Genomic DNA, 108,395 nt, shown 5'->3' on the forward strand with positions numbered 1-108,395 from the left:
AGCGTGCCACCGGCGAGGGCACCGATGACCACGAGCGATCCCGGGATCGAGATCGCCTTGTTCATCACGCGCGGGGTGATGACGTACGCCTCGACCTGCATGTAGATCAGGTAGACGATTCCGAAGATCAGGGCGCCGACCGGGTCGGTGAAGAGCGCGAGACCGGTGCCGATGATCCAGAACATCACCGAGCCGACGAGCGGGATCAACGTGATGCAGAAGGCGACCGTCGCCATGAGCGGCGGGAACGGCAACCCGAGGAACGTGTACAGCAGCAGCGCGAGGATCGCGTTGAAGAACGCGAGAACGACCATCCCCATGACGTAGCCGCCGACCGAGTCGGTGATCTGGTCGGTGATGTCGCCGGCGCGGGTGCGGTCGCGGGCCGGCACGAGGCGCAGCAGGCTCTGCTTGATGCCCGTGAGCGAGGCGACGAAGTACAGCGTCAGCACCAGCACCACGATCGCGCCCGAGATGCCGGTTGCGATGGAGGCGCCGACCTTCAGTGCCCCGCCGCCGATGCTCGCGATGTTGCCGGGGTCGGTGAGGAACTTCTGCAGATCGGCGACGAGACCCTGGAACTGATCGCCGAACTGAGCGTTCAACGTCGCGTAGATGTCGCTGCGCTGGAAGTCGGCGATCATGCCCGGTACCGAGCTCACGAAGCTGGCGATCTGCTCGATCACGATCGGCAGGATCATCCACAGGATCAGCGCCACGACGACGATCAGGCTGAGGATCACCACGAGCACCGACATCGCCCGCGAGAGTCCGCGCCGCTCGAGGAAGCGCACGGCCGGGTCGAGGCCGAGGGCGGCGAACATCGCGAGTGCGATGTAGATGAGTACGGTCGAAAGGCTCGTCAGCGCGAGGCCGATCACGATCGCGCCGAGCCCGCCGAGCGTCACCAGGAAGCCGAACACGAACGGCCGGTCGATGCGGGTCCAGAACGAGCGGCTCGGAGTCATCGGCTCCACGACTTTCGACGGCGGGCCGATCGTGGTGGTCGAGGCGGATGCCGGGGCATCCGTCGACCCGGGATTCGGCGACCCGTCGCCGGGCGCGACGTCGTCGGAGGGCGCGGATGCCGGCGGCTGTTCGGTGCTCATCTGCTCACGATAGCGGTGCGATGAGGCCGTGCATCGGCGGCGACGCGCGTCGTAGAGTGGGGGAATGACCGCCCCCCAGGACCCGCAGGCCGAGCTGCTGCGCCTCCGCGCCAGCATCGACAACATCGACGCCGCGCTGATCTTCATGCTGGCCGAGCGATTCCGCGCGACGCAGCAGGTCGGTCATCTCAAGGCGGAGCATGAGATGCCGGCATCCGATCCCGGCCGCGAAGAGCAGCAGGTCGCCCGCCTGCGCGCGCTCGCAGAAGAGGCGCACCTCGACCCGGAGTTCGCCGCGAAGTGGTTCAACTTCGTGGTGGCCGAGGTCATCCGCCACCACACCGAGGCTGCCGAAGCGCGTTGACGCGCGTCAGACCGTGATCGTCTGCCCTGTGACGAGGCCCTCGACGGCGAGCGTGTACGCCCGGCTGATCTCCGCGTCGGAGACGGGGCGATGCCCGGCGAACAGCTGGTGATAGCCGGGGGAGTTCTCGAGCACGTCGGGCGAGACCGCGTTGATGCGGATGCCGCGGGGCGCCTCGGCAGCGGCCGTCACCACGAACGATTCGAGTGCCCCGTTGGCCATTGCCGCGGCAGCGCCCGTGGCGATCGGGTCGCGCGATAGCACCCCGCTGGTCAGTGTGATCGAGCCGCCATCGCGGAGCTTCGCGATCGCCTGGCGCACGACCTCGATCTGCGAGAGCGTCTTCGACGTGAACGCTGAGAGATAGTCGTCGCGGGAGAGTTCGGTGAGGTGCTTGAACGGCACGGACCCCGCGGCCACGACGACCGCATCGATGTCGGTCACCGTGTCGAAAAGCGCCGCGACCGACGCGGCATCCGTCACGTCGACCGCCACCTCGCCGTTGCGCGACGCGCGGATCACCTCGTGCCCGCGTGATTCGAGTGCGTCGGCGACGACTCGTCCGATGTTGCCCGTTGCTCCGATGACCACAGTCTTCATCTCACGAGTCTTTCATCCCCACGTGGTGCGAGGGCCCGGCGTCCCCATCCGCCGGACCCTCGCGAGGATGCCGTGGATAGTCCGCAGCGTCCTCTGAGCAGTCGGTGTCCTGTCGCATCCGCACTCCCCAGTGAACGGACTTCCCCAGCCGACCGCGCCTCCCACCCCGTTGCCCTCGGAGCCTTTCGCGTCGACACCTTCCGAAGAACAGGAGCGCCTCGGCCCCCTGGTGATACATCGAGCGGAAGATTTCTCAGAAACCCGCGCCGTGGCACTGGAAGGGGGCCCGGTGGCCGGTCGACACCGACGCGGCGGCGAGGGCGGATGCCGGGGTCGACCCCTCGGCGAGATTCACGTGCACGGCGCTGAGCAGTTCGCACGCGACGTCGTCGGGCACGGCGACGGGAGCGGCGATGACGCAGCGGGTGCCCGCGTGCAGCCAGACGCGCGTCATGCCGAGCGCCTCTTCGCCCCACCGCACCGACGACCGGCCCAATTCGCACGCCGAGAGGATCACGGTCTCGGGAGAGGTGGGAATGAGGTCGACGTCGTATCCGAACAGCGTGCCGTCGGCGAGTTCGAAACCGGAGAACAGCGGATTGTCGGCCGAGTGCCGGCCGTGCGCGGCGATATGCAGCAGATCGGATGCCCCGGCCAACGCCGTCACATCGGCGACGCCCGCCGCGGCTCCGAGCAGGACGGTCCGCGCGGTGTCGAGATAGGCCCACGCCTCGCTCGCCCGACGCACCTCTTCGGCACCGCGCGGCACCCGGGGGCCGGCCGCGAATCCCACCCGGTGAGGAGCCGACGCCACCGCGGATTCTCGCACCTCCGCCCACCGCGACACCGAGGTCGCCACGGTGAACGGAACGCCGTGCATGCCGGGCAGCATCGCCCAGGGCACACCGGCGAGCACTCCGGGAATCGTGATCACCGCGCGTGCGGCGCCCGTGCGCATCGGTGCGAGCAGCTCGTCATCCAGGCGCTGCAGGCGTGCGGTGAGAGACTTCTCGATCACCGCCGCCATCGGCCCGCCGCGGGTCATCGCGGCCACGTCGAGGTCGGCGCGCAGGCCGTCCATCGCGGCGCGCACGCGCGGCCACGACAGCGTGACGACCTCGGAACGGGATGCCGTCGCCACCACGCAGAGCAGATCGTCGCCCGTGAAGACGTACGACAGCGCCACCGTTTCGGCATCGAGAAGTTCGCGTGTGGCGGCGAGGTCGATCCGGTCGCGCCTTGATCCTGCGCCGGTGCCCGACCACTGGCGCTCACGCACGCGGTCGCGCAGCAGACGCACACGGCGGTCGGTCGTCCAGTCGTGCCCGGCCAGTTCGGCGCGCAGCATCCGCAGTTCTGCGAGATCGGATGCCTGGGCGTCGTCGCGCGGCGGACGCACCGGAGCGACCTGGTGACTGAGGTGCCGGGCGCGCTCGGCCCAGGCGAACAGCACGTCCGGGTCGGCGGAACGAGCCGCTGCCCGCAGCCCCGCGAACATCAGGTCGGTGCCGTGCATCGCCACCGAGGCCTGCAGGTCGAGGGCTCCGAACGACTGCTGCCACGTGGTGAGAAGGTCGAGTCCGTCGGCCGCCGCGCGCAGCGCCGCGCCCGTGCGCCCCGCCGCGGCTGCCCGGGCGGCCCGCACTTCGTAGGCGCGCAGCCGCAGCGGAGTGGGGGCCGAGTCGTCGAGCCGGGGCATCCGTCCCGATCCGTCGCGCCGCGCGGTCAGTCGCACAGCGGATGCTTCGGTGCGAAACCCTCCCCGTGCCAGAGCCGTCGCTGTGCGCTCGAACTCCGCCGTGTCCAGCGCTCGGCCGGGGTGCGCGCGCATGCCCGCTTCGAGGCGCACGGCCTCGGCGCGCGCGGCCCAGCCGTCGCTGCCCAGGGTCGCGAAGCGCCGTGCCGCTGCGTGGGCCATGCGCTCGGCGGCGGCGGCATCGTGGCGCAGCAGCGATCGCGACAGGTGGAACTCGGCTTCGCCCCGGGCCTGCAGCATCCGCTGGGCGCCGAACTGGGTCGCCACGCGCCCGAGGAGTTCTTCGGCCTCGGTCGTGAGCCCGGCGTCGCGCAGCACCTCGGCACGATCGAGATCGCTGATCGCCGCCGCCAGATCGCTGGTCGCCGCGAGCGCCGGGCGCGACTGGGTCATCAGAGCGAGCGCCGTCACCAGGTCGCCGCCGAGCAGCGCGGCGTATCCGAGGTTGTGCCGCGCTTCGGCGAGCGGTTCGTCGTCGCCGGTCGCCTCGTAGATGGCGATGGCCCGGTGCAGGTCGTCGGTGCAGGCCTCGAGTTCGTGGCGCTGCATGCGCACCATCGACCGGTTCATCAGGCAGTTCGCGAGCTCGGTGGTCTGCGCGCCGCCGGTGCTGATGCTGATCGCGTCGATCGCGCGGGTCAGCATCGACTCCGCGTCGCCGAGGGTGCCCGCGTGCATGAGTAGTGTGCCCAGCTGTCCGCTCAGCACGGCCACGGTGCCGTCGCTCAGGCCGGGTCGTTCGAGGGCCTCGCGGCACAGCTGCTCGGCGGCGGAGGGTTGCCCGGTCTGGGCGAGCACGTAGGCGGCGGTGCCGTCGATGCGCGCGCGCAGATCGGGGTCATCGGTGCGCGCGGAGGCGGCGTCGAGAGCCCGCCTCGCCGCCGCGAATCGTCGGGCGTTGGCTGCTTCGACCCCGCGCCGGTGCAGCTCGCTGGCGGACAAGGGCATGCCCCCCAGAATGCCCGTATACCGGGGGTTGGGGGAAGAGGGCGGGGCGGCGGGCCGTCGAGGCGTCGAGCGGAGAACTCCGCGCTGGGCGGGAGGTCTGCGTCGGGTCGGGGACTCTGCGTGGGGCGGAGAACTCCGCGTACGGCGGAGATAGCACGGAGATTTCTCCGCCCCACGCCGAGATCTCCGCCCCACGGGGTGCGGGCGGGGCCCTTCGACGGGCTCAGGGACCCGCCCAGCCTCAGGGACTCACCCCCCCGCCGCGGCGGTCTACTCCGGCGCAGGCAGACCCTGCGTCACCGATTCGACCGCTGTCGCGAGAGCATCCGTCGCCGCCCCCGCCACCGGAACAGGGCCGAGGTGCGCGGCGATCCGCCCCGCGACGTACGGGGCGGCGAACGAGGTGCCGCTCCACACCGCGAAGCCCCCGCGGTAGTCGTCGGGGTCGATGGTCTCGCGGCGCAGCCCGTCGAAGTCCGCCCGGGTCATGGCCTGCTGCCCGCCGACGAACCCCGGCGAGGCGCTCACCACGGCCGCCCCCGGCGCATACAGCTGCACCCACGGCCCCACGTTCGAGAACAGGGCGACCGACCGCGCCGAGGGATTCAACGCCCCGACCGACACGTGCGGGGCACCGGGATCGGGCAGGATGCCGTTGTCGGCCCCCGGCCACGGCCACAGCGACGCGGGGAACGACGGACGGTCGATCGCGTCGTTGCCCGCCGAGCACACCACCACGCAGCCCAGTTCGCGCGCCTTCGCGAGCAGCGCGTAGAGTGTGCGGCTGAAGAGACCGTCGGTGGGGGTCTCGTGGTAATACCCCAGCGACAGGTTGAGCACGTCGATCGGATGCCCCGTCTTCGGGTTCTCGCGGTAGCGGCGCAGCAGCTCCACCACCTGCCCGAGCGACGTCAGCAGGCTGCTCTCGTCGACCACGCCGAGCGCGCCCGCGACGCGCACCGAGAGGATGTCGGCATCCGGAGCCGTCTGCCGGATGATGCCCGCGATGAACGTGCCGTGCCCGGCGACCGCATCGATCTCGCCGTCGAGCTGCCCGTACAGGTCGGGGTAGCGCTCGGGATCGGCGTCATCGGTGAGGCCCACCGGCACACCGTCGAGTTCGATACGACGGGTGACGATGTCGTCGGGCAGCCAGTCGTGCACGCCGCAGCCGGTGTCGAGGATGGCGACGACCGCGCGGCGCCCCTTCTTCGGCTTCGGGCCGCGCACCGGGGCGGGGCCCAGCCAGCTCACCGGTTGCCGCGCTCCGCGTCCGGGCTCGAGATAGTCGTCGCTGCCTCCGGCACCTTCTCCGCGCACCGGGTTGGTGCGGCTGAACGGGTTGGTGCGGCTGAAGGGATTCGTACGGCTGAACGGATTGAGGCCCACCGGGTCGATCGACAGCACGTGCTCGAGGCTCGTGCGCGGCATCGTGGAGCGCGACATGCGGCGGGCGCGCTGCAGCACGCGCCAGGCATCCGGAGCCACCGGCGACTCCCCCCGCCCCGGCTCGTCGGGCGTCGTCAGATGCGCGCGCAGAAAACCGGGCACGCCGGGCAGCAGCTCGCGCCCGTTCTCGCGGTCGGGCACCTCGATCTCGAGGATCCACCCGAACGTGTCGGCCGCGTCGCGCAGCGTGCGCACCTCGCGGTCGTACTCCTCTTCGTTCGCCAGATCCTGCGTGATCAGCAGACGCTCCGGCAGGTAGGCGGTGGGATAGGCGCGGATGCCGTCGACCGGCTCCACACTCGGATCCAACGCCGCCCCTCGGCGGATCGACCCCTCAGCGCGGTCCTGCCAGCTCCACCCTCTCGGCTGCTCCATGCGTCATCCTCTCCGTGCGGGTCGAGCCCGCTCCCCGTCCACGGCGTCGGCCGGATCGCCGGGCACCGTCACTGCACATCACTGCGTCACTGCTGGAATTGCTGGAACTGCGTCACAGCTCGAACCGCGGCGTCGACAGGGTGCGGGCTTCGCCGCCGACCGTCGTCGTCAGGCGCACCGTGGTGAGTCCCGGTGGCACCTCGTCGAAGACGAAGCGTCCGGTCTCGGCCGGCGCGGTCGTCCTCGTTTTCTCTCCCTGCGTGAGCACGACCTCGGCAGCAGCCGTGTCGACCCACCCGTCGACGCGGCGGCGACCGCTCTCGGTCTTCGTCACATGCAGCAGGATGCTCGTAGTGCCGTCGCTGAACTGCAGGGTCAGCGCATCGGAGTCGGAGCGCACGGCACCGAGTCTGTCGTCGATCAGGGTCAGGAGGGCATACTCCTGCGTCAGCCCGTCGGCCGCGACCGCGGCGATGATGCGGTCGACCAGGCCCGCCGGCATCGGGTCGGTGTCGCCCCACATCGCCCGTAGCTGCGCGAAGACCGCGGCGTCATCGTGCGCGTTCATGTCGATGCCTCCGCACTCGGAGACACGTCGAGAAGCGCACGCAGCTTCGCGAGGCACCGTTGCCGCGTCGGGCCGATGCTCCCCACCGGCATGGCCAGGTCATCGGCGAGTCGCGCATAGTCGGGGCGGTCCTCGAAGGCGATCACGCGCAGCAGTCGCTGGCAGCGCTCCGCGAGACGCTGCACGGCCAGCCAGAGCCGGTGGCGCTCGTCGGCGATCGCGGCATGCTCTTCGGCGGAGGCCTGCTCCGGAAGAAGGGCGTCGAGGTCATCGGCATCCGTCGTGTCGATGCGTCCGTGCGCCTTGCCGACCTTCCACGCTTCGCGCCGGGCTGTGGTGGTGAGCCAGGCCGAGACCGCCCGGGCATCCGCGATCTGCACGTGACCCCGCACGAGGCGCAGCCACGTCGTCTGCACGACGTCTTCGGCGAGCGTGCGCTCCAGCCCATACGCCCGCACGACATGCCAGAGCACGGGCGTCATCAGTCGGACGAGCCCGTCCATCGCGCGACCGTCGCCCTCGCGCCATGCGTCGAAGAGGTCCGCTGCGTGTTGCCAACGTGCGGGGCCGTCGTCCGAAGCAGGATCGAGCGCGGTGCCGGGTGCACCGTCGATCATGAAAGACATTGTGATCACACCTACCAGGAGCACGGCAAGGGGTACTTGATACATGACGCCGTTGGTCGGCGTCCAAGAAGTGCCGCCTGCGGGCGAAGTCCGGTCGGAGAGCCGGTCCCCTTGGGTTGCTGAGCTTGTCGAAGCACGCCGCACGGGACCCTTCGACGAACTCAGGGATCCACTGGCAAGTCACACGCGCCGGCTGTACCCAACTCAGGAAAAACCGCACCCGGCGTCCTGAACGGGACAATTTAGGCCCGAACCGCCGCGTTTTTCCTGAGTTAGGGACAGGCCGCGGCCGAGCGGATGCCCCGGCCGACCCCGATACGGTGGAGAGGTGATCCCTCTCGCCATCGTGCTCTTCCTCAACGCCGCCTTCAACGTGATCGTCTGGCCGCAGTTCTACAAGCGGGTCTCGCGCGACCCGCGGGCGAAAGACGCGAACGGCAAGGCCACGACGTTCCTGAAGGTGCACGTGGTGCTGATCTCGATCGCCCTCGTGCTCGCGCTGGTCTCGGTGCTGGTCGGCATCGCCGCGCTCACCGGCGCCCTGTAGGCGTCCCCCGCTTCCGCCTAAGCGGCGGCTGCTCAGCGCACCTCGTACTGCTTCGCGTGCTCGGCCCAGCGCGACTCGACGGGCAGTCCCCGCAGCGCGCGATTGCCCAGCGCCAGCGCGACGGCGACGACGCACAGCGCCGCGCACACGAGGATGGTGTTCTGGCGCCCGATCCAGGTGAGTCCGAATCCGGCGATCAGGGGGCCGAGGGGCATCGCCCCCATGCCGAGCACCCCGGCCGCGCTGTTGGCCCGACCGAGCAGGCGCGTCGGGGTGGCGACCATGAAGTACCCCATCATCCCGGCGTTGAGTGCGGGGATCAGCAGCACGGCGACGCCCAGCACGACCACGATCGCCCACGGCTCGGTGACGGTCGAGAGCACGACGGCGCCGATGGCGACGACCGAGAGTGAGCAGATCGTCAGGATGCCGGCGCCGATGCGCGGCACCAGGAACGGCGCGACGATGGCCCCCGCGAGCATGAACCCGCCGATGATGGCGCTGAGGGTGCCGATGAGCAGTGCGGAGTATCCGGCCTGCTGCAGCGCGTAGATGGTGGTGGTGATCGCGGCGTTGAAGCCGAGGTTGATGATCGTGACGATCGCCAGCACGCCGCCGAGGTCGGGGCGCGAGAACAGCCACCGGAATCCCTCGCGCAGTTCGGCCCAGGCGTTCGGGCGCGGTGCGGTGCGGCCCTTCGTCTCGTCGCTGCGCTCCGGTTCCTGAGCGAGCGGAGCATCCGCATCCGCCCCCGTGTCGACGACGCCGTCGCGGCGCATCGTGCGGGCCAGCATCCAGGCGGTGACCGCCGCGAGCAGATGGCACAGCGTCATGACGACGCCGACCAGCCACCCGCCGACGCCCAGCAGGAGTCCGCCCAGGGGGCCGCCGGCGAGTTGCAGCGCGGCATCCCTCCCCTGGTTCGCCGCCTGCGCGCGCCCCATCGCATCGTCGGGCACGATCTCTTTGATCGCGCTCTCACCGGCGACGTCGAACAGGCCGCTGCGCGCGGCGAGCAGCACGTCGATCACGAGCAGCGTGCCGAAGGTGAGGGCGTCGACGCCCGCCAGCACCGTGAACGCGGCGGCGAGCACGATGCCGAACAGTGAACCGATGAGCATGAGCACGACGCGGCGGTGCCGGTCGGCGAGGATGCCGCCGACGAGCGTCGTGAGCAGGCGAGCAACCAGTCCCGCGCCGGCGATGATGCCGGCCTGAGCGGGGTCGTTCGTGATGATGAGGGCGAGCAGGGGGATGGCGAAGGCGAACAGGGCGGCCGCGAGCCCCTTGCTCGTGTCGCTGACGAGCCAGGTGAGGTAGCGGGTGTTGCGCCACAATCGGTGCGGAGCGGTCACGGTGGTCATGGCTCGATGGTAGATGCGCAAGAAGAGTTGCGCAAGTCTTATTGCGCAACTTCGGGTGCGGATACACTCGAGGGATGGCCGACGAGCGCAGCAGTGTGGATGCGGAGTGGATGACTTCCGCGATGCTCAAGGCGTACGCGCATCCCCTGCGACGTCAGATGCTGCGCCTCTTCGCCCGGCGCGATCACCTGCGGGCCGCCGACATCGCCGCCGAACTCGACGTGCCGGCGAACAGCGTGAGTTTCCACCTGCGGGCGCTGGCGGATGCCGGGCTCATCGATGAAGCCCCTGAGCGCGCGCGCGATCGCCGCGACCGGGTCTGGGCGGCCAAGAAGGGGGCCCTCAACGTGGGTGGACCCGAGCATCCGGTCCCCGACGAGGCCCTCGGCACGACCGTGATGGCCGCCATCGTCGAAGACCACCGCGATCTGCTCCGGCGGGTGGTCGCCTGGACTCCCGAGTATGTGTCCGGCCGCACGGCCGAGGTGCACGGTAGCTTCAGCCAGCGCACGATCCGGCTGACCGAGGCCGAGTTCGAAGCCGCCATGGTGCGGGTGAACGATGTGCTCGACGAGGCGCACGAGAAGCATGACGACGATGACCCCGCGGGTCGACACTGGCAGATCGACCTGATCGCCGCCGACGACACCATCTGACATCCCGTAGATTCGTAAGGACCCCGACGAATCGCACGCGAAGGACACCCCATGGCTCGGCTTCTGCACGACGGGTGGGGCGCCGAGCGTCTCACGGCACGCGACAAAGGCATCCCGCAGCGTGCGATCGGCCACACGGTCGACGAGTTCCTCGCGACCGGGCCGCGACTGTCGGAGTTCTGGACGCCGATCATCGCCCTCGACGACGCCGCGATGCGCAACAACCTCGCCGTCATGGCCGCCTGGACCACCGCCCGCGGACTCGAGCTCATGCCCCACGGCAAGACGACGATGGCCCCCGCGCTCTGGCAGCGGCAGTTGGATGTCGGATGCCCCGGCATCACGCTCGCGACCATGGGCCAGGTGCGCACGGCCCGCACCTTCGGCCTCGACAGCGTCATGCTCGCGAACGCCGTCGTCGATCCGCGCTCGCTGCGCTGGCTCGCGGGCGAGCTCGCCGACCGCGACTTCCGCTTCGTGAGCTGGGCCGACTCCCTCGAGACCGTCGACGCCATGGAGCGCGCCCTCCGTGAGGTCGGCGTGCCGCGTCGGGTCGACGTGTGCGTCGAACTCGGTGCCGCGGGCGGCCGCACCGGCGCGCGCAGCATCGACGCGGCGATCGAGATCGGACGCCGGATCGCGGCATCCGACGTGCTGCGTCTCGCCGGCGTCGCCGGCTACGAGGGCGCCCTCGGACACGACCGGTCGGATGCCGCGCTCGCCGCAGTGCGCGCCTACCTCGCCGACCAGCTCGTCGTGCACGACGCCCTCGGCGACCTGTACGACGAGGGCGACGTGTTCGTCACCGCGGGCGGCAGCGCCTACTTCGACCTGGTCGCCGAGGTCTACGCGCCCGCGATCGCCCGAGACTCCCGCACGCGCTTCACCTTGCGCTCGGGCGCGTACATCGTGCACGACGACGGCTTCTACCGCGGCATCTCCCCGCTCGACGAGACCTATGCCGGTGCCGTGCCGGGCGAGGGGATGCTCCGCTCGGCCATGCGCGGATACGCCCGAGTCGTCTCGCACCCCGAACCCGCGCTCGCGCTGCTCGACGGAGGCAAGCGCGACTTCCCGTTCGATGAGGGGCTGCCGGTCGTGCTCGGCGTCGCCGAGGACCTCGGCGGGGCGCGCGCTTCGTCGAGACGGGCGGAAAACTCCGCGTTGGGCGGAGAATCGGCTGAGATTTCTCCGCCCAACAGTGAGAAGTCCGCCCGGCAAGGCGGAGCATCCATTCCGTCGATGAACGACCAGCACACCTTCCTGCGCGACGCCGACGTCACGATCGGTGACGTCGTCGTGCTGGGGCTCTCGCACCCGTGCACCGCGTTCGACAAGTGGCACTTCCTGCCCGTGGTCGAGGGCGACGGGTCCGACCGGATCGTGGAGCTGGTGCGCACGTTCTTCTGAGGCCGACACTTTGTCTCACTGCGCTCGCTCACGGACCGCGCCTGTGGGTCGCTGAGTCTGTCGAAGCGCCCGAACCCCGCCCCGCGTACAGTGAACAGGTGCCGGAGTTCCCCTACAGCCGCCTGCGTCGGTGGCCCGATGTCGAAGCCGACAACCTGCAGGCGTACGACGCGACCGACCTGCTGCTCGTCGACCGGGCGCTCGCGCTCGCCGCGGAACGCGGCATCGACGGGTCGCAGATCGCCGTCATCGGAGACGAGTACGGCGCGATCACGCTGGCGTTGACGGATGCCGGGATGCGAGGCATCCGCGTGCATCAGGATCTGGCGACCGGACGCCGGGCGCTCACTCGCAACGCCACCGAGCTGGGAATCGACGGGTTCGCCGCGCACGAGCTCGATGCGGCGCTGCTCGACGGCGCGCGAGTCGTGCTGCTGCAGCTGCCGAAAGCGCTCGCCGAGTTGGAGGAGATCGCGGATGCCGTGGCCCGCTGGGCCGCGCCCGACCCGGTGCTCGTTGCCGGCGGGCGCGTCAAGCACATGACCCTCGCGCAGAATGAGGCGCTCGGGCGCAGTTTCGGTGTGGTGCAGGCGCAGCGCGCCGAACGGAAGTCGCGGCTGATCGTCGCATCGGAACCGCGAGAAGTCCCGGTCGCACTGCCTTTCCCGGTGACCGCGCAGCATGAGGGGCTGACGCTCGTCGCCCACGGCGGAGCATTCGCCGGAGCCCGCCTCGACATCGGCACGCGCGTGCTGCTCGACGTGCTCGGGGGTTCGCGTGGCGGGGCGTCTCAGACCCCGTGGCGCGTCATCGACCTCGGCTGCGGCACCGGTGCGCTCGCCGTCTCCTACGCTCTCGCTCACCCCGAGGCCGAGGTGATCGCGACCGACCGGTCGGCCGCCGCGGTCGCCTCCGCCCGCGCCACCGCCGCAGCCAACGGCGTCGATGAACGCGTCACGGTGACGCACGACGATGCGGGGTCGGAGCTGCCCGACGGGTGGGCCGACGTCGTGATGCTGAACCCGCCGTTCCACCTCGGTACGAGCATCCACTCCGGTGCGGCGACCCGTCTGTTCGAGGCCGCTGCACGCCTCCTGCGCCCCGGCGGAGAGCTCTTCACCGTCTTCAACTCGTCGCTCGGATACCGTGCTGAACTCACCCGAATCGTGGGCGACACCGAGCAGCTGCACCGCACGCCGAAGTTCACGGTGACGCGCAGCATCCGCCGCTGATCCCGCCGGGGCTGAGGGGTCACGAAACGCCGCTTCCGGATGCCTCGACACGGCGTGTTCTGACCCCTCACGCGCCCGGGCTCATGCCCAAGCAATCCCCGGTCAGCGGGGCATTCGAACCGGTATGCCCAGATGTGGACTTGCCCCTGATCAGCCATTTCGTTACGTTGGTCTGTGGGCCTGACGGCCCGAAGACCAGTCCGCGACCGCGTCCTTCTTTCGATTGAGCTGTGCTGCGAAGAGGCGTGGACGTACGGTCGATGCTCTATCGCGGCGGATCCGAAATCCGCCGTCCGTGCCGCCACAGCAGACATGTCGAACGGCCTTGAGATCATCACCCGGGCGTAACCGAAGCAGGCTCAGCCACCCGAAGGCGAGCCGCAGGGGAAACGTGTCCGAAACCGTTCTAGAAGCGCGCAATCTATTCAAAGTGTTCGGGAAGAATCCGAACCAGGCCGTCCGTCGTCTGAAGGCCGGCGAGAGCCGCACCGACGTCTCCGATGCCGGAACCGCCGCCGTCATCGACGCCAGTTTCTCGGTGAACCGTGGCGAGATCTTCGTCATCATGGGGCTGTCCGGATCGGGCAAGTCCACCATCATCCGCATGCTCAACGGCCTGCACGGTGCCACCGACGGATCGGTCACGGTGAACGGTGACCCGATCACCGGCATCCCGGCGTCGCGTCTGCGCGAGATTCGCCGCGATCGCGTGTCGATGGTCTTCCAGCACTTCGCCCTGCTGCCCCACCGCACGGTCGCCGCGAACGTCGCCTACCCGCTCGAACTCAAGGGCGTCGACAAGGCCGAGCGCATTGCGAAGGCCACCGAGATCCTGTCGCTGGTCGGCCTCGAGGGCCAGGGCGACAAGATGCCGTCCGAACTCTCGGGTGGAATGCAGCAGCGCGTCGGCATCGCCCGCGCCCTCGCCGCCGACAGCGACATCCTGCTCATGGACGAGGCGTTCAGCGCCCTCGACCCGCTCATCCGTCGTGAGATGCAGGAGCAGCTTCTCGAGCTGCAGCAGAAGCTGCACAAGACCATCGTGTTCATCACGCACGACCTCAACGAGGCAATGTTCCTCGGCGACCGCATCGCGGTCATGCGCGACGGACGCATCGTGCAGATCGGCACCCCCGAAGACATCCTCACCGACCCTGCCAACGACTACGTCGAGCAGTTCGTGCAAGACGTCGACCGTGCCCGCGTGCTCACCGCCGCGAACGTCATGGAGCGCCCGCGCCCCGTGGTGGCCGAGTCGGCCGGACCGCGCACGGCCCTGCGCCAGATGCGCGACGCGTACATGTCGGCGACCTACGTCGTCGGACGCGACCGCCAGCTGGTCGGCATCGTCACCGACCGGGATGCCGTCAAGCTCGTGCGCCAGGGCGTCTCGACCCTCGCCTCGATCATCAAGCCCGTGCCGCAGAGCGTGAGCGAAGACGAGGTGCTGATGAACCTGTTCGTGCCCTCGGTCGAGTCACCGGTGCCGCTCGCGGTCGTCGATGCCACGGGTCGCCTCACCGGTGTCATCCCCCGTGTGACCCTGCTCGCCGCCCTCGGCCCCGGACCCGGCGCCACCGGAGAACTCACCCTCCCGCTGCTGCCGATGCCGCAGGCCGAGATCGACGCCGTGCTCGACGACGGATGGACGGCCGAGCCCACGACGGGCCCTTCGACGGGCTCAGGGGCCGCAACGAATGAGGAGGTGCGCTGATGGATGGTTTCCGCATTCCCCTCGGCACGTGGGTCGCGTCGGGCGTCGACTGGATCAAGCAGAACCTCGACGGCCTGCTCGACGGCATCTCGTTCGTCGTCAGCTTCCTGGTCGACGGGTTGACCAGCATCCTGCTCACCCCCCACTTCGCCGTGATCATCGTGATCGCCGCACTCATCGCCTGGCTGGTGCGCTCGTGGCAGCTCGCGATCGGCACGATCATCTCGTTCGGCCTGATCGTCGCCATGAACCTCTGGGTTCCCGCGATGCAAACCCTCGCGCTCGTGCTCGTCGCCGCCGTGATCGCCGTGCTCATCGCGGTGCCCCTCGGCATCTGGTCGGCCCGCAACAACACGGTTCGCGCCGTGCTCAAGCCGGTGCTCGACTTCATGCAGACGATGCCCGCCTTCGTCTACCTGATCCCCGCGATCGTGTTCTTCAGCATCGGCGTGGTTCCCGGACTCGTCGCGACGGTCATCTTCGCGCTGCCCCCGGGCGTGCGACTGACCGAGCTCGGCATCCGCGGGGTCGACTCCGAGACCGTCGAAGCCGGACAGGCGTTCGGCGCGAAGCCGGGCCAGATCCTGCGCGGCATCCAGCTGCCCCTCGCGATGCCGACCATCCTCGCCGGCATCAACCAGGTCATCATGCTCGCGCTGTCGATGGCCGTCATCGCCGGAATGGCGGGAGCCGACGGACTCGGAAAGCTCGTCGTCGAAGCGATCTCGACCATCAACATCGCCAAGGGTGTCGAGGCAGGCCTGGGCGTCGTGCTCATCGCGGTCTTCCTCGACCGCGTCACCGCCGCGCTCGGAACGCTCGGCCAGAACCGGTCGTCGCTACTGGGCATGCTCGCCCGTCGCCGCAACAGCAGCCGTTCGGCGTCGGCATCCGCGTCGGCATCGGCGTCGGCGTCGGCATCCGCGTCGGCATCGGCCATGGAAGCGCCGGATGCTGCGGATGAGGCCTCGCCGCGCCGCGCACCCATCACCACCGCATGACTTTCCCTCCGCGGGATCGAAGGTCACCTTCCCAGGCTCGGGAAGACGGCAGATCGATACCGCAGCATCACCCATCCACACAGCACATATACGGAACGAGAGAGATACACATGAAGAAGAAGTTGTTGACCATCGCGGCGATCGGCGCCGCAGCATCCCTCGCGCTCGCCGGTTGCAGCGGCGACGGCATGGGCGGCACCGGAAGCGGCTCCGACGGCGGCGACGCCGGATCGGGCGACAAGGGCACGATCACGCTGGGCTTCCTGCCCTCGTGGACCGACGGCCTGAGCACCGCCTACCTGCTGCAGGACCAGCTCGAGAAGATCGGCTACACGGTCGAGATGAAGACCCTCACCGAGGCGGGCCCGCTCTACACCGGCCTCGCTCAGGGCGACGTCGACATCTACCCCTCGGCGTGGCCCGAGCTCACCCACAAGTCCTACATGGACGAGTACGGCGACGACATCGAAGACCTCGGCGCCTACTACGAGAACGCCAAGCTCACGATCGCAGTGCCGGAGTACTCCGAACTGAACTCGATCGCAGACCTCGCCGGCAAGGGCGCGCAGTACGACGGCAAGATCTACGGCATCGAGCCGGGCGCGGGCCTCACCGCCCAGACGCAGAAGATGATGCCCGAGTACGGCATCGACGGCGAGTACCAGCTCGTCACCTCGTCGACCGCCGCGATGCTCACCGAGCTGAAGTCGGCGACCGACGCCAACGAGGACATCATCGTGACGCTGTGGCGTCCGTTCTGGGCGAACGACGCCTTCCCGCTGAAGGACCTCGAAGACCCGATGGGCGCGATGGGCGAGGCCGAGGCCCTGCACTTCCTGGGCACGAAGGGCTTCGCCGAGGAGTTCCCCGAGGCCGCTGAGCTGATCGAGAAGATCAAGCTCGACGACGAGCAGTACGGTTCGCTCGAAGACCTCGTGGTCAACGAGTACGGCGAGGGCAAGGAAGCCGACGCGGTCGACGCCTGGCTCGAAGAGTACGGCGACCAGTTCGACTGGGTCGTCAGCTGATCTGACCCGTTTGTTCGCCTCCGTGTGGGGCGGACTTCTCGCCGATGGGCGGAGGATTCTTCTCGAATCCTCCGCCCATCGGTGTTTTCTCCGCCTAGGGCGAGTGCGAGCCGCACGTTCGTGAGGACTTCACAGCTACTGCGTGCGCCGGGCCCTTCGTCTCGCTGCGCTCGCTCAGGAACCGGTCGGCAACGAGACGACGGGGCGAGCGGGCCGAATCGGGCCGGATGCGGTGGGTATCTGAGGAGTTATGCCCCGGTCTCGGCGGTGACGCGTACCCAATTCAGGAAGACCGCACACGAAACCGCCCCGGACGGCCGTTCCGGGGCGGTTTCGATCGATTGTTCCTGAGTTGGGTACGACTGCCGGCCCAGGCTCAGCGCACCTTCTTGCGGTAGGCGAGCATCGCGAAGACGTAGGCCGCCACCAGGATGCCGACGCACCAGGCGAGGGCGACCCAGATCTGCGAGCCCACCGGCGTACCGGCGAACAGCGCCTGGATCGTGTCGACGATCGACGTGACCGGCTGGTTCTCGGCGAACCAGCGCACGGGCCCCGGCATCGTGTCGGTGGGCACGAAGGCCGAGCTGATGAACGGCAGGAAGATCAGCGGATACGAGAACGCACTCGCCCCGTCGACCGTCTTGGCGCTGAGTCCGGCGATGATCGCCAGCCAGGTGAGGGCCAGGGTGAACAGCAGCAGGATGCCGATCACGGCGAGCCACGCACCGACGGTCGCTCCGGTGCGGAACCCCATCAGGAACCCGACGCCGAAGATGATCGCCAGCGTGATGCCGTTCGCGACGAGCGAGGTGAGCACATGCGCCCACAGCACGCTCGATCGGGCGATCGGCATGGAGTGGAAGCGCTCGAAGATGCCGCTCTGCAGGTCGGTGAACAGTCGGAAGGCCGTGTAGGCGATGCCCGAGGCGATCGCGATGAGCAGGATGCCGGGGAGCAGGTAGTTGACGTAGTTCTCCTGTCCGGTGCTCTGCTGCAGGGCTCCGCCGAAGACGTAGACGAACATGAGCATCAGGGCGATCGGAGTGATCGCGGTGGTGATGATCGTGTCGGCGCTGCGGAAGATGTGGCGCATCGAGCGGCCGGTGAGGGTCGCCGTGTCGGCGACGAAGTGCGTGCTCATGCTGCGTCTCCCTTCGGCGCGTTCGAAGAAGGGCCGACGAGCGTGAGGAAGATCTCCTCCAGCGTCGGCTGCTTCTCGACGTACTCGACCTTCGCCGGGGGCAGCAGTGCCTTCAGCTCGGTCATGGTGCCATTGGCGATGATGCGTCCCTCATGCAGGATCGCGATGCGGTCGGCGAGCTGTTCGGCCTCGTCGAGGTACTGGGTGGTGAGCAGCACGGTGGTGCCGGTGTTCGCGAGCTGCTTCACGACCTGCCACACCTCGATGCGGCCCTCCGGGTCGAGGCCCGTTGTCGGCTCGTCGAGGTAGATCACCGAGGGGTGTCCGACCAGACTCATCGCGATGTCGAGTCGGCGGCGCATGCCGCCGGAGTATGTGCCGACCTTGCGGGCACCGGCATCCGTCAGTCGGAATCGTGCCAGCAGATCGTCGGCGATCCGCCCGGTGTCGGGGAGGTGCCGCAGTTTCGCGACCAGCACGAGGTTCTCGCGTCCGGTGAGGATCTCGTCGACGGCCGCGAACTGGCCGGTGAGGCTGATCGCCTCGCGCACGTGCAGCGGTTCGCTCGCGACGTCGAATCCGTGCACGGTCGCCGCCCCGGCATCCGCCGTCAGCAGTGTCGAGAGGATGCGGATCATGGTGGTCTTGCCGGCGCCGTTCGAGCCGAGCAGGGCGAAGATGCTGCCCGCTTCGACCTCGAAGTCGACGCCCTTCAGCACGGCGAGGTCCTTGTAGGACTTCTCGATGCCGGTGACGCTGATGGCTGCGGTCATGACTCCTTCTCCTTGTCGAGTGCTTCGTCGACGGCCTTCACCAGGCGCGCCCGCTCCTTGTCGATCCACTGCTTTCCGCTGTACGACCGGGCGAAGTTCTCGGCGAACTCCACAGGGTCGTCGCCGACGATCGCGCTGATCGGGGTGCCGTCGATCGCGGCGCGCTCCCACAGGTCGGCGTAGTCGGCGATCATCTGCACGAGGGTGTCTCCCTCGGTGATGCCGCCGTAGTACATGAAGTACCGGTGGAAGGCCTCGGCCGTCGCGCGGTAGGGCTCGGGCAGGGCGTCGAGCCGGGCCTTCGCCTGCTTGTACTGCTTCTTCTGCTCGAGCGATCCGGTGAGCGCTTCGATCCATTTCGCGGTCATGTCAGTTCTCCTCGTTCGTGTTGTTCGTGTTGTTCGTGTTCAGCTGTTCGATGCGCTGGGCGAGGGTGTTCCAGGTCTTCCAGAACTCCGCCAGCTCCTGCGTGCCCTGCGCGTTGAGGGTGTAGACCTTGCGGGGCGGCCCCTTCTCGCTCGGCACCTTCTCGACATCGACGAGTCCGCGCTGCTCGATGCGCACCAGCAGGGCGTAGACCGTGCCCTCGGCGGTGTCGGTGAAGCCGTGCTCGCGCAGGCGTGCGGTGATGTCGTATCCGTAGGCCGGCTGCTCGGCGAGGAGGGCGAGAACGATGCCCTCCAGAGTGCCTTTGAGCATCTCGGTCATCTGCTTGCCCATGGATGCTCCTTCCTGTCGTTGCTCGGTACTCAGTGATGCTGGGTACCGGTACAAAGTAACACTAGGTACCGGTACTTAGCAACACCGAATACCGAAGCACCCGCCACTCCCGACGCGAGATCGGGAGTGGCGGGTGCTTCGGCTGCGGCGGGTCGGCGCGCGGTCAGCGCGGCAGGATCGCGGCGGCCTGGGTGCGCACGCTCGCGACGATGTCGGCGATGCTGACCCCGGGGCCGCTGGAGGCCATGGTCACGAAGAGGATCGCCGAGACGACGTGCGCCAGGACGGATGCTTCGGCCTCGTCGATCGGGGCGAGACGCGTGAGGGTATCGGCGAGTGCCTGCTCGGTCTGCCCGACGATCGTCAGGGCTTCTGCGTGGTGCGGCTCGGTCGGGTCTCCGAAGGCCATCTCTCGCAGGTACACACGACCGTTCTCGACCTGGCGACGGTTGCACTCGATGACGGGGGTCGTCAGACCCATCACGGCATCGAGGGTGCTGTGTGCGGCTTCGGCGGCAGCGCGGCCCTCGACGAGCGCGTCGGCGTAGTGCGCGTTCTGCACCAGCAGCAGCAGCTCACCCTTGGTCTTGGCGTAGAGGAACAGGGTGCCGGTGCCGATGTCGGCCGCGTCTGCGATCTGCTGCGTGGTGACCTCGTCGACGCCGTGCTCGGCGAACAGTTCGCTCGCGGCCGCGACGATGCGGTCGAGCTTCTCCTGCTTGTTGCGCTCGCGTCTTCCGAGGGGTCGGGCGTCAGGCATTCGCTCCCTCTCGGAATAGTTAGTGACTGGACTCAGTTATGAGTGTAGTTGCTATCACGCGCTGCGCGATCGCCAGAACTCATTGTTCCACGACCGAAAGAAGACCCCATGACCTCGCTCACCCACGCCGTCGTCCTCGTCACCGGAGCGAACGGAGGCATCGGCACGCACCTCGTCAACGAGGCGCTCGCGCGCGGAGCCGCCAAGGTCTACGCCACGGCCCGCCAGCCGCGCGACTGGTCCGACGAGCGCGTCGTGCCCCTGGTGCTCGACGTCACGGATCCCGCCTCCATCGCGGCCGTCGTCGCGGCAGCATCCGACACCACCGTGCTCATCAACAACGCCGGCGCATCGACGCCGACACCCGGCATCCTCACCCACACCGACGACGAGATCCGCCACAACGTCGAGACCAACTTCCTCGGGCCGCTCTTCCTCGCCCGGGCATTCGCGCCCGTGCTCGCCGCTCACGAGGGTGGGACCGCGATCATCGACATCCATTCCGCCCTGTCGTGGTACGCCGTGGCCGGCATCTACTCCGCCACGAAGGCCGCCCTGTGGTCGGCGACCAACTCGCTGCGCCTCGAACTGCAGCCCGCCGGCGTGCAGGTCGTCGGCGTGCACGTCGGCTACGTCGACACGGCGATGGCGGCCCAGGCCACCAGCCCCAAGCTCGACCCCGCCGATCTCGTCAGGCAGATCTTCGACACGCTCGAGGCCGGGGGCTACGAGGTTCTCGCCGACCAGACCTCGGTGCAGGCCAAGGCCGGTCTGTCGGCGCCGCTCGAGGTCGTGTACCCGCAGCTCGCCGTCGAGGCCTGAGCATTCTGCTGAGAGGGGGCGCCACCGACCCGGTGGCGCCCCCTCTGTGTCACGGAGTCGGTCAGTTCGCGAGGAACCTCGCGGCCACCGGGGCGAACTTAGACCTCGGGTCAGGCGCCAGTGATGACGACTTTGCCGCGCACGCCGCCCCGGGCGAGCGCCGCCAGGGCTTCCGGTGTCTGGTCGAAGGGGAACGTCGCGCCCACGACGGGGCGGATGCTTCCGCTGTCGACGAGTTCTGCGATCTGTCGAAGCTGCGAACCGTTTGCCGTCATGAACAAGAACTCGTAGCTGACGCCGAGCTTCTCGGCCCGAGCGCGGATCTTTCGGCTGAGTGCGGTGATCGCGAGGCGAAGAAGGGGGTTGAGCCCCTTGCTGCGGGCGAACGCGGGGTCGGGCGGGCCTGAAAAGCCGATCGCTTTTCCGCCGGGCCGCAGAATGCGCAGTGACTTCTCGAGGTTCTCGCCGCCGAGGCTGTCGAGCACGAGGTCGTAGCCTGAGAGCTCTTCCTCGAAGTCCTGGGTGCGGTAGTCGATCACCACGTCTGCCCCGAGTTCGCGCACGAAGTCCGCGTTCTTTCCGGACGCTGTGGTGGCGACGTGCGCGCCGAGATGCTTTGCGAGTTGGATCGCGATCGTGCCCACCCCGCCGGCGCCGGCGTGGATGAGCACCTTCTGACCGGCCTGCACGTTTCCCCTCTCGACGAGGGCCTGCCAGGCGGTCAGTGCTACCAGGGGCAGCGATGCGGCCTCGACCGTGCTGATCGTGGTGGGCGCGAGGGCGAGGTCGGCGTGATCGATCGCGATGCGTTCGGCGAAGGTCCCGATCCGGTGGTCGCGGGGCCGGGCGAACACCGGATCGCCGACTGCGAAGCCCGTGACCTTCGATCCGATGCGGAGCACGGTGCCGGCGACGTCGTGGCCGAGCACGAGGGGCGTCTTGTACGGCAGGATCGCCGTGAACTCGCCCACGCGGATCTTCTCGTCCAACTGGTTGACGCCGGCCGCTTCGACGCGCACGAGCACGTCGCGTTCTCCCAGGACGGGCTCGGACGCGGTCACTTCGTGCAGCGGCTTCTTGTACTTGTCGAACGCGAATGCGCGCATGGTCGTCTCCTCGGCGGGTCGTCGAACCCGACGCGACGGCAACACCATCTTTCGAGTTCACTCAATTATGAGTGCACTCAATTAACTTGTCAACAAGAGGCACGACGAAGCACGACTCCGGAGATTCGACGCGACACCCCGCGGCGGCAGCATCCGATTCGGGGTGTCGGCGTTCGATCTCCGAAGTCGTGCGGTTGCCGGACGCGCCGAGCGTGCGACGCGCCGAGCGTGCGTGCGCAGGTGGGCAGAGTGCGGCGCGGCGGATGCCTCGGCTCAGACGGCCGTGAACTGCAGGAGCAGCGCGTTGCCGGGGTTCAGTACCGGCAATGGCAGGCCCTGAGCGAGAACGGCGCCGGTGACGGCGAGGTCGCCGACCCCGAGCCAGGCCGGGTCGGCGACCTGGTGTCGGTGCGCGGCGCCGATCTCGTCGCGCACCCGCACGCGGTACGTGGCGGCGGGGTCGAGTCCCGGGATCGGCACGCGTGCCGACTGGGCGGTCGCACTGGTGTCGATGCGCACCCACGCGAATACGCCCTCGCGGCGATCGTGGCTCACGATGCCGTGCAGCAGCGCGCCCTCGTCGACCTCGTCGGCCCGCACGGTCACGCCGGAGTGCAGCAGCCCGCGCAGCTCACGGTAGAGCGCGGTCCATGCGGCGATCTTGGCGAGGTCGTCTGTGGAGGCCTTCGTCAGGTCCCACTCGAGCCCCGCGTGGCCGAACAGAGCCGTGGCGGCCCGGAACGAGAACGACGCGTTCCGGCCGGTCGTGTGCGACACCGTCGGTCCGACGTGCGCGCCCAGCAACTCGGGCGGCAGCAGGGTCTGCGTGCCGCGCTGAATGCTCTGCCGCTCGATGGGGTCGTTGCAGTCCGAGGTCCAGACGCGGTCGGTGCGCGCGAGGATGCCGAGGTCGGTGCGCCCGCCGCCCGAGGCGCACGATTCGATCTCGAGACGCGGATGCCGTCGGCGGATCTCGTCGAGCACCCGATAGACGCCGAGCGTGTGGGCGTGCACGCGACGTCGACCCTGCGCGTCGAGCGAGGCGTGCAGGTCGCGGTTGTGGTCCCACTTGACGAAGTCGACGCGGGCGCGGGCGATCACCTCGTCGAGGCGGTCGGTGATGTAGTCGACGGCCTCGTCGCGCGCGAAGTCGAGCACGAACTGGTGCCGCGAGGCGAGCAGCGGGTTCTCGCCGAGCACCCAGTCCGGATGCTGTCGCGCCAGGTCGGAGTCGGGGTTCACCATCTCGGGCTCGAACCACAGGCCGAACTCGAGTCCGAGGTCGTGCACACGCTGCGACAGCGGCTCGAGGCCGTCGGGCCACACGGTGTCGTCGACGAACCAGTCGCCGAGACCGGCATGGTCGTCGCGACGCCCGCGGAACCAGCCGTCGTCGAGCACGAAGCGCTCGACGCCCAGCTCGGCGGCGATCGTCGCGAGGGTCGTGAGCGTGTCGAGGTCGTGGTCGAAGTACACCGCCTCCCACGTGTTGAGCAGCAGTGGCCGCGGGGTCTGCGGGTGGCCAGGGCGGGAGCGGATCGACGCGTGGAACCGGGCGGTGATGCCGTCGATGCCCTCGTCGCTCCAGGTGGAGACCAGCTCGGGTGAGCGGTAGGTGTCGCCCGGCTGCAGGCGGATCTCGCCGACGCCGACCAGCTCGCCGCCGCCCAGCACCGAGCGGTGCACGCCTGCGCCCTCGGGCAGGTGCTCGACCCGCATCTCCTGGTCGCCCGACCAGGCGAGGTGCGCGGCCCAGATCTCACCGGAGCGGAACCGGAACCCGGCCGTGCCGGTGAGGGTGTCGAACGACGAGTCGTGACCGGGGCGCCCGCGGCGCGACGACCGCAGCCAGGTGCCGTCGTGGATCTCGGCGCGCTGCAGCACCTTCTCGTTCGTCCAGCGACCGGTGAAGTCGACGACCTCGGTGGCGCGCGCGGGGAGCGGCAGCAGCGAGCGCACGGCGGCCACGTCGATCGGATGCTCCGCCGCGATGTTCTCGAGCGCGACGGCGGAGTGCAGCACGCCGGCCTCGTCGAGGCGATACGTGAAGGTCGCCTCGGCGGTGGCGCGAGCATCCTGCAGCACGAAATGCACCGGCGTGCCCGTCTGCTCGCCCGTCTGTTCCACCCGGACGAGAGTGAAACCGTCGATGACGGCATCCGCGAGCGTGGCTTCGATCGCCGGGGTTCCCGACCAGCCGTGCGCCAGGCCGGCCGCGATCGAGAAGGAGCGGGGGGTGTCGAGCGAGCTGTGCATCACGGCCGGGGTGGCGGTGGCGAGTAGACCGGCGATGTCGGCGTCGGAGAGGGCGGCGCCCCAGTGGGCGATCGTCGGTGCGCCGAACGCATCGAGGGCGAAGACGACGCTGACCCCGCCGTTGCGGAGGTGCGTCGGGGATTCCTGAACGACGGTGTTCGGAACGGGGTTACTTGACGACATGAATTAATCATGGCATGTCCGGTGCCGATCGCAAATGTCGACGGCCCCCCACTTTCGAATCGCTCACCTGGCTGCATTTCTGCCCGGAATGCAGCAAAGTGAGCGATTCGAAGCCCACGGCACGCCTTCTCCGCGAGGATAGACGCATGACGTCTGCACTCGAAGAGCTCCGTGACCGCATCTCCGCCAGTGGTCTGCTCGACGAACCGGCCGCGGCCGACGGGATCGTGTTCGGCCGCGCGCACCTCGAATCCGCCGGCGTCGACGTGATGGTGAACGTCGACCCCGAGATCCAAGACGACGACGAACCCGACTTCGACATCGATCCGCTGATCGAGGGGGTGCAGCGGATCCTCTCGGTGAACGAGACGCGCTGGCGCGCCATCGTCGACGAGACCGCCACCGACATCGAAGAGGCCGTCGGCGAGTCCGAGGTCAGAGAACGCATCGACCTGCGCGACGACCTCGAAGCCACCTCGCTCGTCGTCTTCGCCGATGCCACGCTGGTGGCCCTGGTCGCGCCGCGGCAGTTCCCCGACTCGCGCATCCTCGTGCAGCTCGACGAGGACTTCGAGATCTCCGGCGTCGAGGTCGTCGCCAAGGACGGCGCCGAGGCTGCCGAGTTCGACTCGCTCGACGACCTGCTCGACGACATCACCGGTGGCGACTTCCGCAGCACCGACGACGACTGAGCGAGCCGGCGCACGCCGGGAACGCGGGTATGCTCCGACGGTGACGATCACCGAGCAGTTCGCGGCGCAGGTACGCGCCGCCATCGTTCAGACGCCCTTCGTCGTGACGCCCATCGAGCGAGGATTCGTCGTCGAGTTCAATCTGCACGACGACCGGTGGTGGCTGTTCCTGCAGCACCACAACATCTCGGCGACCATGCGGTACACGGTGACCGTCGACGAGCAGCGCCGACGCTTCCGCATCAACGACACCCTGAAGCGCATCCGTTGGCGTTCCGGGCTTGCGAACGGAGGCCTCACGGCGTCATTCGGCGCCAGCATCCAATCCGGCCGCGTGATCTACCGCAACGTGCTCATCACCGGGACGGGACCCGACGGCGGATTCGTGGAGTACTCGCCCGAGCGCGAGCGGGCGCGCATCAAGCAGATCGGCATCGACCTCGGGCTCAAGCCCGGGATGGGCACGCACGCCCTCATCGGCCTCTGGGGCGCCGTGGGGGCCGTTCCGGCCGTCGCGATCGTGGGCGGCATCGTCTGGGGAATCGTCGCCCTGCTCAACCGCTGACGCCCACCCGCTAGCTGTAGATGCGGGCGGCCGCGACCTGCGCGTCGAGCAACGGCAGGGTGCGCGAACGCTCGGGTGCCGGGCGGATGCCGAGGACTCCGGCGAGCTTGGCGGCCAGCGCGGCATGGCCGGCGGCATTGGGGTGGAAGGGATCGCCCATGAGACCCCAGGGGATGCCGCCGGCGCCGAGCTCGGTGAAGCGGGCCAGCTGATCGACGAGGATCACGTCTTCGCTCGCGGCGACCGCGCGCACGGCATCCGCGAATTCCGCCACGCGTGCCCGCTCGGGGGCATTGACGGAGTCGATCGGCGGCGTCGTCTGCAGCACCGGCACGGCGCCGAGTGCGCGCACCCGCGCCACGAACTCGCGCAGCGAGGCGGCGTGGTCTTCGGGGGAGATCACCTCGCGCGGCCCACCCGTCGACATGTCGTTCGTGCCGATCATCAGGGTCACGACGTCGGGGGTCCACGACGAGACGCGGCGCTCCCAGTCGTCGAGGATGTCGACGAGCCGGTGCCCGCTGATCGCGGAGTTGATGACGATGTCGCGCGTGCGCTCGAGCTCGCCGCGGATCATCTCGTGCAGATGCTCGGCGTAGCTGCGGCCGCCCTGCGTGAAGACCAGACCGTGGGTGATCGAGTCGCCCGTGATGACCCAGTTCAGGGGCTCATCGGCCACGAGGGCGCCGGCCAGGCGACGGAGATCGGAAGCGGCGGATGCGGGGGATTCGGTGTTCGGCACGGATTCGACCCTATCGCCGGGCAGCCGATTTCCGTGTGGAAAAGCAGGCCGTCAAAAAGGCCTTGAAAATAAAGCCGAATTTATCTATGTTTGTTCGATGGCACCACGTTGGGAGGGATCCGCTGCGAAGCACGGCGTGCCGAGAGGTGACATCATCTATGCGATCCTTCATGCCGCCTACGCCGCGGAACTCGAGGAACGGCCTGAATCCGGACGGATCATGCTGTTCATCGGCCCACCGCATGCGCAGACGGAGCGAGAGGTCGAAGTGCTCGTGCACGAGCATCCCACCACTGGCCGCGAAGCCGTGATCTTCCACGCGATGCCGTTGGGACCGAAGTTCCGCACTTACCGAGAGGAGCACTCCGATGTCTGAGAAAGACGTGGACTACGAGGCGTTGGCTGCCCGATTGACCGACGCCGTTGCGCCGTCGGCCGAGCCGGCGCAAGCGCTCGTGGGAGATGAGGCCGCAGCGCGCGGACGCGAACTCCTTCTGCGGGAGTACGGCTCCGAGAGTGCGTTGGAAGACGCGATGCGCCGGGGCCGCCCGACCGTCGGCTCGGCCAAGAGTGGAGCATCGCCGGTCGTGCGCGGCGCCATCCCCGTGGTCGAGTACGAGGCCCTTCGAAGCCTCATGCAGTCGAGCGGCCTCCGCGAGGCGCAACTGGTGCGCCGGGCGATCCACGAGCTTCTCGTCGCCGAGAAGCTCGTGAGCTGACCGACGCTCAGAGCCACCGCTTGTACTTGAACACCCCGAACAGGCCCACCGCGAACGCGGCCATCGCCCCGAGCGCGATCGGGTAGCCGAACGCCCAGTGCAGCTCGGGCATCACATCGAAGTTCATGCCGTAGACCGTGCCGACCAGCGTCGGGGCGAAGATGATCGCCGCCCACGACGAGATCTTCTTGATCTCGTCGTTCTGCGCGATGCTCGTGTCGGTCTGCCGTCGGGCGACGAGGGCCGAGTGCACGGTCAGCGCGTTCTCGAGGATCGCCCGGAACGAATCGACCCGCTCGTTCACCCGGATCGTGTGGTCGAGCACGTCACGCAGCGACCGCTGCAGCTCTTCGTCGATGCGGTACTTGTCGGATCCACGGCGCAGCCACTGCAGCATCCCGGTGAGCGGATGCACCGCCCGCTGGAAGTTGATGACCTCGCGCGAAAGCTCGTAGATGCGCCGCGAGAGGGCGTCGTCGTCGCTGTCGCCGAACAGCTGGTCCTCGATCTCGTCGATGTCGTTCTCGAGCCCGGCCACGATCGGCTCGTACTCGTCGACCACCTCGTCGAGGATCGCGTAGAGCACCGCCTCCGGCCCCATCGCGAGCAGCTCGGGGTGCGCCTCCATGCGCAGCCGCACGGCCGCGAGGTTGGGCGACTCGGCATGCCGGATCGTCACGACGAAGTCGGGGCCGATGAACAGGTGCAGTTCGCCGAACTCGACTGACTCCTGCTCGTCGCGGTACCGAGCCGGTCGCAGCACGGCGAACAGGGTGTCGCCGTAGCGCTCGACCTTCGACCGCTGGTGGCCCGAGAGCGCGTCTTCGACGGCGAGCGGATGCAGGTCGAACTCGCGCGCGACCGACGTCACCTCCTGCGGACTCGGCCGGTACAGGCCGATCCACGCGATGCCGCCGTGGGTATCCAGCGCGCGGTAGGTTTCGTCGAGGTTCTGGGGGGTCTCGACGCGTCGTCCTTCGACGTACACGCCGTTGTCGATGAGGGCCATGGTGGGGCTTCGTTCTCGCAGGCGCACGCCGACCGGGGTCGGGTGCGCAGAATCGTCAGGGTGCGGATGACGCCGCCTGAGGCTGCGGAGAAGGACGTGCGAACGCGGAGCGGATGCTCAACGCGCGAGCGCAGGGAGTCGCGACGCAGTCGAGGCGGCGCCGCTACTATCGTCGGACATCGCCATCACCGCCTTTCGGGACTCTCGTGCACGTGCCGGGCCGATCGACCCAAAGGGACAGCTTACTCCTCGGAGCTGAGCGGCTTCGACCCGCTTCGCGTGGCGGGAGTGTCCGTCATCATTCGGGAGGAGATCGGCGCTCGGGAGGGGGATTCGGGGGATTCCTCCTCCGCAGTGCGGATCTCCTCCCGAATGACGGGCACAGCATCAAGACTGCGGCCCTTCGACGAACTCAGGGACCCCGCGGGTTACAGCGCGACGACCTCGCCACCGCGCGCCGCAGAGGCCTGGGCAGCTTTGGCGATCTCGACGGTGCGGATGCCGACACCGGCGTCGGGTTGAGGCTGGCGCCCTTCGCGCAGGGCGGCCACGAATTCCTCGAGCAGCAGTGTGTCGAGGTCGGCGCCGATCGGGTCCCACGTCTCGCCGTGCGCATCGTGTCCGGCGACGCCCTTCGCGAAGGGGCTGACGGTGACGGTGCCGCGTTCGGCGACGACCTGCAGGGTGAGGCCGCCCCAGGTCGCCGAGCTCATCGGCCAGCTCCACGAGCAGTCGATCGTGGCGATGACGCCGCTCGGGTACTGGATGGTGACGAGTCCGCCGGTCTCGACGGCGAGTTCGCGCTGCGCGTGCAGGATGCCGTTCGACACGGCGCGCACCGACACGGCGCGTTCGCCGAGCAGCTCGTCGAGCAGGTCGGCGCAGTGCACCACATGGTCGACGAGCGCCCCGCCGCCGGCGAGGTCGGGGTCGGTGAACCAGGCGCGGTCCTGGGGCAGCTTGCCGTTGTTGATGCCGGTGACGCCCAGCACCCGGCCGAGGCGTCCGCTGCGCAGTTCGGCGATCGCGTCGCGCACGGCCGGGGCGAAGCGCACCGGGTAGGCGACCATCAGGATGACACCGGCGTCGTCGCAGGCCGCGCGCATCGCCTCGGCATCTGCCACGGTCGTCGCCAGCGGCTTCTCGCACAGCACGTGCACCCCCGCGGCGGCGGCGCGCTCGACGAGGGCGCGGTGGCGCGAGTTCTCGGCGGCGACCACGACGGCGTCGGGCTTCCAGGCGAACGCCTCGTCGTAGGTGTCGACGTAGGCGACGCCGAGTTCGGCGGCCAGTTCTGCACCGCGAGGCGCGTCGTCGGGGGCGGACGCCCCGTCGGGGTCGGTGGCGATCAGTTCGACGCCGGGCATCGCCGACAGCGCGTGCACGTAGCTGAGGGCGTGCGTGTGGGCGAACGAGAGAACGGCGATGCGCAGCGGGGTGGCGGCGGCGAGCGGGGTGGTCATCGGGTGGCCTCCTCGGCGAGTGCGGAATCCAGGGCGACCGGGGCACCGGCGGCGATCGACGCGTACGCCGCCTCGGCGACGGCGACAGCGCGGATGCCGTCGGCCGGGGTGACCCGCGCGTCGCGCCCGTCGCGCAGGGCGGCCACGAAGTCGGCGATCTCGGCGTAGTAGGGGCTCTCCTGCGGCGACATGGGCGGCAGGTAGTCGGTGCCGGCGCTGTCGGCGACGGCATCCGTGCGCAGCGTGTGGTCTTCGGCGCTGTCGTAGCGCAGGCGTCCTTCGGAGCCGGCCACCTCGACGCTGGTGCGGAAGGGCATGCCCGGTGCGACCCAGCTGCCGTGGATGTGGCTGATCACGCCGTTCGCGTGGGTGAGCACGATGTGCGAGGTGACCGGGGCGGGCACGCGGTCGTCGACCGTGGGCGGGTTCTGCACCGCGAACACCGAGGTGACGGCGCCAGCGAACCAGATCGCCTGGTCGATGTCGTGGATCATCAGGTCGCGGATCAGCCCGCCACCGGTGCTCTCCGAGAAGAACCACGGGGTCTGCGGGGCGGCGCCGGCCCTGCTGAAGCGCTGCACCGCGAGGGTGCCGATGCGTCCGGCGTCGATGCCCGTCTTGATGTTCTGGTACTCGCCCATGTAGCGCACGACGTGCGCGGGGAAGAGTCGCACGCCCGCCGCCGCGGCGGCCTCGGCCACCTGGGCTGCGGCATCCGACGTCGCCGCCAGCGGCTTCTCGCAGATGACATCGCGACCGGCCGCGATGGCGCGCAGCGCGAAGTCGGCGTGGGTGCTGCTGGGCGTGACGATGTCGACGATGTCGACGAGACCGATGAGGGTGTCGACGTCGGCGACGAGCTCGAAGCCGTAGTCGTCGGCGATCTCCTCGGCGCCCGCCAGAGAGGTGACGTACCCGGTCGCGCCGAGGGCGCGCCAGGCGTCGGCGTGCACGCGGGAGATTCCGCCGGCTCCGATGAGTCCGACCTTCAACGTGCTCACTGCTTCTCCTCGGGGGTGGGGGATGCCGGCTCATGCGGCAGCGGGGTGATGGGCGGTGCCGGCATGTCTTCGATGCCGTAGACGTCGGCGGCGTGCCGTTGGAACGCGTGCACGACCGCACCGTGCGCGGCGGCTTCGGCGCCGAGCCGCGCCTCGGCGAGCGGCACCTGGAAGGGGAGTCCGAGGTGGCGGGGCAGGGCCGCGCGCAGCGGGTCGAGCAGCTGCTCGTGCGCCGCCGAGAGGCCGCCGCCGATCACGATCATGGCCGGGTCGACGGTCATCGTCAGGGTCGCGATGCCGTGGGCGAGCTCGTCGATGAAGGCATCCAACTCGTCTTGCGCGTCGCTGTCGCCGGCCCGGGCCGCGGCGAACACCTCGGCGGCGGTGCCGGCGGTGCGCCACGAGATCTGGCCCGTCTCGGTGTTGAGCCCGCGGAAGGCGAGGCGGCCGATGTCGCCGGCGGCGTTGTGGATGCCGCGACGCGGCCGTCCGCCGAGGATGAGGCCCATCGCGATGCGGTTGCCGACCGAGAGGTAGATCACGTCGTCGACGAGTTGCGCGACCCCGAGGTGGTGCTCGGCGACCGCGGCCAGCCGCACGCCGTTGTCGACCGCCACCGGGCATCCGAACGCCTGGCGCAACTGCGATCCGATGTCGATGCCCGACCACTCGGGAATCACGACCGACAGTGTCACCCGCCCGGAGTCGTCGACGATGCCGGGAAGCGAGACGCCGATCGCGCGCACCTTGGAAGAGGGGAGGGATGCTCCGGCGAGCGTCTGACGTACGTCATCGATCACGGCCGAGAGTTTGGCGGCGCCGTCGGCGTGCGCTTCGACCCCGGGGAAGCTGCGCTGCACGATGACGCGCCCGGCGAGGTCGGCGAGGATCACGCGCACGCTCGCGACACCGATGTCGACGCCGACGACCGTTCCCGCCGCGGCGTGGAAGGAGTACTGGCGGGCCGGTCGGCCGGCCCCGCTGCCGCTCTGCACGGGGGCGTCGATGATCAGGGCCGAGTCGCTCAACACGGTGACCGCGTTCTCGACCGAGGTGCGGGAGATCTCGAGCGAACGGGAGAGTTCGTTCACGGTGGCAGGTCCCGCGTCTCGCAGGTGCAGCGCCGATCGCGCGACGATCGACAGCGGGCTTGGCACGACCATGTGCGGTCCTTCCTTCTTCGACGTCGCGGGGTGCGATCAAAATAGCACACCGTATTTTCAAATCAAGATCTGCTGTTCTCGTGCGAGAAACACGGTTGTAACAACCACCTGGGAAGTTGTGCTTGACGAATTATCCCACAGGAGTGTCATAATGAAACCGTACTCAGCACGGTATAAGCAAAGGAGCACCATGCGCGTCAGCAAGTTCACCGGCGTCGCCGCGGGCGTCGCGGCCATCGCTCTGTTGGCCGGATGTTCGGCCGGCGGAGAAAACACCGCAGAGGGAGAGCAGGACATCACCGTCTGGCTCTACCCCGTCATCGCCGACGAGGCGGTGCACAAGGACTTCTGGGACTCGACGATCGCCGAGTTCGAGAAGGAGAACGAGGGGATCAACGTCAAATACGAGATCTTCCCGTGGGCGAACCGCGACGAGTCCCTGCAGACGGCGATCGCCGCCGGCAAGGGCCCCGATGTCGTCTACCTGATCCCCGACCAGCTCGCGGCGTACCAGTCGTCGATCGCACCGCTCAACGACCTGCTCAGCGAGCAGCGCCAGAGCGACCTGCTCCCGAACGTCAAGACGTCGGTCACGATCGGCGGCGACATCCTGGGTGCCCCCATCCTCACCAGCGCCCAGCCCCTCATCTGCAACGCCGCGGCGTTCGAGGCCGCCGGCGTCACCGAGTACCCCGAGACGTGGGAAGACATCGTCGACATCGCGCCGAAGTTCACCGCGGCCGACATGTACGTGCTCAACTACCCGGCATCCGCCGAGAACACCCTCAACCTCACCTTCTACCCGTTGCTGTGGCAGGCGGGCGGCGAGGTCTACAACGACAAGGGCGAGGTCGGCTTCGACAGCAAGGCCGGCGAAGAGGCACTGACCTTCATCACCGACCTGGCCGAGTCCGGTGCCCTCGACCCCGAGGCGCTCACCACCAACGTGCCGCTCGAGCAGACCGCGATCGCCCAGGGCAAGGTCGCCTGCACCTGGAACAACGGCGTGACCGAGGTCGCACCGTTCTGGGGCGAGGAGAACGTCAAGGTGCTCGCCCCGCTCACCGATAAGGAGTCGGTCGCCTACGGCACCGTCGGTTCGCTCTCGGTGCTCAAGGGATCGAAGGCGAAGGATGCCGCGGCGAAGTTCGCCGAGTTCGCCACGAGCGCCGACATCGTCGAGCCGTACCTGACGGCCGCCGGCTACTTCTCGGCGCTCAGCACCACCGAGCCGCTGTACGCCGACGACCCGCTGCTCGGCGAGGTCGAGAAGTACGTGCCCGACACGACCGTGGGTGAGCTGAGCGCGAGCTCGCGTGCGCTCATGGGCGTGCTCGCGCCCGAGATCCAGGCGGCGCTGCTGGCCCAGAAGTCTCCGGCCGACGCGCTCAAGGATGCGGCGACCGCTGCCGCACCCCTGATCAAGTAGTGACCCCGGGGCGCGCGGCCACCCTCCGCGCGCCCCACCCTCCATCTCCCCCACGTGAGGTTTCGACTGATGACCACGGCAACCACGGCGAAGCGGCCCGCAGGTCGGGTGACGCGCGTGCTCGCACGACGCGAAGCCCGGGTGGCGTTCTTCTTCGTGCTCCCCGCCTTCCTCCTCTTCATCGCCTTCCGCTTCGGCCCCAGCATCGCCGGCGTCGCGCTGAGCTTCTTCGACTACGACATCTCGGGTGAGATCGCATGGCGGGGCCTCGACCACTTCCAGCGTCTGATCGCCGATCCGCTGTTCTGGCGGGCGATGGGCACGACGCTCATCTACACGCTCTTCGCGGTGCCGATCTCGCTCGTGCTCTCGACGGTCATGGCCCTCGGCGTGCGTCGCGCGTTCCGCGGGGCACGGTTCTTCCGCTCGATCTTCTTCCTCCCGGTCATCACCTCGCTGGTGCTCGCCGGCTCGATCTTCGTATGGATCTTCTCCAGCAACGGCCCGTGGTCGACGCTGATGGCGCCGCTCGGACTCGGCGGCTCGTGGCTCGGCAGCACGATCCTGGTCATCCCCGCGATCGTCGTCGTCGGTGTCTGGTCGCGCTTCGGCTACGGGATGATGATCATCATCGCCGCTCTGCAGGATGTGCCGCGCGAACTCGAAGAGGCCGCCCTCGTCGATGGGGCGAACGGCTGGCAGCGCTTCCGGTGGATCATCCTGCCGTACCTGCGCCCCACGTTCTTCTTCCTCGCGGTGATCGAGACGACCGCCGCCTTCCAGGTCTTCGACGTCATCTACGTGATGACACAGGGCGGGCCGGCGAATGCCAGCTACTCGCTCGTCTACCTGCTGTACGACCAGGGCTTCCGCTACTTCGACTACGGCTACGCGGCCGCGGTCGGTGTGGCCCTGTTCATCATGACCCTCGTGGTCGCCCTCATCCAGCGCGTCGTGATCGGAAAGCAGAAATGACCGCCCTGATCCAGCCGCCCACGCAGACTCCGGTGTCGGCTGCGCCGAAGAAGCGCTCGTCGAAGAGAAACCGCTCGTTCCGGGCGCTGGAGCCGACCCGCGGGGGAATCGTCATCCGCTGGATCTGGCTGAGTCTCGCCGGCATCCTGAGCTTCTTCCCGTTCTACGCGATGGTCGTGCTGAGCCTGAAGCCCGGCCTGGTGGTCGAGCTGCCCGGCTCGCTGCTGCCGTGGAAGGACATCTCGTTCGAGGCGTACGAGCAGGTGCTCGGCGGCCAGAACATCCTCGGATGGCTCGGCAACACGCTCATCTACTCGCTCGTATCGGTCGTGGCGGTGCTGTTCCTCTCGGCGCTCGCCGGATACGCCTTCGCGAAGAAGCGTTTCCGTGGCAAGGAGGTGATGTTCTGGTCGTTCCTGGCGATGGTCATGGTGCCGTTCCACGTCACCCTCATCCCCACGTTCATCCTGATGGCGAACCTCGGCGGCATCGACACCTACTGGGGTCTGATCCTGCCGACGCTCGCGAACGCGCAGGCCGTGTTCCTCATGCGCCAGTTCATCCAGGGTCTGCCCGACGAGCTGTTCGAGGCCGCGCGCATCGACGGTGCGGGCGAGTTCCGCATCTTCCTGCGCATCGTGCTGCCGCTGTGCAAGCCGATCCTCGCCACCCTCGGCATCTTCGTCTTCCTGTGGCACTGGAACGACTTCCTCTGGCCGCTCATCATCGCCAAATCGAACTCGATGTTCACACTCACCGTCGGCATCTCGTCGCTGCAGCAGCAGAACGTTCCGCTGAGCACCATGCTCGCCGGATCCGTCGTCGCACTCCTGCCGATCTTCCTCGCGTACCTGATCGCTCAGCGCTACGTGCAAGAGGGCGTCACCGGCACGGGTATCAAGGGCTGAGAAGAAGGGAAAGCACCACATGACTCAGCACGCATTCGCCTCCGAAGCAGAACTCGAGGAGGCACTGGCGACGCCCAGTGCCGCCCTGATCGACGACCTCGCCGGCGGTTCCGGCGACCTCGTGATCCTCGGCGCCGGCGGCAAGATGGGCCCGACGATGGCGATGCTCGCCCGCCGCGGCATGGACGCCGCCGGCCGGCAGAGCGACGCGGTCTATGCCGTCTCGCGCTTCGGCGACGCCGCGATCCGCGCACGCCTCGAGAGCGCGGGCGTGAAGGTCGTCTCGTTCGACCTGATCGAGAACGACGACTTCTCGTCGCTTCCGGATGCCCCGAACGTCGTGTTCATGGTGGGCGCGAAGTTCGGTGCCGCGACCAACGCCTCGTGGGCGTGGGAGGTCAACGCGGCGCTCCCCGACCGCGTCGCCCGCCGCTACCGCGACAGCGCCATCTCGGTGCTCTCCACCGGCAACGTGTACCCGTTCGTGCCGGCGTCGTCGGGCGGAGCATCCGAAGAACTGGCCCCCGCTCCGATCGGCGAGTACGCGCAGTCGTGCCTCGGGCGCGAGCGCGTGTTCGAGTTCGGTGCGCAGGAGCGCGGCACGAAGGTCGCGATCATCCGCCTCAACTACGCGGTCGACCTGCGGTACGGCGTGCTCGCCGACATCGGCAGCGCCGTCAACGCCGGCGAGCCCGTGTCGGTCGCCACGGCCAACGTCAACGTCATCTGGCAGGGCTACGCCAACGAGGTCGTGCTGCGCAGCCTGTCGCACGCGTCGACGACACCGTTCTCGATCAACCTCACCGGCCCCGAACTGCTGAGCGTCGAGTCGATCGCCCGCCGCTTCGGCACCCTGTTCGACCGCGAGGTCACGCTCGTCGACGAGCCGCAGCCCACCGCGCTGCTCAGCGACGCCCGCCGCTGCATGGCCCTGTTCGGCTACCCCTCGGTCTCGGCCGAGACGCTCATCGGCATGCAGGCCGACTGGATCGCCGCCGGACTGCCCATGATCGCGAAGCCGACCAAGTGGGCCGTGCGGGACGGGAAGTTCTGATGCCGGTACCCACCCTGCGCCCGGAAGCCGCGGCGACCCTCGCCCGCGGTGCCGTGATCCCCGCGCATCCGCTCGCCCTCACCGCCGACCGCACGCTCGACGAGCGTCGTCAGCGCGCGCTCACCCGCTACTACCTCGACGCCGGGGCCGGCGGTGTCGCCGTGGGCGTGCACACGACCCAGTTCGAGATCCGCGACCCCGAGCACGCGCTGTTCGAGCCCGTGCTCGCGCTCGCCGCGGAGGAGATTGATGCTCGGGGCGATGCGAGTCTCGTGCGCATCGCGGGTGTCGCCGGTGGCACCGCGCAGGCGGTCGCCGAGGCCGAACTCGCCCGATCGCTCGGCTACGACGCCGTGCTCGTGAGCCCGCTCGTGGCCGGGGCCGATGAGAGGGCGCTGCTCGACCGCGCCCGCGCCGTCGGAGAGGTGCTCCCCGTGGTGGGGTTCTACCTGCAGACGGCGATCGGCGGGCCCGTGCTCGACCGCGACTTCTGGCGCGAGTTCGCGGCGATCCCGGCCGTCGTGGCCATCAAGGCCGCCCCCTTCGACCGCTATCGCACCCTCGAACTGGTGCGCGGAGTTGCGGCATCCGGTCGCGCCGACGAGATCGCGCTCTACACCGGCAACGACGATGCGATCGTCGCCGACCTGCTCTCGGAGTTCCACGTCGATTCGCCCGCGGGCCCCCGCACGCTGCGGTTCGTCGGCGGGCTGCTCGGGCAGTGGGCGGTCGGCACGCGCGCGGCCGTCGCGATGCTCGACCGCGCGCAGCGGGCGATGGCCGGCGATGCTGCGGCCTACCGCGAACTGGGTCTCGTCGCCTCGGACATGGTCGACGTGAATCAGGCCGTGTTCGACCCGGGCAACGACTTCCACGGCGTGATCGCGGGCGTGCACGAGATGCTGCGCCAGCAGGGTCTGCTCGAGGGCACCTGGTGCCTCGACCCTGCCGAGGGCCTCTCGCCCGGGCAGGCCGACGAGATCGAGCGGGTGCGGCACGCGTATCCCGACCTCAACGATGATGCGTTCATCGCCGAGCACCGGGAGTCGTGGTTGCGATGAGCGCCCTGCCCGTCGTCGTCGCCGTGGTGCCCGAGGCGCTGTTCGCCGAGTTCTTCTCGGCCGACGACGCGGCTCGTCTCGCCGACGCTGCCGCCCGGTTGGGCGGGTCGTTCGTGCGGGTGGATGCTCTGGCGGATGCTGCGCCCGACGAGGTGCGCGTCGTCATCACGAGCTGGGGCATCGGCCCCTTCGACGCGGCGGTGCTCGCTCGTCTGCCGAAGCTCGCCCTGGTCGCGCACACCGGCGCCTCGGTCAAGGCGTTCGCCACCGAGGAGCTCTTCGACTGCGGCGTTCTCGTCACCCAGGCGGGCGCCGGCATGGCCCGCTCCGTCGCCGAGGTGTCGCTGACGTTCACCCTCGCCCTGCTGCACCGCGTGCCCGAGATGCACAACGGGCTGCGCGCCGGAGGCTGGTACGACGCCGGCGTCGGGGCGCAGCACGAGATCCTCGACGCGCCGATCGCGGTCATCGGCGCCTCCCGCACCGGACGGGCCTACCTCGAACTCGTGCAGGCGCTGGGTGCGCGGGCACTGCTCGTCGATCCGACGCTCGATCGGGCCGCGGCATCCGCCCTGGGTGCCGAACTCGTCACCCTCGACGACGCGCTCACCCGGGCGCGCATCGTCGCGGTGCACGCACCGACCCTGCCCGAGACGCACCATCTGATCGGCCGACGCGAACTCGCCCTGATGCCCGACGGTGCGGGGCTGGTGAACACCGCCCGCTCGTGGCTCGTCGACGAGAACGCCCTGATCGACGAGGTGCGCACTGGCCGGCTCAGCGCCGCGATCGACGTGTTCGATGAAGAGCCGTTCGGGGCAGAGCATCCGCTGCGATCACTGCCCGGTGTGCTGCTCACTCCGCATCGCGCGGCCGGCACCACCGAAGGCCGCCTGCGACAGGGGCGCATCGTGGCCGACGAGATCGACGACTTCGCCGCGGGCCGACCGCTCGCACATGCCATCGATCGCGCACACCTGGCGTCGATGGCCTGACACGAAGACCTCTGGGGGATCTGGGGATTTCCGGATGCTGCGTGCCGGCCATCGGGCCGCACGCCTGACCGCGGCACAGCTGCCGCAAGGAGGCACGACATGACCATCACGCACGACGAAGACAACACGACGGCCGGGCTGCGCAGCAGGCGCATGCTGCTCGCCGGATTCGGCGCCGCGGCGCTCGGCGGCGTGGCCGCAGTGGCGGTGCAGACGCCCGCGCAAGCCGCGGGCCCCGCCGTTCCGATGAGCTCGTCGAGCTCGAAGAACGTCGGCAACGCCGGCCTCGCAACCGACCTGCCCTCGCTCAAGGGCAAGGCGGGCGACCTGGTGCGCACCACCGGGTACGCGACGCCGGGTGACGGGGGCCACGGCCTCTACCGGTTCGTGAAGAAGAACGCGCCGGCCGTCAACGGCGGCACCGTCATCGCCGCCCGCAAAGAGGGCGTCTGGGGACTGGTGCACGACGGCGTCGTCGACTTCCGGAAGTTCGGAATCATGGACGCGACGGTCAACGCCGATGACGCGCTCGACGCGATGGTGAACGATGCGAGCATCCACCGCATCGAAGCGCACAGCGACCTCAACTTCGTGCGCCGCCACATCTTCTCGCGCTCGACCATCGCGTTCGACTTCGGCGGACACCTCATGACGACCGTCGGCATCGAGAACGCCGGCAAGGACGACCCCTTCGCGGCGGTCATGTTCTTCCGCGGTGAAGTGACGGATGCCGTGCACGAGGCGCGCCTGAACGAAGCCGTGCCCGACCTCGGCGACATCTTCCCCGTGGCCGACTCGTCGTTCTTCGCGGTGGGCGACTGGTACGCCGCCGAGGTCAACGCGCTCACCGGTCGCTGGGAGCGCGAACTGCAGCGGCTCGTGCAGGTGACGCAGATCGTCGACGGCACGCACATCCGTGTCAACTACAAGAACGGCTGGCCGCTCGCGGCCGACCGCACGATGACGTGGCGCCGGGTGGTTCCGGTGCAGGACGTGACGGTCTCGAACCTGAAGTTCCTCGGCACCGGCACCGACGAGTACACCGGCTCGCACCCGCTGGCCTTCGAGTACGCGGTGCGCTGCGACGTCGACCACATCGACGGCACCGGCACGTTCTGGCCGCTCATCCAGCGCCGGTGGAACACCTACTACTCGACCGTCAGCTGCACCCTCAAGAACCCGACATCGGTCACCTGGGGCGGCGCCGGGTACCTCACGCAGCAGATCTACTGCCTCTACGGGTACGTCGCCAACTGCCACACGGCCAACGCGCGCCACCTCAACGACTTCACCGCGAGCGCGTACTGCCTCGTCGAGAACTGCCACGGCGACGGAGACGACCAGGGGCCGTTCGTCACCCACGGGCAGTACGAGCACGACCTCACCTACACCGGCAACTCGGGACTCATGACGTTCGCGAACTCCGGTGCGGCCTGGGGGTCGGCGGCCAAGCGCATCACGGTGCGCAAGCACGTGTGCTCGTGGTTCGTCGCCCGCGTGCGCATCACCGACCTCACCCTCGAAGACGTGCAGGTCATCGGCAAGCCCTCGCTCGCCGGCTCCGGCATGCTGTGGATCAACGCCGACGGTGCGCAGCTGCGCGGGTGCACGGCATCCGACACGCTCATCATCACCCAGCAGTCGGATGCCTCGTCGCGCCCGAACCTCATCGAGGGGTCGCACTTCACCTTCGTGGCAGCGGGCGGCGAGCTCACGAGCGCCACGGTGACCACCCCGGTCACGGTCGTCGACACGGTGCTGAGCGGCGTTGGCGGGCTGAAGATCACCGGGCCGGGGCCAGTCACGTTCCGCGGATCGACGCTGACCGCGGCCGATGACGCCGCGCCGATGGTGTCGTCGTCTTCGCGGCTGCGGTTCGAGGGATCGACACTGCGCAATGCCCGCATCGCGGCCGCGCGCGGTGAGAAGCAGACGGTGGAGTTCGCCGGGTCCGACGTCACGACGGTCGGCGGCACGGGCATCGCCCGCACCGGCGCGGGCGAGCTGCACGTCACGCTGTCGGACAGCACGTTCCGGGGCGAGGGGTCGGCGACGCACGTGTCGATCAAGACCGGCGCCACCCACTACCGCGCGGTCGGCAACCGGTTCGAGGGCGGATCGCTGGAGCTCGCCGACGGTGCGTTCGGCACCTCGTCGACGCTGGTGCACACCGCGAACGTCGAGTCGGGCGTTACGCGCACGGCCTTCCCCGCCGAGGGCGACCGCGTCGTCGACACCGCGAACCTCGCGGTCTGAGGGGCGTCGCACGGTGCGGAGGAGACCTCGCGTTACTGAGGATCGGATGCGGCATCCGCTCCTCAGCTCCGTGTGTTCTCCTTCGCCGCGTGCGGGTGGGCACGGTGTCGGGAGGAGTTCTCGGCGTGGGGAGGAAAGATGGGGCGGATACTTCCGCCCAACGCGGAGTTCTCCGCCTGTCTCGCGCGGTTGCCCCGGCGGGCGGCGCGACTGGACCCTGGGGCGCGAGTGGGTCCCTGAGCTTGTCGAAGGGCCCCGCCCCGCGCGACTCCTACAGTCCGACGAGCTCGGCGCTCTTCTGCCACAGGGCCTCGGCGAGGGCGGCGTCGTCGACCTGGGGGTTGGTCTTCGAGCTCAGGGTGCGCTCGTCGTAGTAGGCGCCCGAGAACCAGGTCTCATCGGGCGTGCCTTCGATGAACCAGCGCAGGATCGCGCCGCCCTCATCGGTGCTCGTGAGCAGCAGTTTGCCGAGGAAGCTCCGGTACAGCACGCGCATGATGCTCGACGAGTCCGACGCGAAGTTGGTCTGCACGGTGCCGGGGTGGAAGGCGACGGCGCTCAGCCCGTCGGGGTGGAACTTCGTGTGCAGGCTCTTCGTGAAGAGCACGTTGGCGAGCTTCGCGTCGCCGTAGGCCTTGTTCGCGCTGTACTTCTTTCGGTTGTCGAGGTCGTCGACGTCGATGTGGCCGAAGAGGCGATGCCCGACGCTCGACGTGTTGATCACCGCGGCGTTCGACGCGAGCAGGGTCGGCAGCAGCAGGTTCGTGAGCAGGAACGGCGCGAGGTGATTGACCTGGATGGTCTTCTCGAAGCCGTCGACCGTCGGGGTCTGGTCGCCGAAGATGCCGCCGGCGTTGTTGGCCAGCACGTCGATGCCGTCGTCGCCGACGGCATCCGTCAGCTTCGCGGCGAGTTCTCGCACGTCGTCGAGGCGGGCGAAGTCGGCGGTGAAGTACTCCGCACCGGTGTCGGCGGCGACGGCCTTCGTCTTCTCGGGCGAGCGTCCCACCAGGATCAGCCGGTGGTCGGTCGGCGCGAGCTGTCGGGCGGCGGCTGCGCCGATGCCGTCGGATGCTCCGGTGAGGACGATCGTGCTCATGAGGCGTCGGTACTTTCGTCGGTGAGCGCGTCGGTGCTCGCGTCGGTCGGGGTGATGCGTTCCACGGCACGGGTGACGTGCTCGGCGATGACCGCGCGCGCCTTCTCGGGGTCGCCGCTGCCGATCGCATCGACGATCTCCTGGTGGCTGCGCACGTGCTGCTCCTGCTCGTCGACGTCGAGCGCGTCGTTCGCGGCGCGGATGAATCCCGCGATGCGCCCGCGCAGCTGCGCGCTGATCTCGTCGAGAAACCGGTGCTCGGCGAGGTCGGCGAGCGTCTCGTGGAACAGCCGGTCCTGGCGCAGCACCTCGTCGATGTCTCCGGGGGCGGCCTGGGCCATCGCGTCGACGATCGCGCCGAGTCGCGCCGCGGCATCCGCATTCCAGCGTTCCTGCACGCGGATGGCCATGAACTGCTCGAGCACGATGCGCAGGCTCGAGATCTCTTCGAGGTCGGATGCCGTGAGCTGTGCGACCCGGGCGCCGCGGCGCGGTTCGCGCACGATCAGTCGTTCTTCGGCGAGGCGGGTGAGGGCTTCGCGCACGGGGATGTGGCTGACGCCGAGCCGGTCGGCCAGCTTGCGTTCGACGAGGCGTTCGCCGGGGGCGAGTTCACCCGAGTGGATCGCGGCACGCAACTCGTCGGTGACCTGCTCGGCGATGTTGTGGTCTGTCACGATGCGCATTCGGCTGCCCCTCCTCGCTGCGCGGGGCCGTCGGCCGCTGGTCGCGCATCCACCATTCGCTCGATGCTATGGCATTCGAAGGCGGACTGGACAAACGCTCACCGTTGCTAGATGCTATAGCAAACGTGATGGATGACGAAGGAGTTGTCGTGAGCAGTGTGCGAACCAGCAGTGAGACGCGGACGCCCGAACAGGTCGGGGCATCCGCCATGAAGAAGGCGATCTGGCGCCTCGGGCCTTTCCTGGGGTTGCTGTACCTCGTCGCCTACATGGACCGCAACAACGCCGGCTTCGCGAAGCTGGAGATGACCACGGCCCTGCAGATCACCGAGGCCGCCTTCGGATTCGCCGCCGGCATCTTCTTCATCGGCTACCTGCTCTTCGAGGTGCCCAGCAACCTGCTGCTCGAGAGGTTCGGCGCCCGCAAATGGATCGCCCGCATCATGATCTCGTGGGGCATCGTCGCCTCACTGACCGCCTTCGTGCAGGACGAGACCCAGTTCGCGATCGCCCGATTCATCCTCGGTGTGGCCGAGGCCGGCTTCTTCCCCGGTGTGCTCCTCTACCTGACGCTGTGGTTCCCCCGGCAGTACCGCACCCAGGTGATGGTCGTGTTCGTGCTGTCGAACCCCATCGCCAACGCGGTCGCCGCGCCGCTCTCGGGATGGATGCTCGAACTGCACGGGCTCTGGGGCCTCGACGGCTGGCAGCTGGTCTTCCTGCTGCAGGGTCTGCCCGCCGTGCTGCTCGCCTTCGTCGTCTTCTTCTGGCTGCCCGATCGTCCGCAGGATGCGCGCTGGCTCGACCGCACCGAGCAGAAGTGGATCACCGACACCCTCGCCGCCGAGACCCAGGCGATCGAGAAGCGGCACGGACGGCTGCGTCTGCGCGAGGTGTTCAGCAACGGCCGGCTCTGGACGCTGATCGTGCTCTTCTTCGGTGTCGTCTTCGGCGCCTACGGCCTGGGCATGTGGCTGCCGACGATCGTGAAGAGCATGGGCGACTTCTCGAACTCGACCACCGGTTGGCTCGTGGCGCTGCCCAACCTCTGCGCGGCTCTCGTGATGCTCCCGTGGGAGCGGGCGGCCCGCAAGCAGGGCAACATCCCGCTGCAGATCGGTATCACGCTCACGATCACCGCGCTCTCGCTGATCGCCGCCGTCGCCGCGCAGGGGACGCCGGTGGTCGCGCTCATCGCCCTGTGCGTGGGCATGTCGGCGCTCTTCTCGACGACGCCGCTGTTCTGGAGCCTCCCGCCGATGGTGCTCACCGGCACGGCGGCCGCCGCCGGGCTCGCCTTCATCAACTCGATCGGCAACCTCGCCGGATTCGCCGGCCCGTACGCGATCGGCTGGATCAGCCAGACGACCGGGTCCGCGATCTGGGGTCTGCTGCTCATCGCCGCCCTCACCCTGCTCGGGGCGACGATCGCCTTCGTGCTCAGTCGCCGCACCGACTTCACGGCTGCCCCCGAGATACAGGAGAAGGCATGACGACACCGACGATGACACCGACGCAGATCGGCGACAGCATCCGTGTGCCGCGCAGCGCCTTGCGGGTCGGGGTCGCCCGCCGCGACATCACGCCGCCCACCGGCATCCGCGCCAAGAACTGGGGCCCGGCCGACTGGGAGCGATCCGAGGGCGCGCACCGACCCTTCGAGCTCACCGCGCTCGCCCTGATCGGCGACGACCTGCGGCCCCGCGTGCTGCTCGCCGTCGACGGCACCTGGTGGCGCCGCGTCGCCGATGAGCAGGGCGTGCGCGGGGCGATCCTCGACGGTCTCGGGCTCGAGGCCGACCAGCTCATGCTGTCGCTCTCGCACACCCACGCGGGCGCTGTGCTCTGCGCCGCCGATGCGCATCTGCCGGGCGGAGAGTTGATCCCCGGGTACCTCGAGGCGCTGGCCGAGGCCGGTGTCGCCGCGGGGCGCGAAGCGCTCGCGGGCGCCGAACCGGGGCTGATCGAATGGACCTCCGGGCGCTGCACCCTCGCCGCCGACCGCGAACTCGACCTCGACGGCCGGGCGCTCGTCGGCTACAACCCGGCCGCGACCGCCGACGACACGGTCACGATCGGGCGCATCAGCGTCGACGGCGCGGTGCACGCCACGCTCGTGAACTACGCCTGCCATCCGACGACGCTCGCCTGGCAGAGCCGTGAGGTGTCGCCGGACTACGTCGGTGCGATGCGCGAGATCGTCGAGGGGGCGACGGATGCTCCCTGCCTGTTCGTGCAGGGGGCGTCGGGTGAGCTCGCCCCGCGCGAGCAGTACACGGGCGACGTGACGGTGGCGGATCGGCACGGGCGCTCGCTCGGTCACGCCGTGCTCGCGGCACTCGATGCGCTGCCCGTGCCGGGCGACGAGCTGACGCTCGACGGCGTCGTCGAGTCCGGGGCGCCGCTGGCGATCTGGGCGGGGAGGCCCTTCGTCTCGTCGCTGCGCTCCTCGCTCAGGGACCGGCGGCGAGATGCGGTCCCTGAGCGAGCGGAGCGAGATGAAGGGTCCACCACAGGCCTCGTCGCCTCCGTCGAACTCCCCCTGCGCGATCTGCCCACGCTCGACGAGCTCGCCGAGGAGTGGGCCGACATCGACGTGCGCTCCCGCGAGGAGCGCGTCGGACGTGCCCGCAACCTGCGCGACGGGTACATCGACGGCCCCACGGTCACGCACCCGGTGTGGGTGTGGCGGCTCGGCGATGCCGTGATCGTCGGGCACCCGGGCGAGGCGTACTCGCGGTTGCAGACGAGCCTGCGGGCCCGGTTCCTCGACACGCCGATCGTCGTCATGAACCTCACGAACGGCCCCGGCTTCGTGTACCTGCCCACCCGCGAGGCCTACGACCGAGGCGCGTACCAGGCCTGGCAGACGCCCCTCGCCCCGGGGGCGCTGGAGCTTCTGGAGCAGCACGCCGCCCGTCTCGTCGAGGCCGTGCTGACTCGGCCCGCATCGCCCACCACCCAAGGAGAGATATGACCCGCCCCGTCGCCATCGTCACCGGAGGATCAGCCGGAATCGGCTGGGAGATCGGCCAGCGTCTCGCCGCCGACGGCTACCTCGTCGTCGCCGCCGACCGCGTGCCCGGTCTCACCACCGCCGAGAACCCCGCCGGCATCGTCTGGCGCGAGCTCGACGTCACCGACCACGACGGCGTCGACCGGGTGTTCGGTGAGATCGAGGCCGAGCACGGCCCCATCGAGGTGCTCGTGAACAACGCGGGCATCCAGCGGCACCGCGGCATCGAAGACCTCAGCTGGAGCGAGTGGGCGGCCGTCGTCGACGTCAACCTGCACGGCGTCTTCTCGGCGCTGCAGGCGGCGGGCAAACGGATGCTCGAACGCGGCGACGGCCGCATCGTGAACATCTCGTCGATCTCGTCGCGCGGGTCTGCGGGGCGGGCGCCCTACGCCACGACCAAGGCGGCGGTGATCGGCCTCACCTCGACCGCGGGCGCCGAGTGGGCATCGCGCGGGGTGCGGGTCAACGCGGTCGCCCCCGGCTACGTCGACACCGGGGTGTTCCGCCAGGGTGTCGACGCGGGCACCCTCAGCCTCGACACGATCCTGTCGCGCATTCCGGCGAAGCGGCTGGCCGAGGCGAGCGAGATCGCCGCGGCGGTGAGCTTCTTGGTGTCCGATCAGTCGCGCTACATGAACGGGCAGACGCTCTACGTCGACGGCGGCTTCATGGTCGACTACGGCGTGCCCCTGGCGAAGAAGCCCGAATGACCGAGATCACGCGGATCGAGTCGGCGACGGCCGTGCTCCCGCTGCCGGCGCCCCTGCACCTGGGGGCGATGACGGTGACGCGGCGGGAGTACAGCGCGGTGCGGGCATCCGACGCCGACGGCGTCTCGGGCGTCGCGTACTGCCTGTCGCGCGAGGCGCCGATGGCCGAGATCGTCGATCGCCTGATCGCCGGCCACGCGATCGGGGCGGGTGCCGACGACCCCGCCGCCACCTGGGATCGGATGTTGCGCGGCAGCGCCATCGTCGGCCGGGTCGGTCTGGTGCGCCGGGCGATCGGCCTGGTCGACATCGCGCTGTGGGACATCGCGGCCCGCCGGGCCGGCGTGCCCCTGTGGCAGATGCTCGGCACCGGCGACGCCCCGCGCGACGCGATGCTCGTGGCCGCGTACCCCTCGGCGACGCGCACTCCGCGCGAGGTGGCCGACGAGGTGCTAGCCCAGGCGACCGGCTGGTCGCAGGTGAAGATCTCGCGCATGCCCGATGCGGCATACATGCGCGAACTGCTCGCGCTGCTCGGTGCCGAGCTGCCCGCGGAGACGGGTCTCGTGGTCGATGTGGGCTTCGGTTGGCGCGACGCCGACGAGGCTCTGGCCGAGATCGCGCAGTGGGGTGATCCGCAGCTGGCCTGGCTCGAAGACCCGCTGCTTCCCGAAGACACGGCGGGCTGTGCGCGCATCCGTCGCGAGAGCGGGCTGCGGGTGTCGGTCGGAGACGAGGTCGCCGACCCGGCCGTGCTGAAGGCTCTCGTCGAACACGAGGCCGTCGACGTGCTGCGCCTCGACGTCGTGGCGATCGGCGGGGTGACGCCCGCGCGCGAACTGATCGCCTGGGCATCCGATCGGGGTGTTCCGGTGTCGGGACACGTGTATCCCGAGGTCACGGCGCATCTCGGCATCGGCGTCGAGACCTTCGCGCGCGGCGCGAACCCCTATGACCCGGCGCCGTCGTTCATCGTCGGTGGGCCCGCCTTCGAGGGATCGGTGCGACCGGCGGATGCCCCGGGGCTCGGCTTCACGCTCGACCCGGGCGTCTTCCCCTTCGCGTCCGAGAGGAACTGACATGACCCGGAGTGCACGCAGCGTCGTGGTGACCGGCAGCGGCAAGGGCATCGGTCGCGCGGTCGCCGAACGACTGACCGCCGACGGCTGGATCGTCGTGGGTCTCGAACGCTCGCCCGGTTCGGGCACGATCGAGGCGGGGATCGTCGCCGACGTCGTGCTCGGTGACGCGTCGGATCGCGCGGTGCATCAGCGCGCAGCATCCGTCGCCCAGGGGCTCGCGCCGCTGGCCGGCTGGGTCAACAACGCGGGCATCACGCGTCGCACCCCGCTGCACGATCTCGATGAGGCGGTGGTGCGCGAGATCGTCGACATCAACGGATTCGGCTACATCTGGGGATGCTCCACCGCCGTCTCGGCCTTCATCGACCAGGGCGTCGCCGGCGCGATCGTCAACATCGGTTCGATCCACGGGCGGTCGGCGTTCATCGATCACGCCGCGTACGAGTTCACGAAGGGCGGCATCGACGCCCTCAGCCGCAGCGTGGCTGTGACATATGGCGGTCTCGGCATACGCGCGAACACGGTCGCGCCCGGCGGAGTGCGCACACCGCATCTCGACGCCCAGATCGCGGCATCCGCCGACCCCGTCGCCGCCGAGCGCGCCCTCGCCGAGGGACCGCCGATGGGGCGCATCGCCCAGGCCGGAGAGGTCGCTGCTGTGGTGGCGTTCCTGCTGTCGGATCAGGCGCCGTACCTCTCGGGGCAGTCGATCGCGGTCGACGGCGCGTGGACGGCCTCGTTCGGAGAGATCGCGGTCGACCCGGCGCTGCGCGAGCGCTTCGGGCGCTAACGTATGGTTTACGCATCGTCCTTTAAGAGCGATAATGGTGCGCATGACGACCGCAGTAAATGGATCTATCGCACCACGCCTTCCCGCGAAGGTGCGGCGCGCGAGCGTCGAGATCGGTGAGGACTTTGCGGCGTGGCGCAAGATCCTCGGGTTGACAGCTGAACAGGTCGCTGAGCGTGCAGGCATCTCGCGGGGGACACTGCGTCGACTCGAACACGGCGACCCATCCGTCGGCTTCCACGTCGTACTCCGGGTGGCCCGGGGGCTCGGCGTACTCGAGAAGCTCACGGAAGCGCTTGATCCTCTGAGTACGGATCTCGGCCGCGCCAGAGCTGATCTCATCAACAGGAAGCGTGTGCGATGACGCGCTTCGACGCTGTGGAGCTGCATGTAGACATCGGAGGCGAGACCGTCCTCGCCGGTCGAGCGCAGTTCAACCGCAGGCGCGGCGAGCTCTCGTCGACGATGTTCCAATACGAACCTGACTATTTCGCGCACGCGCTCGCCTATGAGGTGGATCCGAGGTTCGAGCTGTACAGCGGATCGCAGCAGGCGCCGGGGCTTCCTGGGGCTTTCTCCGACTGCGCGCCGGACCGTTGGGGCCGCAACCTCGTCCTGAAGCGGGAGCGAGCACTTGCACTTCAGGAGAAGCGCGCGCAGCGCTCGCTGGATGACGTCGACTACCTCGTCGGGGTCAGCGACGCCACGCGCCAGGGTGCTCTTCGATTCCGCCGGGATGAACAGTCCCCGTTCCTGGATCCGGATCACGATGTACCGAAGATGTTCCGTCTCGCAGAACTCATGCGCGCGTCCGAGGCCGCTGCTCGCGATGATGGGGATCAGGGTCTCGCGGCGGTGAAACTGCTCCTCGATGCGGGAACCGGCTCTCTCGGAGGCGCGCGCCCCAAGGCAGCGGTGCGGGGCGACGACGGTGAACTGCTCATCGCGAAGTTCTCCCACCCCGAAGACGCCTGGGATGTCATGGCGTGGGAGGCTACCGCGCTTGATCTCGCGAAAGCCGCGGGTGTGGCCGTGCCCACGTACCGGCTGGCTCCTCTTGACGGCCGCAACGTGCTGCTGCTCAATCGGTTCGATCGGACCTCTGGCGGCGAGCGGATCGGATATATGAGTGCCATGACTGTGTTGGAGCGGGTTGACGGTGCCGGGGGCGACTACATCGAGATCGCCGAGGCGATCGAGGAGAAGGGTGGTCGGGTCAAAGACGACCTTGCCGAGCTCTTTCGGCGCGCTGTGGTGAGTGTCGGACTGCACAACACTGACGACCACCTCCGCAATCATGGCTTCGTACACGACGAGAGCGGTTGGGCTCTCAGCCCCGCCTTCGACATCAACCCCGAGCCGGACCCGAAAGCGCGCCAGACCGCGATCGCCGGCGCGAGCACCCTCGGCGATGAGAGCGACGGGCTGGAGGAACTCGCACGCGCGTGTCGCCTGAGCGCCCCCGCGGCCAGGGAGGAACGCGAGCGGATCGCCGGAGTCCTCGACGGGTGGCGAGACGCCGCACAAGCGAATGGTGTTCGAGGATCGGAGATCGTACGATTCGCCCACGCGTTCGAGAGTGGCATTACGACACTCAGGAGCTGAGGGAGAGCATCCGCAAGGACCATGGCACTCCGTGACGTGTACCCGCCAAGCCTCAGGCCTTGAGCATCGAGGCCCGGGAGATCAGACCGTCGACCACGTCGAAGGTCGCGATGGTCTCGGTCGAGACGCCCGCGTTGATGACCTGCTCCTGTGCGACGACCCAGCGATCGCCGAAGAGAACGGTCTGCTCGATCACGCACGACAGCTCGGGGTTCTGCAGGCGCGGCTCGTAGAACGCGCGAATGGCCTCGGCGCCGACGACCGGTTCGGGGGCGACGCCGGTGATGACGGCATCCGCCGCGTAGGTGGCGACGAACGCGTCGAGGTCGTGTGCGTTGAACGCGTCGAGCTGGTCCTGCACGGTCTGCGCGGCAGAGCGGATGCTGTCAGTCAATGCGTACTCCTCCGTTGACGTCGTAGGTGGCGCCGGTGATGAATCCCGCGCGGGGGGAGGCGAGCGACGCGATGATCCAGGCGACGTCGGCGGGTTGCCCGAAGGCTCCCAGCGGGATCGACGACTCGAGCTTCTCGCGCCCGGCGCCCTGCAGTTGGTCGGTGATCGCGCTGGCGACGGGCCCGGGGCTCACGGCGTTCACGCGGATGCCTTCGGGGGCGAGGTGCCGGGCGAAGCTGCGGGTGAGGGCGAGGATCGCGCCCTTGCTGGCGGCGTAGTGCAGCCCCGTCTGCAGGGCGCCGACCTGGCCGGCGATCGACGAGAGGTTGACGACCGAGCGGTCGCCCTCGGCGGCGCGCAGCAGGGAGAGCGCGCCGCGGGTGAGGAAGAAGGTGCCGCGTGCATTCGTCTCGAGGACGAAGTCCCACTCCTCGATGTCGATCTCGTCGTAGGGGGTGTAGGGGCAGACGCCGCCGTTGTTGATGAGCACGTGCAGTTCGCCCCAGGCATCCGTGATCTCGGCGATGAGCGCGTCGATCGATGCCTGTTCGCGCAGGTCGAGGCGCGAGACGCGCACGTCGGGCGACCCGGCGGCGCGGCACTCCTCGGCGACTCGCGCTGCCTCGGCTTCTCGCCCCGTGTAGGTGAGCCAGACGGCGAGTCCTTCGCGGGCGAGTTCGAGGGCGGCGGCCGTTCCGATGCCGGAGCTGGCGCCCGTGATGAGTGCGCGGCGAATGGTCATGACTAAACGCTATAGCAAATGACCAGCAGGGGCTACTCGCTGAACACGACCTCTCCGCCGACGACCGTCGTGGTGACCTCCTGGTCGGCGATGGCCTCCGCCGGGATCGAGTACAGGTCGTCGCTGAGCGCGATGAAGTCCGCCCGCATCCCGGCCCGCAGCGTGCCCTTCTGCTGCTCCTGGCCGACCGCATAGGCCGAACCGTAGGTGTAGGCCCGCACGGCCTCGTCGACCGAGACGCGCTCGCGCTCGCCCAGTACCTCGCCGCTCGCCGTGCGGCGCAGCACCATGTCGCGCAGCGAGACGAGGGGGTTCGCATCGGAGATGGGCGAGTCGGTCGAGCCGTTCAGTACGATCCCGGCATCCGCCAGCGACTTCACCCGGTAGATGTCGTCGCGACGTTCGTCGGCGACCGCCGCCGCCATGCCGTCGCCGAAGTCCGAGACGAACACGCCCTGCGGCACCGGGATGACGCCGAGCCGTGCGGCGCGGGCGATGTCGGCATCGCTCGCCAGGGCGAAGTGCTCGATGCGGTGCCGCACGTCGGGGCGCGGGGCGATGCTCTGGGCGTGCTCGATCGCGTCGAGCACGTGCGTGATGGCGCGGTCGCCGATCGCGTGGGTCGCGACCGTCCACCCGGCCCGGTGCGCGCCCACGATGTAGTCGCGCAGTGCTTCGGGCTCGTGCAGCAGCACGCCGAAGTTGTCGGCCTCGCCGTGGAAGCACGCGTGCATGGCGGCCGAGCGCCCGATGAACGATCCGTCGGCGACGATCTTCACCGGTCCGACGCGCAGCATGTCGTCGCCGAGTCCGGTGCGGATGCCGAGATCGAGGCCGAGCACGTCCTTATCGGGCAGATCGGCGAACGGGTGCAGCACGGTGATGTACGGCATCAGGGTCGTGCGCACGCGCAGGATGCCCCGCTCGACCGCCGACTGGTACGCGTGATAGTCGAGCGGGCTGTTGCCGACCATCCTGATCTCGCCGATCCCGGGCTCGGTCACCGAGGTGAGGCCGTAGCCGAGCGCCTGCTCGCTCGCGAGTCCGAGGTTGCGCTGCACCTCGTCGAGCGCGACGGGGCGCACGAGGGCGAGCAGCGGGCCCATCGCCGACTCCTGCAGCAAGCCCTGCGGCCGGCCGTCGGCGTCGCGGGGGATGCCCCCGCCGGCGATCTCGGGGAACCCCTCGCGTCCCGAGTAGCCGGCCAGCTCGAAGGCCCGGGTGTTCGCGACCATCATGTGCCCGGAGACGTGCTCCAGGATGACCGGTCGACCGCCCGACACCCGGTCCAGCCCTTCGGCGGTCGGATGCCCCTCGAGGAAGTTCTGGTCGTATCCAGAGCCTCGCACCCAGGCATCCGGCGCCAGCCCCTCGGCGTGCCGGCGCACCGCCTCGTAGACCCCGTCGAGGGAGTTCACGACACCGGGCCGCAGGTTCAGCGAGGCGAGCCGGAAACCCGTGAGCGAGAGGTGGTGGTGCGCGTCGTGGAACCCCGGCAGCACCGGCTGTCCGCCGAGGTCGACGATGCGATCCGCGTCGATGCCGTGCAACTGCTCGTCGAACCCGACGATGCGACCGTTCAACGTGCCGATGCTGTGCGCGGTGGGTCGCTCAGCGTCGAGGGTGCGGATGCGGGCGTTGGTGAAGATCGCGTCGACGCGCATGGTCTCTCTCCGGTCTGCGGGATGGGGCGGGCGGCGCGGCGGTCAGGCGACGGTCGCGGTCGCGGGCTCGGCGGCCGTGACCGAATGGGTGATGCGGCGCTGGAGCGCCCACACGCCGAAGATCGTGAGCAGGATCATCGCCGCGTAGAACACGGCCACTCCCCACACGCTGCCGCCGGTGGAGTTGAGGATCCACTGTGCGACCAGCGGGGTCGAGCCGCCGAACACCGTCGCGCACAGCTGGTAGGCGAGCGAGACGCCGGAGTAGCGGATGCGCGCGGGGAACGCCGAGGCGAGCAGGGTCGCGAGCAGCGCGTAGTACGCGGTGCTGCCGATGATCGTGGCGTAGAGCGTCACGGTGATCCACAGCGGCGATGCCGCCTGGATGGCGAGGAAGTACGGCACCGTGAGCACGACGCTGAGGATGAGTCCCGCGAGCATCACGCGGGCGATGCCGAAGCGCTCGGCGATCTTCGCGGCGATGGGCTGCCAGATGAACTGCAGGATCGCCATGCCCAGCAGGATGTTGAGCATGAGCTGACGGTCGATGCCGAGCGATCCCGTCGTCCAGGCGAGCAGGAAGGTGTTCGAGAAGTAGGCGTTCGAGATGCCCATCACCGAGGCGAGCACGCCCAGGCCGATGAGCATCGGAGCGGTGCGCAGCGCGACGAGCACCGGGGCGCTCACGACTTCGTCGGACTTCTTCGCGGCGACGAAGTCGGGCGACTCCTCGACCTTCACGCGGATGATGAGCCCCACGATCACGAGCACGGCCGACACGAGGAACGGGATGCGCCATCCCCAGGTGATGAACTGCTCGTCGGGAAGAAGGCCCACGAGCAGGAACATGACCGTCGCGAGGATCGAGCCCGCGGGCGAGCCCTGCTGCACCCAGGCGCCGGCGAGGCCCTTCTTCTTGGCGGTGGCGTTCTCGGTCGAGAGCAGCACGGCGCCGCCCCACTCGCCGCCGACGGCGAAGCCCTGCAGACCGCGAAGCACCACGAGCAGGATCGGCGCGAAGATGCCGATCTGGGCGTAGGTGGGCAGGAGGCCGATGAGCGTGGTGGCGGTGCCCATCAGGATGAGCGTGAGCACGAGCACGTTCTTGCGGCCGAACTTGTCGCCGAAGTGGCCGAACACGAGACCGCCGACGGGGCGCATCAGGAATCCGACCCAGAAGGTGGCGAACGAGGCGAGCAGTGCCGCGCCGGGAGCGACGTCGGGGTAGAAGACGCGTCCGAAGACGAGGGCGGCCGCCGTGCCGAAGATGTAGAAGTCGTACCACTCGATCGCGGTGCCGACGAAGGCACCCACCATCGAACGACGTTGCCGGGCAGTACTGATGTCAGTGCGCGAAGTGGCCATCGGGGGAGGCTCTCTTGATCGGGGGAATGTTCGGGTTCTGCCATCCTCATCGCCGCGACCCATGCTCGTCCAATGAAGAAATCGGGTGATCGCATACGCTTTACGTATGTATGGGGAACGGGAACTCGAAGCGTTCGTCGCGGTGCTCGACTGCGGGTCGGTGAGTCTCGCGGCAGAACGCCTGATCAGGACCCAACCGACGGTATCGCGGCAGATCGCCTCGCTCGAACGCCAGGTCGGGGCATCCCTGTTCCGACGGATGCCGCAGGGCATGGTGGCCACCTACGCCGGCGACCGCCTCGAGCCCATGGCCCGCGATCTCGTGCGGCGCGGGCGACGCGCGCGCGAGGTGATGACGGGCATCGTGCAGAAGGAGCGCTCGTTCGTCGCCGCCGCCCCCGAGATGACGAGCGTGCTGGTGCTGGCGCCGTTCATCGCGGGTGGGGGCCCGATCTCCGACGTCGTGGTCGCGACGCCCGCCGAGACCTACGACCGGCTGCGCACCGGTGCCGATCTGGCGGTGACGACGAGTCCTCCGGATTCGCGGCTCAGCAGCATCCGCATCCTCACCCTTCCCCTCTACTGTCAGCTGCCCGCATCGCATCCGCTCGCCGCGGGTGAGCGTCTCGAACTGAAAGACCTGCTCGCTGGCCCCTTCCTCACCTCGGGCGCGGGATCGGCCGCCTGGACGCAGATCCAGCGCGCGGCCGAGAGCGAGGCGTGGTCGGTCGAGATGGCGAGCTTCGGAGCGGATGCCCCCATCATCCAGGCCCGCTCCGCCGCCGGCCACGGGCCCTGCGTCGTGGTGGAACCGCCGCGGTTCGGGCTGCTCTCGCGTCCGTTGCACCACCGGGGACTCCCGATGCAGTGCGCGCTCTACGCGAGCTGGGAGCGCACGCACTACGCCCGCGAAGACATCCGCCGGGTGGCGGAGCAACTGACGGAGTTCGCCGCCGATCACGTCGCGAGGCTCTACGAGCCCTGAGCCCGTCGGGCCGCCGCGAGTAGCTGGGTCCCTGAGCTTGTCGAAGGGCCCACCACAAGACTCGCGCACACAAATCCGCTAGATGCTATAGCATCGCTCTCATGACAGTGCCGTTCATCCTCGTCAGCGACTGCGACCTTCCCGGCGCCGTCATCGAAGACACCCTCCGCGACGCGGGCCTGCGTGCCGACCGCGCCGCCTCGCCCGCCGTCGACGACATCGCCGCCCTGGGTGCCGATGCCGAAGGTCTCGTGGTGCAGTGGGCGCAGATCACCGGAGAGGTCATGGACCGCCTGCCGAACCTGCGCATCATCAGCCGCGTCGGAATCGGCTACGACATGGTCGACGTCGAGGCGGCCACGGCCCGCGGCATCGCCGTCGCCAACACCCCCAGCTACTGCATCGAAGAGGTCGCCGCCCACACGATCGCGATGATCATGACGCAGGCGCGCGGACTGCCGGCCTATGACCGTGCGGTGCGCGCCGGTACGTGGAAGGCGGTGGACGCCCGCCCCCTCGCCGTGCGCCCCTCGACGACCACGGTGTCGGTGCTCGGCTTCGGCCGCATCGGCTCGATCGTGGCCCGCGGATGCCGCGCGCTGGGCTTCCGCGTGCTCGTCGCCGACCCCTATGCCCCCGCCGACGCCGTGCGCGACGCCGGATGCGAGCCCGTCGAGATTCCGGATGCCGTGGCCCGCGCCGACATTCTCACCCTGCACGTGCCGCTCACCGAGGCGACCCGCCACCTGATCGACGCCGCCTCCCTCGCGACCATGAAACCGGGGGCCGTGGTCGTGAACACGTGCCGCGGACCGCTCATCGACGAAGACGCGCTCGCCGCCTCGCTGCGTGACGGACACCTCGGCGCCGCCGCGCTCGACGTCTTCGACGGGGAACCCCTCGCCGCGGACTCCCCCCTCAGCGACCTCGATCAGGTGCTGCTCACCCCGCACGCGGCCTGGTTCTCACCCGAGGCGCTCGCCGACCTGCCCGTGCACGCGGCCGACAACATCATCCGGTTCCTCGCCGGAGAGTCGGTCCCGATCGTCAACCCGGCCTACGCCGACGCCCGCTGAAACCCTCGGAAGGACACCCATGGAACTCCTGCGACTCGGCCCCCTCGGCGACGAGCATCCGTTCGTCCGCGACGACGACGGCGTGGTGCGCGACCTCTCGTCGCTGACCTCCGACATCGACGGCGCCTTCCTCGCGGCCGACGGCATCGCCCGGGTGCGGGCCGCGCTTGCCGCGGGAACGTTGCCCGAGACGGATGCCGCGGGGCTGCGCATCGGCGCCCCCATCGCGCGTCCGACCGCCGTCATCTGCATCGGGATGAACTACGCCGCGCACGCGGCCGAGTCCGGGGCGCTGCCGCCGGAGCATCCGGTCGTCTTCTTCAAGCATCCGAACACGATCGTCGGCCCCGACGATGTCGTGCTGCTGCCGCCCCACGCCGAGAAGGTCGACTGGGAGGTCGAGCTCGCCGTCGTGATCGGCAAAACGGCGAGGTACCTGCCGTCGCCCGAAGCCGCGCGCGACGTGATCGCCGGATACGCCGTCTCGAACGACGTGTCGGAGCGCGCCTTCCAGATCGAGGTGTCGGGAGGGCAGTGGTCGAAGGGCAAGTGCGCCGAGACCTTCAACCCGCTCGGCCCGGCGCTCGTACCCGCCGACGAGGTCGACCCGCAGGCGCTGCGACTGCGGTCGTTCGTGAACGGCGAGGCCCGGCAGGACTCGTCGACGGCCGACATGGTCTTCCCGGTACTCGAGCTCGTGCACCACCTGAGCCAGTACATGGTGCTCGAACCGGGCGACGTCGTGAACACCGGCACCCCGCAGGGCGTGGCGCTCTCGGGCCGTTTCCCCTACCTCGCCGACGGTGACGAGATGCGCATCGAGATCGAGGGGCTCGGGGTGCAGACGCAGCGCGTCGAGCGGGTGCGGCTGGGCTGAGGCCCCGGCTCCCGGCGGGCCCTTCGACGGGTTCAGGGACCCCGTTCGGCGCCCTGTGCCCGGGGCACGGTTTCCATTTTGCTGAGTGCAACCGTGCTTCGGGTAGAGGGCGTCGACCCGGCCGCGCCCGTCACTCGGGAGGAGATCCGCGGAGGGGAGGGCGGATTCGCCCGAAACACCCTCCCGAATGCGGATCTCCTCCCGAATGACGGCGCGCGAGGGTTCAGGAGACCCCTCGTCCGGCGCATCCGGCTCTTTCCTGACTTCTCGCGTCCCGGGCCTCATGGGCTTGTCGAGGCGCCCGTCATTCGGGAGGAGATCTGCGGCAGGGAGGGCGAACTCGACCGAAGCATCCTCCCGAATGCGGATCTCCTCCCGAGTGGCGGCGCGGCCGGGGTGTGAGGATCTCCTCCCGCGTGACGGCGGGCGACCCCGAGTGAGGGCGCCCCCCGCGACCCGGGTCAGCCGGCGAACGGGACCACGGGCATCCCGCGCACGCCGGGTTCCACCGCGAACAGCGAGCCGGCTGCCGTGCCGTGATCGACCGGCAGGCCCTGCGCCGAGGTCGTGATGAACAGCGTGCGCAGATCGTCGCCGCCGAACGTGCACGCGCTCACCTGGGGCACGGGCAGCTCGATGCGCGCGAGCAGCGAGCCGTCGGCGGCATACCCGTGCACCGCCGATCCGCCCCAGAGCGCGACCCAGACCGAACCGTCGGCCGCGACCGTGAGTCCGTCGGGTGTGCCCTGCTCGGAGGGGATCGCCACGAACGTGCGGCGCCCGCGCAGCTCACCCTCGGCGACGTCGAAGAGGTCGATGCGGCCGGTGTCGGAGTCGACGTAGTAGGCGCGCGTCGAGCCGGGTGCGAAGGCGATGCCGTTCGAGACGGTGACGCGCGAGATCACGTCGGCCGAGGTCAGGTCGGCGTCGATGCGGATGACCCGCCCGACCGCGCTCGAACCGTCGAGCGCCATCGAACCCGCGAGCAGCCTGCCGCGCGGGTCGACGGTGCCGTCGTTGAAGCGGGCCTCGCCCAGGTCGAAGGTCGCCGCGATCCGCACCGGCCCATCGGCCGTGTCGGAGAGGTACAGGTGGCGACCGCCGAAGGCGACGAAACCGCCGGATGCTCGGGGGCGCACGAACGCCGCATACTCGTCGTCGAGGTGCAGGCGGTGCACACCGTCGTCGCGCAGGGTCAGCAGGTCTCCGGCATCGCCGTCGACCCAGCGGATGCCGCCCCACGCCGGAGACCAGACCGGGCCCTCGGCGTGCACGCAGAGCGGGCCGGTGATGTTCTCGGGCGTCACGGCTTCTCGTCGGCGTTGCGCAGCGGCATCCGCTCGGGCTCGGCAGCCGGCGCAGGCGCCGAGGCGGCCGGGGCTGGCTCGGCAGCGGGCGCAGGCGCCGAGGCGGCGGGCGCAGGCGCCGGGGCGGCCGGCGGCACCGAGGCGGCCGGGGCTGCGGGCGGAGCATCCGGAACGGCGGATGCCGCGCCCTGCGGCAGCTCGCGGGCCACCTGCTTCTCGAGCACGGTGACGGCGTCGTCGGACAGCAGAATCAGCCCGTCGAGCTCTTCGCGCACGCGCTTGTAGGCGATGTTGCGTTCGGCCTGGGTGGCGGACTCGTCGACCGCGACCTTCAGCAACTGCTGCGCGCGGTCGAGGCGCTTGCGTTCGACCTCGGTGAAGGTCGAGTCGCGCAGGCGCCGGGCATCGCGTTCGGCGATCTCGAACGCCACGGCGTAGGCGCCGACCGCGTCGAGGTACTCCGACACCTGCTTCTCGGTGGGCTTCGCATCGGCGGCGGGGCGCAGGGCATCGGCCGTGCGCTTGGCCCGCAGGAACGTGGCCGTGAGCGGTTGGCGGCCGTCGCTCATCGCCGGGAACGCGATCAGCTTGGCGACGTCGAGCTCGTAGTCGAGCCAGCGTGCGGTGATCTCCTCGTGCTCGGCGAACAGGCGTTCGAGCAGTTCGTTCGGGACATCGGATGCCGGGGCCTGCACAAACGGCGCACCGCGCCGCTTGCCCTGCCCGTTCAGCGCGCGCGCCTCGATCTCGGCCGTCTTGAGCTGGGCCTTGATCTTGAGCGTCTCGAGACGGCGTTCATGGCGTCGCCGGGCGTTGCGTTCCATGGCCTTGGCGGCACCGCCGGCCATGCCCATGATGGGGAAGATGAGCCACCAGTAGCTGCCCGCCCACCGCAAGAACTCGTCCATGATGTGCTCAGCCTACTGCGGCAGGGGCACCCGCTGAGGGGCGGGAGCCCGCCGGATCACCAGTCGTGGACGGTGCCGTCCGCCAGCCGGTTGTAGGGGAGGTAGGCCTGCTCGTACGGATACCGGCCGGCCTCGTCGAGGTCGAGCGCGACACCGAGCCCCGGCTGGTCGCCGGGGTGCAGCATCCCGTTCTCCCAGGTGAACGACTGCTGGAACACCTGGTTCGTGCGCGCGCCGTGCGGCATGTACTCCTGGATGCCGAAGTTGTGGATCGCGAGACCGAGGTGCATCGCGGCGGCCATGCCGACGGGAGAGATGTCGGTGGGCCCGTGCATGCCCGACTTGATCTGGTACATCGCGGCGTAGTCGAGGGTCTTCCGGAGCGCGCTGATGCCGCCCATGTGGGTGACGGCCCCGCGCACGTAGTCGATGAGCTGATCGCGGATGATGTCCTTGCAGTCCCACACGGTGTTGAAGATCTCGCCGATCGCGAGCGGGGTGGTGGTGTGCTGGCGCACGAGGCGCAGGGCCTCCTGGTTCTCGGCGGGCGTGCAGTCCTCGAGCCAGAACAGGTCGTACGGCTCGAGGTCCTTGCCGAGCCGGGCGGCCTGGATGGGCGTCATGCGATGGTGCCCGTCGTGCAGCAGGGGGATGTCGGCGCCGAATTCGTGACGCACCGCCTCGAAGACGCCGGGCAGGTGACGCAGGTACGACCGGGTGTCCCAGTCCTCCTCGGTCGGTCGCGCGCCGCGCCGGGCGGGCTCGTGGTCGTAGCGCGCTTCGCCGCCCCCGGCAGCCGCCGACTGCGAGGCGATGCCGTAGATCGCCTTCAGCCCCGGCACGCCGGTCTGCACGCGGATCGCGCGATAGCCCTGCTCCTGGTGCGCGCGGATCGAGTCGAACAGCTCGGGCAGTTCCTTGCCCGAGGCATGGCCGTAGGCGAGCAGACCGGTGCGCGAGGCACCGCCGAGCAGCTGGTAGACCGGCAGCCCGGCGACCTTGCCCTTGATGTCCCACAGCGCCATGTCGACGGCGGCGATCGCGGCCATCGTCACCGGTCCGCGGCGCCAGTAGGCGCTGCGGTACAAGAACTGCCAGGTGTCTTCGATCTGCGATTCGTCGCGCCCGATCAGCAGCGGCACGACGTGCTCGGTGAGGTAGGCGACGACGGCCAGTTCGCGGCCGTTGAGGGTGGCGTCGCCGAGTCCGGTGACCCCGTCGGAGGTCGTGATCTTCAGCGTGACGAAGTTGCGGTCGGGGCTGGTGACGATCACGTCTGCACGGTCGATGGTCATCGGATGCCTCCTGCGGCGAGCACGCCGGTCGTGGTGTCGGTCAGTGGTTCCCCGGCGACGAACACCGATCGCGGAACGATGCGGCTGTCGCCGGGCGCCCAGTCGAAGAGCACGACGTCGGCGCGCGCCCCGACGGTCCAGTGCGTACCGTCGCCGAGCACGGATGCCGGGGCGGAACTCGCGAGCCGCAGAGCGGTGGCGAGCGAGCCGGTCAGGCGGGCGACGGTCGCGACGCCGACGTCGAGCGTCTGCACCGAACCCGCGAGGAACCCGGTGGAGGAGTGGCGCAGTGCGCCGTCGTCGGCGAGGTGCACGCCGCCGCCCACGGTCGAGACGCCTCCCTCGCGCAGGGCGGCGGGCGTCGCCACGGCGTCGCTCACCAGGAAGATGCCGTGGTCGCGCTTCGCGGCGATCATCGTGGCGAGAGTGCTGTCGGGCAGGTGGTGCCCATCGGCGATGACGCCCGCGGTGAGCCGGGGTTCGGCGAGCTGCGTCCACAGGTAATTCGGATGCCGCGGCAGCACCGCGTGGGCGCCGTTGCCGAGGTGCGTCGAGAGGGTGGCCCCGGCATCGACGGCGGCGGCGATCTCGGCATCCGTCGCATGCGTGTGACCGATCGACACCCGCACGCCGTGCGCCACGAGGAAGCGGGTGGCGTCGACCGAGCCGGGGTGATGCGGCGACAGCGTCACCACGCGCAGCAGCCCGGGTGCCGCGTCGAGCCACGACTGCAGCTCGGCGATCGCCGGCGGACGGATGTGGTCGAGAGGATGCACGCCGCGCGGGCCGTCCTGCTCCGACAGGCTCGGACCTTCGACGTGGATGCCGGCGACCGAACGCGCCGCAGACGGCGAGGTGCGCACGGCGTCGGCGATGGCGCGGATGCGCGCGCGCATATCGTCGGCTGAGGCGGTGATGACCGTCGGAAGGAACCGGGTCACGCCGCTCGCCGCGAGTGACTGCGCCATCGCGGTGATGTGCTCGGGCGAGGGGGTGGCGGCGTTCGCGTCGCCATCGAGGTGACCGTTGACCTGCAGGTCGACGAGCCCCGGGCCGATCCACGGGGCGTCGCCAGCGGGATCATCGATCCGAGTGAGCGAGGCGATCCGACCGTGGGCGATGACGATCTCGAGCCCGCCGCGTCCGAGGGCGTTGCGCCCATGCAGGGTGCGCTCCGTCATCGGGCGCTCTCGGCCAGCGCCGGGGGAGCCGGGTGCAGCAGCGAGGCCGCATCGCGGTCGACGTGCACCTCGCAGCGCGAGTGGCGGCGCAGCACGGTGCAGGGCCAGCGGGCGCTGATCGGCTCTTCGACCAGGGCGCGCACGGCATCCGCCTTGCGGGCGTCGGGCACCGCGCAGACGAGGTGGGCCCCGCTCATCAGTGCGGGGATGGTGAGGGTGAGTGCGTGGGTGGGCACGGCGTCGAGCGTATCGAAGCACTCGTCGTCGACCTGCTGGATGCGACTCGCCATGTCGAGCTGCACGACCCGCACGGGGCACGGGTCGCCGAGGTCGGTCTCGGGCGGTTCGTTGAAGGCGATGTGCCCGTTCACGCCGATGCCGAGGCAGACGAGGTCGATGGGAGCCTCGGCGAGGAGCGCGACGTAGTCGGCGGTCGCCGCCTCGGGGCCGAGCTCGGTGCGCATCGGGTGGAAGGCGGCGGGGCGCACGACGTCGACCAGGTGCGTGCGCAGCCAGTTGCCGAAGCGCTGCGGCGCGGCGGTGTCGAGGCCGAGGTATTCGTCCATGTGCAGGATCGTGATGCGATCCCACGGCACGTCGGGCTCGGCGGCCAGCGCTCGGTACACGTCGAGCTGGCTGGGGGCGGCGGCGGCGATCATCCGGGCGCTCCCGCGGGCCGCCACGGCATCGCGCAGCGTGCGGGCGGCAGAACGGGCGGCCGCGGCCCCCATCGTCGTGCGGTCGGGGTGGGCGTGCAGGGCGAACGTCGTCGTGCTCATGATTCGACACATTAATGCAACCGCTTGCAAAGTCAAGTCCCCCCGTCGATCGACCGCGAACCCCGACGGGGCATCCGCGCATCCCGCGTGGTGCGTCGAGGCCGGGGAAGACGCGCGCCGTCGGCGCGGGCGGGCATAGTGTGTCTCACGTGACTGCGAAGAGGAAGACGGCGTCGACGTCGGTGACGATCGGCGATATCGCACAGGTCGCGGGGGTGTCGCGGTCGACGGTGTCGCGCGCGTTCAGTCGGCCGGAGCTGCTGAATCCCGAGACCGTGCGCCGGGTCAAGGCGGCGGCCGATCAGCTCGGCTACGTCGTCAACCACGCCGCCAGGGCGCTCTCCACCGGGCGCTTCGGCAACGTCGCCGTGGTCGTTCCCGACATCGCCAACCCGTTCTTCCCGCCGCTCGTGCGTCGCGTGCAGACGCTCGCCGATGCCGCCGGCTACGCCGTGTTCCTGGGCGACTCCGACGAGATCGCCGACCGCGAGGCCAACCTGACTTCGCGCCTCAGCGCTCAGGTCGAGGGCTTCGTGCTCGCCTCTCCCCGTCTCGACGAGGCGCGCATCCGCGAACTCGACGCCTCCCGCCCCGTCGTGCTCGTCAACCGCGACATCGAGGGCCTCGCCCGGGTGCTCATCGACCCGAGCGGCGGACTCGACGAGGCCGTCGCCCACCTGCACCGCCTCGGTCACCGTCGTGTCGTCTACCTGTCGGGGCCGCGCGAATCGTGGTCGGACCAGCAGCGTCGATCCGCGCTCGCCCGTGCGGCACAGCGCGTCGGACTCGAGGTGATCGTGCAGGAGCTCGGGCGCCCCAGCTCCGCCGGCGGTCGCGATGCCGTGGGGGGAATCCTCGTCTCCGAGGCCACCGCGGTGATCGCGTTCGACGACGTGGTGGCGCAGGGCGTCATGGCCGGACTCGCGCTGCGCGGGGTCGATGTGCCCCGCGACATCAGCGTGATCGGCTGCGATGACACACTCGCCTCCGGCACGCATCCGGCGCTCACCACGATCTCCGCGGCCTCTGCCGCGGCGGGCGATGCGGCGGCCGAACTGCTGCTGGGCGTTCTGGCCGACGGGCAGCGTTCCGACGCCCGGGTGACGATCGCCACGCACCTGGTGGTGCGGGCAACGACCGAGACGGCGCGACACGTCGGCAGTTGACCATGCAACCGGTCGCATGATTTACTGTCGCCCATGCCTCGGATCGCGATCATCGGTGCCGCCCACCCGCACGTCGACTACGTGCTCGACGAGCTGACGCGCGCCGATCGCAACGAGTTCACCCTCGTCGGCGTGTACGACGCCGACCGCGCCGTGGCCGAGCGTCACGCCGCACGATTCGGCGCCCCCGTCTTCGACAGCGCCGACGATCTCCTCGCCGAGGGCGTCGACATCGCGATGATCGCTGGCATCTACGGTGCTCGCGGCGACGACGTGGTGGCGGCGCTCCGGGCCGGCGCCCACGTGCTCGCCGACAAGCCGCTGTGCACCTCGCTCGCCGAACTCGACGCGATCGAGAGCGCGGCGCTCGAGGCCGGTCGCACCGTGAACCTGCTCCTCGAGAAGCGCGGATACCCCGCGACGCTCGCCGCGCTCGCCGTCGTGCGTGCGGGCGAGCTCGGCGACATCGTCGGTATCACCTCCTCCGGTCCGCACAAGCTCAACCGCGCGCAACGGCCCGACTGGTTCTTCGATCGCAGCCGGTACGGCGGCATCCTCGCCGACCTCGTCGTGCACGATCTCGACGCCGCACTGCTCTTCGCGCCGGCCGACGCGGGCACCATCCGCGGAGCGGTGTCGGCTCCCCTTCCCGACGCGCCGGACTTCTCGCGCTACGGATCGGCGACCTTCACCACGACGACCACTGTCGCCGCCGCCGAGGTGAGCTGGCTCACGCCACAGGCATCCGATGTGCACGGCGACTACCGCCTGCGCCTGGTCGGCACTCGCGGCACGGCCGAGATCTTCTGGGCGCGGGGCCGCGTCGAGCTCACGACCGACGAGGCGCCGACGCGCGTGCTCGATCTTCCCGAGGGGCTCCGGCCGGCGCAGGAGGCGCTCGACGCCTTCGCTGCCGGGCACACACCCGAGGTCGGCACGAGCGAATCGCTCGCCGCCACCCGTCTCGCCCTGCTCACCCAGCAGTCCGCAGACCAGGACGGCGCCGTGCTGACCTGGACGCGACGGGCACTCTGACCGACCACTCCGACCCCCCAGCCATGCGGGTGCGACAGCGCCCACGACAGGAGACATCATGACCGAACCGCTGCGTATCGCCATCGTCGGTGCGGGGGTGATCGGCGCCGTGCACGCACGGCTCGTCGCTGCGCTCGGCAACGCCGGATCGCTGGCCGCGGTCGTCGATCTCGATGAGGCGCGAGGGCGCGCTCTCGCCGAGCAGTACGGCGTGCCTTTCCACACGTCGGCCGCTGAGGCGTACCGGGCCGAGCGCATCGACCTGGCGTCGGTCTGCCTTCCCAGTGCGTACCACGCGGATGCTGTCGTCGAGGCGTTGCGGGCGGGCGTCGACGTGATCGTCGAGAAGCCGATCGACGTCACCCTCGACGCGGCCGACCGCATCCGTGCGGCCGAGCGCGAATCGGGCCGCACGGTCTCGGTGATCAGCCAGCGGCGCTTTCAGCCGGTCGCGTCGTTCCTCCACCGGTCCATCGACGAGGGCGCGCTCGGCCGCATCACCTCGGGCGTCGTGGAGTCGGCGTTCTTCCGTCCGCAGGAGTACTACGAGTCGGGCGACTGGCGGGGCACCGCGGCGATCGACGGGGGAGGAGCGCTCATGAATCAGGGCATCCACGCCCTCGACCTGCTGCTGTGGATGCTCGGCACCCCGGTGTCGGTGAGCGCGAAGACCGGGCGCCTCGCGCACGAGGGCATCGAGGTGGAAGATGTCGCCGGCGCGATCATCGAGTTCGAGAGCGGGGCCATCGGTCTGCTGCTCGCGAGCACCGCGGCGTATCCCGGCCTGCCCGTGCGCCTGGCCGTGCACGGTTCCGGCGGCACCGCGGTGATGGAGAACGACGGGCTGTCGTTCTTCGCCTCGGCGACCGCCGCCCAACCCGAGGCGCACGAGCTCGTCGAGAGCGATGTGCCCGACGGCTGGAGCGACGTGGATGTCGCCCACCACCGCCAGTACCTCGACGTGGCGGATGCGATCCGCTCGGGTCGTCGTCCGGCGATCACCACCGACGACGGTCGACGTGCTCTGCAGGTCGTGCTCGCCGTCTACGAATCCGCCCGCACCGGGCGTCCGATCGACCTTCGGGAGTGAAAGAGGATGAGAGACATGGAAACCACGCGCGTCGCGATCGTCGGCATCGAGAACAGTCATGCCGAGGAGATCATCCGCTATCTCAACGTCGAGCGTCCGGCGAGCGTGCCGGTGCGCGTCGTCGCCCTCGTGGCGGGGGAGGCGGACCGCACGGCCGAGCTCGCCGAACTCGGCGGGATCGAGACCATCGTCGCCGAGTCCGCCGACCTGCTGGGTGAGATCGATGCCCTCATCGTCACCTCGCGCGATGGTGCCCTGCACCGCGCGCACGCCGTGCCGTTCCTCGAGGCGGGCACGCCGGTGTGGGTCGACAAGCCGCTCGCGGCGACCGTCGCCGATGCCGAGCAGATCGTCGCCGCCGCCGAGCGGGGTGGCACGGTTCTCACGTCGTCGTCGGCGCTGCGCTGGGTGACCGATACGGATGCCGTCGCCGAAGGCCTCGCCACGATCGGCGAGCTGCAGGCGGTCACGGTGACGGGACCGGCGGATGCCGGCAGCCCGTACAGCGGCATCTTCTTCTACGGCATCCACATCGCCGATGTCGCGCAGCGTCTCGTGCCCGGAACCCCCGAAGACATCGATGTGCAGGCCCTCCCGGGCGGTGTCGTCGCGCGCTACCGGGTCGACGGCGTGCTGGTGACGCTCGAGTTCGTGCGTCCTGACGCGTCGGGCCAGGTGCCGTTCCGCGCCGCCGCCGTGGGCAGCCACGGTGTCGTCAGCCGCGACATCGTTCTCGGGGCTGACTACGTGCAGCCGGGAGTGGACGCCTTCGCGCGGATGCTCGCCACCGGTGTCGCCCCCATCGCGGCGGCACAGCTGCTCGCGCCCATCACCGTGCTCGAAGCGGTGGCGAAGGCGGGGGCGCCGGTCGGCGCCTGAGTCACCGCAATCCCAGCCACCGCAACCCGAGTCATAAGGCCAAGATTTCACCGCGATGGTTGCGGTGCGATCTCGCCAGGGCTACCCGATTTTTCCCTGGTAATCAGATAGAAACAAGACTGTTACACCCTCTTCAATGAAGAAGCTATTGTAATGCAACCGTTTGCACGTTAGCGTGAAGAATCGGTTGAACCCCCACCGTTCATCGGGTGCCCTCGGGCCCCGTCGAAGAAGACCATGGAGGAACGAGAATGGCAAAACGCACCTGGATCGCGGCGGCCGCATCACTGGCTGCCGTGCTTGCGATCACCGGCTGCGCCGGAGGCGCAGACACCGGTGGAGAAGGCGATGCCGACAGCGGAGATCTCCGCGTATGGCTCATGCAGGACTCGGTGTCGGATGACGCGGTCGCGTGGCTCGAAGAAGAGTTCGCCGCCCAGAACCCCGGCTCCACACTGACCGTCGAGATGCAGCCCTGGGACGACATCGTCTCGCGACTGCAGACCTCGCTCGCCAGCAAGTCCGAGACGCCCGACATCGTCGAGATCGGCAACACGAAGACCGCGACGTTCGCGAACGTCGGCGCTCTCGCCGACCTCAGCGGCCTGTACGACGAGGTCGGCGGTGACGACCTCATCCCGAGCTTCGTCGACGCCGCGACCCTCGACGGCAAGACCTACGCCTACCCGCTCTACGCGGGCACCAGCGTCGTGTTCTACCGCACGGACCTGCTCGAGAAGGCCGGCATCCCCGAGCCCGAGACGCTCGACGACCTCGTCGCCGCATCCGCCGCGGTGCAGGCCGCGAACCCCGAAGCGGTCGAAGGCTTCAAGGGCATCTACTTCCCCGTGGTCGACGTGCACGGCCTCGAGGGCTGGCTCTTCTCCCACGGCGCGAACTACGCGCACGAGAAGGACGGCGAGTGGGTCAGCGGTCTCGACACCCCCGAGGCCAAAGCCGCGTTCGAGCAGATGCAGACCATCTGGGATACCTCGGCGCTCGGCGCACTCGACGCCAAGGAGACGGCCGGCAACCCCTGGGTGCCGTACAACAACGGCGAGGTCGCGATGTTCTCGTATCGCGTTTTCGCGCAGGACAGCATCTCGCCCGAGCTCGCCGACGTCACAGGCGTCATGGCGCTCCCGCCCGTCGAAGCCGGTGGCGAGAGCCACCAGTTCCTCGGCGGCTCGAACGTCGCGATCGCGGCGAACTCCTCGAAGCAGGAGCTCGCGAAGAAGGCGATGAAGCTCATCCTCAGCGAAGACTTCATGAGCCAGCTCGCGGCCGACTCGGGATGGGTGCCCGGCAACACCGCCTACGCCTCGGCCATCCCCGACGGCATCGTCGACGCGGAGCTGCAGCAGCAGATCGCCGAGACGAGCGAGCTCACACCGGCGGCTCCCAACTGGGCGATCGTCGAGGGCAACAACATCCCCGTCGATCTCTACTCGGCTCTCGCCCGCGGTGAGGACATCGACGAGGTGGTCAAGCGCATCGGCGCGAAGATCGAAGAGACCCTCAACGCGAAGTGATGATGGCCACCCCCGTGATCGACGTCGAGGTCGCCCCCCAGGCGACCCCGCAACAGCCCGCTCCCCGCACGCGCCCCCGGCGCGTGCGGGGGGCGCTGCTCCCCTACTTCCTGATCACGCCACTGCTCGTGGCGGTCATGATCGCCCTGGGGTGGCCACTGCTGCAGCAGTTCCTGATGTCGCTGCAGAAGTTCGGACTCGCGCAGCAGTTCGGCGCCGAGCCCGAATGGGTCGGACTCGCCAACTACGCGAAGATCCTCACGGATCCCGCCATGTGGGTCGTGTTCATCCGTTCCGTGCTGTTCTGCGCGGTGTGCGCCTCGCTGTCGATGGTCATCGGCATGCTGCTCGCCCTGCTGTTGACCAAGGTGAGCACCTGGGCGCGCATCGCGCTGCAGGTGACGCTGCTGCTGGTATGGGCGACGCCCGCACTCGTGACCATGGTCATCTGGCAGTGGCTGTTCGACGCTCGCTACGGCCTCGTCAACTGGATCCTCGCCCGCATCGGCTTCCCCGACATGGCGGGCTTCCCGTGGACCTCCGCGCCCATGGGCGTCTTCACGATCGCGGCGATCACGGTGATCTGGGGCAGCCTTCCCCTGATCGTGTTCATGATCTACTCGGCGCTCACGCAGGTGCCGAACGAAGTGCTCGAGGCGGCTCAGCTCGACGGCGCGGGTCCGTGGACGCGCTTCCGTCATGTGACGCTGCCCCTCATCACCCCCGCGGTGATGATCGTCGGTCTACTGCAGATCGTGTGGGACCTGCGCGTCTTCACCCAGATCTACGTGCTGCAGCAGGCCGGGGTGTCGATCGAGGAGACCAACCTCCTCGGCACGTACATCTACCGCATCGGCATCGGTCAGGGAGAGTACGGCGACGCTTCGGCCCTCGCCACCATCGTGCTCATCCTCACCCTGCTCCTCACCTGGAAGTACATCGCCAAGATGTTCGCTCAGCAGAAAGAGGTCTCGGAATGAGTTCGACGACGTTCCCCCAGACCACCGACATCGCGGCGGTCGTTCCCCCGCGCTCGCGCCGCACTCTGGGCAACCGCAACGATGCCCGCCGGCGCACCTGGAACGGCGTCGCGGTCGTGGCCGCGTTCTTCCTCGTCTTCCCCATCTACTGGATGGTCAACACCGCGCTCTCCGACAACGAGGAGCTGTTCTCGCGCACGCCGCGGTTCTTCCCGTTCCCGCTGAGTTTCGACAGCTTCGGGAGCATCCTCGCCGACGGCGGCTTCTGGTCGGCGCTCGGCATGAGCGCGGGTGTCACGGCGGTCGTGGTCGTCGTGGCCGTGCTGTTCGGATTCTTCGCCGCCATCGCGGTCAGTCGCTTCCGCTTCAAGGGCGGCGGGTTCATCATCCTGCTCGTGCTCATCGTGCAGATGATTCCGACCGAGGCGCTGTTCATCTCGCAGTTCCGCATGCTCGACGGATGGAACCTGCTCAACTCGGTGGGCGGTCTGTCGCTGCTCTACATCGGCGCGGTCGTGCCGTTCACGGTGTGGCTGCTGCGCGGCTTCATCCACGGCATCCCGGCCGAACTCGAAGAGGCGGCCATGGTCGACGGCTGCAGCCGCTTCGGGGCGTTCATGCGGGTGACCCTGCCGTTGCTCGGCCCCGGTATCGTCACGGCATCCGTCTTCTCGTTCCTGCAGGCGTGGAACGAGTACACGCTCGCCCTCGTCGTCATGACGAAACCCGGAAACGCCACGCTCCCGCTGTGGCTGCAGACGTTCAGCAGTGAGCTGTCGGCGACCGACTGGGCGGGCATCATGGCGGGGGCGACGCTCATCTCGGTGCCCGTCGTCATCCTGTTCCTCTTCGTGCAGGGCCGTCTCGGCGCCGGCATGATGGCCGGTGCCGTCAAGGGCTGATCGATCGACGCGAGAGAGCGCCGGGTCTTCACGGATCCGGCGCTCTCTTCTGCGTGTGCGGCTCTGCGTGTGCGGCCGTCAGTCGGCGGATGCCGTGACGAGCCGCACGACCGCATCGTCGGCGGCCAGGTCGGGCGCGATGAGATCGAGCAGGGCCCGGTGGGGATCGGCGGCGGCGGCCCGATCGGCGATGTCCGAGGCGGCGACATCGTCGATCGGGCGACCCGCGCGCACCTCGGCCCGCGCGAAGCGGATCCAGGCGGCGATCGCCGTGATCCCGGCTTCGCCCGTGGCTCCGGCGGCGCGGTCGAGTCGCACCGGCTCCACCACTCGCGACCGCAGCTTCACGCTGCCGTCGATCGCGATCTGTCGCAGGTGATGGGCGATCGCCGGGTTCTCGAACCGGGCCCGCAGATCCCGGCGGTACGCGGCGAGGTCGAGGTCGACGCCCGCGGCCGCGGCCTCGGCTGCGGCGGTGAGGTGGCGTTCCGCGAGATCCCACAGATCGTCGACGGCCGCGGCGCACTGCGGGTCGCCGATCGCTTCGGCGATGGTCGAATGACCGCGGCGGATGCCGTCGTACGCGAGAAGCGAGTGCGCGCCGTTGAGCATCCAGAGCTTGCGCTGCTCGAAGGGGGCGATGTCGCCGACGAAGGTCGCGCCGGCCGCCTCCCAGGCGGGGCGTGCGGAACGGATGCTGCCGCTGAGGATCCAACTGTGGAACGGTTCCGTGACGACGAGCGCGGGGTCTCTCCGGCCGGCGCGCGCCGCGAGCGCGTCGATGTCGGCATCGGTGGTGCGCGGGGTGATCCGGTCGACCGAGGTGCCGACGATGTCGACCTGGGCGCTGATCCACGAGCGTAGGTGCGGTGACGCCAGTGCGGCGAGATCGTCGAGGGCGGCGAGGAGCGCCGCCCGGTTGTTGCTGAGGTTGTCGCACGGGATGAGCGTGAGGGTCGCGTCGGGCAGCGCACGCCGCCGCGCGTCGAGGGCCCACAGCAGGCGCCCGGGCATGGTCTGCAGGGCGCGGGCGTGTGCGGAAGGCGCCACTTCGGGCGCCTCGGCAGATGCCGCAGGCGCGGATACCGCGGCGGGGTCGTCGCCGAGCAGTCCGGAGAGCAAGTCGATGTCGGCGGCGACCTCGGGGTCGGTGCGATCGAGGCGTCCGTGGCCGTCGAGGCGGTATCCCTTCTCGGTCACGGTCAACGTGACGATCGTCACGGCGGGCCGCGCGAGGTAGTCGCGCAGCGCGGCGACATCCGCCCCGTCGTGGGCCGCGACGATGCTCGAGACGGTCTCGATGCGGTCGCCGTCGCTGCTGCGGGTGATGAGCGAGTACACGCAGTCCTGGTGCGCGAGTAGCTCGGCGGCATCGGGGGAGCGGCCGGTGAAGGCGGCGATCCCCCACTCGTGAACGGGGTCGGCGCGAGCGGTGTACCAGGCCTGGTGCGCCCGATGGAACGCTCCGAGTCCGAGGTGCACGATGCGTACCGGGGCGCGCGGCGTCAGCCGGTCGAGGGTGTTGTTCACGGGTGCTCCGGAGAAGTCGAGGGGGCCTGGGGCCGGCCCCGCCTCTTCAACCTATGATGCGTTCACCGGTCATGCAAGCGATTGCATAAGCGCGTGATCGCGCGGGGCGATCGACGGCGCACTGGAGGCGCGCATCCGCACCACCGGCTGCAGCATCGTGCGCACCGTCCCGCCGCCCGACCGCCCGAGCTGGCGCAGCAGGGTCGCCGCCGCCAGGCGCCCGATCTCACGCTTCGGGGGCGAGACGGCGGTCAGCGGCAGGTCGGCCCCGGCGGCCTCCTCGTCGTCGTACGCCACGAGCGCGAGGTCTCCCGGCACCGCCAGGCCGACGTCGCGCAGGTGCGGCAGCAGGGCGGCGGCTTCGCGGTCGCCCAGGCAGACGACACCGTCCAGCTGCTCCGCGCGGGCGTGCTGCGCGTAGGCGGCGAGGGCTTCGCGGTCCCAGATCCGACGCCGCACCACCGCGCCCGGCGCGCGGTCGAGGGTGAGGTCGGCGACCGCGCGCTCGTACCCTTCCCATGCCGCGTCCGAGGTGGCGGTGTCGCAGCGCCCGAGGAATCCGATGCGTCGCCGTCCGCGGTTCACCAGGTGGCGCACCGCGGCGTAGCCCCCGGCGATCACGTCGGTGCAGATGTACGACAGCGTGTCGTCCGGGGCCGCGTACGGCGGGCGCCGCTCCATCAGCACGACCGGGATCGGCAGGGCGCGCAGCAGGTCGAGGCGCGGCGTGGGGTCGGTCATGTGCAGCGTGGGGGCGATGAGCAGGCCGGCGCTGCCGGACGAGACCAGATGGCGGATGCGCCGCATCTCCAGCGCGTCGTCGTACTCGCTCGAGACGACGTGCAGCGTCGTGCCCGCGGCATCCGCGATCTCGGCGATGCCCTCGATCACCGCCGGGAAGTAGTAGCTCAGCGACGGAACGATCACGCCGATCGTTCCCCGTGGTCGGGGGGTCGGCCGGTGCGCGACGTAGGTGCCGGATCCTTGTCGGCGAACCAGCGCCCCCTCGTCGACCAGCCGGCCGACGGCGCGACGAACCGTGTTGATCCCCACCGCGTACGACGACGCGAGCGCGCGCTCGGTGGGGAGGCGATCGCCGTGAGCCCACTCCCCGGCGTCGACCCGGGCGCGCAGCTGCTGGGCGAGGCTCAGGTAGAGCGTCTGCGTCTGCGGAAAGGCTCCCACATCGACTCCTCGTGCGACGGTCGGCGTCATGCAACCGTATTCATTTCGTAGGTCGCCACGCAAGGCCTTCCCGCATCGGGGTGTCCTCGAACGTCGACGTCGCCGATCGATTCATTCCCTCATTCATTCCCCGTTCGGCCCGTTCGTTGACCCCCGATCACCGCCCACGTCACGGTGGCTCTCACGACGACTCCGCACCGGGCGGGGCAGAAGGAGACACCGATGATACGCACACGCTGGCTATCGGCCATGGCCGTCGCAGGCCTCCTCGCGGGAGGGGTGGTCGCCACCGGCGCCGCCCCCTCGGCGCAGGCCGTCACCACCGAACTCGCGATCACCTCGCCCGTCGACGGCAACACCGTCAGCGGCGACACGCTCACCGTCGAGGGCACGTTCGCGAACGTCTCCGAGCTGGTGCTGGTCGTCGGAGCGCAGGAGCTGATCCCGATCCCCGTGACCGGCACCTCCGGCACCTGGACGCTCGACCTCGACATCTCCGACACCGACGGACGCCTCGACCTCGCCGTGCGCGGACGCGACCTCACCACGCTCTACACGACCTGGTCGGAGTTCCTCGCGGTCGACGTCGACAACCCCGCCGCATCGCGCCCGGTCGTCACGATCGTCTCGCCGGCCGAGGGCGCGTACGCCGGGTCGACACTCGACGTCGTCGTCGAGGTCGAGACCGCCCGCGCGCTCGACGCCGTCGAGGTGCGCGTGAACGGGGGAGCCTGGCAGAGCGCGGTGGCCCAGGGCGGCAACCTGTTCGGAGCATCCTTCCCCGTCTCGGCGGCCGAGCACGCCAGCATCGAAGCCCGCGCAGAAGACTGCAGCGGTCACCGCGGCGAATCGTCGACGACCTACGTCGCACTCGGCGGCGCACTGCCCGAGACGCCGGTCGTCTACGACCAGGACCGCTCGATGTGGATCTGGGAGCGCGCCTCGTACGAGGCGGTGTTCGACGAGGATGCCCGTGACCGACTCGGTGCCGTCATGGACGACACGACGACGTTCGGCTCCGACGCGATCCGCACCATCTACCTGGGCGTCGACCGCTACGGCGACATCGACATGCTGCGCGACTCCCGCGACGAGGTCGCCGCGTTCGTCGAGTGGGCCCGTGACCGCGGTTACCACGTGCAGGCCACCGTCGCCGGAGGCACCCGCCCGCCGTACCTCGGCGCGCTGGAACCCTTCGAGCACTTCGCGGTCGACGAGTTCGAGAAGGTGCTCGACTACAACCTGGCCGTGCCCGAAGAGGCCCGGTTCGACGGCATCAACGTCGACATCGAGCCCTACATCCTCAGCGACTGGAAGGTGCCGGGCAACGACCTCCCCTACCGCTGGCTCGAGATCCTCGACACCCTCATCGAACGCCGCGATGCCTCCGGGCTGCCGGTGATCGTGGGCCCGGCGATCCCCCGGTGGCTCGACTCGTCGGACTGCTGCACGTCGATCACCTGGAACGGCCAGACGAAGCCGCTCAGCGACCACATCCAGGACATGACCGACTACATCTCGATCATGGACTACCGCGACACCGCCGACGGCAGCGCGGGCATCATCGCCCAGGCGCAGCATGAGATCGACTACGCCAACCAGATCGGCAAGCCGGACTCGGTCATCATCGGCATCGAGACGAAAGACCTGTCGGGCACCGGCGACCCCGAGACCGTGACCTTCTGGGAAGAAGGACGCACCCACCTCGAGGGCGAGCTCGACAAGACCTACGCGGCGTTCCAGAACGACGCGTCATTCGGAGGCATCGCGATGCACCACTACGACGACCTGCTCATTCTGCCGTCGGCGTGGGACGACGCGCCACCGGTGTACTACCCGGTGCCCGGAGCAGGACCGGGAGGCCCTGCGATGCCATGACCTCGGGGGCGAGGAAAAGACGGGGCGGTCTCCTCTCGGGGCCGCCCCGTCGCCCGTCCCAGACGAGCGATCGCGTCCCCCCGGCATCCGGAACCCTAGAATGGCCGACATGGTCGGTCGGGGGAGATACGCCAAGGGCGTCGCGAAGCGGGAGGAGATCCTGCAGGTCGCGCTCGACGTCGTGGCGGAGTTCGGGTACCGCAAGGCATCCAACCGCGAGATCGCGGATCGGGTCGGGCTCACGCAGCCCGGGCTCATGCACTACTTCGCCTCGCGGGAAGAGCTGTACATCGAGGTGCTGCGCGCGCGGGATCAGCGCGACCTGGTGGAGTTCTTCGAACCGGATCAGACCTTCGCCGGTTTCCTCGGCATCATCGCCCACAACACGACCGTTCCCGGACTCGTGCGGCTCTACGTGGAGTTCTCGGCCGAAGCCACGATCCCCGGGCATCCCGCGAACGCGTACTTCGTCGAACGCTACGCCTGGGCGCGCAGCGTGCTGACCGGAGTGATCGCCCGCGCCCAGGCGGCGGGCGAATTCGGGCCTTCGGTCGACCCGGCGATCGCGGTCGATCTGGTTCTCGCCAGCGCCGACGGTCTGCAGGTGCAGTGGCTGCTCGACCCCCGCGTCGAGATGGTCGAGCGGCTCTCGCGCATGTGGGACGGCATCCGCCTGGCGTCGTTCCGCGACTGACGCGTCCCGGGCGCCCGCCCCCGGCTCCTCCACCCCCGGCTCCACCCCTCCACCCCGCTGCGGGATCAATATGTCACGTCATAACGCCCGGGAACGTGACATATCGATCCCGCAAGCTACAGAAAGCGGCCGGAACGCGGGCGGAACGCGGGCGGAACGCGGGCGGAAAGCGGCCCGCTCAACGCCCGAGCTGTTCCGCGCACCGCACGCAGTACTCGGCGAAGGGCCGCACCTCGAGGCGGGTGGCGGGGATCGGCTCGCCGCAGTTCAGGCAGATGCCGTAGGTGCCGGCATCCATGCGGGCGATCGCGTCGTCGACCTGCTGCAGTTCGGATGCCGCGGCCTCGGCGAGCCCCGTCAACCGCGACCACTCCGACGACAGCGTGACACCCTCGGGGTCGTGCTCGTCGTCGTCGTTCGAGCCCTCGCGGTCGTGGGTGAGCTGGTTCAGCACGGCCGCGGTCGCCCGCACCCGGGCATCCGCCTGGGTGCGCATCGCCGTCAGCAGCGCGCGCAGCCTGAGGTCGTCCTCCTCCATGCCGCCACCCTACTCGGGGCCCTTCGTCTCGTCGTTTCGCTCCTCGCTCAGGGACCGGTAGTCGGAACCGGTTCCTGAGCGAGCGAAGCGAGACGAAGGGCCTCAGCCCTGCTGCTGCCGCCGCAGCTCGGCGCGGGTCTTCGGCTCGGGCGTCTCGATGGTCGGCACGCTGTCGGTGTGCACCGAGGGGTGGTCGCGTTCGAGTGCGGCGCCCTCCATGTCGACGTTCGGCAGCATGCGGTCGAGCCAGCGCGGCAGCCACCAGGCCGAGCGGCCGAGCAGGTGCATGAGCGCGGGCATGAGCAGCATGCGCACGACGAACGCGTCGAGCAGCACGCCGAAGGCGAGACCGAATCCGATCGACCGGATGATCGTCGACTCCGAGAAGATGAACCCGCCGAACACCGACACCATGATGAGCGCCGCGGCGATGACCACCGAGCGTCCGGCGCGGAAGCCCTGGGCGACGGCATCCCGTGCCGATGCTCCGTGCACGTACGCCTCGCGCATGCCGGAGGCGAGGAACAGTTGGTAGTCCATCGCGAGCCCGAACAGGATGCCGACGAGGATCACCGGCAGGAAGCTGAGGATCGGACCGGTGCTGTGCAATCCGATGATCTCGGCGCCCCAGCCGAACTGGAACACCGACACGATCAGGCCGTACGTCGCGAACAGCGAGAGCACGAAACCGCCGGTGGCGATGATGGGCACGAGCAGCGAACGGAACACGACGATCATGATCAGCAGCGATAGGCCGACGACGACCACGAGATACAGCGGCAGCACTCCGGCCAACGCCTCGGAGATGTCGATGTTGATCGCGGCCTGACCGGCGACGCCGAGGGTGATGCCCCCGTCGAGCTCGGGGAGCGAGCGGATGCTCTGCACGAGCTGTTCCGTCGAGGCGCTGTTGGGGCCTTCGGCGGGCAGCACCTGGAAGGCGAGCAGCGTGTTGTCGTCGGAGGTCGCGATGGGCGCCACGGCGACCACATCGTCCTGGTCTGCGAGCCTCTGCGCGATGTCGACCTGCGTGGCGAGCAGATCGTCGTCGCTGACCGCGTCGTCGAGGGTGGCGGTCACGAGCAGCGGCCCGTTCGCGCCCTCGCCGAACTGGTCGTCGACGGCGTGGAACGCGCGGTAGCTGGTGGAGTCGCTGGGCTCGCTCGCTCCGTCGGGCAGGCCGAGGCGCATCGACATCGCGGGGATCGCGATGATCAGCAGAGCGATGACGCTCACGAGAACGGTGACGATGGCGCGCAGCGTCGACATCTGCTTCACGGGCTTGCCGGCGGCGTGCGGCTTGCCGACGGTCGCGCGCGCCTTGCGGCTGAGCAGGCGGTCGCCGACGAGCGACAGGATGGCGGGCGCGAGGGTGATCGCGACGAGCACGGCGACCGCGACGCACACGGCGCCGACGGTGCCCATGAGCCCGAGGAACGGCACGCCGGTGACGTTGAGGGCGAGCAGCGCGACGATGACGGTCGCTCCGGCGAACACGACCGCGGTGCCCGAGGTGCCGGTGGCGAGACCGATCGATTCGCGCACGGGCGATCCGGCCAGCAGCTGCTTGCGGTGCCGGTTCACGATGAAGAGCGAGTAGTCGATGCCGACCGCGAGGCCCAGCATCACACCCAAAACGGGGGTGACGGATGCCATGTCGACGACGCCCGAGAAGGCGAGCGATGCCGTGACACCGACGCCCACGCCCACGATCGCGGTGATGATGGGCAGGGCGGCGGCGATGAGCGAGCCGAGCATGACGATCAGCACGACCGCGGCGAACGCGAGTCCGATGGCCTCGCCGATGCCGAAGATCTCGGGCACACCCTGAGCGATGTCGGTGCCGAAATCGACCTCGACTCCGTCGACCGGAGCATCCGCGAAGTGATCGATCGTGCCCTGCTTGACCTCTTCGGAGAGTTCGAGGCGCGGGTCGACGAACGAGATGTTGACGATCGCGGTCGAGCCGTCTTCCGACACCACGCCGATGCCGTTCGTCAGGTCGAGGAGGGTCGCACCGAGGTCGGCCTGCTCGGCGCTGGCATCGAGCTCGTCGCGGTTCTGGTTGATGGTCTGCTGCTGCACCTCGAGGTCGGCGAGTTGCGCTTCGAGCGCGAGCTTCTGCGCATCGATGGCTGCGAGCTGCTGCGCGGAGGCGCCGGCGGCTTCGGCCTGCGCGCGCACGGTGTCGAGCTGCGCCTGACCGGATTCGATCTGGGCGCGACCGTCGTCGAGCTGGGCCTGACCGGCATCCAACTGGGCGCGACCATCGGTGATCTTGGTCTGGCCGTCGGCGAGCTCCTGCGCCTGGTCGGCCTGCTGCTGTTGCGCGTCGAACGGATCGACCACCGAGGCGATGCCGTCGAGGTCTTCCGCGCTCGCCGCGAGGGCGGAGATCTCCTGCTTCTGCTCGCCGGTGAAGGGCTCACCGTCAGTGGTCTGATAGACCACCGTGCCGGTTCCGCCGGCGGTGTCGGGCAGCTTCTCGGCGAGCTCGTCGATCACCTCGCCCGAGGCGGTGCCGGGGATGTCGAAGCTGTTGCTCAGCGTGCCGCCGAGGGTGAGGAACGCGCCGACCCCGAGTCCGAGGATGATCACCCAGGAGATGACCACCGCCCAGGCTCTGCGTGCGGCGAACGTACCCAGGCGGAAAAGCAGCGAAGCCAATGTGATCTCCTTCAGACTCACATGAGCATACGGTACGTCTCGTCTAGGGTTCTGTGGCTATCCTGAATGCATGGTGAACGAGCATCGGAGCGGACCCGTACGCAGCACCGCTGCGCGCGAGGCGATCCTCGACGCCACGGCCCGGCTCTTCCACAATCAGGGCTACGACCGGCTCACGATCGAGGGCATCGCGAAGGAAGCCGGCGTCGGCAAGCAGACGATCTACCGGTGGTGGCCGTCGCGCGGAGCCTTGATCGGCGAGTGCCTGGCCGAGGGCCGGCTCGTGCCGGTCGACTTCGTCGTTCCCGACACCGGTGACCTGACCGCCGATGTCGAGGCCTGGCTCGGCAGCGTGCTGTCGATCCTCGACGCCCCCGAGGGCGGCGCGCTGCTGCGCTCGCTGGTCGCTGCCGCCACCGAAGACGCCGGAGTCGGCGCCCACCTCAGTGCCAGTCTGGGCGTGGAGCGGTATCTGGGCGAGCGCTTGCGCGGGGGCATCCGCGACGGTCAGCTGGCCGCCGACGCACCGGTGCAGCAGATCGGTCGCGCGATCCTCGGCGCGATCATCGTCGAATCCCTCGGGCGCGAAGAGCACGACCCCAGCGGCATCCTCACGCTCGTGCGCTTCCTGTTCCGCTGACCGGGCTCGCGGGTCTGGGTCGCTGAGCGTGTCGAAGCGCCCGCCTCAGCCGAGGATGAGTGTGAGAACCGTCGCCCCGCCGCCGCCGAGGATCAGCGCGATGATCGTCGTCCACGCGATGATGCGGATGCGCTTGTTGCGGCGCTCGCCGAGATCGCCGTAGTCCTCGCTGGGCTCCGGTCGCACGCTCTCGCGGCGGGCCGGCTCGTTCGGCTCGGGACGGCGGCTGAGGTCGCTCATCAGGCCACCGGCTCGCTGACGGTCGGGCCGAAGTACGACGGCAGCGTCGCGGCCGAGCGCTCGCGCAGTTCGGCGGCCGAGACGGTGAACACGCCCTGCACCTCGAGCTGCGGTTCGCTGTCGGTCACGCCGATGCGCATGACCGGGTAGCCGCGCCCTTCGCAGAGGCCACGGAACTTCACGTCGTCTTCGCGGGGAACGGTCACGATGACGCGACCGGTCGACTCCGAGAACAGGGCGGATGCCGCATCCACACCGTCGCGATCGATGATCTCGTTCAGCCACACGCGGGCTCCGACGCCGAAGCGCATGACGCCTTCGGCGAGGGCCTGGCCGAGGCCGCCCTCGGAGAGGTCGTGCGCCGACGAGATCAGCCACTCGTCACGGGCTGCCGAGAGCAGACCGGCGAGGCGCTTCTCACCCGCGAGGTCGACCTTCGGGGGGAGTCCGCCGAGGTGCTGGTGCACGACATCGGCCCACGCCGAACCCGAGAGTTCGGTCGAGGTGGTGCCGAGCAGGTAGATGTTCTGGCCGATGTCCTGCCACCCGGAGGGGATGCGGCGCGACACGTCGTCGATGATGCCGAGCACGCCCACGAGCGGGGTGGGGTGGATCGGAACGTCGCCGGTCTGGTTGTAGAACGAGACGTTGCCGCCGGTGACCGGGGTGCCCAGTTCGAAGCATCCGTCGGCGAGGCCGTCGACCGTCTGGCCGAACTGCCACATGACCTCGGGGTTCTCGGGCGAGCCGAAGTTGAGGCAGTCGGTGATCGCGGTCGGCACCGCGCCGGTGACGGCGACGTTGCGGTACGCCTCGGCCAGAGCCAGCTGTGCACCCGCGTACGGGTCGAGCTGGCAGTAGCGGCCGTTGGCGTCGGTCGAGATCGAGAAGCCGAGGCCCGACTCCTCGTCGACGCGGATCATGCCGGCGTCGTCGGGGAAGCTGAGGGCCGTGTTGCCGAGCACGAAGTAGTCGTACTGGTTGGTGATCCAGCTGGTGTCGGCCAGGTTCGGCGAGCCGACCAGGTCGAGGAACTGCGTGCGCAGGGTCTCGGGGTCGTTGGCGCGGGGCAGCAGCTCGGCGGCATCGGCCTGCAGGGCGTCGATCCACGTCGGGTACGCGACCGGGCGGTCGTAGACGGGGCCGTCGACCGCGACGGTCGAGGGGTCGACGTCGACGATGCGCTCGCCCTGCCAGTCGATGATGAGGCGTCCGTCGCCGGTGACCTCGCCGAGCACGGAGGTCTCGACCTCCCACTTGTTCACCACGGCGAGGAACGCGTCGAGCTTCTCGGGCGCGACGATCGCCATCATGCGCTCCTGCGACTCCGACATGAGGATCTCTTCGGCGGTGAGCGACGGGTCGCGCAGCAGCACGTTGTCGAGCGAGACCTTCATCCCGCTGTTGCCGTTGGCGGCGAGCTCGCTGGTCGCGCACGAGATGCCGGCGGCGCCCAGGTCTTGGATCGCCTCGACGAGCTCGTCGCGGTACAGCTCGAGGCAGCACTCGATGAGCACCTTCTCGGCGAACGGGTCGCCGACCTGCACCGCGGGGCGCTTGGTCGGGCCGCCGTCGGCGAACGTGTCGGAGGCCAGGATGCTCGCGCCGCCGATGCCGTCGCCACCCGTGCGGGCACCGAACAGCACGACCTTGTTGCCCACGCCGGTGGCGTTGGCGAGCTTCAGGTCTTCGTGACGCAGCACGCCCACCGCGAGGGCGTTGACGAGGGGGTTGGCCTGGTAGACGGAGTCGAAGACCGTCTCGCCGCCGATGTTCGGCAGGCCGAGGCAGTTGCCATAGAAGCTGATGCCGCTCGTCACGCCGTGCACGACGCGCGCCGTGTCGGGGTGGTCGATGGCACCGAAGCGCAGAGCATCCATCACCGCGACCGGGCGTGCGCCCATCGAGATGATGTCGCGCACGATGCCGCCGACGCCGGTCGCCGCGCCCTGGAAGGGCTCGATGAACGAGGGGTGGTTGTGCGACTCGGCCTTGAAGGTGACGGCCCAGCCCTCGCCGACGTCGACGACGCCCGCGTTCTGGCCCATGCCCACCATGAGGCGTTCCTTCATCTCGTCGGAGACCTTCTGGCCGAAGCGGCGCAGGTAGTTCTTGCTGCTCTTGTACGAGCAGTGCTCCGACCACATGACCGAGTACATCGCCAGCTCGCCCGAGGTGGGGCGGCGGCCGAGGATCTCGCGGATCTTCGCGTACTCGTCTGGCTTGAGTCCGAGTGCCGCGTACGGCTGCTCCTTCTCGGGCGTCGCGACGGCGTTCGAGACGGAGTCGGGGACGTGCTTGCGGGCAGGTGCAGGGGCGGTGGTCACGCACACTCCAAGAGAAAGGGGCCGGCGGGCGGTCTTAGTCTACCGGGGCGGGGTGGGGCCGGAACCCGACGCCATCGGCGCTCGGGCCCCTCCTGCGGGACCCCTCCTACGGGCTGCGGGATCGATATGTCACGTTCCCGGGGCGTTTGGCGTGACATATCGATCCCGCAAGCGAGGGAGAGGGGGTGAGGGGGCGAGCGGAGGGGGGCCTGGGGCTAGCGGGAGGGCGACGCGGCCGCGAGACGGGCCGACAGGGTGGCGGATGCCTCGGCCAGGGCCGCCGGACCCTCGATCGTGAACGGCGCGTCGAAGCGGGCGACGAAGGCGAGGATGCCGATCCACGACCACGAGCCGACCGTGAGGCGGCAATGCCCGGAGTCCAGCTCCTCGAGGGTCGCGTCTTCGAGGTACGGCACGATGTCGCGGGCGGGCAGGTCGAGCACCACGGTGCCGATGCAGGGCCAGAGGTCGACGGCATCCGATCCCTTCGACCGGGCGGCGAGGAACGTGCGGGCATCGGCGCCGCCGGGGAGCGCGCGCGGTGTGAACGTCGGACCGACAGGGATGCGCGGATGCATCCGGTCGAGGCGGAAGAAGCGCCAGTCGTCGCGGTCGAGATCCCAGGCGATCAGGTACCAGCGGCCTTGGCGCGCGACGACGTCGTGGGGCTCGGCGCGGCGGCGCGGAGCATCCGTCTGCCCGTAATCGAACCGCAGCACCTGGCGGTCACGCACGGCGGCGCTCACGGCTTCGAGGGTGGCGGGGTCGGCGCGGTCGGCGCTCGCGGTTCCGCTGAACCGGATGCCGTCGATGCGGTGCCGCAGTCGAGACGGCATCACCTGACGCACCGTTGCGAGGGCCCGTTCGGCGCCTTCGTCGATGTCGATGCCGGTCGAGGGGATGCTCTGCAGCGCGACCGCCACGGCGATGGCCTGCTCGTCGTCGAAGAGCAGGGGAGGCAGTTCCGAGCCGGCGGCGAGACGGTATCCGCCGTCTGGTCCCTTGATCGCACCGATGCGGTAGCCGAGCTCGCGCAGGCGGTCGACGTCGCGGCGCACGGTGCGCGGGCTCACCTCGAGGCGTTCGGCGAGCACGGCGCCGGGCCAGTCGCGCTGCGTCTGCAAGAGCGACAGCAGCGCGATCATCCGAGACGAGCTTCCGGTCATGTCTCTCATTGTGCTCCGAGAAGAGGACCGAATCTGACCTCTTCTGTCGAGAAGCTGTCCCTACGGGCATCCGCTCGGCTCACTCAGAAGGAGACCTCATGGCCATCACCACCACTACGCACCTCAACTTCGCCGGCACCGCGCGCGACGCACTCGACTTCTACGCGACCGTCTTCGGAGGGTCCGTCACGGCCGCGACCTACGGCGACTTCGGCATGCCCGCGGGCGTGCCCGGCGCCGACAAGATCGTGTTCGGGCGGGTCTCGGGTGGAGCGATCGCGCTGATGGCCTACGACATCCCGGGGGCGACGGATGCTTCGGCCACCGCCGGAACCACCCGCCGCGAGAACGGGGCCACCCTCACCGACCGCACGTTCTTCCAGTCGCTGCAGGCGTCGTCGCTCGACGAGCTCACCGGATACTGGGATGCTCTCGCCGAGGGGGCCACGATCGTCGAGCCGCTCGCGGCCTCGGCCTGGTCGGCCGGGTTCGGTATGCTCACCGATCGTTTCGGCGTGACCTGGGTGCTCGACGTGGCCTGATCGGGTCTCGTTCCCGGGTGGTGACCGGCGGCGGGTGTCCCTAACTCAGGACGAACGAGCCGAATCGGCCCGAATCCGGGGGTTTTCGGGGCGACCGGAGCGGTTTGTCCTGAGTTAGGGACGGGCGGTCGGCGCAGCGCGCGGTGCATAACTCCTCAGATTCGACGCCGAGGGCCCCAAATCGATCGATCCGGGGCCCCTCGCGCATGACTAGGAGGAGTTATGCGCCGGTGAGGTGCGTCACTCGGGCCGCTGAGCGGTGCCAAATGTCGGTTCTGAGGGCTCAGAACCGACATTTCGCACCGCTCACGCGCGGCTCAGCGGTGCGCGCGATCGACCAGGCGCCAGGTGCCCGGCAGCAGTCCCGCCATGGCGACGATCTTGATCGCATCGCCGATGAGGAAGGGCACGACGCCGAGCGTGATCGCGGTCGCGAGGTCGACCCCGACGAAGCCCGCGAGCCACGGCACGCCGCACGCGTAGATCGTGAGCGATCCGAGCCCGGCGAGTCCGATCGTCGAGAGCACGGTGCGGTCGGCGCGGCGGCGGGCCAGCGATCCGACGAGCAGCGCGGCGATGACGTATCCGACGATGTACCCGAACGACGAGAAGGCCCAGCCGGCGTTGCCGCTCGCGAACAGCGGCACGCCGCCGACGCCGAGTACCAGGTAGATGAGGGCGCTCGTCGCGCCGCGGGCGGGGCCGAGCGCAGCGCCGGTCAGCAGCACGGCGAAGGTCGCGAGCGACAGGGGCACGGGCGTGAAGGGCAGCGGGATCGCGATGTACCCGGCGACGGTGATGAATGCCGTTCCCGCGAGGGTGAGCGCGACATCGCGCACGCGGGCTCCCGGTACGAGATCGGCGAGCACCAGAGCGGGGCGCGAGGGGGCGACGGATGCGGACATGATTCCTCCTGAACACTGTTCACCTGAACACTGTTCGGTACAGTAGCACCATGAACGCGGCATCCGCAGACCAGCCCGCCCCGAGGCGCAGCAAGACCGACGTCGTCGACGCCGCCATGAGCGTGCTCGCCGAGAACGGCATCGCCGGTCTCTCGATGCGGCGCATCGCCGACGTGCTCGACGTGCAGGTCAGCGCGCTGTACTGGCACTTCCCGAACAAGCAGGCGCTGCTCGCGGCGGTCAGCGGTCGCATCGCGGCGGGAGGGGCGGATGCTTCGCACCTCGCCGAGAGCGCCACCGCACTGCGCGAGAGGCTGCTCGCCCACCGCGACGGCGCCGAGGTCGTGTCGAGTTCGCTCGCCCTCGGGTTGCTCGAACTCCCGGCGCGCACGCAGATGGTCGAGGCGGCGCTCGCCGCAGGGCTGTCGGATGCCGCGGCCGAGGTCGCGGCCGACACCCTCGTGCACTATGTGATCGGATTCACCTTCCACGAGCAGCAGCGGCTGCACGCGGCGGTCGTCGGCGCAGCCGATCCGTCGGTCGACCTCTCGCCCGCACGGATCGCCGTGACCGGTGGAGACTTCGAGGCGGGGCTCGCGATGGTGGTGTCGGGCATCCGCTCGTCCGCCGCGGCGGCGCGATAGGCGCGGCATCCGTCATCCGGGAGGAGATCGGCATTCGGGAGGACGGATGCTGCGAAAACGACCTCCTGAACGACGATCTCCTCCCGAATGAGGCCGCACCCGCACCCGCACCCGCACCCACAACCCCACCCCACGCGAAAGCGCCCGCCCCCGCAACCGGGGACGGGCGCTCGCGTCAGTGCCTCAGACCTCGAGGCGACGGCGACGACGCGCGGCGGCGAACATGCCTCCGCCGACGAGCAGCACGAATGCCAGCAGTGCGGCTGCCGTGGGCAGCTCTCCACCGGTGTCGCTCAGGCGGTCGCCGGGGGTTGCAGCCCCTCCGCCACCGGTGCCTCCGCCGGTGCCTCCGTTGCCCGGCACGGCGGCCGCGACGACAATCGCCGTCGGGTCGCTGGTGACCGAGCCTTCACGGAAGCCCTCAGCCGAACCGCTGACGGTCACCGTGATGCGCTTGCCGAGAGCATCCGCGGGGATCACGAACTCCGGGCCGGCGTCGACGGCGCGGGCGGCGAGCAGGCCGACGGGCTCTTCTTCGGCGGGAGCCTCGGGCGTGACCGGCACGCCGTCGATGTTCCACACGTAGCTGAGCTCTGCGTCTTCGGGCCAGCCCGCAGACGAGGCGGTCAGGGTCTTGCCTACGATCGCCTCACCCGAGATGGTGGGTGCCGTGTCGGGCAGCAGCACCTCGGCGACCGCCGTCTCGACGCCGCAGTCGGCGCAGGTTCCGCCGACGCTCGTGACGCGAGCCGACGTGGCGAAGGATCCGCCCGGGGCCGCGTCGATGATCGTCGCGTTGAGTTGCAGCGTGGCAGCGGTGGCGACGGCGGTGCCGGCCGGAACGGCCCAGGTGAGGGTCGTGCCCTCGAGCGTCGCACCGGCGGGCAGGCTGTCGAGCGTCGCGTTCGCGAGCAGCTCGGTCAGGTCGACCGAGACGACCGAGGTCGCCAGCGGCACGCGGCCGGTGTTCGTCGCCGTGACCGTGTACGTGACCGGGTCGCCCGGGAAGAGCGCCTGCTCGCTGCCGCCGGTGAGGGCGACCGAGAGCTTGTCGGGCCAGGCGGGCTTGCCGGGCTCGAGGATCCAGTCGGCCCAGAAGGCGGTGAGGTCGATGCCCGCGAGCTGCTCGGCGGCGGCCTTGAGGTCGGCTCCGGTGCGGCTCTGGCCACCGTTGGTGGTCTGCCAGTCCTTGATCAGCGTGAAGAAGGCGTTGTCGCCGATCGCGACCCGCAGGGCTGCCCAGAACTGCGCGCCGCGCGTGTACGTCTGGTACCCGTAGAGGTCGGCGGATTCGGTCTGCAGACCCGGTGCGATGTTCCAGTTCGCGCTGGTCGATGCCGCGCTGTTCCAGGAGTTGAAGTACGTCTGCTCCGACAGGGTGCCGGCGCCGAAGCCCTCAGACGAGTTGTAGTACGAGGGGCCCCACGTGGCCATGCCCTCGCCCATCCAGATGTCGGTCCAGATCGAGGGGGCGACGTTGTTGCCGTACCACTGGTGGGTGAGCTCGTGGATGAGCGTGTTGCCGTTGACCGAGTTCACGCTCGGGAAGAACGAGCGGTCCTGGGTCTCGAGTGCGTAGTTGATGGCGGTCGGCACCGTCTTCACGATCACGCCGGTGCTGTTGCCCGGGTAGGGGCCGTACATCTTCTCGAGGTTCTGCGTGATGGGCTGCAGCTGCGTGATGCGGTTGCGCACCGTCGTCTTGTTCGCGTCGCTGAGGCCGAAGTCGATGAACGACCACGACGGGATGACGCGGCCGTCGGTCAGCGTGACGCTGCCTTCGACGACCTCGTATCGGCCGATGCCGATGACGACGAGCTCCGAGGCCATCTGCTTGTTCTGGCGCCACGTCCAGGTGGTGCGGTCGCCGCCCGCATTGGGCGTCTTCGAGACGAGCTCGCCGTTGCTCGCGACCGCGCCCGGAGCGGTGACGCCCGCGGTGTTCGCGAGGGTGGTGGGAGCATCCACCGAGATCGTGTACGTGGCCTTGTCGCCGGGGGTGTTGTTGTGCGGGAAGCCGGTCATCATGCCGATGGGCTGGCCCAGCAGCATCGCGCCGTCGTTCGTGCCGCTCCAGCCTTCCTGGCTGTCGTCGGCGTCGGTGTGGAACACGGGAACGCCGCTGTAGTTCACCGTGACGGTGAACTGTCCGCTGACCGGGGTGTCCGGGGTGACGATGAGCTTGTACTTGATGGCTTCCGCGTCGACGTCGCGCGTCCAGGTGGCGGGCTGGCCGTTGACGAGCACGCTGTCGACGGTGAGGCCTTCGAAGTCGAGCGAGAAGCTGCGCAGCGTCGAGGTGGTGCGGGCGGTCATCGTCGTCGAGGCGGAGTCGAAGTTGCCGGTGATCACGGCGGAGTTGCCGGTGCCGGCGACGCCGGTGGGGCTCCAGGCGATGTCGATGTCGTAGTCGAGGGCGTCGTAGCCGCCGTTGCCGACGTTCGGGAACATCGGGTCGCCGGCGGTGCGCGGTCCGTCGATGGGGTCATCGGCGGCGGATGCCGGGACTGCGGTGGCGAGCATGGAGCCGGCGAACAGCGCGGTGACCATGGTGGTCGCGAGCAGCCGCCGACGTCGGGGGGAAGTCAGTCGGGTCATGAGTACTTTCGGGTAGGCATGAAAGAAGGCGACCGGTCACGTCGTCGTGGTGCAGGGGTGGGCTTGTGGCCATGGCCGCGGAAGGGGGTATCCGCAACCTAGGAGGGTCCTATGTCAGAAACATATCGTGGGTGTGTCGCCCATGTTGCAGGAAATATTCCTGTATTTAAGACGGCCCCTTTACGCCAGGGGTCGGCGGATGCCCCGCCCCCGAATACCCGTCACCGCGCACATCGGCAAGGGGGTTCACGCGGGCGCCGGACTCTCGTAGAAAAGAGGGGATTTCGAAGGAGAGACCATGGCCGCAGGCGATATCGAGACATTCCACCGCAACGGGATCTGGTTCAACCGCATCGAGGGCGAGTCCCGCACGTTGGGCAGCAGCTTCTCGACCGAGCACGAAGCGATCAAGGTCGGCCGCAGCGCCGCCGTCGCCCGGCAGGTCGAGCACACCGTTCGTACGGAGGAGGGGCCGTCGGAAGACTCCAGCATCTACGCCCTCCACCCCCGCGATCGGGTCGGCGGGTCCGCCGCGACGAAGTAGCGCCCGCCGCTCGCGGTGAGGGGTCGCAACACGCCGCGCCTCGGCATCCGCTCGGGGCGTGTCCTGACCTCTCACTGGTCGGATGCCGGTCGCTAGGGTGGGGCCATGTTCTCTCAAGCGCTGATCTTCGGATTCCTGATCTACGTCGTGGTCTTCCTGATCGCGGCGCTCGTGCTGTGGTTCGTGATCTACACCGCCGTGCGCGCGGCACTCACCTCGCACCGCCAGGCCCAGGCCGAAGAGCGGGGCGGCGGCATCCCGCGCTGATGTCGGAGTACGTGCGGGCGATCCGTGCCCGGATCGGGCACGAGCTGCTCCTGCTCCCGGGCGTGACGGCGGTGATCCGCGACGGTGAGCGATTCCTGCTCGCGCGCAGCGCGGGGGCGGATGCCTGGAGCCTGATCGGCGGAGGCGTCGAGCCGGGCGAAGAACCGGTGGATGCCGTGGCCCGAGAAGTGCGCGAAGAGGTCGGCTGCGGCATCCGCATCTCCGGTCTCGTCGGGGCCTATGGCGGTGAGTCGCTGGTGGTGGAGTACCCGAACGGCGACCGGGTGGCGTACGTGACGACGGTGTACGCGTGCGAGCTGCTCGAGGCGCCCGTGCCGGATCGCGACGAGATCGTCGAGATCGGGTGGTTCACGCGTGAGGAGATCGCCGGGCTGCCGCACGAGGCGTGGATCGACCGCGTTCTGGCGGATGCTGCGCGCTGACGCCGCGTCAGCCGAGGGGCTTCTCGGTGCCGGCGTCGAAGTTGCCGGAGTTGGGCGGAATGTCGGCCGCGCGCTGATCGTCGAAGGCCCGGAGGGCTCGGAGCGCATTGCGGATTGAGAAGACGCTCACGATCGCGAGGACCGCGAAGCCCGCGGCGATGATCCACCGGAATGGTTCGCCTCCATCGACGAGCATGATGACGGTCCACGCGACGGCGAAGAGCGTCGTGTAGCAGATCTGGTAGATCGCGAGATTCTTCCGGCGTTCCAGGGCCAGGCGCTGCTGGATCTGCCGCGGCGGCTGGTCGTGATCGGAGGCTGTCATCCGGGAAGCCTAGCTCGGCACCCGCGACCCCGCCAGGCAGTGAGGGGCCAAGACACGCCGTGCCGGAGCATCCTGTCGCGGCGTGTTCTGACCCCTCACGCGGGGCGACTTACTGAACCGACCAGCCGCCATCCGACGCGAGGATCGCGCCGTTGATGTTCACGCCGTCGTCCGACAGCAGGAACGTGATCGAGGCGGCCAGCTGCTCGGCCGTCGCGACGGTCGGGATGGCCTGCTGGAAGGGGGCGAGGCGGGCGGAGCCGCGCTCCGACATGTGCGGGGGCATCGGGATGCCGGTGGCCACCCCGCCGGGAGCGACCGAGTTCACGCGGATGCCGCTCGGGCCGTGCATGAACGCGGCCGACTTGGTGACGCCGATGATGCCGTGCTTGCTGGCCGTGTAGGCGTTGCCCGACGAGTTGCCGCGCAGGCCCGCTTCGCTCGAGACGTTGAGGATCGAGCCGCGGCCGGCGGCCTCCATGATGGGCAGAACCGCGCGCATGAGCTTGAAGGGCGCGGTGAGGTTGATGGCGATGACGCGGTCCCACACGGCATCCGTCGTCTCGCTGGCGGGCGAGAAGTCGTCGTTGATGCCGGCGACGTTCGCGAGTCCGTCGATGCGGTCACCCGCCGCGGCGACGACCGCGTCGATCGCCTCCTGCTTCGTGAGGTCTCCGGCGACGGTGACGATGTCGGCATCCGGGTTCTCGGCCTTGAGGGCGTCGAGCTTGTCGGCGGCGATGTCGCTGGCGATCACGCGTCCGCCTTCGCGGGCGATGCGCTCGGCGGTGGCCTTGCCGATTCCGGATGCTGCGCCCGTGACGATCACGGTCTTGCCGGCGAAGCGGGCGCTGGCCTCGACGGCCGGGGCGGCCTCTTCGACGGGGAGGTCGCCGCCGTTGGCTGCGCGCACGAGGTCGTCGACGACCGACTGCGGCATGGCGCCCTGGCTCATCGCGACGAGCTGCTGCAGCGGCAGGCCCAGCACGGGGGTGAGCAGCGCGGGGTCGGCGCCGGTCTGCTCGAACAGTCCACGGATGAGCGGGCCGCCGGTCGGGTCTTCGAACCATTCGCCGATGGTGGAGTGGGCGGTGAGTGCCATTCTGTTCTCCTTGTTCGAGTTTCGCAACGGTGCGTCTACTTATGATTCAGTGTACTCCTGAGTACGCTCGGATGATGCCCCGTCCGCGCAGTGAAAAAGCCCGTGTCTCCGTTCTCGACGTGATGCGAGCCGCGCTGTCGGCGGGGGGATACGAAGCCGTGACGATCGAGGGGCTCGCCTCGCAAGCCGGCGTCTCGAAGCAGACGATCTACCGCTGGTGGCCGTCGAAGGCGGCGATCCTCGGCGAGGCGTTGCTCTCCGGAGGGCTGCCGGGTGGTGATGTGACCGTGCCGTTCACGGTCGACCTCGGCGCCGATCTGCGGGCGTGGTTCTCGGCGATGAGTGTCGCGCTGGGCGATTCCGAAGGTGTCGCGATCGCGCGGGCGCTGATCGTGGTCACGGCATCCGACCCGGCGCTCGGGCTCGCGTTGAACGAGACGCTCGCGGCGCCGATTCGCGAGTGGGTGCTCGGGCGCATCGCGCTGGCCGTCTCGGCCGGGCAAGTTCGGGCGGATGCTGACGCCGGAGCGATCGCGGATCAGCTGATCGCGATGGCGAGCTACGCGGCGCTGTTGGGGCGACCGCTGGGAGAGGAAAGGGTTGAGGCGACGGTGAGCGTGCTGCTGCGGGGGATCGCTACGCCCGCTTCCTGAGCTGGGTCCCTGAGCCCGTCGAAGGGGTCTTGACGAGTCACTTGCATTTTGCAAGTATGAGCGCATGAGCCTCTTCATCATCTGTCCCGTGGCTGACGTCGAACGAGCCACTGCCTTCTATACGGCCCTCGGTTGGACTCTCAACGCTGAGATGTCCGATCACAATGTGTCGTGCTTCTCGATCGCGCCCGAGCAGTACGTCATGCTCGGCAGTCGCGAGATGTACGCGAGCGTCGGAGGTGTCGAAGATCTGATCGGCGGCCCCGACGCCCCGTCGAAGGTCACGGTCTCGTTCGATCTCGGCAGCCGCGAGGCGGTCGACGAGATGGTCGCGCGCGCCGAAGCCGCCGGAGGGCGCATCGGAGACACCGACGACTACTCCTTCATGTACCAGCGGCAGTTCGACGACCCCGACGGCTACCACTACTCGCCGTTCTGGATGAAGCCGGACTCCGACGCGAACGCGTGAGTGATCTCGCGGCCGCCCTCGACGTCGTCGGAGCACGGTGGGCGCTGCTCATCGTGCAGCGGTTGCTCGATGGTCCGCAGCGCTACGGCGATCTGCAGCGCGACCTCGGGGTGCCGACGAACATCCTCGCGACGCGTCTGCGCGAGCTCGAGACCGCCGGCGTTCTGACGCGTCTGCCGCTGAAGCACAACACGCGCGCGTACGCGCTGACCGAGCGGGGTCTTGCGCTGCGCGAGCCGATCGATGCGCTCGGGCGCTGGGGCTCGACGCGACCCGGTCCCTGAGCTTGTCGAAGGGCCCCTACTCCCGCGCGAGCGCGCCAGCGATGATCGCCCGAACGTCGGCGTCGTCCTCCACGCCGTCGGTGACGTACGGTTCCCAGCGCGCTAGCTGCGACAGCGTCCATTCCCAATGGGCGAGCCGCAGGGTGATGGGGAGGGGATGGTCGCCGGGCGGCCGACCGTAGGCGTCACGGTCGCCCCCGTATAGGGCGGATGCTCGCCATCCCGCTTCACGGACGCACGCGCCGGTTATCACGGTCTCCATGATTGCGTCGACAACGTCGATGGCCATGGAGTTGTCGACGCACCCGTCGACGCGTTGCCACAACCGCACCGGAATCTCGATCGTCAGATAGCGCACGACATCATCGTCGCAGACGCCGACTGCCTCGTAGCAAGATGGACGGATGCAAGCCGAAGATTCCACCGACGTCATCTTTATCGGCGGTCGCTCGGGCGTCGGCAAGTCGTCGGTCGCTGCCGAGGCGTCGCGCATCCTGGCGCTCCGCGGCATCCGTCATGCGGTCATCGAAGGGGACAACCTCGATCAGGCGTACCCCGAACCCTGGCGCAACGGCATCGACCTGGCAGAGCAGAATCTCGCGGCGATGTGGCGCAACTATCGGGCGTCTGGATACTCCCGCCTGATCTACACCAACACCGTAAGTGTTCTGCAGATCCCCACGCTGGCCGCCGCTCTCGGCGGGGAGGTGCACGCGTTCAGTGTGCTGCTGACGGCGACTGACACGACCGCCGCGCACCGTCTCGCGCAACGCGAGATCGGCGGGGCGCTCGACGAGCATGTCGAGCGCAGCATCCTCGCCGCGGGTCGGCTCGACGCGGAGAGCATTGCGCACCGAGTTGCCACCGACGGCAGAACCCCGACCGACATCGCGAACGACGTGCTGGCGGCGGCCGGGTGGCTGCTGGATTGAGCCCCCAGCTGGTCCCCGAGCCCGTGAGCTCCTGGGTCCCTGAGCCTGTCGAAGGGCCCACCCCGCGTCTACTTCCGCGTGTAAGTGACCGTTCCGTCGGCATCCTGCGTGACATCGCCGACGTACACGGCGTCAAAGGGGAAGACCCCGTCTTCGGTTCGGACGGTGAATCCCTTCGAGTACTCGACGGTGCCGTCGGTGACCTTCATCCCGTAGTCGGCCGATCCGAACCACTCGACCGACGTCGAGCCTCTGAGCGGCGCGTCGTTCTCCAGCACCTCGGCCGGGCACGACGGGCCAGCCATCGACTCGGCGACGCAGGCTTCGGTGAGTCGGTCGATCTCGGCGTCGACGGCGTCGAGCGTCGACAGCGGCACGAAGCTCGTGATCGTCATGCTCCCCCCGCTGGCATACACCTCTTCGGGAAGATCCGACACCGGGCCGGAGACCGGGAGCGCGAGGCTGAACTCGTTCGTCCCGTCGGGGTCGAGGTGGGTGGTGCCGGTCGGATCCACGTATTCGAAGTCGTAGAGACCCGGCAGCAGCGTGAGCATGTGCGCGTCGTTGCTCATGCCGAACTCGAGCTCGTCATTGATCACGATGTGTCCGGGCGAACCGACCATGATCAGCGCGTAGGACTCGTAGTCCCAGCCGATGGTGCGCTTGCCGTCGTCGTTGGTGACTGTGAACTCCGCGGTCGCCGGGTGGTCAGGGTCGTCGAGCACGTATTCGACGGTGGCGGTGACGGCGTAGCTGTCGGTTCCCGAAGTCTCGACGACCTTCACGTCGGACGGGGTGACCCCGGATGCCGTGTAGAAATCCTCATCGAGAGATGTCTTGGGGAAGTCGATCTCGGTCATGTCCGCGGCCTCGGTCGTCTCGCCCGCTTCGAGGTGGGCGAAGAACTCCTCGACCACGGCAATGCTCGCCGCGTCTTCCCCCTTGGGGTTGACGTCAGCGCTGGCGGCGCAGCCGGTGAGAGCGAGGGTGGATGCTGCGGCGAAAGCGATCGCGGCGGCGAGGCGTCGGTGTGGTGAGGGCATGAGGGCTCCGGTCGGTTGAGTCCACGCTATCGGCGACGCGGGCCGCACGTGTGGGGAGAGGTGCCCGCTTCCTCACGAGGGGTGGCCCACTTGAGGTTTTGCGGCGGTGGGGTGCGGGTGCCGACTCGATGAAAGACTGAGCCATGCTCGAGCGACCTGAGATCGTCTGTATCTGCGGATCCGCGCGGTTCATCGACGAGATGCACGCAGCGAATCGTGATCTGACGTTCGCCGGAGCGATCGTCGTCGCGCCGAGCGACGCAGACCGGAAGCCGACCGAGGAGCAGAAGATCCTGCTGGACGCGCTCCATCTGCGGAAGATCGACCTGGCTGATCGAGTTCTCGTGGTCAATCCCGGCGGTTACGTCGGTACGTCCACGAGGCGAGAGATCGAGTATGCCCGGGCGGCCGGTAAGCCGGTGTCGTTCACGCATCCCGGCTGAGCGGCCCCGCGACCGGTCAGAGTTACTCCTGACCTAGGGCGCCTGACCCCGCGACCGTGCGCCCGTCGGCGAAGCGCTCCGGTGCACGGTCGTGGCGGCGTCCGACGGGGACGAGTTCGGTCGCCTTCGGCAGACCCATCGGCTTGGTGGAGACGTAGATGGTCTCGGCGCGCTCGACGAGGAAGGTCTCGTGCCAGATGCCGACGGCATCCGACGCCTTGCGGGCGCGCTTGTTGAAGCGGGTCCAGGCGGGGCGGTGCTCCTGGGCGGGGTTGGAGGCGTAGGCGTAGAGCTTGTCGATCGATGACCAGTACTGCACGAGGTACGGTCCGCCCGAGCCGAGCAGGATCTCGAAGCCGAGCAGCCCCGAGTCCGGGTCGACGGAGAGCTCGCGCAGCATGCGGGGCATGTCGCCCATGAGCGGCATCCACAGGTCTGGTCGCCACCAGCGGTTGATCTGCATGCCGATGTGGAAAACCACGAGCTCGCCCTCGTGGCGATGAGTCATGCGGCCGTCGATGACCTTGGACATGGTGCCTCCTCAACTGGATAGTTCTGCTATCTATATTGGATAGCGCTACTATCGAAGTCAAGGGGTGGCGATGAGAATTTCCGAACTGTCGGCTCGCACCGGTGTCACGGTGCCGACCATCAAGTACTACCTGCGCGAGGGTCTGCTGCCCGAGGGCGAGCGCACTTCTCCGACCCAGGCGACATACGGCGAAGCGCACGCGCGACGGCTGCGCGTGATCCGTGCCCTGCTCGACACCGGCGTCAGCGTCGCCGAGACCCGCCGGGTGGTGGATGCTCTCGACAACCCGCCCGCGAATCCCCATGAACTTCTCGGAACCGCTCACGCCGCCATCACGCCGATCGGCGACGACGAGCTCGACCTCGCGGCGGCCGAAGAGCTCGTCACGGGTCTCGGGTGGAAGCCCGGGATGTGCAGCTCCGATGTTCTGCGCGCCGTCGCTCGCGCCCTCGACACCCTCGAGAGCGCCGGCTTCACGGTTCCGGCGGAGGTGATGCCGGTGTATCTGGACAGCATCCGGAAGATCGCGGATGCCGAGATCGCCGGCGTTCCTCAAGACTCGATCGACGCGGCGGTCGAGTACGTGGTGCTCGGGTCGGTGCTCGTCGAGCCGCTGCTGCTCGCGCTGCGCCGGGTCGCGCAGGAGGTGTCGAGCGGGGAGACCTTCGGGATGAAGGGGTGAGGGACTCGTTCTCTGCCGGGCGTCAGGCGCTTTGCGAGGGGTCCCAGCCCGGCCAGTCGGGGCGGTCGACCACGCAGAACCGGTTGCCTTCGGGGTCTTCCATGACGATGTAGTCGGCGTCGTCGGGTCGGTCATCCCACGGGATCACGCGGGCGCCGAGCTCGGTCAGTCGGCTGGCCTCGGCGGCCTGGTCGTCGGCATAGACGTCGAGGTGGATGCGCGGCGGCAGCACCCGCTCGGACCGGTGAACGTCGAGGGCGATGCAGGGGGCGTCGGCGTCGCGCGGCTTGAGAACGCCCCAGTCATCCGACGCCGGATCGCGTTCCACGTAGTCGAGGGCCGCCTGCCAGAACCGGGACTGTGCGGGGAGGTCGGTGACGCGGATGACGATCGACACGATCTTGAGCATGGGGCGAGTTTAGGGATGCCGGGCGCAGGGCGCGAGGGGGTTCAGAAGTCGCCTTCGGCGACCTGGAAGCAGACCAGTCCACGCGATCGCCACATCTCGACCACGCTGCGACGGTCATCGACGACGCCGATCACGTCGTAGTGCGGGGCGATGTGGTTGTCGTAGATCTCGGCCTTGACGATGTTGTCGGCGCGCTGATCGCCGGTGCGTCGCAGCAGCAGCCGGTCGAACGGGATGCCGTTGAATGTCAGCCACGCCTCGGTCGCCCGCCGTGCTGATTCGTCGCGTCCGGAGACGACGAGGAGAGCGTCGACAGCGGGGTGCGCCGCGAGAGCCTGCGCCGCCATCACCACCGGGTGATGCGGGGTGTCGATCGAGACGTTCCGCATGTCATACGGGGAGCGGTCGCCGATGAGGGCGAGGGTTCCGTCGACGTCGAAGATCCAGGTGCGGGGGAGGTGTGGTTGCGGCGGGCTCTCGGTCATAGGAGGTCAAACGTATAGGAGACGGCTTCGGTCTGTGCCGCGAGCAACCGTGCAACTTGTACACACGCGCTGTGTCGGGCGAGATCTTGCAGCGGCCGTGGCACCACGTCACGATCCTGAACGACTCTCGTGCAGACACGGCCATCATGTACCTGGACGGCGTACCGGTGCTAGGCAACGCCTCGGGCGTCGGCGGCATGATGGTGGCTGACTTCATGCCCTGGGTAGTCGGGGCATCCACCCGGAACGCTGAGCCCGACCACGGCCGGTTCGGATGCGTCGGCGAAACGCGGCTTGTGGATCACGCGCTTCGTTCTTCCGAATTCCTGTATCCGCGGGCTGATCTGGCGGGTGCGTTCTGCGCTGCGGGTGATTCGGTTCTGTGCCGCCGTCAGATGCCGCGCTGTCGTCGTTCGACGTACCCGGGTATATCGGGGCTTCGGTGACGGTTGTTGGTCCGACGGCTGGCGGAGGCCGCCGGTGGCGGGGCTGGTGCTGGTGCTGCGGATGGGGCGCTAACGTTCGACCGGCCTTGAAGGGGCGTGGGCCGCGCGTGGTGGAGTGAGGCGTGAGCGTTTGAGGCCGGGCGGGGTTCTCGCCCGGTCGTGGGTTGTGCCGGCGACAGCTGCGTCCCGCACTAGTGATCCACTTCTGCGGCACGGTCTTGGGACAGTGTCACACCTCCGTGATTGAATCACCTGGTAGCGATTTAGATGTCAGGAAGGCAGTTGATGTCCGCAAGAAAACCGAACGTAGTAAGTCTGTTCAGCGGGGCCGGTGGACTGGATGCCGGGCTTGAGCGGGCCGGTTGGCACGTGTCGGTCGCAACGGACTTCGCGGCACCTGCGATGGCTACGCTTCGCGCCACGCAAGCTGTCGGAGTGCCGGTCCGTGGACGTGCTGCAACCCACCTCGACGGCACGCGCTTGATCGAAGCTGACGTGCAAGACCTCACTGCTCGCGACCTGCGACCGAAGGGCTCGAACTCAGTCTGGCGCCCGGATCTTGTTGTCGGCGGACCGCCGTGCCAACCATGGTCATCGGCCGGATTGCAGAGGGGGCTGGGTGATCCCCGGGGACAGCTGATCGCTCACTATCTGCGCCTGATCGGCGAGCTTCGGCCGAAATTTGTCATCTTCGAGAATGTCCGTGGACTCGCTACAGCCCGTGGCGCCACAGGGACTCCTGGTGAGGTGCTCCGCAGCATCCAGGATGATCTTTACGACTTGGGATACTCCAGCCGGGTGGCTACGCTCAACGCGGCAGATTATGGCGCGGCGCAGCGTCGCGTGCGAGTCATCCTCATCGCTTCTGCGGAACATGTACTTCCGCTCTTTCCCGCACCGACCCATTCGCGCCATCCGGAACACGGACTTGCGCCGTGGGTGACGTTGCGAGCGCTCTTGGAGTCCCTCCCGGAGCCTGACCTCGACGACGTGGTACGTCCGACGGGGAAGCGAGCCGACGCGCTGCGGAAGCTTGAGCCCGGCACAGGTATCAAAACCAACGGGCGAGTGATGGCGAACCGGCCTTCAGGACAATGGGGGTATCGACAGGATGCATTCCGAGCAGACCTTGATCTCCCCTCCCGCACAGTCCGCGCGGCGTCCACCCCAGATTGGATACGCATGGAGGGTGATTCCGATATCCGGCGGCTAACCTGGCGCGAATGCGCAGCGCTCCAGGGGTTCCCCGCTCAGTGGCAGTTTGCTGGAACAGCTTCACAACGGTTTGTCCAGATTGGAAACGCCGTTCAGGTAGATGTGGCGGAGGCAGTTGGGCGCGGCCTGCTTGGCGCTCTTCGTAAGGGGGAGGTGTCAGAGGGCACGCTAGCCCCAGTACTCCCGGCCGATCTGGAGGAGCGCATTCGCTACACAATCGCCGAGCACAAGACGAACGGTCATCTTCGCCGCCGCACGACAGCGTCTGACCAATCTAAGGCGGTGGCATCCTGATCAGCCACTAGCTGTGCAATGCTTGGGACGTGTCTTTCACAGCGCCACCACTTTGGACTGACGTCGAACTAAAGCGTGGGCGTGATCGTGCAGAACGGTTGTTCACGGAGCTTCGCCGCGAGGAAGGCCCGCGCGCATTTGAGCGGATGTATCACGCGCTGCGTCCTGAGGTCGAGAGGCTCTTCAGAGCTAGTGACAACCTTCGAGCATTGACCGGTCGAGTATTCATTGATGATCCTTTCGCGTGGCAGGCGGCGCGATATGTGTGCGGTCCGCCGATAAGTCAGGAGGACCTCTGGACTCTCGTCGGTGGATCGAAGTTCACCAAGGGCGTGCCTCCCCACTTGACCGACGACACGGCTGAAGCGCTGCGAGTCGTCATTGATCGTGTTCGTTTCCCGTGGGTGGAACAGGCCCGGGATCCAGACACTGGCGAACTCGAACAGGCGATGCAGTCGACAACGCTGCTATGGGCAGGGCAGCGTCTAGGCACGCAGCGCCGAGGTGAAGCGTCGAGCAGGCAGGAGCGCGCAACAGGCGATGCACTGGCCGCTGCGGGGCTGACCTTCGACCCATCGCGTTCTCGGGTTCAGTTGCTCGACGACATGGCGCGCGGCACCTACTCACGCGAGCGAGTCATTGAGTCCTCGAAGTGCGATGTCCCTCTGCGGCTTGGCGACGGCAGGCTGTTCGCTCTCGAATGCAAGGTCAGTAACGGGCCCAAGAACGGTTGGAAGCGAATCAACCGCGAGGTGGGTGGAAAGTCCACGAACTGGCGGCAGGCATTCGGCAGCAACTTGATAACCGGCGTTGTCGTCGCAGGTGTGTTCGACCTGTCCGCGCTTACATCGGCTCGGGACCAAGGCGTGATCATATTCTGGGAGCACGACCTCCAACCCTTAGTTGATTTCGTCGTGTCATCGACCTGACGTTCAACGCGCGTGCGCTTGGAGCAGGTCGAGTGCGTTCTCTCGGCTGGTGCCTGTGTCAGAAGTCGCTGTCGACGGCCCGGAAGCGGATCAGCCCGCGCGACAGCTACATATCGACGACGCCGCAGCGCTCGTCGAGCACGCAGAGCACGCCGCAGTGCGTCGCGATGCACGCATCGTGGATCTCGTCTCCTGACAATGGTGTCAGAGCCGGGTGCCGACGCGACGAGGCAGCAGCCGATTGCACGGGATGGCGTTGAACGTCAATAATGCGTCGGTTGCACGGGGCGCGATGATGCGTCCGGCGATCTGCGGTAGCGTTGCGACGAGCGCAGTCGGTGGACGAAGCTCAGGCGGAGCATGGTATTTCCAGGGCGACCCAGCGCCCAGTTCTTGTGAGCTGTAAGGAGCCCCTTTGAGATCTATCGGAACAATTCCCGTCGAGAACTTGCTGCTCGACGGAGACAATCCGAGGCTGCCGATTGCTCTGACTGATCGTAGTCAAGAGGCGATGCTCGAACATCTCTACCGAACGGCTGCGCTCCAGGAACTTGCTGAGTCTATTTATAGTAATGGGTTCTTTTCCAGCGAACCAGTAATTGTTGGGCCAGCAAACGCCGACGGCAAGAGGATCGTCCTCGAAGGGAATCGGCGCCTCGCAACCGTCCTAGTTCTTTCGCAAGAGCCTCGTGCGCTGGATGCCGGAATCTCTTTTCGCATCGATGGGGAGCTGGTTTCGAAAGAGGTCGACGGCCTACCGGTGGTTGAGGTGGACGATCCGGATGAGTTTGAAGCGTATCTGGGATTCCGCCACATCAGCGGTTTGCGCATGTGGGGGGCTGGAGAGAAAGCCCGGTACTTATGGGGACGGGTGAACGCGTACACCGGCAACGATGACGCGTTCTACCGCGTGGGCCGGCAGGTGGGAAGTAACGCGCGCGGAGTGCGGAGTGCGTATGTCGCCTTTGAGACACTGCAGCACGCGTCGCGCGAGGGCATAGATCCAGAAACCGTGAGTTTCGTTATATCGGAACGATTTGGAGTCTGGACGCGGCTACTCGGGACTCGGAACGTGGCGCCCTACATAAACCTAGACACTACCAAGACTGAACTGCCCGACGTGCAAGGCGCAATCGCAGCGATTCAGATCAATCGGCTGAGAGATGTGCTGAATGATCTTAGGCCCACGGCGGGCCGTATTGAACCCGTTCTTCGCGATAGTCGCCAAGTCACGGATTATAGTGATGTCTTGGGGGACGAAGCGGCTCGAGATGTCTTGCATACGAGTGGCAATCTCGACCTGGCGGCGATGATAGCGCAACGGCCCGACGTTGACGAACAGTTGCAGGGAATTATTGATCAACTGAATGTACTAATTGACGCGATCACTGAAGACGCGAAAATAACCGAGCAGACGATTAATCTGTCTTCTCGGGTGAGTAAGTCAGCAAAGCTTCTTAGCCTCACGATCTCAGCATATGGAGACGAGGTCTGAGTGCCGACGCTGGGCAGTATTTTTCTTGAGTTGGATCGTTACGGCAAGTTCGCCCGCGCCAGCGCGCTAGCTGACTATCTGGAGATACTCGCGATCCGAAATGGCAGCGCTCTCGTTGTCGATTTAGAAGTTTCACTCAACCGGGCCGGGTGGTATAAGGCTCGTCGAGGTATGTTCACGATTGACCCGGATATTGAGCCAGACGATGTCGAAACCTTGGAGGGTGCTGACGGAACGGAGAGTCCGGACGACCCGGATTGGCCCGAGTGGGCCACGGCCGTCCTCCTCCAGCGGAAGGCGATCCTTGGTGACAGGTATCCATTCCAGATCGAGCGCGGATCGGTGACCGCATTGAGTGACTGGTGTGGTAGCGATTACGTTCGTTTGCTCGCGCTCACAGCGGCACACGCGTACAAGGCGGATCTCACCAGCGATCCGCGGGAGCTGTTTGAGCTGCTGATCGTCGGTTCGCTCAGGGCATTGGGTTTTGTCGCAACCGGCATGGGCACGGCTACAACACACGGTCGTAGCTTTCCGGAACAGCTACAGATCTCGTCGAGCGCAGTTGGCTTGGGTTCAATGGCAACCCCTTATCCCGCCAAGACCCATGCGAAAGACGGCGGGGTTGATGCCCTTGGCGCTCTTAACTGGGGTGATCGTCGCCCTGGGCAGGTATCGATCATTGTCCAGGCTACTCTCGGAGAAAGTGGAACTTGGGAGCGGAAGATTGCCGAACCGAAACCTCATCATTGGGTGAACTACCTCTTAGAAAAGCTCCAGCCGATCGTCATCTTGGCTGTGCCGCATCACATTGAGAACGAGCAATTCAACCATTTGCTTGAGCCTCACCGCACTATAGTGGACCGGCTGCGTCTCGTCGGGAAGCTTGATCCGCCGCTCACTGGCGAAGATGAAGTTCTGAATTGGATGCTGAGCTGCACTATCCAGTAATAATTCGCGGCTAGCGATAGTTACGAAAGGACGCGGCGCACTCTTCGAGCGATCTCTGCGGCTAGCAGTGGGGGAACAGCGTTGCCGATATGGCGAAGCGACGCGCTTCGGTTCTTTAGCCATTGCGTCCCAAGTGGGAAGGACTGAATTTCCGCGGCCTCCAGTAGCGTCAATCGCCGCCAACCAGTCGGGACTGCGCTTATCTCCGATTTCACTATCGCAGAGTGATACATGCGGACTGCACGTCCCGCCTCGTTCGGGTCATCCACCCACTTTTGGTCGACAATTGGCGTGTGATTTCCGCCGAGCGAAGCACTAAGGGTGGGAGACGGTGCTTCGAGATTGAGCGGACGCCCCTGCCCATTAAAAAGCATGCCGGCAAACGGAGAGACTCGAACAACTGGGTTGTTTGCAGCGACGATCTTGGCCGGGGACTTCTGCCAATCTGGCTGATCTTTGTAGCCAGGTACGCGAGCTAATGCAGACCGTACTGGTCTGATCTTCTCCGTTAAAGTGGGGTGATGAAGTGAGCTGAGATCTGCATTCTCCTCGAGTCTTACGCCGATCAGGAACATTCGCTCGCGCGACTGAGCTACGCCGAATGTTCTCGAATTTGCAACCACAATCGCGCACTCATACCCTGCGCGCGCGGCTCGGGTCACGACATCGTCAAGTATTGGTCGCCACCGCAAATTTCTTGCGAGCGCGGCGACGTTCTCCATTACGAACGCGCGAGGATTGACAGCGGTGACGGCGTCGATGAAGTTTCGCACATGTTTCGACCTGGGGTCCTCGGGATTCATTAGCCCTGCTCGCGAGAAACCCTGACACGGCGGTCCGCCGATGAGCACTGCCTCCGGGCATGATGGCAACGAGTCGAAGCTCTCGCTCAAGTCTTTGACAAGGTAGTGATCAGGGGTCAGGGCGACCCCGGCCTGTGACATCACCGCCTCATAGTTCGCCTTCGCTTGAGCGTCTATGTCATTTGCGAGGATGGGTGCGAAGCCTTCCAAGGCGAAGCCGAGGTCGAGTCCGCCAGCGCCCGAATACAGCGACATGATCGGTGTCGACAAGAAAGTACGCCTTCCATGGGGTTGAGCATTGTGGAACGCTCAGCAGTCATCGATTCTATGTCGGCTGACGATCGTCGATCAGCGCCTCGCCGCGCTACTCCTGGTGGGGACACAAGCGTTGGGTGCTCGGATTGCGTTCACCCAGTTGACACGCTGTTCTCGCACCTCGACGACATCACATCACTTCGCACCAACGAGATGCCACTGCGCTGCCTAGTCAACTAGGGCTGAGTCATCTGTACTCGCCTCGCCGCCACCTCTCCCACGCTCTCGATCTACGCGCAGTGGCCGACGCATAATTCCTAGCGGGACTGCGTGCTGCCCAGATACGTATTGTGGTCTCGAGATTGACTCGGCGGTATGCAGATTGCCTCCTCGGTGTGCTCGGGAGGCCGGTGTCGAACGAGCCGTGGGCATGCCGCTTCGAGCGGACAAGTTCCGCTGGATGGCGGTGAGAGTCGACATACCGGCATGGCTGGGAAGTCGGTCTATGCCGTGCGGCTTGCTGCTCGGGTCCGCGAGCAGTTGGGATCGGTTCGATCCAACGGATGAGCGTGTTTTGGACCCGGGCGACGGCGAACGATGGACCGCTACGCACTGCTCGCATGCATCTGCATACGTCCGCTATCGTCGGGATCAGAGCGTGTTCAGTGTCGATCGGAGAAACAGTGGAGTTTTCAGAGCGTCTTGATTCCCTTGCGACCAAGGTGAGGAACCAGGCGACGGCGATCGGGACTGAGGAAGCGACGAAGAACGCGTTCGTCATGCCGTTCATCTCGACGATCCTCGGCTACGACGTTTTCGATCCGCTGGAGGTCGTCCCTGAGTTCACCGCTGACGTGGGCACCAAGAAGGGCGAGAAGGTCGACTACGCCATCATGCGCGATGGCGAGGTTCAGATTCTCATGGAGTGCAAGCCGTCGATGGGTTCGCTCAAGATCGAGCACGCTTCCCAGCTCTTCCGCTACTTCTCGGTCACCAATGCGCGCATCGCGGTACTGACGAACGGCGTGGTCTGGCACTTCTACACCGACCTAGACGCTCCGAACCGGATGGACTCCAAGCCGTTCCTCGTGCTCGACTTGCTCGACATCGATGAGACGCTGATCCCCGAGATCCAGAAGCTAAGCAAGGAGAGCTTCGACCTCGACTCGATCATCAGCGCGGCCGAAGAGCTGAAGTACATCGGCGCCTTGAAGCGCGAGATTGCCGCGCAGTTCCGCGAGCCGTCCGACGAGTGGATCAAGTTCTTCACGTCGCGTGTGTATGACGGTGCCTACACGCAGAAGGTGCGCCAGCAGTTCACCAGCCTTGTCGGCAAGGCAGCGCAGCAGTTTCTCAATGAGCGTGTCAATGACCGACTCAAGACAGCGCTGGGGGTGAGCGGAATCGCACCCACGTCAGACGTGCCGCCGGCGACAAGCGCTCCGGTGGTCCAGGCAGATCTAGATCGCGATACAGAGATTGAGACGACTCTCGAGGAGCTCGAGGGGTACCAGATCGTCAAGGCGATCGCTTGCGGTGAGGTGAAGCCCCAACGGGTGACACACCGCGATGCGAAAAGCTACTTCGCGGTGCTGCTGGATGACAACAACCGCAAGCCGATCGCTCGCCTCCACTTCAACGGCAAGCAGAAGTACCTCGGCCTGCTGGATGAGGAAAAGGTCGAGACGCGGCATCCGATCGAAGACCTCGACGAGATCTATGCGTTCGCAGATCAGATTCGCTTGACCGTCCAACGGTACGTGTGAGATGACTGAGCGTCGCAATGTGGGAGATGAAGCGCGTGGACTTTTTAGCGGGTTCGAACACTATCGAATCCTTGGAGCGAGCGAGATTCGGACCGCACTCGAAAATGGGATGATTGCTTTAGACACCAACGTTCTGCTGAGCTTGTACAGATACAACGATAAGACTGTTCAGGACTTGCTAAGTATCGTCAACGCAGCAGGGCGCCGGCTTTTCATTCCCCATCAGGTCATGCGAGAGTTCTGGCGAAACCGCCAAGCCGTCATCGCAAGCCTCGGCGGAGCCTCAAAAGATGCACAGGCAGCCCTCGGAAAGAACGCCGCCTCCACCAAGGACGCGATCAGTCGCTGGGCAAAGAACGTGGCGATCCCGGATGAGGACCGCAGTGCGTTGCTGACTGAGGTGGACACTTTCTATGCCAAGATCCGCGCGCGTATCGGAAACGAACCCGTCAGGATCGAGACTCATACGCCGACAGCGCGAGACTCTCTTCTTGCCAAACTTGAACACTTGCTCGACGGCATAGTAGGGCCGCCGCTCGACGAGGCTGAGTGGGCCGATGCCGTCGCTGAGGGGGAGAAGCGCGTCGAAAACTTGGTACCACCCGGATACATGGATGCTGGAAAGCTCGAGTCGGATCTACCCGAGGGCGCGTCAGGTGACTACCTGGTGTGGCATCAGCTGCTCGCTGAAGGTCGCATTCGCGGCACCGACTGCATCTTGGTTACGGCGGACACCAAGGAAGATTGGTGGAACCGAGGCGAACGCGGGGCCGCCATCGGGCCCCGGATGGAACTCATCGAGGAATACCTTGCTAAAGCCGGGCACCGATTTTTCCTGTTAGAACCAGCAGACCTTCTTCGGCACTCGACAGTGCTGGGAGTTGGCACAAATCCCGAGTCTCTCAACGACATTGAGCGGGTGCGGGACGAGGTGGTCGCGTCCATGCCCTGGACTGCTGAGGCGGTGAATGCAGTGCTCGGCGAACTCGATGCGCAAGGACAAGTGCAGGCAAGTGTTATCCGCGAAGCTGTTGATCTCGGTGGGCGCATTTCCAGAGCGCGGGTCTATGAGCTAGATGGCCGTGACGAAGGACAGATGCTGCGGGGCTTTACTCGACCGGTTACTCGCGTCACTGCCGAGCTTGTCGCACGGGATGTCATCCCTGACGGGTTGCCTCCACTTCTTGACGCGGTTTACGAGGAGGGCGTGAAGTCCTCACACTTTGCAGTGCCTCAAGAGGTAGTTCAGCTGTTCGATGCGGGCCGCAACTCTAGAACCTGGGCGAGTCGCGCGAGTTCCTTCGACACGGATAGCGTGTCTCCCGATGCCAGCGAGACAACCGCGGCCCGGCCCGTGCTGACGATTACGTGCCCCTACTGTCAACACCGGTTCGTAGGCGTCAAGCTAAGCAGACACGGCCTTATCAAGTGCGGCAACTGCGGGCAAGCGATGCGGGTCTGAATGTCGAAGGAACCTTGGTGATTTGGGTGCTCGCTGAGGATTGCTAGTCGCAAGCAATCCCGTCCCCATCGCGATCAAGGTCATACACGTCATTCCCCACGACCTGAAGCGGCCCCCGAACATACGCCGGCCCGTCCCCACTCCCGCCGGCACAGTCCACGTCCGACGCAATCGGAACGCACACACCTGCATAGCTCCCGTGGCAATCACCAGCAGGCTGAACCAGGGGCACAGGCGCGGGCGGCGGAGGCGGCTGGCGCGTTCCGGTCGACGTCACTTCATGCACCGGCTGCACTGAGATGACCTCGTTGACGACTTCGCGCGAGAACTCAACGCCGTCGATGTACGTCACCCGGTAGGTCGTGACCAGCGTTCCGTCGACGCCGGCGGTGGTGATTGGGGCCTGACCGACATCAATGTTGGGGTCGTTCACCGTGGTGCGCTCGAACGGGATCGCCGTCGACTCATCGACTTCTTCGAATGTCGTGGGCTTGGGCGACGGAGAGGGCTTCGGTGTGGGTGTCGCCGCGAACGAGTTCGGCTCTGCCTGCGTCGAGGCGCTGTCTGCGTTCGGGTTCGAGCCTGGTCCGCCCAAGGCGGCGTTCGCGCCAGAGCCGACGAGCATCAGCACAAAGGCGATCCCGAGCGCGCCCCAGGCTGCGCCGCGCGAACGCACCCGGAAGAGCTTCACCGAGCCGCGCACGATGCCGTAAATGGCGACAAAGAAGAGCACGCACCCCGCGAGCAGGAGGATCATGCCAAAGCTGCGAGTAAGCAAAGTGACCACGAGCACCGCGGCGCCCACGATGAGCCAGACTTTCAACTTCGACGATGTGGCCCCCGCCGGTTCGGCGACGGCGGCCGCGACGGGCGATTGACCCATGGGGGCGGTGTGCTCGGTCCACTGTGCCCCGTCCCACCATCGCTGCTGTGTGGGCTGGTGCGGGTCGGCGTACCAGCCTTGGGCCATTGCGGGCATCGTCGCCATCCTTCTATTGAGGTATCTGGCTGAACACTACCGATATTTCAATACACCACATGTAACGAAGTGGATGCGAAAGACGCATGTATCAACGGGGGCGGAACGTCCTCTCTTAAGAGAGAGGAACCGATCGTCGGCGCCAGGCGACCCAAATCAGAAGTCGGGCGTCTCGCTAGACTGCGAAGGATCTGAGGGGAACGTATGGGACGTCGTAGAGGTTTTTTCGCCGAGTTGCAGCACCAAGCCAAGGTCGCTGAGCAGCGGCAGCAAGCTGCCAACCGCCAGCATGCTCAAGCAGTCAAGCGCGCGGAGGCAGCGCACAGAGCCGCCGAGCGCGCTCAGCTCGCTGCTGAGCGCGCCTCTGAGCAAGACAGAAAGCGGCTCGAGCGTGAGGCGGCTCAGGCATACGCCGCAGCGCGCGTCGCTGAAGCGGAGGACCTGACGACTGACCTCGTGTCCAAGCTCGCCGAACTCGATGCGGTGCTCGTCGCGACCCTTGCCGTAGACGACTTCGTGGATCTCGAGTCGTTGCGAGCTGTGGCGAAGCATCCCTCTTTCGGCCACGCTCATCTCCAAACTCCCATCCCCGTGCCAGCGCCGATTCCTCACCCGCCGCTGCCGGTTAAGCGCGAGCCAGAGGCCGTGAAGGGCCTCATCGGGCGCAAGCAGAAGCAAGCGGCGGCCATGGCGGCCGCGGAGGCTCAGTATGCCGCGGACTACTGGGCCTGGAAGGCGGTGAGTGACGAGCTTCCGGCGAAGCGAGCCGCTGCTCTTGCGAGCCACGCGGAGTCGGAGCGGATACGCGAGCAGCAACTCGCGGCGGCCGTCAGCCAATATGAGAGGGAGTGCGCGGCTCGTGAGGAGCAGGTTCGCGAGCAGAACGAGTCTCTCGACCAACTCATCGCCGGACTGGGGTACGGCACTGTCGACGCGGTTCAGGAGTATGTGTCGATCGTCCTCGCAAACTCCGTGTATCCGGAGTGGTTGACTGTCGCACACGCCGCGAGCTTCGATCCGACGGAGGCCGAGCTGCAGATGCGCGTCGTCGTCGCAGGTCCCGATGTGGTTCCGACCGCAAAGCACTACAAGTACGTCAAGGCAACAGACGAGATCGCTGCTGTGGCTGCCACGCAGAAGGAAACGAAGGATCGTTACGCAGCCCTCGTTCACAACGTGGCCCTGCGTTCGTTGCACGAAGTCTTCGAGGCCGATCGACGATCTCTGATCCGCTCGATTAGCCTCGAACTCGGTACGGAAACGATTAGCCCGGCGACTGGGCAGCCGATCTATGTGCCGTTCGTTGCCGTCGCCTCCAGCCGAGATGAGTTCGAGAGGCTGGACCTCTCCGCGGTCATTCCCTCCGCGACGCTCGAGCACCTGGGTGCCGCGGTGTCCAAGAACCCCTACGGGCTCGTGCCGATCACTGCCAACGGAGTGCGACGCGCACGATGACTGCTGAGAGACCCATCTTCAACCCACCCCCTGGCTGGCCCAAGCCGCCAGCGGGGTGGACTCCTCCAACCGGATGGACACCGGACCCAGCCTGGCCGGCTCCGCCGGAGGGGTGGCAGATGTGGCTGGCCGAGTCCGAATCCGAATCCGAGAGCCCGACGGTTTCTTCGGCACAGCCGCCTCGCGCGGCCACCGTACCGGAAGCTGAGGGTGCCCCCTCCTCGGACCGCTCGACTGCGCCCGACTCTGTGACGAATCGCTTGGCTTACCTTGAAGCCGAGAACGCAACGCTGCGGTCGCAGATCAACAATGGACAGTCAGAGGAGTACGTCGATTTAGACGATGCTCGAGTGCTTCAAGACGTAGGAATCTATCGCTACCACCACCCACTCGGGACTGCTGACGGTTTGGTTGACTCGTCTTGTTTGGGGTTTTCAGGCCGCGTGAGCGGCCTCTGAGTTGATTATCTCGAACTCGATTGGGGTGA

The 108,395-nt window shown here is 68.2% G+C and carries 108 protein-coding genes (1 of these 108 running past the window's edge); 60 read left to right on the forward strand and 48 right to left on the reverse strand.

Annotated elements, in window-relative coordinates; genetic code table 11:
• Positions 1–1,109, reverse strand: partial view of an AI-2E family transporter gene (locus tag ACIOSY_RS02980; RefSeq protein WP_400848740.1) — the 5' portion only. 100 nt of this gene lie to the left of the window's left edge; only the first 1,109 of its 1,209 coding nucleotides appear in the window; its start codon is at positions 1,107–1,109; its stop codon lies off the left edge, out of view.
• A 64-nt stretch (positions 1,110–1,173) separates the two neighbouring features.
• Between ACIOSY_RS02980 and ACIOSY_RS02985 the strand changes: the two genes are divergently transcribed.
• Positions 1,174–1,473: a chorismate mutase gene (locus tag ACIOSY_RS02985; protein WP_400848742.1), complete on the forward strand. Its 300-nt coding sequence runs from the start codon at positions 1,174–1,176 to the stop codon at positions 1,471–1,473.
• Between the two features lie 6 nt (positions 1,474–1,479).
• On the opposite strand, the gene ACIOSY_RS02990 is transcribed toward ACIOSY_RS02985, so the two are convergent.
• From ACIOSY_RS02990 to ACIOSY_RS03010, 5 genes are all read right to left on the reverse strand, one after another.
• On the reverse strand, positions 1,480–2,073 hold the full coding sequence (locus ACIOSY_RS02990; protein WP_400848745.1) for a short chain dehydrogenase: 594 nt from the start codon (positions 2,071–2,073) through the stop codon (positions 1,480–1,482).
• A 253-nt stretch (positions 2,074–2,326) separates the two neighbouring features.
• Positions 2,327–4,777 (reverse strand): CHAT domain-containing protein, encoded by a 2,451-nt coding sequence (locus ACIOSY_RS02995; RefSeq protein ID WP_400848748.1) that lies wholly within the window; start codon positions 4,775–4,777, stop codon positions 2,327–2,329.
• Between the two features lie 270 nt (positions 4,778–5,047).
• A complete protein-coding gene (locus tag ACIOSY_RS03000) occupies positions 5,048–6,601 on the reverse strand; it encodes a S8 family peptidase (RefSeq protein ID WP_400848751.1) in 1,554 nt (517 codons plus the stop codon).
• A 112-nt stretch (positions 6,602–6,713) separates the two neighbouring features.
• Positions 6,714–7,169: a hypothetical protein gene (locus tag ACIOSY_RS03005; protein ID WP_400848754.1), complete on the reverse strand. Its 456-nt coding sequence runs from the start codon at positions 7,167–7,169 to the stop codon at positions 6,714–6,716.
• The gene (locus tag ACIOSY_RS03010) at positions 7,166–7,786 is read right to left on the reverse strand and encodes an RNA polymerase sigma factor (protein WP_400848757.1); all 621 of its coding nucleotides are present in this window, start codon (positions 7,784–7,786) and stop codon (positions 7,166–7,168) included. Before ACIOSY_RS03010 ends, ACIOSY_RS03005 begins: the two co-directional genes overlap by 4 nt.
• Before the next feature lie 337 nt (positions 7,787–8,123).
• On the opposite strand from ACIOSY_RS03010, the gene ACIOSY_RS03015 reads away from it, so the two are divergent.
• A complete protein-coding gene (locus ACIOSY_RS03015; RefSeq protein ID WP_400848760.1) occupies positions 8,124–8,342 on the forward strand; it encodes an SCO4848 family membrane protein in 219 nt (72 codons plus the stop codon).
• 32 nt (positions 8,343–8,374) lie between these two features.
• Here the strand turns inward: ACIOSY_RS03015 and ACIOSY_RS03020 are convergent, their stop codons facing one another.
• The gene (locus ACIOSY_RS03020) at positions 8,375–9,706 is read right to left on the reverse strand and encodes an MFS transporter (protein ID WP_400848763.1); all 1,332 of its coding nucleotides are present in this window, start codon (positions 9,704–9,706) and stop codon (positions 8,375–8,377) included.
• 74 nt (positions 9,707–9,780) lie between these two features.
• Here ACIOSY_RS03020 and ACIOSY_RS03025 point away from each other — a divergent pair, with 74 nt between their 5' ends.
• The 6 genes from ACIOSY_RS03025 to ACIOSY_RS03050 all read left to right on the forward strand — a co-directional run bounded on the left by ACIOSY_RS03025 (position 9,781) and on the right by ACIOSY_RS03050 (position 16,747).
• Positions 9,781–10,362, forward strand: a complete 582-nt coding sequence (locus tag ACIOSY_RS03025; RefSeq protein ID WP_400848766.1) for a helix-turn-helix domain-containing protein — start codon at positions 9,781–9,783, stop codon at positions 10,360–10,362.
• Between the two features lie 51 nt (positions 10,363–10,413).
• Positions 10,414–11,772, forward strand: a complete 1,359-nt coding sequence (locus ACIOSY_RS03030) for an amino acid aldolase (RefSeq protein ID WP_400848769.1) — start codon at positions 10,414–10,416, stop codon at positions 11,770–11,772.
• A 98-nt stretch (positions 11,773–11,870) separates the two neighbouring features.
• The gene (locus ACIOSY_RS03035; protein ID WP_400848772.1) at positions 11,871–13,004 is read left to right on the forward strand and encodes a class I SAM-dependent methyltransferase; all 1,134 of its coding nucleotides are present in this window, start codon (positions 11,871–11,873) and stop codon (positions 13,002–13,004) included.
• 391 nt (positions 13,005–13,395) lie between these two features.
• A complete protein-coding gene (locus tag ACIOSY_RS03040; protein ID WP_400848775.1) occupies positions 13,396–14,718 on the forward strand; it encodes a glycine betaine/L-proline ABC transporter ATP-binding protein in 1,323 nt (440 codons plus the stop codon).
• Complete coding sequence (locus ACIOSY_RS03045; RefSeq protein WP_400848778.1) at positions 14,718–15,719, forward strand: ABC transporter permease; 1,002 nt, start codon at positions 14,718–14,720, stop codon at positions 15,717–15,719. Before ACIOSY_RS03040 ends, ACIOSY_RS03045 begins: the two co-directional genes overlap by 1 nt.
• 110 nt (positions 15,720–15,829) lie before the next feature.
• Positions 15,830–16,747: a glycine betaine ABC transporter substrate-binding protein gene (locus ACIOSY_RS03050; protein ID WP_400848780.1), complete on the forward strand. Its 918-nt coding sequence runs from the start codon at positions 15,830–15,832 to the stop codon at positions 16,745–16,747.
• A gap of 376 nt (positions 16,748–17,123) precedes the next feature.
• Here ACIOSY_RS03050 and ACIOSY_RS03055 read toward each other — a convergent pair whose 3' ends face one another.
• The 5 genes from ACIOSY_RS03055 to ACIOSY_RS03075 all read right to left on the reverse strand — a co-directional run bounded on the left by ACIOSY_RS03055 (position 17,124) and on the right by ACIOSY_RS03075 (position 20,144).
• Entirely contained in the window at positions 17,124–17,891 is a 768-nt protein-coding gene (locus ACIOSY_RS03055) for an ABC transporter permease (protein WP_400848783.1), read from the reverse strand.
• The gene (locus ACIOSY_RS03060; RefSeq protein WP_400848786.1) at positions 17,888–18,664 is read right to left on the reverse strand and encodes an ABC transporter ATP-binding protein; all 777 of its coding nucleotides are present in this window, start codon (positions 18,662–18,664) and stop codon (positions 17,888–17,890) included. Before ACIOSY_RS03060 ends, ACIOSY_RS03055 begins: the two co-directional genes overlap by 4 nt.
• Positions 18,661–19,032, reverse strand: coding sequence for a DUF1048 domain-containing protein (locus ACIOSY_RS03065; protein WP_400848789.1), 372 nt, complete (start codon positions 19,030–19,032; stop codon positions 18,661–18,663). The genes ACIOSY_RS03060 and ACIOSY_RS03065 overlap by 4 nt, the downstream gene beginning before the upstream one ends.
• A gap of 1 nt (position 19,033) precedes the next feature.
• The gene (locus ACIOSY_RS03070; protein ID WP_400848791.1) at positions 19,034–19,384 is read right to left on the reverse strand and encodes a PadR family transcriptional regulator; all 351 of its coding nucleotides are present in this window, start codon (positions 19,382–19,384) and stop codon (positions 19,034–19,036) included.
• Between the two features lie 163 nt (positions 19,385–19,547).
• Positions 19,548–20,144, reverse strand: coding sequence for a TetR/AcrR family transcriptional regulator (locus ACIOSY_RS03075; RefSeq protein WP_400848794.1), 597 nt, complete (start codon positions 20,142–20,144; stop codon positions 19,548–19,550).
• Between the two features lie 108 nt (positions 20,145–20,252).
• Between ACIOSY_RS03075 and ACIOSY_RS03080 the strand changes: the two genes are divergently transcribed.
• Positions 20,253–20,966, forward strand: a complete 714-nt coding sequence (locus ACIOSY_RS03080) for an SDR family oxidoreductase (protein ID WP_400848796.1) — start codon at positions 20,253–20,255, stop codon at positions 20,964–20,966.
• A 110-nt stretch (positions 20,967–21,076) separates the two neighbouring features.
• Here the strand turns inward: ACIOSY_RS03080 and ACIOSY_RS03085 are convergent, their stop codons facing one another.
• Together ACIOSY_RS03085 and ACIOSY_RS03090 are read right to left on the reverse strand one after the other, a co-directional pair.
• Positions 21,077–22,072: an NADP-dependent oxidoreductase gene (locus ACIOSY_RS03085; RefSeq protein WP_400848799.1), complete on the reverse strand. Its 996-nt coding sequence runs from the start codon at positions 22,070–22,072 to the stop codon at positions 21,077–21,079.
• Between the two features lie 273 nt (positions 22,073–22,345).
• Positions 22,346–24,511, reverse strand: a complete 2,166-nt coding sequence (locus ACIOSY_RS03090; RefSeq protein ID WP_400848802.1) for an alpha-galactosidase — start codon at positions 24,509–24,511, stop codon at positions 22,346–22,348.
• 146 nt (positions 24,512–24,657) lie between these two features.
• Between ACIOSY_RS03090 and ACIOSY_RS03095 the strand changes: the two genes are divergently transcribed.
• The gene (locus tag ACIOSY_RS03095; protein ID WP_400848804.1) at positions 24,658–25,203 is read left to right on the forward strand and encodes a cytochrome C5; all 546 of its coding nucleotides are present in this window, start codon (positions 24,658–24,660) and stop codon (positions 25,201–25,203) included.
• A gap of 40 nt (positions 25,204–25,243) precedes the next feature.
• Complete coding sequence (locus ACIOSY_RS03100) at positions 25,244–25,768, forward strand: hypothetical protein (RefSeq protein WP_400848807.1); 525 nt, start codon at positions 25,244–25,246, stop codon at positions 25,766–25,768.
• A gap of 10 nt (positions 25,769–25,778) precedes the next feature.
• Here ACIOSY_RS03100 and ACIOSY_RS03105 read toward each other — a convergent pair whose 3' ends face one another.
• The gene (locus ACIOSY_RS03105; RefSeq protein ID WP_400848810.1) at positions 25,779–26,510 is read right to left on the reverse strand and encodes an SGNH/GDSL hydrolase family protein; all 732 of its coding nucleotides are present in this window, start codon (positions 26,508–26,510) and stop codon (positions 25,779–25,781) included.
• On the opposite strand from ACIOSY_RS03105, the gene ACIOSY_RS03110 reads away from it, so the two are divergent.
• Positions 26,500–26,886 (forward strand): hypothetical protein, encoded by a 387-nt coding sequence (locus tag ACIOSY_RS03110; RefSeq protein ID WP_400848813.1) that lies wholly within the window; start codon positions 26,500–26,502, stop codon positions 26,884–26,886. The two genes, ACIOSY_RS03105 and ACIOSY_RS03110, sit on opposite strands and share 11 nt — an antisense overlap.
• Positions 26,879–27,229: a hypothetical protein gene (locus ACIOSY_RS03115; protein ID WP_400848816.1), complete on the forward strand. Its 351-nt coding sequence runs from the start codon at positions 26,879–26,881 to the stop codon at positions 27,227–27,229. The genes ACIOSY_RS03110 and ACIOSY_RS03115 overlap by 8 nt, the downstream gene beginning before the upstream one ends.
• 7 nt (positions 27,230–27,236) lie before the next feature.
• Here the strand turns inward: ACIOSY_RS03115 and ACIOSY_RS03120 are convergent, their stop codons facing one another.
• The 4 genes from ACIOSY_RS03120 to ACIOSY_RS03135 form a co-directional block, all read right to left on the reverse strand.
• On the reverse strand, positions 27,237–28,238 hold the full coding sequence (locus ACIOSY_RS03120; protein WP_400848819.1) for a magnesium and cobalt transport protein CorA: 1,002 nt from the start codon (positions 28,236–28,238) through the stop codon (positions 27,237–27,239).
• A 428-nt stretch (positions 28,239–28,666) separates the two neighbouring features.
• Complete coding sequence (locus tag ACIOSY_RS03125) at positions 28,667–29,701, reverse strand: Gfo/Idh/MocA family protein (protein ID WP_400848822.1); 1,035 nt, start codon at positions 29,699–29,701, stop codon at positions 28,667–28,669.
• Positions 29,698–30,702, reverse strand: a complete 1,005-nt coding sequence (locus tag ACIOSY_RS03130) for a Gfo/Idh/MocA family protein (protein ID WP_400848825.1) — start codon at positions 30,700–30,702, stop codon at positions 29,698–29,700. The genes ACIOSY_RS03125 and ACIOSY_RS03130 overlap by 4 nt, the downstream gene beginning before the upstream one ends.
• Positions 30,699–31,865: an ROK family protein gene (locus ACIOSY_RS03135; protein WP_400848828.1), complete on the reverse strand. Its 1,167-nt coding sequence runs from the start codon at positions 31,863–31,865 to the stop codon at positions 30,699–30,701. Before ACIOSY_RS03135 ends, ACIOSY_RS03130 begins: the two co-directional genes overlap by 4 nt.
• A gap of 190 nt (positions 31,866–32,055) precedes the next feature.
• Between ACIOSY_RS03135 and ACIOSY_RS03140 the strand changes: the two genes are divergently transcribed.
• The 7 genes from ACIOSY_RS03140 to ACIOSY_RS03170 all read left to right on the forward strand — a co-directional run bounded on the left by ACIOSY_RS03140 (position 32,056) and on the right by ACIOSY_RS03170 (position 40,543).
• Positions 32,056–33,294 (forward strand): ABC transporter substrate-binding protein, encoded by a 1,239-nt coding sequence (locus tag ACIOSY_RS03140; protein ID WP_400848831.1) that lies wholly within the window; start codon positions 32,056–32,058, stop codon positions 33,292–33,294.
• A 69-nt stretch (positions 33,295–33,363) separates the two neighbouring features.
• Complete coding sequence (locus tag ACIOSY_RS03145) at positions 33,364–34,269, forward strand: carbohydrate ABC transporter permease (RefSeq protein ID WP_400848834.1); 906 nt, start codon at positions 33,364–33,366, stop codon at positions 34,267–34,269.
• Complete coding sequence (locus tag ACIOSY_RS03150) at positions 34,266–35,177, forward strand: carbohydrate ABC transporter permease (RefSeq protein WP_400848837.1); 912 nt, start codon at positions 34,266–34,268, stop codon at positions 35,175–35,177. Before ACIOSY_RS03145 ends, ACIOSY_RS03150 begins: the two co-directional genes overlap by 4 nt.
• A 19-nt stretch (positions 35,178–35,196) precedes the next feature.
• A complete protein-coding gene (locus ACIOSY_RS03155; protein WP_400848839.1) occupies positions 35,197–36,231 on the forward strand; it encodes an NAD-dependent epimerase/dehydratase family protein in 1,035 nt (344 codons plus the stop codon).
• Positions 36,231–37,292: a dihydrodipicolinate synthase family protein gene (locus ACIOSY_RS03160; RefSeq protein WP_400848842.1), complete on the forward strand. Its 1,062-nt coding sequence runs from the start codon at positions 36,231–36,233 to the stop codon at positions 37,290–37,292. The genes ACIOSY_RS03155 and ACIOSY_RS03160 overlap by 1 nt, the downstream gene beginning before the upstream one ends.
• Entirely contained in the window at positions 37,289–38,287 is a 999-nt protein-coding gene (locus tag ACIOSY_RS03165) for a hydroxyacid dehydrogenase (RefSeq protein ID WP_400848845.1), read from the forward strand. Before ACIOSY_RS03160 ends, ACIOSY_RS03165 begins: the two co-directional genes overlap by 4 nt.
• A gap of 99 nt (positions 38,288–38,386) precedes the next feature.
• Complete coding sequence (locus ACIOSY_RS03170; protein WP_400848847.1) at positions 38,387–40,543, forward strand: peptidase C14; 2,157 nt, start codon at positions 38,387–38,389, stop codon at positions 40,541–40,543.
• Between the two features lie 271 nt (positions 40,544–40,814).
• Here ACIOSY_RS03170 and ACIOSY_RS03175 read toward each other — a convergent pair whose 3' ends face one another.
• Both ACIOSY_RS03175 and ACIOSY_RS03180 read right to left on the reverse strand, forming a co-directional pair.
• Positions 40,815–41,642: an SDR family NAD(P)-dependent oxidoreductase gene (locus ACIOSY_RS03175; protein ID WP_400848850.1), complete on the reverse strand. Its 828-nt coding sequence runs from the start codon at positions 41,640–41,642 to the stop codon at positions 40,815–40,817.
• Positions 41,639–42,328, reverse strand: coding sequence for a GntR family transcriptional regulator (locus tag ACIOSY_RS03180; RefSeq protein ID WP_400848853.1), 690 nt, complete (start codon positions 42,326–42,328; stop codon positions 41,639–41,641). Before ACIOSY_RS03180 ends, ACIOSY_RS03175 begins: the two co-directional genes overlap by 4 nt.
• 149 nt (positions 42,329–42,477) lie before the next feature.
• Here ACIOSY_RS03180 and ACIOSY_RS03185 point away from each other — a divergent pair, with 149 nt between their 5' ends.
• From ACIOSY_RS03185 to ACIOSY_RS03215, 7 genes are read left to right on the forward strand one after another with little or no spacing between them, the layout of a single operon-like run.
• Positions 42,478–43,821: an MFS transporter gene (locus ACIOSY_RS03185; RefSeq protein WP_400848856.1), complete on the forward strand. Its 1,344-nt coding sequence runs from the start codon at positions 42,478–42,480 to the stop codon at positions 43,819–43,821.
• Positions 43,818–45,305, forward strand: a complete 1,488-nt coding sequence (locus ACIOSY_RS03190; RefSeq protein ID WP_400848859.1) for a hypothetical protein — start codon at positions 43,818–43,820, stop codon at positions 45,303–45,305. The genes ACIOSY_RS03185 and ACIOSY_RS03190 overlap by 4 nt, the downstream gene beginning before the upstream one ends.
• On the forward strand, positions 45,302–46,057 hold the full coding sequence (locus ACIOSY_RS03195; protein ID WP_400848862.1) for an SDR family NAD(P)-dependent oxidoreductase: 756 nt from the start codon (positions 45,302–45,304) through the stop codon (positions 46,055–46,057). The genes ACIOSY_RS03190 and ACIOSY_RS03195 overlap by 4 nt, the downstream gene beginning before the upstream one ends.
• On the forward strand, positions 46,054–47,136 hold the full coding sequence (locus ACIOSY_RS03200; protein ID WP_400848865.1) for an enolase C-terminal domain-like protein: 1,083 nt from the start codon (positions 46,054–46,056) through the stop codon (positions 47,134–47,136). The genes ACIOSY_RS03195 and ACIOSY_RS03200 overlap by 4 nt, the downstream gene beginning before the upstream one ends.
• Position 47,137: 1 nt before the next feature.
• Positions 47,138–47,929 (forward strand): SDR family NAD(P)-dependent oxidoreductase, encoded by a 792-nt coding sequence (locus tag ACIOSY_RS03205; protein ID WP_400848868.1) that lies wholly within the window; start codon positions 47,138–47,140, stop codon positions 47,927–47,929.
• A gap of 43 nt (positions 47,930–47,972) precedes the next feature.
• A complete protein-coding gene (locus ACIOSY_RS03210; protein WP_400848871.1) occupies positions 47,973–48,293 on the forward strand; it encodes a helix-turn-helix domain-containing protein in 321 nt (106 codons plus the stop codon).
• Positions 48,290–49,534, forward strand: coding sequence for a type II toxin-antitoxin system HipA family toxin (locus ACIOSY_RS03215; protein WP_400848874.1), 1,245 nt, complete (start codon positions 48,290–48,292; stop codon positions 49,532–49,534). The genes ACIOSY_RS03210 and ACIOSY_RS03215 overlap by 4 nt, the downstream gene beginning before the upstream one ends.
• A gap of 52 nt (positions 49,535–49,586) precedes the next feature.
• On the opposite strand, the gene ACIOSY_RS03220 is transcribed toward ACIOSY_RS03215, so the two are convergent.
• From ACIOSY_RS03220 to ACIOSY_RS03235, 4 genes are read right to left on the reverse strand one after another with little or no spacing between them, the layout of a single operon-like run.
• Positions 49,587–49,928: a nuclear transport factor 2 family protein gene (locus ACIOSY_RS03220; protein ID WP_400848876.1), complete on the reverse strand. Its 342-nt coding sequence runs from the start codon at positions 49,926–49,928 to the stop codon at positions 49,587–49,589.
• A complete protein-coding gene (locus ACIOSY_RS03225) occupies positions 49,921–50,670 on the reverse strand; it encodes an SDR family NAD(P)-dependent oxidoreductase (protein WP_400848879.1) in 750 nt (249 codons plus the stop codon). Before ACIOSY_RS03225 ends, ACIOSY_RS03220 begins: the two co-directional genes overlap by 8 nt.
• A gap of 32 nt (positions 50,671–50,702) precedes the next feature.
• A complete protein-coding gene (locus ACIOSY_RS03230) occupies positions 50,703–52,334 on the reverse strand; it encodes an amidohydrolase (protein WP_400848882.1) in 1,632 nt (543 codons plus the stop codon).
• A 42-nt stretch (positions 52,335–52,376) separates the two neighbouring features.
• A complete protein-coding gene (locus ACIOSY_RS03235; protein ID WP_400848884.1) occupies positions 52,377–53,699 on the reverse strand; it encodes an MFS transporter in 1,323 nt (440 codons plus the stop codon).
• A 106-nt stretch (positions 53,700–53,805) separates the two neighbouring features.
• On the opposite strand from ACIOSY_RS03235, the gene ACIOSY_RS03240 reads away from it, so the two are divergent.
• The 3 genes from ACIOSY_RS03240 (at position 53,806) to ACIOSY_RS03250 (ending at position 56,637) form a co-directional block, all read left to right on the forward strand.
• A complete protein-coding gene (locus tag ACIOSY_RS03240) occupies positions 53,806–54,684 on the forward strand; it encodes a LysR family transcriptional regulator (RefSeq protein ID WP_400848887.1) in 879 nt (292 codons plus the stop codon).
• Positions 54,685–54,785: 101 nt separating this feature from the next.
• The gene (locus ACIOSY_RS03245) at positions 54,786–55,760 is read left to right on the forward strand and encodes a C-terminal binding protein (RefSeq protein WP_400848890.1); all 975 of its coding nucleotides are present in this window, start codon (positions 54,786–54,788) and stop codon (positions 55,758–55,760) included.
• A 19-nt stretch (positions 55,761–55,779) separates the two neighbouring features.
• Positions 55,780–56,637 (forward strand): fumarylacetoacetate hydrolase family protein, encoded by an 858-nt coding sequence (locus ACIOSY_RS03250; RefSeq protein ID WP_400848893.1) that lies wholly within the window; start codon positions 55,780–55,782, stop codon positions 56,635–56,637.
• A gap of 461 nt (positions 56,638–57,098) precedes the next feature.
• Here the strand turns inward: ACIOSY_RS03250 and ACIOSY_RS03255 are convergent, their stop codons facing one another.
• Genes ACIOSY_RS03255 through ACIOSY_RS03275 form a run of 5 tightly spaced genes read right to left on the reverse strand, consistent with a single transcriptional unit; the run spans position 57,099 to position 62,107 of the window.
• Positions 57,099–57,944 carry an SMP-30/gluconolactonase/LRE family protein gene (locus ACIOSY_RS03255; RefSeq protein ID WP_400848896.1) on the reverse strand — a complete coding sequence of 282 codons (846 nt, stop codon included), beginning with the start codon at positions 57,942–57,944 and terminating at the stop codon, positions 57,099–57,101.
• Entirely contained in the window at positions 57,941–58,852 is a 912-nt protein-coding gene (locus tag ACIOSY_RS03260; protein WP_400848899.1) for a hypothetical protein, read from the reverse strand. Before ACIOSY_RS03260 ends, ACIOSY_RS03255 begins: the two co-directional genes overlap by 4 nt.
• Positions 58,853–58,908: 56 nt before the next feature.
• A complete protein-coding gene (gene manD / locus ACIOSY_RS03265) occupies positions 58,909–60,147 on the reverse strand; it encodes a D-mannonate dehydratase ManD (protein ID WP_400848902.1) in 1,239 nt (412 codons plus the stop codon).
• The gene (locus tag ACIOSY_RS03270) at positions 60,144–61,328 is read right to left on the reverse strand and encodes an N-acetylglucosamine-6-phosphate deacetylase (RefSeq protein ID WP_400848905.1); all 1,185 of its coding nucleotides are present in this window, start codon (positions 61,326–61,328) and stop codon (positions 60,144–60,146) included. The genes manD and ACIOSY_RS03270 overlap by 4 nt, the downstream gene beginning before the upstream one ends.
• Positions 61,325–62,107, reverse strand: coding sequence for a 6-phosphogluconolactonase (locus ACIOSY_RS03275; RefSeq protein ID WP_400848908.1), 783 nt, complete (start codon positions 62,105–62,107; stop codon positions 61,325–61,327). Before ACIOSY_RS03275 ends, ACIOSY_RS03270 begins: the two co-directional genes overlap by 4 nt.
• A gap of 149 nt (positions 62,108–62,256) precedes the next feature.
• Between ACIOSY_RS03275 and ACIOSY_RS03280 the strand changes: the two genes are divergently transcribed.
• The 7 genes from ACIOSY_RS03280 (at position 62,257) to ACIOSY_RS03310 (ending at position 69,691) form a co-directional block, all read left to right on the forward strand.
• Positions 62,257–63,273 (forward strand): LacI family DNA-binding transcriptional regulator, encoded by a 1,017-nt coding sequence (locus ACIOSY_RS03280; protein ID WP_400848911.1) that lies wholly within the window; start codon positions 62,257–62,259, stop codon positions 63,271–63,273.
• Positions 63,274–63,306: 33 nt separating this feature from the next.
• Complete coding sequence (locus ACIOSY_RS03285) at positions 63,307–64,308, forward strand: Gfo/Idh/MocA family protein (protein ID WP_400848914.1); 1,002 nt, start codon at positions 63,307–63,309, stop codon at positions 64,306–64,308.
• A 58-nt stretch (positions 64,309–64,366) separates the two neighbouring features.
• Positions 64,367–65,398, forward strand: coding sequence for a Gfo/Idh/MocA family protein (locus ACIOSY_RS03290; protein WP_400848917.1), 1,032 nt, complete (start codon positions 64,367–64,369; stop codon positions 65,396–65,398).
• Between the two features lie 15 nt (positions 65,399–65,413).
• On the forward strand, positions 65,414–66,277 hold the full coding sequence (locus ACIOSY_RS03295; protein ID WP_400848920.1) for a Gfo/Idh/MocA family protein: 864 nt from the start codon (positions 65,414–65,416) through the stop codon (positions 66,275–66,277).
• 251 nt (positions 66,278–66,528) lie between these two features.
• Positions 66,529–67,809: an extracellular solute-binding protein gene (locus ACIOSY_RS03300; protein WP_400848923.1), complete on the forward strand. Its 1,281-nt coding sequence runs from the start codon at positions 66,529–66,531 to the stop codon at positions 67,807–67,809.
• Positions 67,809–68,789 (forward strand): carbohydrate ABC transporter permease, encoded by a 981-nt coding sequence (locus tag ACIOSY_RS03305; protein ID WP_400848926.1) that lies wholly within the window; start codon positions 67,809–67,811, stop codon positions 68,787–68,789. Before ACIOSY_RS03300 ends, ACIOSY_RS03305 begins: the two co-directional genes overlap by 1 nt.
• A complete protein-coding gene (locus ACIOSY_RS03310; RefSeq protein ID WP_400848929.1) occupies positions 68,786–69,691 on the forward strand; it encodes a carbohydrate ABC transporter permease in 906 nt (301 codons plus the stop codon). Before ACIOSY_RS03305 ends, ACIOSY_RS03310 begins: the two co-directional genes overlap by 4 nt.
• A 78-nt stretch (positions 69,692–69,769) precedes the next feature.
• Here the strand turns inward: ACIOSY_RS03310 and ACIOSY_RS03315 are convergent, their stop codons facing one another.
• On the reverse strand, positions 69,770–71,221 hold the full coding sequence (locus tag ACIOSY_RS03315) for a mannitol dehydrogenase family protein (protein ID WP_400848932.1): 1,452 nt from the start codon (positions 71,219–71,221) through the stop codon (positions 69,770–69,772).
• A gap of 69 nt (positions 71,222–71,290) precedes the next feature.
• Positions 71,291–72,436: a GntR family transcriptional regulator gene (locus tag ACIOSY_RS03320; RefSeq protein ID WP_400848935.1), complete on the reverse strand. Its 1,146-nt coding sequence runs from the start codon at positions 72,434–72,436 to the stop codon at positions 71,291–71,293.
• A gap of 192 nt (positions 72,437–72,628) precedes the next feature.
• Here ACIOSY_RS03320 and ACIOSY_RS03325 point away from each other — a divergent pair, with 192 nt between their 5' ends.
• Both ACIOSY_RS03325 and ACIOSY_RS03330 read left to right on the forward strand, forming a co-directional pair.
• Positions 72,629–74,284: a hypothetical protein gene (locus ACIOSY_RS03325; protein WP_400848938.1), complete on the forward strand. Its 1,656-nt coding sequence runs from the start codon at positions 72,629–72,631 to the stop codon at positions 74,282–74,284.
• A gap of 109 nt (positions 74,285–74,393) precedes the next feature.
• A complete protein-coding gene (locus ACIOSY_RS03330) occupies positions 74,394–74,978 on the forward strand; it encodes a TetR family transcriptional regulator (RefSeq protein ID WP_400848941.1) in 585 nt (194 codons plus the stop codon).
• A gap of 178 nt (positions 74,979–75,156) precedes the next feature.
• Here ACIOSY_RS03330 and ACIOSY_RS03335 read toward each other — a convergent pair whose 3' ends face one another.
• Together ACIOSY_RS03335 and ACIOSY_RS03340 are read right to left on the reverse strand one after the other, a co-directional pair.
• Entirely contained in the window at positions 75,157–75,516 is a 360-nt protein-coding gene (locus ACIOSY_RS03335) for a TraR/DksA family transcriptional regulator (protein ID WP_400848944.1), read from the reverse strand.
• A gap of 102 nt (positions 75,517–75,618) precedes the next feature.
• Positions 75,619–78,183: an MMPL family transporter gene (locus ACIOSY_RS03340; RefSeq protein WP_400848947.1), complete on the reverse strand. Its 2,565-nt coding sequence runs from the start codon at positions 78,181–78,183 to the stop codon at positions 75,619–75,621.
• 70 nt (positions 78,184–78,253) lie between these two features.
• On the opposite strand from ACIOSY_RS03340, the gene ACIOSY_RS03345 reads away from it, so the two are divergent.
• Positions 78,254–78,823 carry a TetR/AcrR family transcriptional regulator gene (locus ACIOSY_RS03345; RefSeq protein ID WP_400848950.1) on the forward strand — a complete coding sequence of 190 codons (570 nt, stop codon included), beginning with the start codon at positions 78,254–78,256 and terminating at the stop codon, positions 78,821–78,823.
• A gap of 45 nt (positions 78,824–78,868) precedes the next feature.
• Here the strand turns inward: ACIOSY_RS03345 and ACIOSY_RS03350 are convergent, their stop codons facing one another.
• The 3 genes from ACIOSY_RS03350 to ACIOSY_RS03360 form a co-directional block, all read right to left on the reverse strand.
• Positions 78,869–79,063, reverse strand: coding sequence for a hypothetical protein (locus ACIOSY_RS03350; protein ID WP_400848953.1), 195 nt, complete (start codon positions 79,061–79,063; stop codon positions 78,869–78,871).
• Positions 79,063–81,390, reverse strand: coding sequence for a phosphoribosylformylglycinamidine synthase subunit PurL (gene purL, locus ACIOSY_RS03355; protein WP_400848956.1), 2,328 nt, complete (start codon positions 81,388–81,390; stop codon positions 79,063–79,065). The genes ACIOSY_RS03350 and purL overlap by 1 nt, the downstream gene beginning before the upstream one ends.
• A gap of 215 nt (positions 81,391–81,605) precedes the next feature.
• A complete protein-coding gene (locus ACIOSY_RS03360; RefSeq protein ID WP_400848959.1) occupies positions 81,606–82,556 on the reverse strand; it encodes a helix-turn-helix transcriptional regulator in 951 nt (316 codons plus the stop codon).
• 98 nt (positions 82,557–82,654) lie between these two features.
• On the opposite strand from ACIOSY_RS03360, the gene ACIOSY_RS03365 reads away from it, so the two are divergent.
• The gene (locus ACIOSY_RS03365) at positions 82,655–83,098 is read left to right on the forward strand and encodes a VOC family protein (RefSeq protein WP_400848962.1); all 444 of its coding nucleotides are present in this window, start codon (positions 82,655–82,657) and stop codon (positions 83,096–83,098) included.
• 317 nt (positions 83,099–83,415) lie between these two features.
• Here the strand turns inward: ACIOSY_RS03365 and ACIOSY_RS03370 are convergent, their stop codons facing one another.
• Positions 83,416–84,003: a biotin transporter BioY gene (locus ACIOSY_RS03370; protein ID WP_400848964.1), complete on the reverse strand. Its 588-nt coding sequence runs from the start codon at positions 84,001–84,003 to the stop codon at positions 83,416–83,418.
• A gap of 50 nt (positions 84,004–84,053) precedes the next feature.
• On the opposite strand from ACIOSY_RS03370, the gene ACIOSY_RS03375 reads away from it, so the two are divergent.
• Positions 84,054–84,647, forward strand: a complete 594-nt coding sequence (locus ACIOSY_RS03375; RefSeq protein WP_400848967.1) for a TetR family transcriptional regulator — start codon at positions 84,054–84,056, stop codon at positions 84,645–84,647.
• A gap of 183 nt (positions 84,648–84,830) precedes the next feature.
• On the opposite strand, the gene ACIOSY_RS03380 is transcribed toward ACIOSY_RS03375, so the two are convergent.
• Positions 84,831–87,245, reverse strand: coding sequence for a M1 family aminopeptidase (locus tag ACIOSY_RS03380; protein WP_400848970.1), 2,415 nt, complete (start codon positions 87,243–87,245; stop codon positions 84,831–84,833).
• Between the two features lie 298 nt (positions 87,246–87,543).
• On the opposite strand from ACIOSY_RS03380, the gene ACIOSY_RS03385 reads away from it, so the two are divergent.
• From ACIOSY_RS03385 to ACIOSY_RS03395, 3 genes are all read left to right on the forward strand, one after another.
• A complete protein-coding gene (locus tag ACIOSY_RS03385; RefSeq protein ID WP_400848973.1) occupies positions 87,544–87,789 on the forward strand; it encodes a DUF2188 domain-containing protein in 246 nt (81 codons plus the stop codon).
• A 105-nt stretch (positions 87,790–87,894) separates the two neighbouring features.
• Entirely contained in the window at positions 87,895–88,056 is a 162-nt protein-coding gene (locus ACIOSY_RS03390; protein WP_400848976.1) for a hypothetical protein, read from the forward strand.
• A complete protein-coding gene (locus ACIOSY_RS03395) occupies positions 88,056–88,499 on the forward strand; it encodes an NUDIX domain-containing protein (RefSeq protein ID WP_400848979.1) in 444 nt (147 codons plus the stop codon). The genes ACIOSY_RS03390 and ACIOSY_RS03395 overlap by 1 nt, the downstream gene beginning before the upstream one ends.
• A gap of 7 nt (positions 88,500–88,506) precedes the next feature.
• Here ACIOSY_RS03395 and ACIOSY_RS03400 read toward each other — a convergent pair whose 3' ends face one another.
• Together ACIOSY_RS03400 and ACIOSY_RS03405 are read right to left on the reverse strand one after the other, a co-directional pair.
• Positions 88,507–88,824 carry a hypothetical protein gene (locus ACIOSY_RS03400; protein ID WP_400848982.1) on the reverse strand — a complete coding sequence of 106 codons (318 nt, stop codon included), beginning with the start codon at positions 88,822–88,824 and terminating at the stop codon, positions 88,507–88,509.
• A gap of 109 nt (positions 88,825–88,933) precedes the next feature.
• Entirely contained in the window at positions 88,934–89,926 is a 993-nt protein-coding gene (locus tag ACIOSY_RS03405; protein ID WP_400848985.1) for an SDR family NAD(P)-dependent oxidoreductase, read from the reverse strand.
• 74 nt (positions 89,927–90,000) lie between these two features.
• On the opposite strand from ACIOSY_RS03405, the gene ACIOSY_RS03410 reads away from it, so the two are divergent.
• From ACIOSY_RS03410 to ACIOSY_RS03420, 3 genes are all read left to right on the forward strand, one after another.
• Complete coding sequence (locus ACIOSY_RS03410; protein ID WP_400848988.1) at positions 90,001–90,579, forward strand: TetR/AcrR family transcriptional regulator; 579 nt, start codon at positions 90,001–90,003, stop codon at positions 90,577–90,579.
• Between the two features lie 64 nt (positions 90,580–90,643).
• A complete protein-coding gene (locus ACIOSY_RS03415; protein WP_400848991.1) occupies positions 90,644–91,048 on the forward strand; it encodes a VOC family protein in 405 nt (134 codons plus the stop codon).
• Positions 91,045–91,332 carry a winged helix-turn-helix transcriptional regulator gene (locus ACIOSY_RS03420; RefSeq protein ID WP_400848994.1) on the forward strand — a complete coding sequence of 96 codons (288 nt, stop codon included), beginning with the start codon at positions 91,045–91,047 and terminating at the stop codon, positions 91,330–91,332. Before ACIOSY_RS03415 ends, ACIOSY_RS03420 begins: the two co-directional genes overlap by 4 nt.
• A 16-nt stretch (positions 91,333–91,348) precedes the next feature.
• On the opposite strand, the gene ACIOSY_RS03425 is transcribed toward ACIOSY_RS03420, so the two are convergent.
• Entirely contained in the window at positions 91,349–91,690 is a 342-nt protein-coding gene (locus tag ACIOSY_RS03425) for a hypothetical protein (protein ID WP_400848997.1), read from the reverse strand.
• A gap of 46 nt (positions 91,691–91,736) precedes the next feature.
• Between ACIOSY_RS03425 and ACIOSY_RS03430 the strand changes: the two genes are divergently transcribed.
• Entirely contained in the window at positions 91,737–92,264 is a 528-nt protein-coding gene (locus ACIOSY_RS03430) for an adenylyl-sulfate kinase (RefSeq protein WP_400849000.1), read from the forward strand.
• 68 nt (positions 92,265–92,332) lie between these two features.
• On the opposite strand, the gene ACIOSY_RS03435 is transcribed toward ACIOSY_RS03430, so the two are convergent.
• Positions 92,333–93,307, reverse strand: coding sequence for a hypothetical protein (locus ACIOSY_RS03435; RefSeq protein WP_400849003.1), 975 nt, complete (start codon positions 93,305–93,307; stop codon positions 92,333–92,335).
• A 143-nt stretch (positions 93,308–93,450) separates the two neighbouring features.
• Here ACIOSY_RS03435 and ACIOSY_RS03440 point away from each other — a divergent pair, with 143 nt between their 5' ends.
• Positions 93,451–93,750 carry a hypothetical protein gene (locus ACIOSY_RS03440; protein WP_400849006.1) on the forward strand — a complete coding sequence of 100 codons (300 nt, stop codon included), beginning with the start codon at positions 93,451–93,453 and terminating at the stop codon, positions 93,748–93,750.
• Positions 93,751–93,772: 22 nt separating this feature from the next.
• Here the strand turns inward: ACIOSY_RS03440 and ACIOSY_RS03445 are convergent, their stop codons facing one another.
• A complete protein-coding gene (locus tag ACIOSY_RS03445; protein ID WP_400849008.1) occupies positions 93,773–94,282 on the reverse strand; it encodes a DUF4188 domain-containing protein in 510 nt (169 codons plus the stop codon).
• Between the two features lie 70 nt (positions 94,283–94,352).
• Between ACIOSY_RS03445 and ACIOSY_RS03450 the strand changes: the two genes are divergently transcribed.
• Positions 94,353–94,964 (forward strand): MerR family transcriptional regulator, encoded by a 612-nt coding sequence (locus ACIOSY_RS03450; protein ID WP_400849011.1) that lies wholly within the window; start codon positions 94,353–94,355, stop codon positions 94,962–94,964.
• Between the two features lie 22 nt (positions 94,965–94,986).
• Here ACIOSY_RS03450 and ACIOSY_RS03455 read toward each other — a convergent pair whose 3' ends face one another.
• Together ACIOSY_RS03455 and ACIOSY_RS03460 are read right to left on the reverse strand one after the other, a co-directional pair.
• Positions 94,987–95,373 (reverse strand): VOC family protein, encoded by a 387-nt coding sequence (locus ACIOSY_RS03455; RefSeq protein ID WP_400849014.1) that lies wholly within the window; start codon positions 95,371–95,373, stop codon positions 94,987–94,989.
• 41 nt (positions 95,374–95,414) lie between these two features.
• Entirely contained in the window at positions 95,415–95,858 is a 444-nt protein-coding gene (locus ACIOSY_RS03460) for a polynucleotide kinase (RefSeq protein WP_400849017.1), read from the reverse strand.
• A gap of 71 nt (positions 95,859–95,929) precedes the next feature.
• Here ACIOSY_RS03460 and ACIOSY_RS03465 point away from each other — a divergent pair, with 71 nt between their 5' ends.
• The 6 genes from ACIOSY_RS03465 to ACIOSY_RS03490 all read left to right on the forward strand — a co-directional run bounded on the left by ACIOSY_RS03465 (position 95,930) and on the right by ACIOSY_RS03490 (position 101,188).
• A complete protein-coding gene (locus tag ACIOSY_RS03465; protein WP_400849020.1) occupies positions 95,930–96,304 on the forward strand; it encodes a hypothetical protein in 375 nt (124 codons plus the stop codon).
• 285 nt (positions 96,305–96,589) lie between these two features.
• Positions 96,590–97,813: a DNA cytosine methyltransferase gene (locus tag ACIOSY_RS03470; RefSeq protein ID WP_400849023.1), complete on the forward strand. Its 1,224-nt coding sequence runs from the start codon at positions 96,590–96,592 to the stop codon at positions 97,811–97,813.
• Positions 97,814–97,842: 29 nt separating this feature from the next.
• Positions 97,843–98,742 carry a XamI family restriction endonuclease gene (locus tag ACIOSY_RS03475; protein ID WP_400849026.1) on the forward strand — a complete coding sequence of 300 codons (900 nt, stop codon included), beginning with the start codon at positions 97,843–97,845 and terminating at the stop codon, positions 98,740–98,742.
• A 49-nt stretch (positions 98,743–98,791) separates the two neighbouring features.
• Positions 98,792–98,938 carry a hypothetical protein gene (locus ACIOSY_RS03480; protein ID WP_400849029.1) on the forward strand — a complete coding sequence of 49 codons (147 nt, stop codon included), beginning with the start codon at positions 98,792–98,794 and terminating at the stop codon, positions 98,936–98,938.
• A gap of 252 nt (positions 98,939–99,190) precedes the next feature.
• Positions 99,191–100,237, forward strand: coding sequence for a ParB N-terminal domain-containing protein (locus ACIOSY_RS03485; protein ID WP_400849032.1), 1,047 nt, complete (start codon positions 99,191–99,193; stop codon positions 100,235–100,237).
• Complete coding sequence (locus ACIOSY_RS03490; RefSeq protein ID WP_400849035.1) at positions 100,238–101,188, forward strand: hypothetical protein; 951 nt, start codon at positions 100,238–100,240, stop codon at positions 101,186–101,188.
• Between the two features lie 20 nt (positions 101,189–101,208).
• Here ACIOSY_RS03490 and ACIOSY_RS03495 read toward each other — a convergent pair whose 3' ends face one another.
• The gene (locus ACIOSY_RS03495) at positions 101,209–102,261 is read right to left on the reverse strand and encodes a DNA cytosine methyltransferase (RefSeq protein ID WP_400849038.1); all 1,053 of its coding nucleotides are present in this window, start codon (positions 102,259–102,261) and stop codon (positions 101,209–101,211) included.
• A 668-nt stretch (positions 102,262–102,929) separates the two neighbouring features.
• Here ACIOSY_RS03495 and ACIOSY_RS03500 point away from each other — a divergent pair.
• Both ACIOSY_RS03500 and ACIOSY_RS03505 read left to right on the forward strand, forming a co-directional pair.
• A complete protein-coding gene (locus tag ACIOSY_RS03500) occupies positions 102,930–104,012 on the forward strand; it encodes a type I restriction endonuclease (protein WP_400849091.1) in 1,083 nt (360 codons plus the stop codon).
• A 1-nt stretch (position 104,013) separates the two neighbouring features.
• Complete coding sequence (locus ACIOSY_RS03505) at positions 104,014–105,474, forward strand: PIN-like domain-containing protein (RefSeq protein ID WP_400849041.1); 1,461 nt, start codon at positions 104,014–104,016, stop codon at positions 105,472–105,474.
• A 43-nt stretch (positions 105,475–105,517) separates the two neighbouring features.
• Here ACIOSY_RS03505 and ACIOSY_RS03510 read toward each other — a convergent pair whose 3' ends face one another.
• Complete coding sequence (locus tag ACIOSY_RS03510; RefSeq protein ID WP_400849044.1) at positions 105,518–106,462, reverse strand: G5 domain-containing protein; 945 nt, start codon at positions 106,460–106,462, stop codon at positions 105,518–105,520.
• Positions 106,463–106,657: 195 nt separating this feature from the next.
• Here ACIOSY_RS03510 and ACIOSY_RS03515 point away from each other — a divergent pair, with 195 nt between their 5' ends.
• Positions 106,658–107,908: a hypothetical protein gene (locus ACIOSY_RS03515; protein ID WP_400849047.1), complete on the forward strand. Its 1,251-nt coding sequence runs from the start codon at positions 106,658–106,660 to the stop codon at positions 107,906–107,908.
• Positions 107,909–108,395 lie beyond the last annotated feature (487 nt).

The sequence above is a fragment of the Microbacterium sp. NPDC087665 genome (assembly GCF_044743285.1).
GTDB lineage: Bacteria > Actinomycetota > Actinomycetes > Actinomycetales > Microbacteriaceae > Microbacterium.

Excerpts from the sequence above, each read along its gene's own strand:
- ACIOSY_RS03160 (WP_400848842.1), top strand. The coding sequence starts at position 36,231 with ATGCCGGTACCCACCCTGCGCCCGGAAGCCGCGGCGACCCTCGCCCGC.
- ACIOSY_RS03295 (WP_400848920.1), top strand. The coding sequence starts at position 65,414 with ATGGAAACCACGCGCGTCGCGATCGTCGGCATCGAGAACAGTCATGCC.
- ACIOSY_RS03310 (WP_400848929.1), top strand. The coding sequence starts at position 68,786 with ATGAGTTCGACGACGTTCCCCCAGACCACCGACATCGCGGCGGTCGTT.
- ACIOSY_RS03450 (WP_400849011.1), top strand. The coding sequence starts at position 94,353 with ATGAGAATTTCCGAACTGTCGGCTCGCACCGGTGTCACGGTGCCGACC.
- ACIOSY_RS03135 (WP_400848828.1), bottom strand. The coding sequence starts at position 31,865 with ATGGTCGTGCCAAGCCCGCTGTCGATCGTCGCGCGATCGGCGCTGCAC.
- ACIOSY_RS03245 (WP_400848890.1), top strand. The coding sequence starts at position 54,786 with ATGACAGTGCCGTTCATCCTCGTCAGCGACTGCGACCTTCCCGGCGCC.
- ACIOSY_RS03045 (WP_400848778.1), top strand. The coding sequence starts at position 14,718 with ATGGATGGTTTCCGCATTCCCCTCGGCACGTGGGTCGCGTCGGGCGTC.
- ACIOSY_RS03010 (WP_400848757.1), bottom strand. The coding sequence starts at position 7,786 with ATGATCGACGGTGCACCCGGCACCGCGCTCGATCCTGCTTCGGACGAC.
- ACIOSY_RS03370 (WP_400848964.1), bottom strand. The coding sequence starts at position 84,003 with ATGTCCGCATCCGTCGCCCCCTCGCGCCCCGCTCTGGTGCTCGCCGAT.
- ACIOSY_RS03415 (WP_400848991.1), top strand. The coding sequence starts at position 90,644 with ATGAGCCTCTTCATCATCTGTCCCGTGGCTGACGTCGAACGAGCCACT.
- ACIOSY_RS03510 (WP_400849044.1), bottom strand. The coding sequence starts at position 106,462 with ATGGCGACGATGCCCGCAATGGCCCAAGGCTGGTACGCCGACCCGCAC.
- ACIOSY_RS03515 (WP_400849047.1), top strand. The coding sequence starts at position 106,658 with ATGGGACGTCGTAGAGGTTTTTTCGCCGAGTTGCAGCACCAAGCCAAG.
- ACIOSY_RS03395 (WP_400848979.1), top strand. The coding sequence starts at position 88,056 with ATGTCGGAGTACGTGCGGGCGATCCGTGCCCGGATCGGGCACGAGCTG.
- ACIOSY_RS03470 (WP_400849023.1), top strand. The coding sequence starts at position 96,590 with ATGTCCGCAAGAAAACCGAACGTAGTAAGTCTGTTCAGCGGGGCCGGT.
- ACIOSY_RS03190 (WP_400848859.1), top strand. The coding sequence starts at position 43,818 with ATGACGACACCGACGATGACACCGACGCAGATCGGCGACAGCATCCGT.
- ACIOSY_RS03175 (WP_400848850.1), bottom strand. The coding sequence starts at position 41,642 with ATGAGCACGATCGTCCTCACCGGAGCATCCGACGGCATCGGCGCAGCC.
- ACIOSY_RS03325 (WP_400848938.1), top strand. The coding sequence starts at position 72,629 with ATGATACGCACACGCTGGCTATCGGCCATGGCCGTCGCAGGCCTCCTC.
- ACIOSY_RS03050 (WP_400848780.1), top strand. The coding sequence starts at position 15,830 with ATGAAGAAGAAGTTGTTGACCATCGCGGCGATCGGCGCCGCAGCATCC.
- ACIOSY_RS03060 (WP_400848786.1), bottom strand. The coding sequence starts at position 18,664 with ATGACCGCAGCCATCAGCGTCACCGGCATCGAGAAGTCCTACAAGGAC.
- ACIOSY_RS03225 (WP_400848879.1), bottom strand. The coding sequence starts at position 50,670 with ATGACCATTCGCCGCGCACTCATCACGGGCGCCAGCTCCGGCATCGGA.
- ACIOSY_RS03300 (WP_400848923.1), top strand. The coding sequence starts at position 66,529 with ATGGCAAAACGCACCTGGATCGCGGCGGCCGCATCACTGGCTGCCGTG.
- ACIOSY_RS03365 (WP_400848962.1), top strand. The coding sequence starts at position 82,655 with ATGGCCATCACCACCACTACGCACCTCAACTTCGCCGGCACCGCGCGC.
- ACIOSY_RS03275 (WP_400848908.1), bottom strand. The coding sequence starts at position 62,107 with ATGAGCACGACGACGTTCGCCCTGCACGCCCACCCCGACCGCACGACG.
- ACIOSY_RS03430 (WP_400849000.1), top strand. The coding sequence starts at position 91,737 with ATGCAAGCCGAAGATTCCACCGACGTCATCTTTATCGGCGGTCGCTCG.
- ACIOSY_RS03385 (WP_400848973.1), top strand. The coding sequence starts at position 87,544 with ATGGCCGCAGGCGATATCGAGACATTCCACCGCAACGGGATCTGGTTC.
- ACIOSY_RS03235 (WP_400848884.1), bottom strand. The coding sequence starts at position 53,699 with ATGGCCACTTCGCGCACTGACATCAGTACTGCCCGGCAACGTCGTTCG.
- ACIOSY_RS03145 (WP_400848834.1), top strand. The coding sequence starts at position 33,364 with ATGACCACGGCAACCACGGCGAAGCGGCCCGCAGGTCGGGTGACGCGC.
- ACIOSY_RS03405 (WP_400848985.1), bottom strand. The coding sequence starts at position 89,926 with ATGGCACTCACCGCCCACTCCACCATCGGCGAATGGTTCGAAGACCCG.
- ACIOSY_RS03440 (WP_400849006.1), top strand. The coding sequence starts at position 93,451 with ATGCTCGAGCGACCTGAGATCGTCTGTATCTGCGGATCCGCGCGGTTC.
- ACIOSY_RS03345 (WP_400848950.1), top strand. The coding sequence starts at position 78,254 with ATGGTGAACGAGCATCGGAGCGGACCCGTACGCAGCACCGCTGCGCGC.
- ACIOSY_RS03270 (WP_400848905.1), bottom strand. The coding sequence starts at position 61,328 with ATGACGGAGCGCACCCTGCATGGGCGCAACGCCCTCGGACGCGGCGGG.
- ACIOSY_RS02995 (WP_400848748.1), bottom strand. The coding sequence starts at position 4,777 with ATGCCCTTGTCCGCCAGCGAGCTGCACCGGCGCGGGGTCGAAGCAGCC.
- ACIOSY_RS03285 (WP_400848914.1), top strand. The coding sequence starts at position 63,307 with ATGCCTCGGATCGCGATCATCGGTGCCGCCCACCCGCACGTCGACTAC.
- ACIOSY_RS03005 (WP_400848754.1), bottom strand. The coding sequence starts at position 7,169 with ATGAACGCGCACGATGACGCCGCGGTCTTCGCGCAGCTACGGGCGATG.
- ACIOSY_RS03250 (WP_400848893.1), top strand. The coding sequence starts at position 55,780 with ATGGAACTCCTGCGACTCGGCCCCCTCGGCGACGAGCATCCGTTCGTC.
- ACIOSY_RS03095 (WP_400848804.1), top strand. The coding sequence starts at position 24,658 with ATGACGTCTGCACTCGAAGAGCTCCGTGACCGCATCTCCGCCAGTGGT.
- manD (WP_400848902.1), bottom strand. The coding sequence starts at position 60,147 with ATGACCATCGACCGTGCAGACGTGATCGTCACCAGCCCCGACCGCAAC.
- ACIOSY_RS03410 (WP_400848988.1), top strand. The coding sequence starts at position 90,001 with ATGCCCCGTCCGCGCAGTGAAAAAGCCCGTGTCTCCGTTCTCGACGTG.
- ACIOSY_RS03210 (WP_400848871.1), top strand. The coding sequence starts at position 47,973 with ATGACGACCGCAGTAAATGGATCTATCGCACCACGCCTTCCCGCGAAG.
- ACIOSY_RS03215 (WP_400848874.1), top strand. The coding sequence starts at position 48,290 with ATGACGCGCTTCGACGCTGTGGAGCTGCATGTAGACATCGGAGGCGAG.
- ACIOSY_RS03020 (WP_400848763.1), bottom strand. The coding sequence starts at position 9,706 with ATGACCACCGTGACCGCTCCGCACCGATTGTGGCGCAACACCCGCTAC.
- ACIOSY_RS03390 (WP_400848976.1), top strand. The coding sequence starts at position 87,895 with ATGTTCTCTCAAGCGCTGATCTTCGGATTCCTGATCTACGTCGTGGTC.
- ACIOSY_RS03025 (WP_400848766.1), top strand. The coding sequence starts at position 9,781 with ATGGCCGACGAGCGCAGCAGTGTGGATGCGGAGTGGATGACTTCCGCG.
- ACIOSY_RS03305 (WP_400848926.1), top strand. The coding sequence starts at position 67,809 with ATGATGGCCACCCCCGTGATCGACGTCGAGGTCGCCCCCCAGGCGACC.
- ACIOSY_RS03375 (WP_400848967.1), top strand. The coding sequence starts at position 84,054 with ATGAACGCGGCATCCGCAGACCAGCCCGCCCCGAGGCGCAGCAAGACC.
- ACIOSY_RS03115 (WP_400848816.1), top strand. The coding sequence starts at position 26,879 with ATGTCTGAGAAAGACGTGGACTACGAGGCGTTGGCTGCCCGATTGACC.
- ACIOSY_RS03140 (WP_400848831.1), top strand. The coding sequence starts at position 32,056 with ATGCGCGTCAGCAAGTTCACCGGCGTCGCCGCGGGCGTCGCGGCCATC.
- ACIOSY_RS03030 (WP_400848769.1), top strand. The coding sequence starts at position 10,414 with ATGGCTCGGCTTCTGCACGACGGGTGGGGCGCCGAGCGTCTCACGGCA.
- ACIOSY_RS03070 (WP_400848791.1), bottom strand. The coding sequence starts at position 19,384 with ATGGGCAAGCAGATGACCGAGATGCTCAAAGGCACTCTGGAGGGCATC.
- ACIOSY_RS02990 (WP_400848745.1), bottom strand. The coding sequence starts at position 2,073 with ATGAAGACTGTGGTCATCGGAGCAACGGGCAACATCGGACGAGTCGTC.
- ACIOSY_RS03195 (WP_400848862.1), top strand. The coding sequence starts at position 45,302 with ATGACCCGCCCCGTCGCCATCGTCACCGGAGGATCAGCCGGAATCGGC.
- ACIOSY_RS03085 (WP_400848799.1), bottom strand. The coding sequence starts at position 22,072 with ATGCGCGCATTCGCGTTCGACAAGTACAAGAAGCCGCTGCACGAAGTG.
- ACIOSY_RS03155 (WP_400848839.1), top strand. The coding sequence starts at position 35,197 with ATGACTCAGCACGCATTCGCCTCCGAAGCAGAACTCGAGGAGGCACTG.
- ACIOSY_RS03150 (WP_400848837.1), top strand. The coding sequence starts at position 34,266 with ATGACCGCCCTGATCCAGCCGCCCACGCAGACTCCGGTGTCGGCTGCG.
- ACIOSY_RS03260 (WP_400848899.1), bottom strand. The coding sequence starts at position 58,852 with ATGGACGAGTTCTTGCGGTGGGCGGGCAGCTACTGGTGGCTCATCTTC.
- ACIOSY_RS03125 (WP_400848822.1), bottom strand. The coding sequence starts at position 29,701 with ATGACCACCCCGCTCGCCGCCGCCACCCCGCTGCGCATCGCCGTTCTC.
- ACIOSY_RS03505 (WP_400849041.1), top strand. The coding sequence starts at position 104,014 with ATGACTGAGCGTCGCAATGTGGGAGATGAAGCGCGTGGACTTTTTAGC.
- ACIOSY_RS03230 (WP_400848882.1), bottom strand. The coding sequence starts at position 52,334 with ATGCGCGTCGACGCGATCTTCACCAACGCCCGCATCCGCACCCTCGAC.
- ACIOSY_RS03180 (WP_400848853.1), bottom strand. The coding sequence starts at position 42,328 with ATGCGCATCGTGACAGACCACAACATCGCCGAGCAGGTCACCGACGAG.
- ACIOSY_RS03075 (WP_400848794.1), bottom strand. The coding sequence starts at position 20,144 with ATGCCTGACGCCCGACCCCTCGGAAGACGCGAGCGCAACAAGCAGGAG.
- ACIOSY_RS03445 (WP_400849008.1), bottom strand. The coding sequence starts at position 94,282 with ATGTCCAAGGTCATCGACGGCCGCATGACTCATCGCCACGAGGGCGAG.
- ACIOSY_RS03435 (WP_400849003.1), bottom strand. The coding sequence starts at position 93,307 with ATGCCCTCACCACACCGACGCCTCGCCGCCGCGATCGCTTTCGCCGCA.
- ACIOSY_RS03460 (WP_400849017.1), bottom strand. The coding sequence starts at position 95,858 with ATGACCGAGAGCCCGCCGCAACCACACCTCCCCCGCACCTGGATCTTC.
- ACIOSY_RS03200 (WP_400848865.1), top strand. The coding sequence starts at position 46,054 with ATGACCGAGATCACGCGGATCGAGTCGGCGACGGCCGTGCTCCCGCTG.
- ACIOSY_RS03360 (WP_400848959.1), bottom strand. The coding sequence starts at position 82,556 with ATGACCGGAAGCTCGTCTCGGATGATCGCGCTGCTGTCGCTCTTGCAG.
- ACIOSY_RS03290 (WP_400848917.1), top strand. The coding sequence starts at position 64,367 with ATGACCGAACCGCTGCGTATCGCCATCGTCGGTGCGGGGGTGATCGGC.
- ACIOSY_RS03335 (WP_400848944.1), bottom strand. The coding sequence starts at position 75,516 with ATGGAGGAGGACGACCTCAGGCTGCGCGCGCTGCTGACGGCGATGCGC.
- ACIOSY_RS03080 (WP_400848796.1), top strand. The coding sequence starts at position 20,253 with ATGACCTCGCTCACCCACGCCGTCGTCCTCGTCACCGGAGCGAACGGA.
- ACIOSY_RS03000 (WP_400848751.1), bottom strand. The coding sequence starts at position 6,601 with ATGGAGCAGCCGAGAGGGTGGAGCTGGCAGGACCGCGCTGAGGGGTCG.
- ACIOSY_RS03165 (WP_400848845.1), top strand. The coding sequence starts at position 37,289 with ATGAGCGCCCTGCCCGTCGTCGTCGCCGTGGTGCCCGAGGCGCTGTTC.
- ACIOSY_RS03055 (WP_400848783.1), bottom strand. The coding sequence starts at position 17,891 with ATGAGCACGCACTTCGTCGCCGACACGGCGACCCTCACCGGCCGCTCG.
- ACIOSY_RS03400 (WP_400848982.1), bottom strand. The coding sequence starts at position 88,824 with ATGACAGCCTCCGATCACGACCAGCCGCCGCGGCAGATCCAGCAGCGC.
- ACIOSY_RS03330 (WP_400848941.1), top strand. The coding sequence starts at position 74,394 with ATGGTCGGTCGGGGGAGATACGCCAAGGGCGTCGCGAAGCGGGAGGAG.
- ACIOSY_RS03170 (WP_400848847.1), top strand. The coding sequence starts at position 38,387 with ATGACCATCACGCACGACGAAGACAACACGACGGCCGGGCTGCGCAGC.
- ACIOSY_RS03350 (WP_400848953.1), bottom strand. The coding sequence starts at position 79,063 with ATGAGCGACCTCAGCCGCCGTCCCGAGCCGAACGAGCCGGCCCGCCGC.
- ACIOSY_RS03065 (WP_400848789.1), bottom strand. The coding sequence starts at position 19,032 with ATGACCGCGAAATGGATCGAAGCGCTCACCGGATCGCTCGAGCAGAAG.
- ACIOSY_RS03320 (WP_400848935.1), bottom strand. The coding sequence starts at position 72,436 with ATGACGCCGACCGTCGCACGAGGAGTCGATGTGGGAGCCTTTCCGCAG.
- ACIOSY_RS02985 (WP_400848742.1), top strand. The coding sequence starts at position 1,174 with ATGACCGCCCCCCAGGACCCGCAGGCCGAGCTGCTGCGCCTCCGCGCC.
- ACIOSY_RS03205 (WP_400848868.1), top strand. The coding sequence starts at position 47,138 with ATGACCCGGAGTGCACGCAGCGTCGTGGTGACCGGCAGCGGCAAGGGC.
- ACIOSY_RS03090 (WP_400848802.1), bottom strand. The coding sequence starts at position 24,511 with ATGTCGTCAAGTAACCCCGTTCCGAACACCGTCGTTCAGGAATCCCCG.
- ACIOSY_RS03120 (WP_400848819.1), bottom strand. The coding sequence starts at position 28,238 with ATGGCCCTCATCGACAACGGCGTGTACGTCGAAGGACGACGCGTCGAG.
- ACIOSY_RS03240 (WP_400848887.1), top strand. The coding sequence starts at position 53,806 with ATGTATGGGGAACGGGAACTCGAAGCGTTCGTCGCGGTGCTCGACTGC.
- ACIOSY_RS03455 (WP_400849014.1), bottom strand. The coding sequence starts at position 95,373 with ATGCTCAAGATCGTGTCGATCGTCATCCGCGTCACCGACCTCCCCGCA.
- ACIOSY_RS03380 (WP_400848970.1), bottom strand. The coding sequence starts at position 87,245 with ATGACCCGACTGACTTCCCCCCGACGTCGGCGGCTGCTCGCGACCACC.